Consider the following 114,494-nt stretch of genomic DNA (forward strand, 5'->3'; position numbering starts at 1 on the left):
TCAGCCAGGCCGAGCTCGATGCTGTCGCCGCCGAGCTCAATGCCCGCCCCCGCAAGACTCTGAAATGGAAAACCCCAGCTCAAGCCCTGAACGAACACCTCGTTGCAACAACCCCTTGACACCAAGGAGAGCGGATCCGCAATTTCGTGCAATCTCACGCTGCGGACGGGACAGCGATCCGGGTGACCGGGCAGGCCACGTACCCGCTCAGGTGACCCGGCAGGCCCCGTCCGCGGTCAGCGGGTGAGGTACGGGCTGAGCACGGACGGCTCCGCCCCGACGACGCGCAGCCGCGAGGTCGACCGGGTGAGGGCCACGTAGAGCTCGCCGATCCCCGTGGGATCACCGGCAGGGGCTATCGAGGCGGGCTCGACGATGATGACGCTGTCGAACTCGAGCCCCTTCGCCTCGTACGGAGTGAGCACCGCGACGGTGTGGTCGATGCCGGCGGGACCGAGTCCGAAGTCCACCCCGCCGTCCTGGGTCAGCGCGTGCTCGATGAGCTCCCCGTGCCCGGCCGTCGCGATCACCGCGACCCGCCCGCCGCCGAGCAGTGCGAGCTCCTCCCGGATCATGCCCGGCAGTCCCGCGCACACCGCGGCGACATCGCCGAGCACCTCGATCTGCGGCTCCCACGTGCCCTCGCGGGCAGGCGAGGGCACGGCGAGATCCGGGAAGTAATCGCGCAGCAGCCGGTTGGCGAGCACCATGATGCGCCCCGGCGTCCGGTACGACACGGTGAGCTGCTCGAGTGCGAAGCGGTCGCCGACGTGCGGCTGGAGCATTGAGGCCCAGGTGCGATCGGGATCGACTGAGCTCGCCTGCGCGAGGTCGCCCACCAGTGTCGCCGACTTGCTCGGCACCCGGCGGAACAGCAGTCGCAGCTGCATCGGGCTGAGCTCCTGCGCCTCGTCGACGACGAGGTGCCCGTAGGTCCATTCGCGGTCCTCGACGGCGCGCTCGGCGACGGTGAGATGCGGGTCGCGGGAGTCGTAGCGCTCGGCCAGATCCGCGGCGGAGACCATGCCCTGGGTGCCGGTCATCTCGATCACCGCCTCGGCGTACTCGGTGTCGGCCCGCGGGGCCGACGCGGACTCCGCCCAGCCGCCGATGAGCTCGGCGATCTCGTCGAGCAGCGGCACGTCATCGACCGTCGGCGAGGCGCCCTTGAACCGGCGCAGCAGCGCCATCTGCTCGTAGTCGAGCAGGCCGTGGGCGGCCGCGACGAGCTTGTGGGGCTTGGACAGCAGAGCGTCGAGGACGCCGAGCGGGGTGAGCGGCAGCCAGCACAGGTTGATCGCCACCCGCACATCCGCGGCGCCGCGCAGCTCTTCGAGGAGCTCGGGCATGCGCTCCTCGTCGGCGGAGATCCCCATGGAGTCGGCGAGCGCCGGAGCGAGCTGCCGGAGCACCTGGGAGACGAAGGTCGTGCGCGCCCGGTTGTGCGGGTACCCGGTGCGCCGTGCCCGTTCGCGGGCGGTGCGCACCATCTCCGGGGTCAGGGTGAGGGTGTGGCGCCCCACCTGCAATCGGCGCGGCTCCTGCGGGACCCGCTGATAGTTCTTCACCGCCCGGGCGATGACCTGCACCATCCGCAGATCGCCCTTGACGGCGGCCGCGGCGGGACGATCGCGGGCAGTGAGGTCGAAGCCGGGCATGAGCTGGCCCGGGGTCTGCAGCACCGCGCCGGTCTCCCCGAGGGACGGCAGCACCTGCTCGATGTACTTGAGGAACACCGGCGAGGGGCCGATGAGGAGGACGCCGGACTTCGCGATCCGCTCCCGGTGCTGGTAGAGGAGATAGGCGGCGCGGTGCAGGGCGACCGCCGTCTTACCGGTGCCCGGCCCGCCCTGCACCACGACGACACCGGACAGCGGCTTGCGGATGATGGAGTCCTGCTCGGACTGGATGGTCGCGACGATGTCGCTCATCCGGCCCGTGCGATGGGCATCGAGGGCGGCGATGAGCGCGCCCTCGCCGTGGAGCGAGCGGATCTCGGCGTCGTCGAGCGCGTCGAGGTCGAGCACGTCGTCCTCGACGCCGATCACCGTGCGGCGGCGCGTGGCGATGTGCCGGCGGCGCACGATCGAGCCGGGCTCGGCCGCAGTGGCGCGGTAGAACGGCTCGCTGGCGGGGGCGCGCCAGTCCATGAGGAGCTGGCGGCGGTCGCTGTCGGAGATGCCGATCCGGCCGATGTAGGTCGTCTCCCCGGCCGCGGAGTCGATCCGACCGAAGCACAGACCCTCCTCGGCGTTGGTGAGCCGGATGAGCTGGTCCTCGTAGAGCGTGGCGAAGGCGTCGCGCTCCGAGCGGTTCTGGTGGTGCCCGCCCACATGGGAGCGGCGCACCGAGCCGAGCTTCCCCTGCGCCTCGGCCCGCAGCTCGTCGAGGCGCGCATATACCACGTCGAGGTTCTGCTGCTCGTGGTCGATCTCTGTCTGTTCGCTCACCGTCCACCTTTCCAATCGGCAATCAATTATGCCGGGTCGCCGGGGGTCGACGGTGTCGACGCGCTCGCATCGTGAGAAGAGTTCCTCGCCCGGACACCCCGTTGTCATGTCGCGTTCCAGGTGGGAGCCGGTGCCCGCGGGTTTCAGCCGGCCCGCGATCCATGGTCGATGAATGCGTCGAGCGCGTCCCCGCAGCGCACGGACGCCACGGCGGGGCCGCGGCGCATGGCCTTCGCGAGGCCCACGGCGTCGATCGGCTCCTGCGTCCCGGCGACGACGACGTTGCCGTAGCGCCGGCCCCGGAGCTGCCCGGGGTCGGCGACGAGCGCGAGGTGGGTGAAATGGCTGCGCATCTCGCCGAGCTCCGCGCGGAGCGCGGCGTGCGGGGGCCGGTCGGCGATGTTGGCGAGGTAGAGTCCGCCGGGGCCGAGGACCCGGGCGACCTCGGCGAAGAACTCCGGAGCGGCGAGTGCCGCCGGGGTGGTGTCGCCGGCGAAGGCATCGCGCACGACGAGGCCCACCGCGGAGTCGCGGAAGGTGGCGATCTCCTCGGCGCCGTCGCCGCACCGCAGTGCGAGCGCGGGGGAGCGGGGCAGGTCGAACCACTCCCGCACCTGCCGCACGAGCTCGGCGTCGATGTCGATCGCGGTCTGGCGCGAGCCGGGCCGGGAGGCATCGAGCCATCGCGGCAGGGCGCACCCCGCGGCGCCGATGTGCACGGCGCGCAGCGTCGTCCTCGGTGCGAAGACGGTGTCGACAACCCGGGACATCCAGTCGAGGTATTCGAAATCGAGGCGCAACGGGTCGCCGACGGTGATCGAGGAGCTCGGGACCCCGTTGACGAACAGCACCCACGAATCCGGCTCCCCGGGCACCGGCTCGAGACGCGCGATCCCGGTGGAGATCGGCACTTCGCGGGCCGCGGCGGCGTGTGCGGCGCGTTTCCTCCCCATGTCCTCCACCCTACGCGTCGCCCGAGGTCACAGGGACGGGCCTCGGCAGGTCACAGGCGCGCGCGTCCGCAGGTCACAACCGGCCTGGCACGGCGGCGGATATCCACAGGCGGACACGCGGCATGGTGCCGCCGGCCCGCGCTGAGTGGACTGCACCCATGAGTGCATACACCGTCACCCGGCCCACCGACCTCGTCGGCATCGTCCCCCACATCCTGGGCTACACGCCCACGGACTCCCTCGTCCTCGTCACCGGCAGCCGCAGCGGCGACCGCGGCGAGGTCGGCCTCACCGTCCGCTTCGACTTCGGGTTCTCCGAGGCCGCGCACCTCGACGCCGAGGACCTCGCCGCCATCGTCTCCACGCTCGAGCACGCCGAGGGCGCCGCGGCGGTCTTCCCGATCCTGTTCAGCACCGAGGTGCCCACCGCGCTCGGCCTTCTCGGCGAACCGGAGAGCGAACTCCTCGTCGACCATTTCCGACTCCCCGTGTTCCTCATCTGCGCCGCGCTCGCCGAGGCCGGGTACGAGGTCGCCGACCCGCTGTGGGCAGGCGGCGGCTTCTGCGGCAGCCTCGACGACCCCGAGGTGCTCTACGGCCGGGCGGAGACCACCGACACCGAGGTCGCGGTGCGCCTCATTGCCGACGGGCGCAGCCATGCCGAGGACTTCGCCGCGGCGACCGCCCACCCGGTCCCGCCGCCCGAGCTGCTCACCGGCGCCGCGCGGATCCGGGCGTCCGCCCCATCGGCGGCCGCCCGCTACGACGCTGCGCTCGCGGACCTCCGTGCGCTGCTCGACCTCGCCGAGGATCCGCGTGCGACGGTCGCCCAGGTGCCCGGGGTGCTGAGCCCGGGAGGGGTCGTCGGCATGGAACTCATGTGCGCCGAGCTGTGGAGCAGGGACTGCATCGAGATGATCCTCGGCTTCGACCACCCCGATTTCTCACCCGCCCGCATCGCGGCGCTGGAGCCGGGCACCTTCGCGGCCTGGGCGCGGCCGATCGCACGCTCGGCCGCAGCGGCGGAGTCGATGATCGGACTGTCCCCGGAGCGCCCGGACTTCGCTCGGACCGCGTACTCGGTCGCCTACCTCGACTGTCTGGTCCCGGCTGTGGACGAGGCGAGCCGTCCGGCCGTCCTCGCGATGCTCGCCTGGTTGGAATGGGGCCGAGCGCGCAACTCCTTCGCCGACCACTACGCCTGCCGGTCCCTCGCGCTCGACCCCGACTACACGCTCGCCGGGCTCGTCCACGGCGCGGTGATGCGAGGACTGCCGCCGCGCTGGATGGCCGCTTCGGGCCGCTGAGCGGACACGGGGGTCCGGAGCGGATCCGGGGATCGGCGTGTCCGCCGGCCCGGCGAGCCGTCGGCGAGGATTCGCCCGAGCCGGAATATCGTGCGAGAATGGGGTGTTGACCCAGTCGTACGACTGTGCAGGGCCTGTTCTGCGCCGACGTGCTTGACATGGGTCTTACTGATGCCTCCACGGCATCGGTGGTCCGCCGCCAGACTCCCCGAAAGGTGAACTCGTGCCGACAGACGAGAAGGATTCGAGCACAGCAGCCGAAACCAGCGCACAGACTGCTCCTGCTAAGAAGTCCACTCGGTCGAGTTCCACGACCAAGCGTACTGCGTCCACCACAGCGAAGAAGCCCGCGGCAGCGAAATCGTCGACCGCCGCGAAGACGGCCACGGCGAAGAAGACGGCCGCAGAGTCCGGCGCGGGGGAGAAGACCACCGCGAAGTCCACGACGGCGAAGAAGCCCTCTGCGAAGACCACCGCTGCGAAGACGACGGCGGCGAAGAAGCCTGCTGCCAGGTCGACTGCGAAGAAGCCCGCTGCGGCAGCGACGGGAGACGAGAAGCCCACTGCTGCGAAGTCGACCCCGGCCAGGAAGTCGACGGCGGCGAAGAAGGCGACGACCGCGAAGTCGACCCCGGCCGAGCACACCGCCGCTGAAGCCACCGAGGCACCGGCCAAGAAGACCACGGCCCGTCGGGCACCTGCGAAGACGACGACGGCTGCGAAGAGCACGACCGCTAAGTCCACCGGCGCGAAGGGCACGACCGCGAAGTCCGCCGCGCAGTCGGAGGCGGACGAGCCGGCCGCAGTCGAGTCGCCCGCCAAGACCACGGCGAAGAAGACGACCGCGAAGAAGACGACCGCGCGCAAGCCTGCGGCGAAGAAGACCACCGCGAAGGCGACCGGTGCCGCAGCGAAGGCGACCGAGGAAGCCGTGCCCGAACCCGGTGTCGCCGAAGAGGTCGAGGCGGTCGTCGCCAAGGAGGAGACGGAGACCAAGAACTCCCAGGAGGAGAAGAAGAACGAGGCCGTCAAGGAGGCCGGAGGATTCGTCGTCTCCGACGCCGACGACGATGCCCCGGCCCAGCAGGTCGTCTCCGCCGGCGCCACCGCCGACCCCGTCAAGGACTACCTCAAGCAGATCGGCAAGGTCGCGCTGCTCAACGCCGCCGAGGAGGTCGACCTCGCCAAGCGGATCGAAGCCGGCATGTACGCCGAGCACCTCCTCGCCGAGGGCACCGTGACCGAGGCCCGCGACACCCGTGACTACAAGTGGATCATCCACGACGGGCGGATCGCCAAGAACCACCTCCTCGAGGCCAACCTGCGCCTCGTCGTATCGCTGGCCAAGCGCTACACGGGCCGCGGCATGCTGTTCCTCGACCTCATCCAGGAGGGCAACCTCGGCCTCATCCGCGCCGTGGAGAAGTTCGACTACACCAAGGGCTTCAAGTTCTCGACCTACGCCACCTGGTGGATCCGCCAGGCGATCACCCGTGCGATGGCCGACCAGGCGCGCACCATCCGCATCCCGGTGCACATGGTCGAGGTCATCAACAAGCTCGCCCGTGTGCAGCGCCAGATGCTCCAGGACCTCGGGCGCGAACCCACCCCGGACGAGCTCGCCAAGGAGCTCGACATGACGCCCGAGCGCGTCGTCGAGGTGCAGAAGTACGGCCGCGAACCGATCTCCCTGCACACCCCGCTCGGCGAGGACGGCGACTCCGAGTTCGGTGACCTCATCGAGGACTCTGAGGCCGTCGTGCCGGCGGACTCCGTGAGCTTCACCCTGCTCCAGGAGCAGCTCCACTCCGTGCTCGACACCCTCTCGGAGCGCGAAGCCGGAGTGGTCTCGATGCGGTTCGGGCTCAACGACGGGCAGCCGAAGACGCTCGACGAGATCGGCAAGGTCTACGGCGTCACGCGCGAGCGGATCCGGCAGATCGAGTCGAAGACGATGGCGAAGCTCCGCCACCCGTCCCGCTCCCAGGTGCTGCGCGACTACCTCGACTGATCCGGGCCGGCGCACGGGCAGGTCAGCCGACCCGTCGACCGCGCTCCCCGAAAGTGCAACGCGAACTGCTGCGGCGGCCGAACAGGGGCGACTAGCGCGGCTGGATGACGGTGAACGCGGCGTTCTGCGAGTCGATGAACCGGCCCACCCGGCCGTGGGTGGAATCGTGCGGGGCGGCGAGCCAGTCACCGCCGAGCTCACGCACCCGGCCGGCCACCGCATCGGCGTCCTCGACCTGGATGTAGGACTCCCAGTGCGCGGGGATCCCGACGTTCGAGGTGTCGAGGATCCCGCCGCGCGGGGTCCCCGTGTCGGGCAGTGCGAACATCGAGTAGCGGAACTCGTCGGTGTCGCTCACCGGGCTGATCTCCCAGTCGAACACCGCGCCGTAGAACTCGTGCACCGCGGGATCCTTCGTGTGGAGCTCGAACCAGCAGGCGGCACCCGTGACGTCGACGCCGGTGAGGCCGCGGTCGTCCTCGTACTCGAGGACGCCGAACGCGGTACCCGCGGGGTCCGCGACGAGAGCGACGCCGGCGGTCCCGTCGAACTCCGGGATCGCCATCATCGCCTGCCCGCCTCCCGTGTCGACGCGGGCGAGGAAATCGGTGAGCTCGGCCACCCGGAAGTACACCGACCAGAACGCCGGCTGTCCGGCGGGGGCCTCGGCCGGCTGCGGGCTGATCCCCGCGACGACCCGGCCGTCGCGGACCGCCTTGACCCCGAAGCCCATCGGACCCGGCTCGGTGAACTCCCATCCGAACAGCGAACCGTAGAAGGTCCGTGCGCTCTCGACGTCGGGGGAGCTGAGCTCGACCCAGCAGGGATGATTCGGGGCGATCGTGGTGTCGGTCATGCCTCCAGTCTTCTGGCCCCGCCGGTGATCACCAAATCCCCGCCTTTGCTACGGCGCAGTGAGGAGGTCGGTCGGCCCCCGGAGAGCACACGGAACGGAGAGGGACGATCATGCATTTCGACGCAGTATTCACCGGCGGGCGGTACCGGACGATGGACCCCGAACGCCCCGAGGCGCACTCGATCGGCGTCATCGACGGCCGCATCCGTGCGCTCGACGACGACGTCACCCGGCTCCCGGCGCACCGGACCTACGACCTCGGCGGCGCCCCGGCGGTGCCCGCCTTCAACGACGTCCACCACCACCTCTCCATGCGCGGGCAGCGCCTCAACGGCGTCGACCTGCGGGCGAGCACGGTGTCCTCGATGGAGGATCTCTACGACGCGGTCGCCGCCGCGGCCCGCGACGCGCAGCCGGGGGAGTGGATCTACGGCTCCGGCGACGACCAGAACAAGCTCGACGACGCGCATCCCCTGGCCGCCGAGCTCGACCGCCGGGCCCCGGACAACCCGGTGTGGCTCGAGCACGTGTCCGGGCACATGGGGGTGGCGAACTCCCGCGCCTTCGAGGTCGCCGGATTCGCCGAGCTCTCCGAGGTCCCCGACGTCGACGGCGGGCACGTCGCGCGCACGGAGGACGGCCGCACCGCTGCCGGGCTCGTCCAGGAGCGAGCGATGGACCTCATCACCGGGGTGTACAAGCCCCTGCCGGTCGACGACATCGTCCGCCATCTCCGCACCGCCTCCGAGCAGGCGCTGCGTGAGGGGATCGGTTCGATCACCGAGCCGAGCATCGGGAACTCGCCGGTCGACCTCCACGCCTACCTCACGGCGTAGGAGACCGGAGCACTCGGCGTGCGCGCCACGGTCATGCCGTACCTCACGGCCCTGCACCACATCATCGGCCGCGACGACGCCTCCGGTGAGGGCCTCGACCTCGGCCTGCGCACCGGGATGGGCGACGAATGGCTGCGGATCGGCCCGGTCAAGGTGCTCACCGGCGGCTCTCTCATCGGCCGCTCCGCGGCGATGACGTGCTGCTACCACGGCGAGGAGTCGAGCGGCTACATGGCCTGGGACGTCGAGGAGCTCACCGAGCTCCTCCGCGGCGCCTACCGTCTGGGTTTCCGGCTCGCCACCCACGCGATCGGCGACGCCGCCGTCGACCACGCCCTCGACATCATCGAGGGCGCCCAGCGGGACTACCCGCGGACCGACCCGCGCAACCGGATCGAGCACTTCGGCGTGGCCTCCGACGAGCAGATCGCCCGTGCCGCACGGCTCGGCGTCATCGGCGTGCCGCAGCCGCGCTCATCACCGAGCTCGGCGACGGCATGGCCCGTGCCCTCGGCCCCGAGCGCACCCAGCTGTGCTACCGCGTCCGCTCCCTCATCGACGCCGGCATCCGCGTCCCCGGCTCCTCCGACGCCCCTATGGTCGACGGCAGCCCGATCCTCGGCATCCACGACTTCGTCAACCGGCGCACCGCGGGCGGCGCGGAGTTCGGTCCGGCGGAGACGATCACCGCTGAGCAGGCGCTGCGGGCCTACACCGTCGACTCCGCCTACGCCTCGCACGAGGACACGCTCAAGGGCGACCTGTCGATCGGCAAGCTCGCGGACTTCACCGTGCTCAGCGACGACCTCCTGCAGGTCCCGGCCGAGGAGCTCAAGGACGTGCAGGTCGGCGCGACGGTGGTCGGCGGCGAGATCCGCTACGACGACAGCGCGATCCGCAGCTGACACGCATCCTTCCGGCTCAGTCCTCGAGGAACTCCTGCACCCCGGCGACGATCGCCGCGGCATAGCGCTCGCGGCCCGCGGCGCTCTCCATGAGCGCCGCCTCGTCCGGGTTGCGCATCTCCCCGCACTCGACGAGCATCGCGGGCACCTTCGCGTGGTTGAGCCCGGCGATGTCCGTCCGGGCGACGATCCCGTCGTCGCCGTAGGCGGGGTTGGGGGCGAGGTCGGCCGCGCCGAAGGCCTCGACCATGTCCTCGGCGAGCGTGCGGGAGGGCTCGTCGACGCCCGCGTGCGGCGAGTCCTCGACGACGATCATGTGGAACCCGGCCGCCGAGGTGTCCTCGGTCCCGTTCGCGTGGATGCTCACGAGCACATCCGCGCCCGCGTCCCCGGCGAACTGCCCGCGCTCGTCGACGCACGGACCCACGCCCTCGTCGTCCTCCCGGGAGAGCACCACCTCGGCGCCGAGGTCCTCGAGGTGTTCGCGCACCGCTGCGGCCACCTCCCAGTTGAATGCGTGCTCGGGATAGTCGGTGGCCGAGGCCGTCCCCGTCGTATTGCACGCCTTGGTGCCGCCGCGCCCGTCCGGCACCGGCGCGGTGACCTCCGCCGGGTGCGCGGCGTTGCCGCCGTTGTGACCCGGATCGACGGCGACGACGAACCCGGTGAGGGGCTCCTCGACAGGGGTCGACGTCGGGGTCTCGGTGGGCACCGGGGTGGCCGCCGCCGAGGTGCGCTCCGCCGGGCTCCCCACCGTGCCGGTGGACGGATTCTCCGCCGGCCCCGCTCCCGAGCAGCCGGCGAGCAGCATCGTGCTCGCGAGGAGGCCGGTGATCCAGAGGCTGCGTGACATGTGCCCCAGTATCCCACCCGGCACCTCCCCGGCATCCGGGCGCCCTCGCCCGGAGGCCCCCACCCGGCACGCACCCGAAACGTCGCCGGGGCAGCGGCATGGCAACCGGGTGCGGGCGGTGCGGACTCGTAGACTGGGGGCCGTCGATCGAGCGGAAGGAACCTGCGTGGCAGCCAGAGGAGCGAAGACCGAGGACTACGGTGCACGACAGCTGTCCGTCCTGTCCGGACTGGACGCCGTCCGCAAGCGGCCGGGCATGTATATCGGCACCACCGACTCCCGCGGCCTCATGCACTGCCTGTGGGAGATCATCGACAACTCCGTCGACGAGGCGCTCGCCGGCCACGGCGATCACATCGAGATCACGCTGCACGCCGACGGCTCCGTCACCGTCTCCGACACGGGGCGCGGCATCCCCGTCGACATCGAGCCCAAGACCGGTCTCACCGGCGTCGAGGTCGTGATGACGAAGCTCCATGCCGGCGGCAAGTTCGGCGGCGGCTCCTACGCCGCGGTCGGCGGTCTCCACGGCGTCGGAGCCTCCGTCGTCAATGCGCTCTCCGCCCGGCTCGACGTCGAGGTCACCCGCGGCTCCAAGGTCCACCGGATGTCCTTCAAGCGCGGTGCCCCCGGCCGCTTCGACGACTCCGGCGGTGTACTGTCCCCGGACAACCCCTTCACCCTCTTCGAATCCGCTTCCGAGCTCGAGATCATCGGCAAGGCCAAGCGCGGGGTCACCGGCACCCGGATCCGCTACTGGTCGGATCCGCAGATCTTCCTCAAGGACGCCCACTTCACCTACGACACCCTCGTCGACCGCGCCCGCCAGACGGCCTTCCTCGTGCCCGGCCTCGGCATCACCATCCACGACGAGCGCGGGGTCGAACGCGACGAGACCGGGGAGATCATCACCTCGCGGACCGAGGAGTTCCGGTACTCCGGCGGGATCTCGGAGTTCGTCGAGCACCTCGCCCACGACGATGCCGTCACCGACGTGTGGCGGCTGGCCGGCTCCGGCACCTTCACCGAGACGGTGCCGGTGCTCGACGAGGACGGCCACATGGTGTCCACCGCGGTCCCGCGCGAGGTCGGCGTCGACATCGCGGTGCGCTGGGGCAAGGGCTACGACACCCGGGTGAAGAGCTTCGTCAACATCATCGCCACCCCCAAGGGCGGCACGCACATGACCGGCTTCGAGCAGTCCCTGCTCAAGACCGTGCGCAGGTCCGTCGACCAGAACGCCCGCCGCCTCAAGGTCGGCAAGGACAAGCTCGAGAAGGACGACGTGCTCGCCGGCCTCACCGCCGTCGTCACCGTGCGACTCGCCGAACCGCAGTTCGAGGGCCAGACGAAGGAGGTGCTCGGCACCTCCGCGGTCCGCCAGATCGTTGCCCGCACCGTCGAGCAGGAGCTCGGTGCGCTGCTGAACTCCTCGAAGCGGCAGGAGAAGCAGCAGGTCAACCTCCTGCTCGAGAAGGTCGTGGCGGAGATGAAGTCGCGGATCTCGGCGCGCACCCACAAGGAGAACCAGCGGCGCAAGACCGCGCTCGAATCCTCGTCGCTGCCCGCCAAGCTCTACGATTGCCGCAAGACCGATCTCGACCGCTCCGAGCTGTTCATCGTCGAGGGCGATTCCGCGATGGGCACCGCGAAGGCCGCCCGTGACTCCGAGCACCAGGCGCTGTTCCCGATCCGCGGCAAGATCCTCAACGTGCAGAAGGCCTCGGTGGGCGACATGCTCGCCAACGCCGAGTGCTCCGCGCTGATCCAGGTCATCGGCGCCGGCGCCGGGCGCAGCTTCGATCTCGAGTCCGCACGCTACGGCAAGGTCATCATCATGACCGACGCCGACGTCGACGGCGCCCACATCCGCACGCTGCTGCTCACGCTGTTCTTCCGGTACATGCGTCCGCTCGTCGAGGCCGGCCGAGTGTTTGCGGCGGTGCCGCCGCTGCACCGGGTGGAGATCGTCCACCGCGGCAAGGCCAACGAGGTCGTCTACACCTACTCCGAAGCGGAGCTCCACACCCTCCTCAAGCGGCTCGACCGCACGAAGAAGGCCTACAAGGAGCCCATCCAGCGCTACAAGGGGCTCGGCGAGATGGATGCCGACCAGCTCGCGGAGACGACGATGGAACCGGGCATGCGCTCGCTGCGCCGGGTGACCATGGGCGACGCCGAGGCCGCTGAGCGGACCTTCGGACTCCTCATGGGGTCCGAGGTCGCACCGCGCAAGCAATTCATCGTGTCCGGTGCAGCGATGCTCGACGCCGAGCGTATCGACGCCTGAGCCGTCACGCTCCTGGCCGGGGCCGCTGCGACCCGTCCGCTCCGGAGCCGCCTCGCGTCGACCCGGATCAGGCCAGCGTGGGTGCGGCGAGGATGAGCGTCGGGACGAGCACGAGGCACGCGGCCGCGACGAGCTTGACCGTCCGCACGCGGGTGCGCGCCGCGGGGAGCTCACGGTCGAGGCGGGCGAGCCGTGCCCGGGTGAGATCCGTGCTGTGCGCCCCGGGATGGACGCGTGCTCCGGTCTCGACGGCCTCCGCCAGCGATTCGGCGCCCAGGCTCGCACGCGCCCGGTCGTCGGCCATGAACTCGATGAGCGCGGACACCGCGGCGAGCGCGGTCGAGGTCGCCGGGACGAACGGCAGCGCCCGGTTCCATGCCGCGAACGGCAGCACGAGCAGATCGTGGTGGAGGTCGAGGTGCGCCTGCTCGTGCGCGACGACGGCCCTCCGCTGCTCATCGGTGAGCACCGCGAGCAGACCGGTCGTCACCACCGTCGTGCCCGAGCCGCGGCCCGGCAGGCAGTAGGCGACCGGGCTGTCGCTGGTGAGCACCCGCGTGTTCGGCAGCTCGGCCGACGGCTCGGTGAGGAGGTCGACGAGTGCGGAATGCCGGCGCCGGTGCCTCAGGACGAGCACGGACTGCACGAGGAGCGAGCCGATGAGGCGGACGGTGAGGAGCACCGCGACGAGGAGCAGCAGCCACTGCCACCACGCGAGCACGGACAGCGCCTGCAGGTCGGCGAGGCCGATCAGTCCGTCACCGAGTGAGCCGGCCATCGGAGCGGTCGCGAACACGACGGCGGTGCCGATGAGCGAGAGTCCGCCAGCGAGGCCCACCGCCTGCCACAGCACGAGCCGGGAGAGCGGGTCGATGAGCGGGGAGCGGCGCGCGAGCGCGACCGGCACCGGCCACGCGAGCACGAGGGCCAGCACGGCGAGGAGGGTTCCGGTGATGAGCATCGCGGGCCGCCCGGTCGGGCGTCGGTCCTCAGCGCTGGACGAGCGGGCGCTGGAGCAGCGAGGACAGGAAGGCCGTGTCGGAATCCGACACGGAGCCGAGGAAGCGGGCGAGCACGGCGTGGCGGTCCGGGGCCTGGTCGAGGACCTCGGTCATGAGTTCGGCCACGTGGTCCTCGCGGCTCGACACGGTGAGGTAGCGGTGGGGGCGCTCGGCGCGGACCCGGGTCACCAGGCCCTTCTTCTCGAGCCGGGTGAGCACGGTGTGGACCGTCGTGAGTGCGGGATCGCGGTCGCTGAGCGCATCGCGGAGGCCGGCCGCGGTGAGGCCGGCGGGGTGATTCCACAAGGCGTTCATAACGCTGCGCTCCAGTTCACCCAGTGTTCCCACGCTCGTCGCCCCGATCAGTCAGAATGTCCGTGGTCGCGGTCCGTGCAGAGCCGCGTCCATCACGCAGTGTAGTCCCGCGCACCGGTACCGCGCCACCATGCGAGACGCCGCGGTGTCATTTTCGGGAGTGCTCGTGGTTACTGCGCGATTGGAGTATTCTACCGACAGTAGAAGTCGCAGGAGAACTCGAGACGTCGCCGGGCTCTGGTGCGCCCCGACACGACGGAGAATCAGGGAGGCGTTCGTGGATCTCGATCCAGTCCTCATCGGCCGGTGGCAGTTCGGCATCACCACGGTCTACCACTTCTGGATGGTGCCGCTGACCCTCGGGCTCGGCCTGCTCGTCGCCATCCTGCAGACGATGTACCACCGCACCGGCAACGAGATGTGGCTGCGGGCCACGAAGTTCTGGGGCAAGCTCTATCTCATCAACTTCATCATGGGCGTCGCCACCGGCATCGTCCAGGAGTTCCAGTTCGGGATGGCGTGGTCGGAGTACTCCCGCTTCGTCGGCGACGTGTTCGGCGCTCCGCTCGCCATGGAGGCGCTCATCGCCTTCTTCCTCGAGTCGGTGTTCCTCGGCCTGTGGATCTTCGGCTGGGGCCGGCTGAGCCGGAAGCTCCACCTCGGCGTCCTGTGGGCGGCCGTCATCGGATCCTGGCTGTCGGCCTACTTCATCATCGTCGCGAACTCGTGGATGCAGCACCCGGTGGGCGTCGAGCTCATCGACGGGCGCCCGGTCATGACCGATGTGTTCGCGGTGATGACGAACAGCACCGCGCTCGCCGCCTACACCCACACGCTCGCCGGTGCCACCGCGGTCGGCGGGGCGTTCCTCCTCGGCATCGCCTGGTACCACCTGTGGCGGCGCCGCAAGGACGGCATCGACACCGTCGGCCCCGACGGCCGCGTGGTCGTCGGCTCCGCTCCCGAGGTGCCCGGCCGCGACGAGACCGACTACTCCGTGTGGTGGCGCTCGCTGCGGATCGGCGGCTGGACGGCCGTCATCGCCTTCGTGCTCGTCGCGATCACCGGCGACATCCAGGCCAAGCTCATGTACGAGCAGCAGCCGATGAAGATGGCCTCGGCCGAGGCGTCCTGCCACGACGGCACCGAGTTCTCCGTGCTCACCATCGGCGACCTCAGCTCGAACAGCTGCGACGACGTCGTGCCGGTCATCGAGATCCCGGGCATTCTGTCCTTCCTCGCCAACGGCGACTTCAGCACCGAGGTGCCCGGCGTCTCCACCCTCATCCCGGAGTACGAGGAGGCCTACGGCACCCATATGCCCTCCGACGACATGTACGGGGACTACTCCGGACAGGAGATCGACTACCAGCCCTCGATGTTCATCACCTACTGGGGCTTCCGTCTGATGATCGGCTTCGGCGTGCTCGCCGCCGCCGCCGGCGCCTTCGCGCTCTGGGTCACCCGCAAGGGCACCGTGCCGTCGTCGACATTCCTCACCCACCTGGCGCTGTGGGGCATCACCGCCCCGTTCATCGCGAACTCCGCCGGCTGGATCTTCACCGAGATGGGCCGCCAGCCCTTCGTCGTCGCGCCCAATCCGGACCCCTCGGGGATCGACGGGGTGTTCCTCTACACCGCCGCCGCGATCTCCCCGTCCGTGACGCCCGGCGAGCTGCTGTTCTCCCTCGTGTCGCTCACCCTCGTCTACGGCGTGCTCATGGTGTTCGAGCTCGGCCTCATCATCAAGTACGTGCGCGGCGGGGTGGTGTCCGCGATGCCGGAGATCGATACGACCAACTACAAGCCGGTGGTCGACCGGAGCGACGACGACGTCCTGTCGTTCGCGTACTGAGGAAGGGGATCGAACGATGGAACTCATGCCGACGATCTGGTTCGTGCTCATCGCCGTCCTGTGGCTGGGCTATCTCTTCCTCGAGGGCTTCGACCTCGGCGTCGGGATGCTCCTCAAGGGCTTCGCCAAGGACGAGCGGGAGCGCCGCCTCCTGCTCAACACCATCGGCCCCGTGTGGGACGGCAACGAGGTGTGGCTCCTCACCGCGGGCGGGGCGACCTTCGCCGCGTTCCCCATGTGGTACGCCTCGCTGTTCTCCGCGCTCTACCTGCCGCTCACGCTCGCGCTGCTCGCCCTGATCTTCCGGGCGGTGGCGATCGAGTACCGCGGCAAGGGCTACTCGGACCGGTGGCGCAGCGGCTGGACCTGGTGCCTGTCCGCCGGATCCCTCGTCGCCGCGTTCTGCGTCGGCGCGATGCTCGCGCTCACCACCACCGGCATGCCGCTCAACGCCAACGGCGACAACACCGGCGGGCCCTTCGCCTGGCTCAGCCTGCCGGCGATCGTCGGCGGCCTCGGAGTGGTCGGGTTCTGCCTCCTCCACGGCCTGCTCTACCTCTCCCTCAAGACCGACGGCCCGGTGCGCGAGCGCGCCCGCCGGACAGCCGCGCTCGGCGCCCCGTTCCTCCTGCTGCCGATCGTCGTGTGGGTGATCTGGGTGCAGCTGCTCAACGCGAAGCTCCTCGGCTGGGTGCTCATCGTCCTCGCCGCCGCCTGCGCGGTCGCGATGTGGGTGCTCATCCGCCGCGGTGCGGAGAAGCCCGCGTTCATCGCCCAGGCGCTGTTCCTCGTCCTCGGCGTGGCCTCGATCTTCTCGAACGTCTACCCGAACGTCATGCCCTCGACGCTCGATCCCGCGTTCTCGCTCACCGTCGCGAACGCCTCGTCCTCGACGTACACGCTCACCGTCATGCTCGTCGTCGCCGCGATCTTCGTGCCGATCGTGCTCGTCTACCAGATCTGGGTCTACCGGATCTTCGCGAGCCGCCTGCGGGTCGAGCACATCCCGCCCGCCCATCAGGTCCCGGTGGCGATCCGCAGCCACCACCAGTGAGCGACCGGCAGTCCCCGGCGTCCATCGCGCTCGCCTCCCGCCAGGGGAGGCGAGCGCTGTGGCAGCTGGGAATCATCGCCTGCATCAAGGCGCTCGGCCTCGTCCTCGTCGCCGAGGGGATCGCCCGCGGGGTCGTCGGACTCATCGAGGGCCGGCCGGTCACCGCCGCGGTGCTCACCGGAGTGCTCGGAGCAGTCCTGCGCGCCGCGGCGGTGTGGGCCTCGCGGACCGCCGGGGCACGTGCGGCGATCGGGGTCAAGACCGACCTGCGCGCCGCACTCGTGCACCGCACCTTCGCCGGCTCGACCCGCGACGTGCCCGTGTCCGACGGGGCGCTGACGCTCGCCGCCACCCGTGCCCTCGACGATCTCGACGACTACTTCACCGCGGTGCTCCCCGCACTCACCGGCTCCGCGGCGATCCCGCTGCTCATCGTCGCCCGGATCGCGTTCTCCGACTGGGTCAGCGCCCTCATCATCGTGCTCACCCTGCCGCTCGTCCCCGTCTTCATGGTGCTCATCGGTCGCTACTCCGCGGACCGGATCGCGGATGCGACGACTGCCCTCGACCGTCTGTCCACCGCGCTCGTCGAGCTCGCCCGGGGCCTGCCGGTGCTCGTCGGGCTCGGGCGCGTGCTCGCCCAGACCCGCGCCCTGCGGGACACGAGCGAGACCTATCGGGACACGACGATGCAGACCCTGCGGGTGGCGTTCCTCTCCGCGCTCGCGCTCGAATTCATCTCCACGATCTCCGTCGCACTCGTCGCGGTGTTCATCGGCGTGCGGCTCGTGTACGGGACGATGGAGCTCTCCGACGGCCTCTTCGCGCTCATCCTCGCGCCCGAGTGCTACCTGCCGCTGCGTCAGCTCGGCGCCGCCTTCCACTCGACGGAGAATGGGATGGCCGCGTTCGCCCGCGTCCGTGCGCTCATCGGCCGCCCCGTCGCCGCCCCAGTGGCCGCCCGGACGGATGACGCAGGTGAGGGCATCGACATCCGCGGCCTGAGCGTCCACTACGCGGGGCGCTCCCGGGCCGCGCTGCGCGCCCTCGATGCGCACATCCCGGATCCCGGTCTCACCGTCCTCCACGGGCCCTCGGGTGCGGGGAAGTCGACCCTGCTCGGCGTGCTCGCCGGACTCGTCCGGGAGGATGCGGGATGCCGCATCGGCGGCACGGTGAGGGGGGTGCCGGAGCGCCTCGCCCACGCGGGGCAGAGCCCCCGCACGAGCGCCCCCACCGTCGCCGAGGAGCTCGCCCTCCACGCCTCGGCCGGCGGGCCGCGGCTCGATGACGCCGTGCTCGCCCGCTGTCTGGCGATGGCGGCGCTCGCGGTCGACCCGCAGACCCCGTGCGCCGCGCTCAGCCCCGGTGAGCTGCGCCGCCTCGCGCTCGCCCGCGCCTTCGCCCGGGTGGAGGCCGGAGCCCGGCTGCTGCTCGTCGACGAGCCCACCGCGCACCTCGACGCGGACTCCGCCTCCACGGTGCGCAGCAGTCTCACCGCCGTCTCCCGGACGGTCCCGGTGATCGCCGCGACCCACGACCTCGACCTGCTCGCCGCGGCGGACACCCGGATCGAGGTCCGCCCGGGCCTCGACCCCGCGGGCCCGGCCGTTGTGCGCGCCGGAACAGCACCGCACACGGGTGCGGCGGAGCCCGCGGGTGTCGACACGGCACGACCGCCCGCCGTCGGCCCGGCAGACGCGACCGACGCCGCCGGCGCGCCGCGGGCACCGGAGACCGGCCCCCGCCCGGACGTCGCTCCCGCCGCACCGTCCGATGACTACCCCACCGCACCCGAGGTGCCCGCGCTGCCGGCCGCGACGATCCGCCGCAGGCTCTCCCGAGCCGTCGACATGCGCTCGCCGCGCTTCCTCCTCGCCGTCCTCTGCGGGGTGGGCGCCGTCGCCGCCGGCGCCGCACTCACCGGGGTCTCCGCGTGGCTCATCGTCCATGCCTCGTTCCAGCCGCCGATCATGTACCTGCTCGTCGCGATCGTCGGCGTCCGGTTCTTCGGGCTCGCCCGCACCGTGCTCAAGTACGCCGAGCGGCTCGTCCTCCACCGCGCGATCCTCGATTCGCTCACCCGGCTGCGGGAGCGGATCTGGCTGTCCTTCGCCGCGACCGGCACCGCCAACCGGACGCTGCTGCGCGGCGAGGTCGCCCTCAGCCGGCTCATCGCCGATGTCGACGACGTGCGCGATCTCGCCCCGCGGGTCGTGCTGCCGCCGGTGGTCGCGGTCGTCGTGGCGCTCGCCGCCGTCGTGACCCTCGCACTCATCCATCCCGCGGCCGGCCTCGTCATGGGTCTCGGCGCGCTGCTGAGCCTGGGCCTGGCACCGCTGCTCACCCGGCTCGCCGACCGGCGGGCGACGAGCGCAGCGCGCCGCACGCGCACCACCGTGCTCACCGCGCTCGCCGGGCTCCTCTGGGCGCGCGAGGACCTCCAGGTCAACGGGGCGGCTCCACAGGTCGTCGAGCGCTTCCTCGCCACCGATGCGCGGGCCGGGGCGCACGAGGCCCGCTCTGTCCGCGCCACCGGGGTCGGCGAGGCCGTGATCACCGTCGTCGGCGTGCTCACCGGCGTGCTCATGCTCCCCGTCCTCGCCGGCGCCGTGACCTCCGGAACGCTGAGCGGGGAGCTGCTCGCCGTGGCCGTGCTCCTGCCGCTCGCCCTCATCGACTGCTTCACCGATGCGCTCGCCTCCGTCCAGCAGTGGCCGGCACTCGTGGCCGTCCTCGGCCGGGTCGACGCCCTCGACGACTCGGATCTCGAGGCCCGGCTGGGCTCCGGCGACGGGCCCGAGGTGATCACGGACATCGAGCTCGACGATCTCGCCGCGACCTGGCCGGGTACCGACTCCCCGGTGTTCTCCGGCGTCAGTGCCCGGATCGATGCCCGGGAGTGGACCGCGGTCACCGGGCCTTCGGGATCGGGCAAGACGACGCTCGTGAGCATCCTCCTGCGCTTCCTCGACCCGAGCGCGGGGGAGTACCGGATCAACGGACGACCGACGCGGGGACTGGGCCCGATGGACCTCGCCGGCCACGTGTCGTGGTGCCCGCAGGAGGCGCACGTGTTCGACTCGAGCCTGCGGGCGAACCTGCTCATCGGGCGGCCGAAGGACGATGCGCCGACCGATGCGGAGCTGCGCGCCGTGCTCACCCGGGTCGGATTGCGCGATCTCGCCGCCGACGCCGGCCTCGATGCGCGGATCGGCGCCTCGGGGGCTTTCCTGTCCGGCGGACAACGGCAGCGTCTGGCCGTGGCGCGCACCCTGCTCGCGCATTCCGAGGTCATCGTCCTCGACGAGCCCACCGCCCACCTCGACGCCCAGATGAGCGCGGACCTCATGGGGGACCTGCGGGCCGGGCTCGACGGGGTGGCTGTCGTCCTCGTCACCCACGATCCGGGACTCGTGGGCGCCCACGACGAGCGGATCGTCCTCGTCTGAGGAGTCGTACGGCTCCGCCCGGATCAGTCGTCTCCTGGATCAGCCGCCTCCCGGATCAGCGATCGTCCGGACAGGTCGCTGCCCGGACCGGTGACTTGTCCGGGTGTGCGTCAGTCGCGCTTGGAGCCGAACATGATCTCGTCCCAGCGGGGGACGGAGGACCGGCCCTTCTTCCGCGGGGCCTCGGCTTCGCCGGGCCGCGGGATCGGCTGGGTTTCGTGATGATGGTCCGACACGCCCGGTTCGTCGAGCAGCGAGGGATGGTCCTCGGCCGGTGATCCGGGGCCCGGCTCCTCCCGGTGCGGGTCGGCGGAGACGTCGTCCTGCGGCGCCCCGGAGTGCCCTGCGGGCTCATCGGCCGGGAGCGGGAAGATCCCGGCGTCGTCGGCCTCCTCGGGGGCGCTGAGCGCCGTGTGGGCGCCGTCGGGGTGACGGGCGGGCTCGTCGGAGACGGCGCGAAGGGACCGGCGCGAGCCCGGCGGCGGGGTGTCGCGCGGTGCGCGGGCGAGGTCGCCGAGGCCGTCGGGCTCCGCGGCGGCGGCCGACTGGCGGCCGCGACGGCGTCGCAGGCTCTCAAGGATCCGTCCGGTCTCGGCCATGTGGCTGCCGCGCGGGGAATCCTCATGGATCCGGGTGCTGCCGTCCTCGGCCTCGATGTTGAAGACCCGCTCGGAGCCGCTGCCGAAGTTCGGGATCGGGCCGGAATCGCTCGGACCGGCGTCGGAGAGCCAGCGGGCCTCGTCGTCGAGCGGCGAGATCGAGCCGCGGGCGTACTCCCAGCCGGCCGAGCGCTCCTTGTCCGCTGCGACGAAGCTCAGCTCGACGTACCAGGTGCCCGAGGTCTGCTTCCAGGCGTCCCAGCGCATCGACCCGAGGTCGACATCACGCATCTGCAGCCGCTCGCGGCACAGTGCGAGGAGCCGCTTCGGGGTGCCGTCGGGGTTGTTCTCGGGGTAGACGAGGCACTGCCCGGCACGGTCGGCGATGTGTCGCCGCTCGGCGAGCACGGGGCCCTCGTACACGCGGACGTGGTCCGCGGTCGCGCCGGTCGCCTCGACGACCTCCTCGGTCGTCATGCCCGACCGGATCATCGCCTGGATCTCGCGGGGCCGCACGGGCTCGCCGGCGGCGCGGATCCGGGCCAGACGATTGCGGTCGCGGCGCACGGCGGCGTACAGGCTCTCGTCGATCGGGAGCAGGTAGTGGTGGCCGGCACCGTCCGACAGCACGAGGTGCTCCTCGTCGTCGTGCACTCCGCGCAGCGTCAGCTCCGTCATATGCGTCAACCTCCAGTCATGACTGTGTGCCGATCGTTTCACGAAGTCCGCACCCGGTGCGGGAAGCGCTCGGGCGAGTCGCGAGAAGGGACGTCGGCGTGCGCGCCTGCCCATCCTCCGAGACCGGGACTCTCAGCAGGGTGATCGGCGAGGAGTGGGAGCGGGGGAACGTTAGACTGGGGCGCGTGACTACTTCCAGCCTCGCGCCCTTCGATGCCCTTGTCCTCATGTCCTTCGGCGGACCCGAGTCCGAGGAGGAGGTGCTCCCGTTCCTCCAGAACGTCACCCGCGGCCGCGGGATCCCGGACGAGCGGCTCGTCGAGGTCGGTGAGCACTACTACGGGTTCGGCGGGAAGTCGCCGATCAACGACCAGAACCGGGCCCTCCTCGCCGCACTGCAGGCGGAGCTCGCCACCCGCGGGATCGACACCCCGGTGGTGTGGGGCAACCGGAACTGGGACCCCTACCTCACCGATGTGGTGCGTGATCAGCATCGGGAGCACGGCTTCACCCGCTTCCTCGCGATCGACACCTCCGCCTACTCGAGCTACTCCTCCTGCCGGCAGTACCGGGAGGACTTCGCGCAGACGACGACGGCGCTCGCAGAGGAGGGCATCGCCGTCGAGTTCGACAAGATCCGGCAGTACTACAACCACCCCGGGTTCGCCGCGGCCGAGCTCGCGTGCGTGCGCCGCGGGATCGCCGACCTCACCGCGCAGGTGGGGGAGCTCGACCCGGCCCGACACCGGGTCCTCTATGTCACCCACTCGATCCCCGACACCATGCAGGACGCCTCGGCGGTGATGACGCGCGGTTACCGGGCCCAGCACGAGGAGCTCATCGAGTGGATCGCCGGTGAGCTCGGCGCGGAGCTGCCGCTCGCGTCCGAGCTCGTCTACTGCTCCCGGTCGGGGGCTCCTCACATCCCGTGGCTCGAGCCCGACGTCAACGACCGGATGGCCGAGCTCAAGGAGGAGGGCATCGAGGGCGTCATCGCGGTGCCGATCGGATTCGTGTCCGATCACATGGAGGTCAAGTACGACCTCGACACCGAGGCCGCGGAGACCGCCGCCGAGCTCGGGCTCGCCTACGTGCGGGCCGCGACGGTGGGTCTCAAGGAGGAGTTCGTGTCCGGGCTCGTCGACCTCGCGCTCGAGCGCGCCGCACAGCGTCGTGGGGAGGACGTCGAGACGCCGGCTGTGACTCCGCAGGGAGCGCTCGGGCCCGGCAGCGGCGCCTGCTCGATCGAATGCTGCCGTGGGAAGCTCGACAAGCCGGTGCTGCCGCAGTGGGAGCCCGTGGGCTGATCCCGCGCTCTGATCCGGCCGGTGCGGCACCTGCCCCCGGCCGGACCTCGCCGCGGTGTCGGCTCAGCTCGGTTCGTCGGCCGGCGCGACGATCGGGATGGCGCCGGTCTCCGCGGCCAGCACCTGCTGCAGCTGCGCGGTGTCGACGTCGTTGCGCTCGGCCAGGCCGATGAGCCCTTCGAGCTCCCCGACGAGCGAATCGACGGCGAGGTCGTTGCCCTCGGTGCGGGCACTCGCGATGAGCTTCCGCAATGCGGACACGTGTCGGTGGAGCTCGGCCTCGAATTCGCTCATGGATCATCCTTCCGCAGCGTGCGGTCCGTGGCGGCTGGGTCCCGCGGACAGCAGGTCGATTCACCGCCATTCTTCCAGATCAGGAGAGTCCCTGTCAGGCCGCGGCGAGCGGCGGCTCACCGCCGGGGAGTGAGACTGCACACTTCGGGGCAAACCTGCCTTGCCAAATCGCAGGTCACAGTGCAAAATGCTTGAGACATCGCACCCCGGCGGCACGCGAGACGCGCTTCCACCCATCACCCATTCGCGGAGAGTGATCAGTCCACATGGCGACAGACTACGACGCCCCTCGTAAGCAGGACGAGGACCTCAGCAACGATTCCATCGAGGAGCTCAAGGCCCAGCGGACGCAGCAGCAGGCGAGCCAGGTCGATGAGGATGAGGCTGTCGCGGCGGAAGGGTTCGAACTCCCCGGCGCCGATCTGTCGAACGAAGAGCTCTCCGTGCGCGTGCTGCCCAAGCAGAACGACGAATTCACCTGCATGGAGTGCTTCCTCGTCCGCCACCGCTCGCAGATGGCGAGCGAGGACGGCGGCATGCCGATCTGCACCGACTGCGCCGGCTGAGCCTCCGCTCCCACCGCACCTGCATGAAGGCCGTCTCCCTGTCGGGAGGCGGCCTCATCCGTGCTGCGGCGGTCGGCGGCGCGACGGCGGACCCGGGGCAGGGGACCGTCCGCTCCCGCCTGCGGCGGCCGGCGGCGCTCAGCCCCGGTTGAGGGCGGCGGCGAGCTCGTGCGGGTGCTTGGTCGAGACCAGCCAGTACGGCGTCGGGTCCGCCGGGTCGTCGAGGGCGACCCGCACCACGGTCTTCACCCACGGGCGGGTCATGAGGAAGGCGCGTGCATCGAGGTGCACCCCGCGGGCGGCGAACGAGCCGCGCTCGTCGAAAGGGGTCGCCTCGGCGATGAATCGCCGCTCGATGTGCGCCGGGCCGGCCCGGAACCCCGCGTCGCTGACGACGATCGGAGCCGACAGCGAACGCAGCCACAGGGCGGCGAGCACGAGGACCACCACGGGCACGATGAACGCGCCGAGTTCCCACACCGGGTACACCATCAATGAGGTCATCGCCGACAGCAGCACGGTCACCACCCACCACGTGACCGGCGGCCACAGGCGCTCGGAATAGTGCACGACGGTGTCCGATCCGGAGGAGATGCTCATGCCCCCGATTCTCCCACACCGGGCTTGGGCGAGCACCCGTCGCACCGATAGAGTGCGGCACTGTGACCATCGAACAGCAGACCATCGCACTGCGGCGCCTCGACCCCGCGCTCCCGGTGCCCGCCTACGAGCACCCCTCCGACGCCGGCGCGGACCTCTGCGCCCGGGAGGACGTCACGCTCGCCCCCTTCGAGCGGGCGCTCGTGCCCACCGGCATCGCCATCGCCCTGCCCGAGGGATTCGCCGCGTTCGTCCACCCGCGCTCCGGTCTGGCAGTCCGCACCGGCCTGTCGATCGTCAACGCGCCGGGCACCATCGACGCCGGCTACCGCGGGGAGATCAAGGTCCCCCTCATCAATCTCGACCCCCGCACGCCGATCGAGCTCTCCCGCGGGGACCGGATCGCCCAGCTCGTCGTGCAGCGCGTCGTGCACGCGGACTTCGTTCCCACCGACACCCTCGAGGGCTCCGCCCGCGGGGAAGGCGGTTTCGGCTCCACCGGCGGCTTCGCGGTATCCGTCGGCCCCGCGCCCACCGGCCCGCAGGCGAACCCCGCCTGACCCGCACGCACCGCACTATCATGTGAAGTTCACAGCCCGAAGGAAGGACAGCATGGGACTCTTCGACCGCTTCCGCAAGTCCGCACCGGCGACCGACGAGGTCGAGGAGCGCGACGACCTCGACGCCGAGCGCGATGAGGACACCGGGCTCGACGCCTCGGACGACGCCGGGGCCGACGACGACGCGCGCGAGCCGTCCGACCTCACCGACGAGGATGCCGACGACGGCTCCCTCGACGACCCCGCCGAGGAGGACGAGGAGGACCTCGCGAAGGCCGCCCCGCTCGACCGGGTCGACAACGGCCCCTGGGACTCCGAGGAGGAGTTCGGGGAGGAGAACAGGATCGACCTCGGCGCCCTGCAGATCCCGGTGCGCGACGGCATGCAGGTCCGGCTCGACGCCGAGGAGGGCACCAACCGCATCCTCGCCGTCACCCTCGTCCACCAGGGCGGGGCCGTGCAGCTCCAGGCCTTCGCAGCCCCCCGTTCGGAGGGGCTGTGGAAGTCCGTGCGCACCCAGATCCGCGACAACGTCGTGCAGAAGGGCGGTGCGGTCGACGAGCTCTACACCGCGCTCGGCACCGAGCTGCTCACCCGCATCCCCGTCCGCACCAAGGACGGGAAGGCCGCCGCCCGGGTCGCCCGCTTCGCCGGCGTCGACGGCCCCCGCTGGTTCGTGCGCGCAGTGTTCACCGGCAAGGCCATCACCGACGAGGACGTCCGTGCCGAGCTCGTGAAGATCTTCCGCGGCACCGTGGTGCACCGCGGCACCGAGGCGATGCCGCCGCGCGACCTGCTCGTGCTGTCCCAGCCGACCGCGGTCAAGGCGCCCGCCGCACCCGAATCCGCGGTCAGGGACGACATCGATCCCTTCGAGCGCGGCCCGGAGATCACCGAGGTCCGCTGACCTGGTGCCCGCACTCATGGACGGAGACACCCACTGAACGCGCTGACCCGCCTGCTCGAACGCTGGGGGACGAGCGCGGACAAGGACGCCGAGGCGGACGCGGACATCCACGCCGCCAGCGCGGTGCCCGGCGCGACCCCGCTGTGCGAGCTCGAGCTGCGCGCCGAGACCCGGGTGGCCGGCGTCATCGTCGCGGTGACCCGTTCGCTGCCCCACGAGGCGCCGCGCCTCGACATCGTCATCAGCGACGGCACGGGGTCGGCCGCAGCCCGGTTCCTCGGCCGTCGGGAGATCCCCGGGGTGGCCGCCGGTCGGGCGATCGTGCTCGACGGGCGGTTCTGCCGGCAGCAGGGCGAGGTGCGCACCGTCAACCCCGGCTACCGGCTCATCGCCTCAGCCGCCGACTGACGGACCCGGATCTGCCGGCGGTGCGACGCCGGACTCCGCAGGCGATCCGGCATCCCGCTGTCCGGACACGGGTGTGCGCGCGGCGGCGCCGAGGAGCTCCCGCAGCCCCTCGACCCGGTCAGGTGCGACGATGAAGAACATCTCGTCGCCGGCCTCGATGACGTCGTCGGCGCTCGGTGCGATGACCTTGGCGTTGCGGAGGATCGCGGCGAGCACCGTGTCGGCGGGCCACGACACCGACCCGACCCGCCTGCCGCTCACCTCGGCCTTCTCGCCGACGGTGAACTCCATGAGCGAGGCCTGCCCGCGCCCCAGGTCGAGCAGGTGGATGAGCCCGCCGACCTCGACGGCCTCCTCGACGAGCGAGGTCATGAGCCGCGGCGTCGACACCGCGACGTCCACGCCCCAGTTGTCGTCGAACAGCCATTCGTTGCGCGCGTTGTTCACCCGTGCCACGGTGCGCGGCACGCTGAACTCCGTCTTGGCGAGCAGGCTGAGCACGAGGTTGGTCTTGTCGTCACCGGTGGCGGCGACGACGACATCGGCGCGCCCGAGCCCGGCCTCGTTCAGGCCGCCGAGCTCGCAGGCGTCGGCGAGCACCCAGCTCGCGCCGGGCACGCGGTCGCGGCGGACCGCCGCGGAGCTGCGGTCGATGAGGACGACCTCGTGATCGCGGCCGAGCAGCTCGCGGGCGACCGAGCGGCCCACGGAGCCGGCTCCGGCGATGACGACCTTCATTCCACGTCCTCCTGGGTCAGCGGCTGGTCGAGCGTGCGGATGATCGCATCGAGGTCGTCCCGGGCACACATGAGGTGCGCGAGGTCGCCGTCCTGGACGAGCATGGACGGTGGGGCGAGGACACCCTCGCCGTTGCGGGTGATGTAGGCGACCCGGGCCGGGACCGCGGCCTCGATGTCCGACACCGGCCGGGCGATCCAATCGGGGTGGAGGTGCACCTCGGCGAGCACGAGCCGACCGGAGGCCTCCCGGTACTCAGTGACCGCTCCCTGCGGGATCAGCCGGCGCATCATCTGGTCGGCGGTCCACCGCACCGTCGCCACCGTCGGGATGCCCAGCCGCTCGAAGATCTGCGCGCGCCGGGGGTCGTAGATCCGGGCGGCGACGTTCGTCACGCCGAAGGTCTCGCGGGCGACCCGGGCGGCGAGGATGTTCGAGTTGTCGCCCGAGGACACCGCGGCGAACGCATAGGCCTCCCCGGTGCGGGCCCGGGCGAGGGCGTCGCGGTCGAACCCGATGCCGGTGACGGTGTCCCCGGAGAAGTCGGGGCCGAGCGCGCGGAACGCCTCGGGGTCCTGGTCGACGACCGCGACGGTGTGCCCGGCCGCGTCGAGCGCGGTGGCGAGGGAGGCCCCGACCCGCCCGCAGCCCATGATGACGAAGTGCATCCGCCGGTCCCCTTCCTTCGTGCCCTACCATTGGTGCTCGTGGCACGCAGTTTCTCCGATGCCGTCAAAAGACTACTCGTCGGACGGCCCTTCCGCAGTGATCACTTCCGCCGGGAAGCGCTGCCGAGGCGACTCGCCATGCCGGTGTTCGCCTCCGACATGATCTCCTCGGTGGCCTATGCCCCGGACGAGATCCTCCTCGCGCTGTCCCTCTCGGGACTCGTCGCCCTCACCGTGTCGCCGTGGATCGGCCTCGCCGTCGGGATCGTCATCCTCGTCATCGTGGCGTGCTACCGGCTCAACCTCCAGGCCTACCCGTCCGGCGGCGGGGACTACGCGGTGGCGAGGACCAACCTCGGCACCCGGGCGGGCCTCGTCGTCGCCGCCTCACTGCTCGTCGACTTCGTCCTCACGCTCGCAGTGTCGATGACGGTGTTCGCCGGGTACATCGGTGCGATGATCCCCGAGGTCAAGCCGTACAAGGTGGCGATCGCCGTCGCGGGCATCCTCGTCGTCACCCTCGCCGGGCTGCGCGGCAGCGCGAGCATCCGCCGCATGCTCGCCGTCCCCACCTACCTGTTCGTCCTCGCGGTGCTCACCACCGTCGCCGTCGGCACCTACCGGGTGGCCACCGGCGACACCCCGGTCGCCGCGACGAGCGGATACGCGGTGCTGCCGGTCGACGAGGAGGACACCGCCCTCATGGGGCTCACGGCGGTGTTCATCGTGCTGCGGGCGTTCTCCTCGGGCTCGGTCGCGCTCGCCGGTGTGCAGACCGTCGCGACCGCGGTGCCCGGATTCCGGTCCCCGCGCGGGCGCAACGCCGGGATCACCCTGCTCATCACCGGTGCGCTCTCGGCCTGCATGCTCATCGGGCTGACCTGGCTGTCGGCGAGGATCGGCATCAAGTACGTCGCCGCCCCGACGGAGCAGCTCGTCGCCGAGGCCGGCCGGCCGATCGCCGCTGACTTCGAGCAGGATCCCGTCCTCGGCCAGCTCGCACAGGCGGTGTTCTCCGGCTTCCCCTTCATGTTCTACGTCGTCGCCGGGGTCGCCGCACTCGTCCTCCTCGTCGCCGCGAACACCTCGACCGAGGGCTTCCCAGGCCTGTCCTCCCGGCTCGCCCGCGACGGCTTCCTGCCGCGCCAGCTCGCCACCCGCGGCGACCGGCTGACGTTCTCCAACGGCATCCTCCTGCTCGCCGGAGCGGCGACCGTCCTCGTCATCGTGTTCGGCGCCTCGGTCCCGGATCTCATCGAGCTCTACCTCGTCGGCGTGTTCACGGCGTTCGTGCTCGGACAGCTCGGAATGATCCGGCACTGGACGCTGCGGATCCGGCGCATGGTGTCCTCCCCGGTGCGCCGTCGCATGCAGCTCAACCGCGTCGTCAACGGCATCGGGCTCGTCCTCACCGCCGGCGTCCTCACCGTCGTGCTCGTGACGAAGTTCACCGGCGGGGCGTGGATCGCGATCGCCGCGATCGCCGTGCTCTACGTCCTCATGGGCCTCGTCCACCGCCACTACCGGAGGGTGGACTCCGAGCTCGCCCCCGACGAGGACGACGTCTCCGCCCGCACGCTGCCGTCGAACACCCGTGCGGTCGTCGTCGTCACCGACATCCACAAGCCGATGCTCCGGGCGCTGGCGTACGCCCGGACGAGCCGGCCGACGTTCCTCGACGCGATCACCGTCGCCGTCGACGAGGAGGCCGCCGAGGCGCTCCAGGACCGCTGGGACCGGATGGACCTGCCCGTCCCGCTCACCATCCTCGACTCGCCCTACCGCGAGCTCGTCCGCCCGGTGATGAACCACGTCGCCGAGCTCCGTCGGCGCTCGCCGCGCGACCTCATCATCGTCTACCTCCCGCAGTACATCGTGGGACGCTGGTGGGAGAACGTGCTCCACAATCAGACCTCGCTGCGGCTCAAGTCGCGACTGCTGTTCGTGCCGAACGTCGTCGTCGCGACGGTGCCGTGGCGGCTCAGGTCCTTCACCCGGGCCCGGGAGCAGCTCCTGCGCCGGGCCGGGGACGTCGACGCCGAATCATTCAGGGAGCTGCATTGATGACCGACACCGGAACCGAGGCGCCCGCCGAGCTCGTCCTCGAGATCACCGGGCAGGCCGCCGGCGGGGAGTCGATCGCCCGGCACGACGGTCGCGTCGTGTTCGTCACCGGGGGGATCCCCGGGGAGACGGTGCGCGTGCGCATCACCGAGGAGCGCACGCGGCTGCTGCGGGCCGAGGTCACGGCCGTGCTCGAGGCCTCCCCGCACCGGGTGGCCGACCGCCGGACGGCGCTCGGTGCGGCCGGGGTGGGCGGCATCGAGTTCGCCCACGTCGCGCTCGCGCACTCGCGCGCGCTCAAGCAGCAGGCGGCCGCGGACCAGTTCACGCGCCTCGGGCGCCTCGACCGGGTGCCGGAGATCGCCGCGGCGCCCCGGGAGGCCGCCGGCGGGACCGGGCTCGACTGGCGCACCCGGGTGCAGCTCGCCGTCGACGAGCGCGGCCGGCCGGGGATGCTCGCCGCGCGCTCGCGCCGCGTCGTCCCGGTGGACACGCTGCCGCTCGCGGTGCCGGAGCTCGATGCGCTCGACCTGCACCGGCTGACGCTGCCCGGGATCTCCCGGCTCGAGCTCGCCGCCGGCAGCGACGGGGGAGCGGTGGTCGCCCACGGACGACCGACCGGGGAGGCCGAGGACGCGCTGCGGGGCGCACTCGCCGGCGCGGCGGGGGAGTGGAGCCTCCTCGTCCGCAGCCGGGGCGCCCGGCGGAACCGGGGCGGCCGCGCCCGCACAGAGCTGCGCCAGCTGACCGGCGACGGCCGGGTGCGGCACCGGGTCGCCGGGATCGACCGCGGGTTCGAGATCGCCGCGGACGGCTTCTGGCAGGTGCACGTCGACGCCGCGGCGGTGCTCGCGGAGCGGGTCGTCGCGGAGACCGCGGGCGCGCGCCGGGTGCTCGACCTCTACTGCGGGGCCGGTCTGTTCTCCGTCGCCGTCGCCGAGACCCACGGGATCCCCGTGACCGGGATCGAGGGGTCGGCGACGGCGATCGCGAGCGCCCGGGACGCCGCGGCGGGTCTGCCGGTGGAGTTCGGGGTCGCCCGCGTCGAGGAGCTGTCCGCGCTGCCGGAGGCCGACACCGTGGTGCTCGACCCGCCGCGCGCCGGTGTGGGGCCGGAGGTCGTGCGGCTGCTCCTCGACTCCTCGGCCCAGCGGATCGTCTACGTGTCGTGCGACGGGGCGACCTTCGCCCGGGACGCCCGCGCGCTCGTCGAGGGCGGATTCCGGCTCGTGCGCACCCGGGGCTTCGATCTGTTCCCGCTCACCGCCCACGCGGAGTTCCTCAGCGTCCTCGAGCGGTAGCGCTGCGCGGCCCGCGAGGGGCAGCGCTGCGGCGCGGGACACGACGGCGCCCCGCCCGAGAGGCTCGGACGGGGCGCTGTGCTCGCGGCCCCGGCGGCAGGGCCCGGCCGGGAGGTGCAGCCTCAGCTGTAGGAGACGGCGTACCCATGCTCGGGGGCCTTGGAGTCGAGCACCGCGACAACGATGAGGGCGACCCAGGTGAAGAAGAAGCCCCAGATGCCCCACCAGAAGGTCGAGCGGTTCTTGCCGCGGGCCACCTTGCGGCAGATCCACGCGAAGAGCAGGCCGAGCAGAAGCGCGCCGAACCCGAAGCCGGCGCCGAGAGTGATGGGATCCATGGGTTCCTCCTGTGGTCGGTCATGGGCGCGGGGTGCGCCGGCCGGCCCGGTCGGGGACGGCGTGTTCACTGCGTACAACGATTCTCGCGCCCCGGAAGATTCCGCACCCGGGGGTTTTCCCACCGATCGCACAGGGCCAGGCGGTCCCGCCGGACGAGGGGGAACCCGCTTCCGGACACCCCCGGGGCGGTGGATACCGAAGGCCGAATGCGATACGATTTATCTTGACGTCAAGATATCTTCGGAAACATTTGTGTCACCTAATTCGGCGCAAAGGCCCCATCGGCCAGGTTTCCGAGCGAAACGGGTATCGCGTGCCAATGAACTTAAGGAGTCACGATGAGCAACGTCGACAGTTTCACGTCGAAGGGCACCCTGGAGGTCGGCAGCAAGTCCTATGAGATCTACCGTCTCTCGGCGGTCGAAGGATCGGAGAAGCTGCCGTTCAGCCTCAAGGTGCTGCTGGAGAACCTGCTGCGCACCGAGGACGGTGCCAACATCACCGCAGACCACATCACCGCGCTCGCCCAGTGGGATCCCGAGGCGGAGCCCGACACCGAGATCCAGTTCACCCCCGCCCGCGTCGTCATGCAGGACTTCACCGGCGTGCCGTGCATCGTCGACCTCGCCACGATGCGCGAGGCCGTCAAGGACCTCGGCGGCGACCCGGCGAAGATCAACCCGCTGGCTCCGGCCGAGCTCGTCATCGACCACTCGGTGCAGATCGACGCCTTCGGGTCCGAGGACGCCATCGAGCGCAACATGGACATCGAGTACCAGCGCAACGGCGAGCGCTACCAGTTCCTCCGCTGGGGCCAGACCGCGTTCGACGACTTCAAGGTCGTGCCCCCGGGCATGGGCATCGTCCACCAGGTCAACATCGAGTACCTCGCCCGCGTCGTCATGGCCCGCGAGGTCGGCGGCGTCACCCGCGCCTACCCGGACACCCTCGTCGGCACCGACTCGCACACGACGATGGTCAACGGCCTCGGCGTGCTCGGCTGGGGCGTCGGCGGCATCGAGGCCGAGGCCGCGATGCTCGGTCAGCCGGTCTCGATGCTCATCCCGCGCGTCGTCGGCTTCAAGCTCACCGGTGAGATCCCCTCGGGCGTGACCGCGACCGACGTCGTGCTCACGATCACCGACATGCTCCGCCAGCACGGCGTGGTGGGCAAGTTCGTCGAGTTCTACGGCCAGGGCGTGGGCTCCGTGCCGCTCGCCAACCGTGCGACGATCGGCAACATGAGCCCCGAGTTCGGCTCGACCGCCGCGATGTTCCCGATCGACGACGTCACCGTCGAGTACCTCAAGCTCACCGGCCGCTCCGAGGAGCAGATCGCGCTCGTCGAGGCCTACGCCAAGGAGCAGGGCCTGTGGCACGATCCGAGCGCCGAGATCGCGTACTCGGAGTACCTCGAGCTCGACCTGTCCACCGTGGTGCCCTCCATCTCCGGGCCCAAGCGTCCGCAGGACCGCATCGAGCTCACCGACGCCAAGTCGCAGTTCGCCAAGGACATCCACAACTACGTGGGTCCCGGCGACGAGGCCAAGTCGGCCGCGGTGTCGATGCCCGACGGCCGCAGCTTCGACCTGGCCAACGGTGCGGTGGCGATCGCCTCGATCACCTCGTGCACGAACACCTCGAACCCCTCGGTGATGATGGCCGCCGGTCTGCTCGCGCGCAACGCGCGGGAGAAGGGCCTCAACTCGAAGCCGTGGGTCAAGACCTCGATCGCCCCGGGCTCCAAGGTCGTCACCGACTACTACACGAAGGCCGGCCTCATCGACGACCTCGAGGCGCTGAACTTCTTCGTCGTCGGCTACGGCTGCACCACGTGCATCGGCAACTCCGGCCCGCTCGAGAACGAGATCTCCGAAGCGATCCAGGACAACGACCTCTCCGTCACCGCGGTGCTCTCCGGCAACCGCAACTTCGAGGGTCGCATCAGCCCGGACGTCAAGATGAACTACCTCGCCTCGCCGCCGCTCGTCATCGCCTACGCGCTGGCCGGCACCATGGACTTCGACTTCGAGAACCAGCCGCTGGGCCAGGACTCCGAGGGCGCGGACGTCTACCTCAAGGACATCTGGCCGAGCCCGGAGGAGATCCAGTCGGTCATCGACTCCTCGATCGACACCGAGATGTTCGACACCGAGTACGGCACGATCTTCGAGGGCGACGCCCGCTGGCAGCAGCTCGACACGCCCGAGGGCAACACCTTCGAGTGGGACCCGAACTCGACGTACGTGCGCAAGCCCACGTACTTCGACGGGATGACCAAGGAGACCTCGCCGGTCGAGGACATCTCCGGGGCGCGCGTGCTCGCGCTGCTCGGGGACTCGGTCACCACCGACCACATCTCCCCGGCGGGCTCCTTCAAGGCCGACACCCCGGCCGGCAAGTACCTGGTGGAGCACGGTGTGGAGCGCAAGGACTTCAACTCCTACGGCTCGCGCCGTGGCAACCACGAGGTCATGATCCGCGGCACCTTCGCCAACATCCGGCTGCAGAACCGGCTGCTCGACGGCGTGCAGGGCGGGTTCACCCGTGACTTCACGCAGGAGGGCGGTCCGCAGACCACGATCTACGACGCCTCGGTGAACTACCAGGAGCAGGGCATCCCGCTCGTCGTGCTCGGCGGCAAGGAATACGGCACCGGCTCCTCGCGCGACTGGGCGGCGAAGGGCACCAAGCTGCTCGGCGTCTCCGCGGTCATCGCACAGAGCTTCGAGCGGATCCACCGCTCGAACCTCATCGGCATGGGCGTGCTGCCGCTGCAGTTCCCCGCCGGCGAGTCCGCCGACACCCTGGGCCTCGACGGCACCGAGACCTTCGACATCTCCGGGGTCACGGCGCTCAACGACGGCACCACCCCGAAGACGGTCAAGGTCACCGCGAAGAAGGAGGACGGCCAGACCGTCGAGTTCGACGCCGTGGTCCGGATCGACACCCCGGGTGAGGCCGACTACTACCGCAACGGCGGCATCCTGCAGTACGTGCTGCGCTCGCTCGTCGAGAGCTGATCGCATGCGCTGAGGTGCAGACGGCTCCGGGCCGGGGATCCTGCGGGATTCCCGGCCCGCGGTCGATTCACGGGCGTGCGGCAGACGGACGTGAGTCCCGCGCTCACGCCCCGTCAGGCTCCGGCCCGGCGGGGTGCTTCCGTCGTGAAGAGGTGAGACAGAGGACAGGAGTCTGAAATTGGGCCACCACGGGAAGTGGCGTTCCTCGAAGCACGCGTCGCGAGCACGCGAAGGTGAGTATCGCACGCCCGCTCAGCAGGCCCACCGGCGCACCGCCGGAGTCTCTCCGACTTCCCGCCGTGACGCATGAACGTGCGGATCGAGCGGTGTCGGAGCGTTTGAATGTCAGTGGTCGCGGATAATCTGAGACCAGCGACCGAGCAGCACGAACAGCGCGCGAGCGCCGAGGAGACAACTTCACCATGGCACCCACGACCAAAGAGGCCCAGCGCGCAGAGCTGCACAAGACGATTTGGCGCATTGCTAACGACCTTCGGGGCAGCGTCGACGGCTGGGACTTCAAGACTTACGTGCTGGGCATGCTCTTCTACCGGTTCATCTCCGAGAACCTGACCGCCTACATCAACAAGGGTGAGCACGAAGCTGGTGAGGTAGAGTTCGATTACGCGCTCCTACCCGACAGTGACGCGGAGTTCGCACTCCGCGAGGTCGTGGCAGAGAAGGGCTTCTTCATCCTCCCGAGCGAGCTCTTCCAGAACGTCCGCAAGCGCGCAGCTCGCGACGAGAATCTCAACGAGACACTCGAGCGGGTGTTCAAGAACATCGAAGGTTCGGCACTCGGCACCGACAGCGAGGACGACATCAAGGGGCTGTTCGACGACCTGGATGTCAACAGCAACAAGCTGGGCTCGACGGTCGCCAAGCGGAATCAGAAGCTGGTGAAGCTGCTCGATGCGATCGGTGACCTGCCGCTGGGTCGGTGGGAGGACAACTCGATCGACCTGTTCGGTGACGCCTACGAGTACCTCATGCAGATGTACGCGGCCAACGCCGGTAAGTCCGGTGGTGAGTACTACACGCCGCAGGAGGTCTCCGAGCTGCTGGCGCGCATCACGGTGGTCGGCAAGAAGCAGGTCAACAAGGTCTACGACCCGGCCGTCGGTTCCGGTTCGCTGCTGCTGAAGTTCGACAAGGTACTCGGCAAGAACAACGTCCGACAGGGCTTCTATGGTCAGGAGATCAACCTGACCACGTACAACCTCGCGCGGATCAACATGTTCTTGCATGACGTCAATTACTCAGACTTCAACCTCGCACACGGCGACACCCTGATCGACCCGCAGCACTGGGATGACGAGCCGTTCGAGGCGATCGTCTCCAACCCGCCGTATTCGATCAAGTGGGAGGGCGACGCCAACCCGCTCCTGATCAACGACTAACGGTTCGCGCCGGCCGGTGTGCTGGCACCGAAGTCGAAGGCCGATCTCGCTTTCACGATGCACATGCTCAGCTGGCTGGCGGTCAACGGCACGGCAGCCATCGTCGAGTTCCCCGGTGTGCTGTACCGCGGTGGCGCGGAGAAGAAGATCCGCCAGTACCTCATCGACAACAACTACGTCGACGCCGTCATCCAGCTGCCGCCCGACCTGTTCTTCGGTACGACGATCGCAACCTGCATCCTCGTGCTGAAGAAGTCGAAGAAGACCAACGACGTGCTGTTCATCGACGCTTCGGCCGAGTTCAAGCGCGTGGGCAACAAGAACAAGCTGCTCGAGGAGCACCAGGCGAGGATCCTCGAGGCGTTCACGAAGCGCGAGCCCGAAGATTACTTCACCACGCTCGCCGGCAACGAAGACATCGCGGCGAATGACTACAACATCGCGGTGTCGTCCTACGTGGAGGCGGAAGACACCCGCGAGGTCGTCGACATCACCGAGCTCAACGCCGAGATCGCGCGCATTGTCGCTCGGCAGGCCGAGCTTCGCACGGCGATCGACGAGATCGTGGCGGATCTGGAGGGCTCCAAATGAGCCGCATTGACGAGCTGATTCAGGAGCTGTGCCCAGACGGCGTGGAGTACGTCGACCTCGGCTCAGCGGTACGGATCCGCAACGGGAGTGATTACAAGGCACTGGGCGCGGGTGACGTGCCGGTGTATGGCTCCGGTGGCGTGATGACATCCGTTGACACACCTGTTTATGATGGGCCTTCGGTTCTCATTCCGCGCAAGGGCTCATTGGGTAACCTGTTCTACGTTGATGAGCCATTCTGGACAGTTGACACCATTTTTTACACCGAGATTGATGCCAGTCGACTGATTCCAAAGTTCTTTTATTACGTGATGTTTACGCAGCGTCTTGCCGAGAAGAACCAAGCTGGCGGTGTGCCGAGTATGACTCAGTCGTACCTAAAACGTCTTATGATCCCCATTCCGCCTCTCGAGGTGCAGCGGGAAATCGTGCGAGTATTGGACAAGTTCACTCAGCTGGAAGCGGAGCTGGAAGCGGAGCTGGAAGCGGAGCTGGAAGCCCGGAGGGGTCAGTATGACTACTACGCGGGTAAACTGCTGACGATCGATGAAGGCGTCCGTCGCGTGCGTATTGGAGATGTAGCGACCATCGTCCGCGGGGCGTCTCCGCGTCCAATCCAGAAGTTCATCACTGACGATCCTGAAGGTGTTCCGTGGATCAAGATTGGTGATGCTCCAGCTGACGGTAAATACATCACCAGCACAGCGCAGCGCGTGACGCTCGAGGGGGCTGCAAAATCGCGTCTTGTGTTGCCTGGGGACTTTGTACTCTCGAACTCCATGAGCTTTGGTCGTCCCTATGTCTCACGGATTGAGGGATGCATCCATGACGGCTGGTTGGCGATCAGCGCCTTCGAGGACTCGTTTAAGCGCGACTATCTCTACTACCTGCTGCGCTCCACACCTGTACAGGAAGAGTTCGCGCGCAGGGCCGGTGCTGGCACGGTCAAGAACCTGAACGCGGACATCGTTCGATCCGTCGTGATTCCGGTACCGCCGCGCGCTGAGCAGAAGCGCGTGATCGAGTTGCTCGATCGTTTCGACGCTCTTGTCAACGACATCAGCATCGGGCTCCCTGCCGAACTTGTTGCTCGTCGCAAGCAGTACGAGTACTACCGCGACCGCCTGCTGACGTTCAAAGAGCGTGCAGCATGAGCGACGCACGTGCGCGGAAGTTCGACCCGATCGCGATCTCCTCGGAGAGCACGGTCATTGCCGAGTACGTTGCCGAGCCTGCGGTGGCTGAGGCGTACCAGTCGGAGGCGGCGCTCGAGCGCGAGCTGATCCGTCTGCTCGAGGAGCAGGCGTACGAGTATGTGCCCCTAACCTCCGAGGCGCAGATGATCGCGAACCTGCGCGTGCAGCTCGAGAAGCTCAACACGATGACCTTCTCGGACAGCGAGTGGGAGCAGTTCTTCTCCACCAAGGTCGCCGGCCAGAACGACGGCATCACCGAGAAGACGGTGCGCGTGCAGGAAGATCATGTCCAGCTCCTCAAGCGCGACGACGGGACGACGAAGAACGTCACGCTCATCGACAAGACGAACATCCACAACAACCACGTGCAGGTGATCAACCAGTACGAGATCGGCCGTGGTGACGGTGACACGGGCGCGGGCGGCGCCAAGTACGCCAACCGCTACGACGTCACCGTGCTCGTCAACGGCCTGCCGATGGTGCACATCGAGCTCAAGCGCCGTGGCGTGGACATCCGTGAGGCGTTCAACCAGATCAGCCGCTACCAGCGCGACAGCTTCTGGGCGGGCTCGGGACTCTTCGAGTACGTGCAGCTGTTCGTGATCAGCAACGGCACGCTGACGAAGTACTACTCCAACAGCACCCGTCACAAACACATCGCTGACCAGAAGAAGGCGAGCGGCCCGAGCAGGGGCAAGAAGTCAAGCCACTCGTTCGAGTTCACCAGCTGGTGGGCGGATGCGAACAACAAGCCGATCAGCGAGCTGACGGCGTTCGCCAAGACGTTCTTCGCGAAGCACTCGCTGCTGAACGTCCTGACAAAGTACTGCGTGCTCACCGCTGATCGCGACCTCCTGGTGATGCGCCCGTACCAGATCGTCGCGACGGAGCGGATCCTGCAGAAGATCCAGATCTCGACCAACTACAAGACGCTCGGTACCGTTGAGGCCGGTGGTTACGTCTGGCACACCACCGGGTCGGGCAAGACACTCACGTCGTTCAAGGCAGCTCAGCTCGCGTCGAAGATGCCGAGCGTCGACAAAGTGCTGTTCGTGGTCGACCGCAAGGATCTCGACTACCAGACGATGCGCGAGTACGACCGATTCGCGCCTGGATCAGCGAACAGCAACACGAGCACGAAGATCTTGGCCGAGCAGCTCACCAAACCCAATGGCGCATTGCTGAAGAGCGGTAGAACGAACCAGCCGATCATCATCACGACGATCCAGAAGCTGTCGACCTTCATCAAGGCCAACACGGGCCACGAGATCTTCTCGGGGCACGTCGTGATCATCTTCGACGAGTGCCACCGGTCGCAGTTCGGCGACATGCACACCGACATCACGCGGGCATTCAAGCGCTACAACCTGTTCGGCTTCACGGGCACACCGATCTTCGCTGAGAATTCGGCAAGCGGCGGCAACCCACTGCTGAAGACGACCGAGCAGGCTTTCGGCGGCAAGCTGCACACGTACACGATCATGGACGCGATCACGGACAAGAACGTTCTGCCGTTCCGGGTCGACTACATCAACACGATCGGTGTACGCGCAGGCATCGTCGACAAGGACGTCCCGGCGATCGATCGAGAGCGCGCTCTGCTGGATCCGCGTCGTATTGCGCAGGTCACGGCATACATCCTGGAACACTTCGACCAGAAGACGAAGCGCCAGACGAGCTACGAGCACGCCGTCGTGACCAACGTGGCGGAGTCGTCACGTACGCATCGCCGAGCGGAGTCGCTCAAGGAGAAGAAGCGCGTTCGCGGTTTCAACGCGCTGTTCGCGACGGCCTCGATCGATGCAGCGCGCCGATACTACAACCAGTTCCAGATGCAGATGGAGCAGCTGCCGCCCGCGAAGCGTCTCAAGGTCGGGCTGATCTACAGCTATGGCGCGAATGAGGCTGAGCCCGATGGCATCCTCGAGGACGAGGCGTTCGACACCGACATGCTCGCCAGCGGCGCGCGCGACTTCCTGGAAGACGCGATCCAGGATTACAACGACATGTTCGGCACCAGCTACGACACCAGCGCCGACAAGTTCCAGAACTACTACAAAGACCTGTCACAGCGGATGAAGAACCGCGAGATCGACCTGGTCATCGTGGTGAACATGTTCCTCACCGGCTTCGACGCCACGACGTTGAATACACTCTTCGTCGACAAGAACCTGCGCATGCACGGCCTCATCCAGGCGTACTCGCGCACCAATCGCGTTCTCAACTCGGTGAAGCGGCACGGGAACATCGTCGTCTTCCGCGACCTCGAGGACGAGACGAACGCCGCACTCGAGCTGTTCGGCAACAAGGACGCACGCAGCATCGTGATCGCACCGCCGTACAGCGAGTACTTCGCTGAGTACTCCGAAAAGGTGAGCGAGCTGCTGCGGCGGTTCCCGCTGGGCGCGCAGATCATCGGGGAGCAGGATCAGAAGGACTTCATCAACATTCTCGGTGCGGTGCTCCGACTGAGCAACATCCTCGGTGAGTTCGATGAGTTCGAAGGCCAAGACGTCCTGACCGAGCGACAACATCAGGATTACCGCAGCGTCTACCTGAACCTGTACGCCGACTTCCGGACGGACACGGCGGCGGAGAAGGAGCAGATCAACGACGACGTCGTCTTCGAGATCGAACTGGTCAAGCAGGTCGAGATCAACGTCGACTACATCCTCATGCTCGTCGAGCGGATGCGTGCCGAGCGCGGGAACGGCAAGGACAAGGAGCTGCGTGCTCAGATCACACACGCGGTCGATGCCAGCCCGAGCCTGCGAAGCAAGCGAGACCTTGTAGAGGACTTCGTCGACTCGGTGTCCGTCGACGGTGCAGTCGACGAGCAGTGGCAGACGTTCATCGCCGCCAAACGAGACGCTGAGCTTCAGCGGATCATCGACGAGCTCGAACTCAAGCCGGAACAGACCCGCGCGTTCGTCGTCGCAGCCTTCCGCGATGCTCAGCTGAGCACTGGCGGTACGGCGATCACGACGATCATGCCACCCGTCTCACGCTTCAACCGCGAAGCAGGTCACGGCGACAAGAAGAAGCGCGTGATCGAGGCACTGACGAATTTCTTCGAGCGGTACTTCGGGCTCGCAGGCGGAAGCGAGTAAGCGCGCGAGGGACGTGCTGTTGACAGCTGATCGCTACCGCCCGGAGGGCGCCTGCCGGAAGGGCAAGCACCTCCGGGCGGCCCAGCGAAACTCACCACGAGGTTGAAGCACCTGCCAGCGATGGTGCTCCGTGAGCTGCACAGCACGAGGGCATCCCGGGCACCACTGTCCGGCGCGCACTAAAGGACATGCAGGACCGGATGCCGCCGGACCGCTGGACAGCGCTCGTCGCTGAGGCCCGCCGTCGCACGCTGATCCGACCTCAGACCACCCTGTGCCGCCGCAACCGCCGCGATTTCTGGTCCGCCCTCACCCGATGCGGTAGGCGCGGTAGGGCAGCCGACCGTCGAGGAGCCGGGACTCGAGGAGCGTGAGCCGGCCGGGCGCGGCATCGGCGGGAAACAGGTGCCGGCCGCGGCCCTGCGCCCAGGGGTACTCGTAGAGCCGGATCCCGTCGACCAGGCCGGCGCGCAGCAGCGCATGGCACACGGAGATGCTCCCGGTGACGACGATCTCGCCGCCGGCGCGCTCCCGAAGCTCGCGGACCGCGGTGAGCGGGTCGCGCACGACAGTCGTGTTCTGCCACCCGGGGTCGGTGAGCGTGCCGGAGACGACGACCTTGTCCACCGTGTTGAGGTAGGCCGAGATCCCCGCCGCATCATCGGCCTCCGGCCAGTACCTGCGGAAGTCCTCGAAGGTGCACCGGCCGAGCAGCACGAGGTCGCAGGCCGCGTCCTGCTCGCGGTTGAGCTCGGCGAGCTCCCCGGACTCCGGCATCTCGGAGGGGTCGTACCAGTCGTCGAGCATCTCGATCGAGCCGTCCGCGGTGATGTTCTGGGTGATGACGACCGAGCGCATGGGGTCCTCCAGTGGTCGGGGTGCGTCGCTGCTCCTCCCAGTGTGCGCCTCGGCCGCGGTCCGCCGTGATCCGATCCTGCGCACATCGCGCATCGCACACCCCGCCATGCCCCGCGGCCTGGGCGTCCACCCAGGGAGCGGGCAGTAGGATTGCTACGCTTGGACGAACATTTCGACAGTCGTGCCCCTACCCGGCGCACCCGAAGGAGCGAACCCGCGAATGACTTTCCTGGAGACCATCTCCTCCCCGGCGGACCTCAAAGCGCTGTCGGAGGCCGAGTGCCAGGTCCTCACCAAAGAGATCCGCGACACGCTCATCACCACCGTCGCCGGCACCGGCGGGCACCTGGGGCCGAACCTCGGGGTCGTCGAGCTCACCACCGCGATCCACCGCGTCTTCGACTCACCGTGCGACACGATCCTCTTCGACGTCGGCCACCAGACCTACGTCCACAAGCTCCTCACCGGTCGCTACGCGCAGTTCGACACGCTGCGCCAGCGCGACGGGCTCTCCGGCTACCCCTCGCGGGCCGAGAGCGAGCACGACATCATCGAGAACTCCCACGCCTCGGCGGCCCTGTCCTGGGGCGACGGCATCGCCAAGGCCCACCAGCTCAAGGGCGAGTCCGAGCGCAGCGTCGTCGTCGTCATCGGCGACGGGGCGCTGACCGGCGGCATGGCCTGGGAGGCGCTCAACAACATCGCCGCCGACAGCTCCCAGCCGCCGCGCAGCCTCATCATCGTCGTCAACGACAACGGGCGCTCCTACGCACCCACCGTCGGCGGGTTCGCCGCGCACCTCGACTCGCTGCGCGCGAGCTCGAACTACGAGAAGCTGCTGAGCTGGGGGCGCGACCGCCTGCAGCAGTCCGGTCCTCCCGGGCGCGCCGCCTACACTGCGATGCACGGGATGAAGAAGGGCCTCAAGGACATGGTCGCGGCACCGGCGACCGGGATGTTCGACGAGCTCGGGATCAAGTACCTCGGCCCCGTCGACGGTCACGACCTCGAGAGCATGGAGAAGACGCTCACCCGGGCGAAGAACTTCGACCAGGGCCCGATCATCGTCCACGCGATCACCCAGAAGGGCCACGGCTACGCCCCGGCGATCGAGGACGAGGCCGACCAGTTCCACGCCGTCGGCGTCATCGACCCGCTGACCGGCCGCTCCCAGCCCTCGACGGGCACCTCGTGGACCTCGGTGTTCGGCTCCGAGATCGTCGAGATCGCCCGCACCCGCACCGACCTCGTCGCGATCACCGCCGCCATGCTCATGCCCGTGGGCCTGGAGAAGTTCGCCGCCGAGTTCCCCGAGCGGGTGTTCGACGTCGGCATCGCCGAGCAGCACGCCGTCGCCTCGGCCGCGGGCCTGTCCTACGGCGGGCTCCACCCGGTCGTGTGCCTCTACGCGACGTTCCTCAACCGCGCCTTCGACCAGCTCCTCATGGATGTCGCGCTCCATCGTCAGGGCGTGACCTTCGTGCTCGACCGGGCCGGCGTCACCGGCCCCGACGGCGCCAGCCACCACGGCATCTGGGACATGGCGATGCTCCAGATCGTGCCCGGGCTGCAGCTCGCCGCCCCGCGCGACGCCACCCGCCTGGCCGAGGAGTTCCGCGAGGCCGTCGAGGTGTCCGACGCCCCGACCGTCGTGCGGTTCTCCCGCGGCACCGTCGGCACCGAGATCGCTGCCCTGCGCCGCACCGCCGACGGGGTCGACGTGCTCGCCGAGACGCCCGCGAGCCTGCCCGCCGACGTCCTCATCGTGTCCGTCGGCGCGCTCGCCGATCGCGCGCTCGCCGTGTCGGAGGCACTCCGTGCCCAGGGCATCGGCACCACCGTGGTCGACCCCCGCTGGGTGCTGCCCGTGCCGGAGTCGGTGCTCGACATGGGCAAGGAGCACGCGCTCGTCGCCGTCATCGAGGACGGGGTGAAGATCGGCGGCATCGGCTCGCAGATCCGCCAGGACCTCCGCGACGACGACTCCCGCACCGGAGTGCTCGAGCTCGGCGTGCCCGACGAGTTCCTGCCCCACGGCACCCGGGACGAGATCCTCGAGTACGCCGGCCTCGCGGTGCCGGACATGGTCGACAAGATCCTGAGGATCCTCCCGGCCGACATCGTCGACCGCGTCGAGCGCACCTCGACCCGCACCGGCTGACCCGCCGGAGACGTCGACCCGATCAGTCCCGATCCGCCTCGGCCGCGGCGGCGGCGAGCACTCCGGCCGTCGCCTCGATCTGCCAGGGCCGGGCGCCGCGCTCGGCGAGGAACGCTGCGACGGCCTGTTCGTCCCCGATGGTGCGCCGGCCGGCGAGAGTCTTGACGTGGCGCGGGGTGAGGACGACCTCGTGCGGCATCTGCAGGTCCCGCGCGACCTCCTGGACGGCGGGCTTCATGAGATCGAGGCGCGCCTTGACGCGGTTCCGGTCGACCTCGGCGGGTGCCTCGGCGTCCGCGGAGCGGCGATCGGGGAGCTCGGCCTCGGGCAGGGCGTCGGCATCGCTCAGGGCCTTGTGCCAGCGCAGGCGCGCCGAGCGGTCCATCCCGGGTACGCCCGGGACGCGCCGCAGGTCGTCGGGAGTGCGGGCATCGATGCCGACGAGTGCGATGAGGTGGCGGTCGCGCAGGATCTGGCTCGGTGCGAGGTCCTGCGCGGCGGCGACCCGGTCCCGGGCTGTCCACAGGGACCGGACGCGCGCCAGGCCGCGGCGGGATTTCACCGAGCCCAGGCCCTGCACGCGGCGCCACGGCTCCGCGTAGACGTTGGGGGTGAAGTCGAGGAGGTGGTCGAACTCCTGCTGTGCGAACTCGGCCTTGCCGGTCTCCTGGAGCTGCGCCTGGAGGATGTCGCTGACCTCGATGAGGAGCTCGACGTCGAGCGCGGCGTAGGTCAGCCAGTCGGGCGGCAGCGGACGGCGCGACCAGTCGACGTTCGAGTGCTCCTTCGCCAGGCGGACGACGAGGGTCTCGCCGACGACCGCGGCGAGTCCGAAGCGTTCGAAGTCGAGCATGCGCGCAGCGAGCTCGGTGTCGAACAGGGCGTCGGGGCGCATCCCGCGCTCGGCGAGGCAGGGGAGGTCCTGGGTCGAGGCGTGGAGCACCCATTCGGCGCCGCGCAGGGCGTCGTCGACCGTGGACAGGTCCGGCAGCGCCTCGGGGTCGATGAGGATCGTCCCGGCGCCCGCGCGGCGCAGCTGGATGAGGAAGGCGCGCCCGCCGTAGCGGATGCCCGAGGCGCGCTCGGCGTCGACGGCCACCGCACCGGTGCCGGCGGCCAGGTCGCGGACCGCCGCGGCGAGGGCGTCCGGGGTGTCGACGATGTCGGGCACCCCGTCCGCGGGGGCGGACAGCAGCGGCAGGGATTCGTCGGTGTGGTGGGAGCTCACCGGCGGCGCCCCGGCAGGGGAGTGACGCCCTCGGGCAGCGGTGGGAGGCCGGCGACGGTGCACAGGAGGTCGATCCACGCGGTCAGGTGGTCGGCGATCTCCTCCGGCTCCTCCATCACCGGGGTCCACGAGCCCCGGAACTCGAGGTCGATCGTCGACGGACGCCCGGCGAGCGTGCCGAAGCTCTCCGAGAGCACGCGGGTGGTGGTGCCGCCGATGCTGCGCACCTCGCAGCCGTTCGTCTCGAGGGCCTCGGTGAGCCAGGACCAGGCGACGGAGCCGAGCATGGCCTCGTGGCCGAGCTCGTGCTCGAGCTCCGCGCGGATGTAGCTCACCACTCGGAACTCCCCGTCCCACTCGCTCGGACGGTCGGGGTCGTAGAGGACGACGACGCGTCCGGTGGCGAGCTCGTCGACGTCGTCGTCGGCGGGCACGACCGGGTGGTCCTCGGCGCGGACCTCGGCCCCGAGGGCGAGGGCGTAGGGGGCGAGCTTGCCCGGGGCCGGGATCTCGGAGATCGACACGTGGGGGCGGCCGGTCACCTCGCGGAGCACGGTCGAGGCGCGCGCGAACGGTTCGGGCGTGCGATTGAGCGGAGACGGGATGACCACGAGTCCAGAGTAGGCAACGACGCGGACATGTCCTAGCATCCACGCCGAGGCGCCGGGCGGCGGGAATGCCGGACCCGGTGCGCGGCGTTGGGGGAGCGAGGGCACCCCTCGAACCATCCGTCCAGCCGCTGCGAAGGAGACCGCACCCGTGAACCAGCTCGACCCCGAGGCGTTCAAGCACGCGTTCCGTCATCACCCCGCCGGGGTGGCGGTGATCAGCGCGGCCTCACCGGACGGGCCGGTCGGTCTCACGGTGTCGAGCGTGGCCAGCGTGTCCGCGGCGCCGCCGGCGCTGCTGTTCTCCGTGACCTCGCGGCGCGGCTCGGCCTCCCGCGTGCTCGCGGCTCCGTCCTTCGTCGTCAACCTGCTCAGCGCCGACCAGGTCGAGATCGCCCGGTCCTTCGCCGTGCCCGGTGCTCCGCGCTTCACCCCCGAGCAGGGCTGGCGCACCCTGCCGGGCGGCGAGCCGGTGCTGCCCGGGGTGCACGCCGCCCTCCTGTGCGAGCACCTCGAGCACGTCGAGGTGGGGGAGTCGATCGTGGTCGTCGCCGCGGTCCGCGAGATCCTCGCCGACGCGCCGCGTCCTCCGCTCGTCTACGTCGACCGCACCTTCCACGCCCTCACCGCCGACACCCCGTTGCCCTGAGCGGCGCCTCGGCGCCCGATCCCGGAACCGGCGGTGCGGGCGGCTCCGCTCTGAGACGGGCGGTCCTGCGGTACGACACGGTTTCTTCCGGCCGCGCGCAGATGAGACCATGGAGCAATGGCTTCGACTCTCGTACGCGCTGCCCTCTCGCAGCCGGTTGATCACACCCCCGTCTGGTTCATGCGGCAGGCCGGTCGCTCCCTCCCCGAGTACCGGGAGCTCCGGAAGGGCAACGCGATGCTCGAGGCGTGCCGCACCCCGGAACTCGTCACCGAGATCACCCTGCAGCCGGTCCGCCGGCACGGCGTGGACGCCGCGATCTTCTTCTCCGACATCGTCGTCCCGCTCCAGGCCGCCGGTGTCGACGTCGTCATCGAGCCCGGGGTCGGACCCGTCATCAGCACCCCCGTGCGCACCCGCGCCGACCTCGACCGGCTGCCCGAGCTCGACGCCGAGGCGCTGTCCGACATCACCGAATCCGTCACCCGGATCGTCGCGGAGCTCGGCGACACCCCGCTCATCGGGTTCGCCGGCGCGCCGTTCACGGTGGCGAGCTACCTCATCGAGGGCGGGCCGAGCCGCAACCACGAGAAGACCAAGGCGATGATGCTCGGGGATCCGGAGCTGTTCTCCGCGATCCTCGCCAAGCTCGGCCGGATGTCGGCGACCTTCATCGACGTGCAGCTGTCCGCCGGCGCCCGCGCCTTCCAGCTCTTCGATTCCTGGGCCGGCTACCTCGGCCCGCAGGACTACCGCGCCGCTGTGCTCCCGCACTCGCAGGAGGTGTTCGCAGCGCTGAGCCGCCACGACGTCCCGAGCTTCCACTTCGGTGTGCAGACCGGGGAGCTGCTGGCCCCGATGTCCGAGGCCGGCTCCACCGTCATGGGGGTGGACTTCCGCGTCGACCTCGCCGCTGCCTCGGCCCGGGTGCAGCCCGGTCAGGCGCTCCAGGGCAACCTCGACCCGGCGATGCTGTTCGCCCCGTGGGAGGTGCTGCGGCCGCGCGTGGAGCAGATCGTGCGCGCCGGTCTCGACCATCCGGGCGGCCACGTCTTCAACCTCGGCCACGGGGTGCTGCCGGCCACCGACCCCGCCGTCCCCGGCCTCGTCGTCGAGGAGGTCCACCGGGTGTCCCGTGAGGTCCTCGCCGAGCGCCGGCACGCCTCGGGAGCCGGGGACAGCACGGCCCGGGTCGATCCGGCCGCGGAGGCGGGCGACCGCCGGTGAGCACCGCCGCTGTCGTCGGGGGCGGGATCTCCGGCCTCGTCGCCGCCCACCGGCTCATCAGCACCCGGCCCGGCACCGCGGTCACCGTGTACGAGGCCTCGGACCGGCTGGGCGGGTGCCTGCGCGGCTCCGACCTGAACGGCCATGCGCCCGCCGGTGCCGACGTCGGTGCCGAGGCGAGCCTGTACGTCCGCCCGGAGACCGTGGGCCTGTGCCGCGAGCTCGGCCTCGAACTCGAGTTCCCGTCCCGCGCGCACTCCTCCCGCATCCACGCCCACGGCGCCATGCACGCGATCCCGGCCGGCACCCTCATGGGCGTGCCCGCCGACCCGCAGGCACTCGCAGGCCTGCTCACCGAGTCCGAGCTCGCCCGGGTGAGCGAGGAGCAGCTCACCGCGCCGGCCGCCGGCGACGTGTCGGTGGGCGGTTTCCTCGCAGCCCGGCTCGGCGACGCGCTCGTCGACACCGTGGTCGACCCGCTGCTCGGCGGCGTGTACGCCGGACGCTGCCGCGACCTCTCCCTCGCCGCGACGATCCCCGCGCTCCTGCCCGCGGCCCGGGCCGGCACCCCGGTCCTCGACGCCGTCGCCGAGGTGCTCCGCGCGCGGGCCGCTGGGCGCGCGGCGACGCCGGGGGCGAACGTCCCCGGCTCCCAGCCCGCCGAGGCGCCGCCCGTGTTCATGTCGCTGCGCGGCGGGATGAACCGCCTCGTCACCGCGCTCGCCGAGCACCTCGCGCAGTCCGGGGTCGAGTTCCGGCTCGGGGCTCCGGTGCGCGCCGTGCGACAGGCCGGCGGCGGCACCTGGGCCGTCGAGAGCGTGAGCGGCGGAGCCGAGGAGTTCGACGCTCTCGTCCTCGCCGTGCCCGCGCACGCCGCGACCGGCCTGCTCGCCGGGGTCGACGCGGAGATCGCGGGGATCCTCGGGGGAGTGGACCATGCGAGCTCCGCCGTGGTCACCGCCGTCATCGACGTCGCCGAGGCCCCGCTCGAGGGCTCCGGCTTCCTCGTCCCTCCCACGGAGACCGCGTTCATCAAGGCCTCGACCTACGCCTCGAACAAGTGGCCGTGGCTCGCGGCGCTGCTGCCCGCGGACACCGCCGTGGTGCGGATGAGCGTCGGCCGGTTCGGCGACGACCCGGACGCGTGGGAGCCGCTGCCCGACGAGGAGCTCGCCGCCCGGGCGATCGCGGACTGGCGGCGCATCACCGGCCGGGCCGCGCCCGTCCTCCACTCCGAGGTGCAGCGGTGGACCGCGGCGCTGCCCCAGTACACGCCCGGCCACCTCGAGCGCACCGCACGCATCGACGCGGTGCTCGCCGGCATCCCGGGCCTCGCACTCGTCGGTTCCGCCTACGACGGGGTCGGGATCCCCGCCTGCATCGCGCGGGCGGAGAAGGAGATCGCCCGGCTCACCGGCGGCCCGCCGCCGTGATCGTGCCGAGCCGGCTGCGCCCGCCGGCACTGCGCTCACCCGCACTGCGCTCACCCGCACGGAGCTCACCGGCACTGAGCGTGTGCACACTGCGCACGTGCCGGCTGAGCACGGAGACACCGCCCCCGCACCATCAGCAGACCTGAGCGACGGACACCACCACGAGGAAGAAGGAACCATGTCGAACTACCGCCAGCCCACCCCGGAAGAGATCGAGAAGTTCAACCAGGAGATCCGCTACGCCGGTTACAGCGTGTTCTCCGTCGCCGGGGAGATCGGTGAGGAGGACCGCGCCGCGCTCGCCGAGGAGGTCAACTCCCGGCTCGCCGCGCTCAGCGACCAGGGCCTCGTGGTGCGCGGCGTCTACGACGTGTCCGCGTTCCGTCCCGATGCCGACGTCATGTTCTGGTGGCACGCCCCCACCACCGAGGCGATCCAGGCCGCCTACGCCGCCGTGCGCCACTCGGTCCTCGGCTCGATCCTCGAGCCCGTGTGGTCGGTCATCGGCATGCACCGCCCGGCTGAGTTCAACAAGTCCCACCTGCCGGCGTTCCTCACCGACAGCACGCCCGGCGACTACATCTGCGTGTACCCGTTCGTGCGGTCCTACGAATGGTACGTGCTGCCGGCAGAGGAGCGCTCGCAGATGCTGCGCGAGCACGGCATGGCGGCTGCGGACTACAAGGACATCAAGGCGAACACGATCTCCGCGTTCGCGCTCGGCGACTACGAGTGGCTGCTGTCCTTCGAGGCCTCGCGGGTCGACCGGATCGTCGACCTCATGCGCGAGCTGCGCGCCACCCAGGCGCGCCTCCACGTGCGTGAGGAGCTCCCGTTCTTCACCGGCCCGCGCCGCGAGCTCGCCGACATCATCGCCGCCTGGCGCTGAGCCGGGGCGGTCAGCCGTCCGGGGCCTCGCAGTCGGGGCTCGAAGGGTCGTCGAGGCAGTCCTCGTCGACGAGGAACCGGTGGTAGCGGTACACCTCGAGCTCGAGCGGGTCGCTCGGCACCGCTGCCTGGCCCGGGATCGTCAGCCAGGGGCCGCCGGCCACGGAGTACATTCCCGCGTAGTACGTGGTCAGGGTGACCGAGACGGTGCCGGGCGCCGAGTACGTGTGGTGGATCTGCGCGTTCTGGACGGACCGCGGGCGGCTGCCCGGGGAGGTCGTGCGGTCCGTGGTGCCGTCGCCAAAGTCCCAGACATAGGCCACGGGCGTGGCCCGCACCTGCACCGGGATGTCGAAGAGGACGAGGTCGATATAGCGGACCGCGGAGTCGGCCCAGAAAGCCGTCCGCCGATTCGTCACCGCCCAGGCATCGGGCCAGGAGTGGAGCGTCGAGGGCGGGATCTCGAAGGACTGGAAGTCCTCCTCCGTGACCACCGGGGTCGGTGCGGCCTCCCCGCCGCCACCGCCGGACCCGCCGCCCTCGTCGTCGGGATCGAGCTCCGCGCAGACCTCGACGCTCTCACCCGTGGACGGAAGATTCACGCGCTCGCATCCGCCGGGTGGACCTGCAGGCCCGCCACCGCCGCCACCCGATCCGCCGCCGCCTCCACGACCGCCGCGATCGGAGCCTCCCCGGTCGGAGCCGCCTCCACCCGGCTTCGATCCACCGCGTTCAGAGCCCCCGCCTCCATCCCGACCAGGTTTCTGTCTTTCTGACTGACACCCTCCGCCCTTACCACTCATTGGCAGGCAACCGGGTCCATTAGCGATCGCTGGTTGCGGAATTAGCAGAAGTAGACAAACCAACCCAACTGTAAATCCGCGTATTAAGACGCGCATCCGTGATCCCACAAGTCGTGCTCGGAAACAAACCATTCGCCGTCATATTGGGCGATTACGAACTGATAAGTATCTGTCGCTTCAGCATCTCCAGGAGTTTCGTTAGATTCGTTCGGAACGATCGAGTACTCGTGGAGCGGAATGCAAGAGTGAATAGTTACGAACGGGATCTGAGTATTATCATCTACTCTCAGATCAACTGTTTCGATCCGTCGCGATTCCAGTCGATATTCGCCTACCATGCGAACATCCTGATCTTTCATCTGTTTGACTTCATCTTTAGCCGCGAAAAGGACCTGATCTCGCGCAACCCCATCTATCTTTTCGATCCCGTCCCCTCCTGACGAATACACTTCGTTAAGTAGGGAAATATATTCATCAAGTTTTGGAATCGCCTCGTCGACCGCCTTCTTCTCCTCTTCGCTGAGCTGCAGGTCGGTCGTGTATTCCGGGACTGCTTCGGCGGTGTCGGTGGGCGTCGCGGCGGTCGGTGTGGCGAGTGTGTGCTCCTCGGGTCCGGCAGTGCAGGCCGACAGGAGCAGCACCGCAGCACCCACGGCGGCACCGATCCTCGGAGCGGTGCGGGGCAGGCGCGGCGCATGCGGCGAGCGTGGGTGACGCGCGGGTCGCTGTTCCGGCGCGGAACCGGTCGAGAGCTCATCGCGCTCGTGGGTGAGGCGGGGTGGGGGAGAGAACACGAGGGGCATCGGGTGTCCTTGGGGGAGGAGTGCAGCAGGTGCTGTCTACGGTAATACAGCCCACCTCGGAGCGCACGGGATTGTTCGACCCTGTGGATAAGTCACCGGAACTCCTCCGCACCCGCGCCGTACCCGTGCCTCGCTCGCTGCGGGCCGATGAACTCCGCGCTCACTGCCGACCGATGAACTCCTCGCGCGTCCCGGCGGTCGCCTCCCCGGCACCGGCCGCATCCGCCTGCGCACGGCGCTGCGCGAACCGGCCGGGCCGGAACAGCTCGAGGCCCGGATCCGGGGTGCCGGTCACCTCGGCGGCGGCGACCTCCCCGAGGTACGGGGCCAGGGTCATCCCGCTGTGCGTGACGAGGGCGTAGACGCGCTGCTGCTCGTCGAGGAAGCCGGCGATGGTGAGCTCGTCGTCGGGCAGGCTGCGCCCGCTCAGCGTCACCGATTCGAGCCGCACGCGGTCTGCGAAGAACTCGGCGAGCACCGCATCCATCTCCGCGCGCACCTCGGCGAGCTGCTCTGCGGTGGACTCCTCGGCGGTCCGGTGCTCGACGGAGGGCACCTGCACGAGCAGCCGCCCGTCGTGCTGCGGGCGCACATTCATCCGGTCGGACACGATGACCCGGTGCAGCTCGATGTCGAGTGGGGGAGTGCCGACCGGTTCGGTGATGCCGAGGAAGCTGTGCGTCCGTGCGCTGCGTTCCCGCAGGTCCGCTACGGACACCAGCGCGCCGGACCGTGCGGCGATCTCCCTTGATGCGGCCCCGGCGGCGAGCACCGCACGATCGACGGAGAGCACCTCGCCCCCGGCCAGGTGGAGGTCGACGCCGTCGCCTGCGGCCTGCCAGGACTCGACGGTGATGGTGCGCGGTGCGATCCCGCGGTCCGCCAGTGCGGAGAGCAGCGCGTCCCTGAAGATCTCGGCATCCGCGTAGCCCTCTGCTTCGAAGAGCAGACCGCCGTCCGCGCTGTCCGGCCAGTCGACCGCCGGCTCGAGCGCTTCGAGCTCCGCCCGGTCGACCTCCCGGCAGGGGTAGCCGTAAGCCCGCGCCTCGGTGCTGCGCTCCTCATAGGTGCGGATCCGGTCCGGCCCCGTGTCGACGAGGATCCCGCCGCTCGGATGGAACCAGCGGCCGTGCGCGGCCAGCCGCTCCTGCAAACGGTGGTGGGCCGCGATACCCGCGGCATTGAGGTCGTAGTAGGCGCGCGGCTCCTTGTGATTCGCATTGATCCACGCGAACGACCGCCCGCTGGCCCCTGCGAAGGGGTGCGCCGCCTCGAGGAGCACGACGTCCTCCCCGCGCTCGGCGAGGTGGAGGGCGGTGCACAGGCCGAGCACCCCGGCGCCGATGACTGCGATGTGCACGGGACTCTCCTCCGGGTCGGTGGTCGGAACGCGGCGGGCCGGGAGGCGGGACTCGGGAGCGGCCCCGCCGGGGAACGGCTCAGCCGCGGGCCGGGCCGGCCGCCCGGCGCATCGGGATGTGGACGATCCCGTCCTCGAGAAAGTCCTCCCCGCTGCGCTCGAAGCCGAACCCGGCGTAGAAGCGCTCGAGGTAGGACTGGGCGTTGAGGGTGAGCAGGCTGCCTGCGAAGTCCTCGACGAGCCGGCCGACGACCGCACGCCCGGCGCCGGTGGAGCGCGCCGCGGGATCGGTGACGACCCGGCCGATGCTCCGGCCGTCCGGGTGCCCGGCCGGCCCGTCGACGAGACCGTGGGGGAGCAGTCGGGCGTAGGCGGCGGGCATGACGGACAGGCCGGTCTGCTCACCGTGGGAGTCGCGGAACGGGGTGGGCGCGCCGGCATGCGGGATGAATGCGTGGAGCGTGTCCGGGTAGAGGTCGACCCCGTCGAGGTCGAGGAACACGCAGTCCTGCTCGACGACGAACACCTCGCTGCGCAGCTGCAGGATCCCGTAGAGCTCCTCGCTCGTCAGCTCGGAGAAGTGCTTGACCACCGCGTCCGCCGGAGCGGCCCGCCGGACCGCGGATTCGGCGACCGGCTCAGGCATCGGTCGACTCCCGGGCGGCTCCGTCCCCGGCGTCGTTCCCCGCGGTGTCCGCACCGTCCTCGGCGAGGACGAGGCTGATCGAGTTGATGCAGTAGCGCTGATCGGTGGGGGTGTCGTAGCCCTCGCCCTCGAACACGTGCCCCAGGTGGGAGTCGCAGGCCGCGCAGCGCACCTCGATGCGCTGCATGCCGAGCGAGTCGTCGCGGATGTAGCGCACCCGGCCCTCGGCGAGCGGGGCGTAGAAGCTCGGCCAGCCGCAGTGGGAGCCGAACTTCGTCTCGCTGCGGAACAGCTCGGCGCCGCAGGCCCGGCACCGGTAGGAGCCGGCGGTCGTGGTGTCGGTGTACTCCCCGGTGAACGGGCGCTCGGTGCCGGCCTGCCGGAGCACCGCGTACTCCTCCGGGCTGAGGATCTCACGCCATTCGGCGTCGGTCCGCTGCACGGTGGGTGCTGCGTTCTGTTCGCTGCTCATGAGCCTTCTCCTCCGCTGTCGGTTCGCTGCGCCCCATGCTACTCCGGTGACCCGGACAGTAGACTGTCCGCATGACACCCCTGGTGATGAGGAGGTTCCCGTGACGTCGTCCCCTGATCCTGTCGCGCACCCCAAGCGGCGCGCCGTGCGCATCGCCGCCGCCGGCCTCGGCGTCGGGGCCGGGATCGGCCTGCTCGCCTCCGTCGCGACCTCCGGTCTCGCGGCCTATTTCGCCCGCCGGGTCGTGATCCCCGAGCAGGCGCCGGAGGAGCTCGAGATCCTCCACGTCGACGGCTTCGACGACGACATGCACGTCCACCTCGCCGCCGACGACGAGACGCTCGTCAACGGCCGGTACGGCCTGCACTTCGATTCGGGGGCCGGGCACGCGCAGATCGGCGACATCGTCGAGTACGACCCGGTGTCGCGCACCGTGTCCCGCGAGGTGCTCGCCGTGACCGCGGGAGACCTCCGCACCGCCCGCCGCGGCCGCTGGACGGGCGTGTTCTACCCCCACCCGGACGCCACCGGCCTGCCGTACGAGGACGTCACCCTCGAATCCGACGTCGGCGACCTGCCGGCCTGGTTCTTCCCGACCACCGCCGACACCCCGCTCGACACCTGGGCGATCCTCGTCCACGGTCGCGGCGGCTCCCGGGCCGAGGGCCTCAAGGCGGCCCCGGTGCTCAACGACCTGCGGATCCCCGCGCTCGCGATCTCCTACCGCAACGACCCCGAGGTGCCGGTCGGCTCGACGGCCCGCTACGGTCTCGGCGACACCGAGTGGATCGACGTCGACGTCGCGATCGACCACGCGCTCGCCCAGGGGGCGAAGAAGGTCGTAGTGTTCGGCTGGTCGATGGGTGCCGCGATCGCCTTCCAGGCCGCCTCCCGCGGCCGCAACCGGGAGCACATCGCCGCTCTCGTCCTCGACGGCCCGGTCGTCGACTGGTACGACGTGCTCGACCATCAGGCGCGCATCAACTTCCTGCCCACCCCGGTCGCCCGGCTCGCGCTCGACATGCTCACCCGCCCGTGGGCGCGGCGCATCACCGGCCTGGAGACCCCGCTCGACCTCAACCGGATGGACTGGGTGCGCCGGGCCGCCGAGCTCGACACGCGCGTGCTCCTCATCCATTCCGAGGACGACGACTTCGTGCCCTCGGGGCCCTCGCACGCGCTCGCCAACGTGCGCCGCGACCTCGTGACGATGCCGCACTACGAGAAGGCGCGCCACACCAAGGAGTGGAACGTCGACCCCGACCGGTGGAACGACGACGTCGCGAACTTCATCGAGACGCACGTCCTCGACCTCGCCGAGATCACCCGCTGAGACCGATCACCCGCTGATCGGAGCGGGCCGGCGCCCGCTGCCGGGCCGGTTCAGAGCAGTCCGAGCGCGCGGGTGGCCTCGCGCTCCTCGGCGAGCTCCCGGACCGAGGCGTCGATCCGCGCACGGGAGAACGCGTCGATCTCGAGTCCCTCGACGATCCGGTGCTCCCCGCCGTCCACCGTGCACGGGAACGAGCTGATGAGGCCCTCGGGCACGCCGTACTCGCCGTTCGAGGGCACCGCCATCGACACCCACTGCCCGCTGGTGCCGTGCACCCAGTCGCGCAGGTGCTCGATCGTCGCGTTCGCCGCCGAGGCCGCCGAGGACGATCCGCGGGCGGCGATGATCGCCGCCCCGCGCTGCGCGACCGTCGGGATGAAGTCCTCGCGCACCCACGCCTCGTCGTCGATGATGTCGAGGACGCGGCGGCCGTCCGCGGTGGCGCGGGTGGCATCCGGGTACTGGCTGGCGGAGTGGTTGCCCCAGATCGCCAGGTGCTCGATGGTGCTCACCGGCACCTGCGCGCGGGCCGCGAGCTGCGCGAGCGCCCGGTTGTGGTCGAGCCGGGTGAGCGCGGTGAACCGCGCGGCGGGGATGTCCGGGGCGTGCGTGGAGGCGATGAGGGCGTTCGTGTTCGCCGGGTTGCCGGTGACGACGACCCGGATGTCGGAGCCTGCGACCTCGCCCAGCGCCTTCCCCTGGGCGGAGAAGATCGCGCCGTTGGCCTCGAGGAGGTCCGCACGCTCCATGCCCTTCGCCCGCGGGCGGGCGCCGACGAGCAGCGCCGCGTCCGCACCGTCGAAGGCGGTACGCGGGTCGTCGGTGATGTCGACTGCGGCGAGCGTGTTGAAGGCGCAGTCGTCGAGCTCCATGACCACACCCTCGAGCGCCGGCAGCGCCGGCGGGATCTCGAGCAGGCGCAGCCGCACGGGCTCGTCACCGTACACCGCGCCGGCGGCGAGCCGGAACAGCAGCGCATAGCCGATCTGTCCGGCGGCTCCGGTGACTGCGATCGTCTTCGTCATGGGGATTCTCCTTCTGCGGCCGCAGCGGCCGCGGGTCCGGCCGGCAGGGCCAGGCGGTGGATGTACGTCGATGAATCGGTGAGCAGGCTGAGCGGGGTCGCGGGCACCGGCGCGGGCAGGCGCACCGTCCCGAGCAGACCGGGATGATCCTCGGTACCGCTGCCGGCGAGCAGCGGGGAGACGGTGAGGCACAGCTCGTCGACGAGCCCGGCCGACACCCAGCTGCCGAGCAGCGTCGGCCCGCCCTCGCACAGCACCCGGCGCACGCCCCGGACGGCGAGGTCGGCGAGCACCGCCTGCGGGGTGATGTCCCCGTGGACGACGACGTTTCCGGCGCCGCAGAACCCACGGAGCCCGGCGAGCGTCTCCGGGTCGTCCGTCGCGGTGTGCACCACGATCGGGGAGGTGCCCTGCTCGGCGAGTCGGGCGGTGTCGATGCTGCCCGTCCCGGACACGATGACGAGGAGCGGGACGGGCTCCTGGCCGCGGGCCGCCCGCTGCGCCCGGTAGGCGGTCTTCTCCGTGAGCCGGGTGTAGCGCTCGATGCGGGTGGTCTGCGCCCCGACGACGACGGCGTCGGCGAGCGAGCGGAGCACGGAGAACACCCGCATGTCCGCAGCGGTCGAGATCGTCGATGAGCGGCCGTCGGCACCGGCGATCGCCCCGTCCACGGTGGTCACCATGTTCGCCTGCACGCGCATCCCGGGGGTGTGCCCGGACAGCGGGCCGGAGTCGTAGAGCTCGACGAGCCGCGGTTCGGGCCCGGCGGGGTCGGTGCTCGATTCCGCGGTGGCCCGCCGCGGCGGCAGCGCCTCGGGGGAGGGGAGGAGGACGTGGAGCTCAGCGGGCCCGGCCGCCGCGGACGCGTCAGCGGGCGAGGTCATCGGCGGGTCCCATGATGATGTGCGGATGCGCGGCGGGGTCGAGGGTCCGCAGCAGGTGCACCATGTCCTCGGCGTCGACGGTGATGCAGCCCCGGGTGGGGGAGTCGTGGTCGACGTGGAGCCAGATCTTGCCGCCGGCGTCCCAGCCGAGCGGGCGGGTGTCGTCGTTCGGCGGGGTGCCCGGCTGCCGGTTGTAGTCGATGGCGATGACGCGGTCGAACACCGCGGCGTAGTCCTCGCCGTAGGCGGCCGCCGCACCGGTGCGCAGCGCCGGCTCGTGCGTGTAGGGCAGGAGCGAGCCCGGGTCCGGGAGGGAGCCGCCGGCATCGCTGAGCGAGAACACCCCGATCGGCGAGGTGCGGTCGCCCTCGCGCCGGTCGCGCTTCCAGCCCGCGCCCCCGTTGTGGCCGGCGTACTCGCCGGTGCGCTCCCAGCCGTCGCCGGCGCGCTCGAACAGCACCGTCGTCGCGGTCGTGTCCGCGGGCCCCGGGGTCGAGGAGATGAGCACCTGGCGGGTTTCGGCCGGGAGCTCGGCGAGCGTCTCCGGCCCGATGCCGGGCAGCGGGGGCAGCGAGGGACCGGCGGGCGCCTCGGCCCCGGCGGGTGTGCGCAGGGCGGGGGCGGGGAGGTCGCGCGGTGCGCTCTGGGCCGGTGCATGGAGGCCCGATGCGGCGGCGGCCACGGCGTCGCCACCGGCAGGACGCGCACAGCCGGTGGCGAGCAGCGCCACGAGCAGGAGCGGTGCGGCGGACCGGACGGCGGGATGGACCATGTGTCCATCGTGCCATGGGCGCTCCCGCCGGGCCCGACGACACGGCCCGGGTCCGGCCGACGCCACGGCCCAGGACCGGCCGGGGCCGCCTGACCGACGGCTGACCGCGCGCTCCGGGGCGGGTGTCTACACTGGATTCCCATGAGCATTCCTCCTCCGCCCGACCGTCGTCCGCCGCGCCGGCGGCCGACCCCCGGGACGCCGCCGGAAGACTCCCTGACGACGCAGCTGTTCGTGGGCCAGGCGAAGCCCGTCGCCCCGACGGACGACACCCAGGCGCTCAGCGCCGAGGAGGTCGCGCAGCTCCGTGCCGCGGATACCGCGCCGGAGGGCGAATCGACCCGTGTGCTCAGCCTCGAGGAGCTCCAGCAGATCGCGGCGGAGACCCATGACGACCGCCTCGACGGCCCGCGTGAACGGCCCGAGGCGCACGACGGCCCCAGGGCGACCGCCGCCCACTCCGCATGGGCCGAGCGCCAGGCCCCGCCGAGCCGCTGGCCCGGCCGCGATCCGGCCCCCGTCGCCGCCCCGACCGTGGGCGGTGCCCCGGTCCCGCCCCCGCCTCCCGTGCCCCCGATGGTCGGAGGCGGCGCGGGTGCGTCGCAGCCGCCGCACGGTGCCCAGCACTACGGTGCCGGGCGGCCGGCGCAGCGGAAGCGGGGCATGCCGGGAGCGGCGATCGCGTTCATCGTCATCGCCGTGCTGCTCGTCCTCGGCATCATCGGCTACATCCTGTTCGACATGTTCAGCGGGCAGGACCGGGGCGACGACGCCGCGATGCCCGCCCCGCCGCCGCCCGCTGGGGCACCGGAATCGCCCGGGGAGGAGGACTCGGAGGCACCGAGCACCCCGGCCTCCGAGGTCCGCTCCTTCGCGGCCCCCTCGGGCAACATCAGCTGCACGATCGACGCCGAGCGCGCCCGCTGCACGATCGCGAGCTTCGACTACGAACCGCCGGAGAAGCCGGCCGACTGCGAGATCGACAACTGGGGCGGGATCGTCGTCGCCAACGACGACGGCGCCGGGTTCTCCTGCGCCCCGGCCCCGGAGGCCCCCGAAGCCGAGCCGCTCGACTACGGCGAGTCGATCGAGGCGCACGGGATGACGTGCACCTCCGCCCGCGACGGCATGTCGTGCACCTCGGACGCCACCGGCAAGGGCTTCACCGTCGCCCGCGCCGGCGCGGACTTCGTCAACTGAGACCACGGCATCGTCGTCCCACATGGTGGGCTCGCCGGGTGACCTCGACGGCGGTTGCGCATACAGTGAGGAGCATGAATAGGCAGGCGCTCCTTCTTCTTCAGTGCCGCGGCGAGGCCTGACTCAGGCCGCATCCTCGCCGCGGAGTCGATGCTGTCGGTCGAAACCCGTCGAGATCAAGGACCCTGAAGTGACCCACCTGCAGAAGCCCAGCCCCATGCCGTTCGCCAAGTACAAGTCGTTCTTCGACCGCATCCGGATCGACATGCACGACCGGACCTGGCCCGACCAGCGCATCACCCGCGCTCCCCGCTGGCTCAGCACCGACCTGCGCGACGGCAACCAGGCGCTCATCGACCCGATGACCCCGGATCGCAAGCGCCGCATGTTCGATCTCCTCGTCAAGCTCGGCTTCAAGGAGATCGAGGTCGGCTTCCCGGCGGCCAGCCAGCCCGACTTCGACTTCGTCCGGCAGATCATCGAAGAGGACGCGATCCCCGACGACGTGCGGATCTCCGTCCTCACCCAGGCCCGCGAGGACCTCATCGAGCGCACCGTGGAGAGTCTCGTCGGCGCGAAGATGCCGACCGTCCACCTCTACAACGCGACCGCACCGGTGTTCCGCAAGGTCGTGTTCGGCTTCGACGGCGACGGCTTCGACGAGACCCGCGACATCGCGATGCGCGGCACCCAGGCCGTGATGAAGCACGCCGAGAGCCTGCTCGGCGACGCCGACTTCGGCTACGAGTACTCCCCGGAGATCTTCGTCGACACCGAACCGGAGTTCGCGCTCGACGTCGTCGGCAACGTCCTCGACATGTGGCAGCCGGCCGCCGGCCGGGAGACCGTCGTCAACCTGCCGGCCACGGTGGAGCGCGGCACCCCGAACACCTATGCCGACCAGATCGAGTGGTTCTGCCGCCACATGCCCTACCGCGAGGACGTCGCCGTCTCCCTCCACCCGCACAACGATCGCGGCACCGGCGTGGCCGCCGCGGAGCTGGGCATCATGGCCGGCGCGGACCGCATCGAGGGCTGCCTGTTCGGCAACGGCGAGCGGACCGGCAACCTCGACCTCGTCACCGTCGCCCTCAACCTGTACTCGCAGGGCATCGACCCGGAGCTCGACTTCTCCGACATCGACGAGGTCATCCGCACCGTCACCCACTGCAACCAGATCGGCGTGCACGAGCGCCATCCCTACGGCGGCGACCTCGTCTTCACCTCCTTCTCCGGCTCCCACCAGGACGCGATCAACAAGGCGTTCGTCGACCGGGAGAAGCGGGCGCAGGCCGCCGGCGTACCCATCGAGCAGATGGAATGGGACATGCCCTACCTGCCGGTCGACCCCAAGGACCTGGGCCGCTCCTACGAGGCGGTCATCCGCGTGAACTCGCAGTCCGGCAAGGGCGGAGTGTCCTACCTGCTCAAGACCGAGCACGGACTCGACCTGCCGCGCCGCCTCCAGGTCGAGTTCTCGCAGGTCGTGCAGGGCCGCTCGGAGTCCGGCGGCGAGGTCTCCGCACCGGAGATCTGGCGGATCTTCAACGACGAGTACCTGCCGTCGGACGGCGACGCCGAGGCCTGGGGCCGGTTCAAGATCATGGGCCTGCGCACCGCGTCGGCGAACATCGCCGACGAGCCGACGACGAAGAACTCCGAGACCATCGAGGTCGACCTCCTCGTCGACGGCCAGGAGCGCACCTACGAGAGCCGCGGCAACGGCCCGATCAACGCCCTCGTCAACCTCCTCACCGAGCAGTTCGACCTCGACATCCGGCTGCAGGACTACACCGAGCACGCAGTGGGCACCGGTGCGGACACCGTCGCGGCGTCCTACGTCGAGCTCGCCGTCGGCGACCGGGTGCTGTGGGGTGCGGGTCTCCACCCGAACATCACCAAGTCCTCGCTCAAGGCCGTGATCAGCGCCGTCAACCGCGCCGTGCGCCAGGGCTGAGCCGCCGGCCCGAGCTCCCGCCCCGCCGTCAGGTGGTCGCAGATCCACGATTCCCCCGCCGGGATCATGGTTCTGCGACCACCTGCGGTGCTTCCGGCGGTGCGTCCCCGGCGTGTGCGTCAGCCGCCTCCCAGGCCGGGCGACGATAATGGAGGGATGAAGCAGTACCGGGACGAGGGGATCGTGGTCGGCGGCCACAAGCTCGGCGAGGCCGACCGCATCGTCCTCATCCTCACCCGCAACCACGGGCTCGTCCGGGCGGTGGCCAAGGGGATCCGACGCACGAAGTCCCGGTTCGGCTCCCGGCTCGAGCCATTCATGCTCGTCGACGTCCAGTGCCACGTGGGACGCAGCCTCGACGTCGTCACCCAGGTCGAGCTCATCGAGCCCTTCGCCCGCGCGATCGGCGCCGACTACAGCACGTACTCCGCGGCGAACGTCATGGCCGAGACCTGCACCCGGCTCACCGAGGCCGAACCCCGCTCCCGCGCCCAGTACCTCCTCCTCGTGTCCGCGATCCGCTCCCTGTGCCGGGGCGAGCACCCACCCAGGCTCGCCCTCGACGCCTACCTGCTGCGCGCGATGGCCGTCGCCGGCTGGGCGCCGAGCCTGTGGAACTGCGCCCAGTGCGGCGAACCCGGCCCGCACCGGGCGTTCTCCCCGGCGCTCGGCGGGGCCGTGTGCTCGGCCTGCCGCCAGCACGGCACCGCGCTGCCGACCACGGAGACCGTCCTCCACCTCGCCGCCCTGCTGTCCGGGGACTGGGTCCGGGCCGAGGCGACCGCACCCCACCATGCCGCCGAGGCCTCCCGCCTCGTCACGCTGTACGTCCAGTGGCACCTCGAGCGCCACGTCAAGTCCTTCACGGTCCTGGAGAACGCATGAGCCCCCGTCGCCCCGATCCCGCTCCGACCGCCGGCGGGCACCCCGCAGTGCCGCCGCCGCACCCGTCCGGAGCGCGCCCGCCGGAGATCCCGCGGAAGTTCGTGCCCAGGCACGTCGCGGTCGTCATGGACGGCAACGGACGCTGGGCGAACGACCGGGGCCTGCCGCGCACCGAGGGGCACAAGGCCGGGGAGTTCGCGCTCCTCGAGGTCATCCACGGGGCGATCGAGGCCGGCGTCGACCACCTCTCCGCCTACGCCTTCTCCACCGAGAACTGGAAGCGCTCCCCGGAGGAGGTCCGGTTCCTCATGGGCTTCAACCGCGACGTCATCCGCCGCCGCCGCGACGAGCTCCACGCCCTCGGGGTGCGGATCGTGTGGGCCGGCAGGCGCGGCCGCCTGTGGCGCTCCGTCATCGCCGAGCTCGAGGCGGCCGAGGAGATGACGCGGCACAACACCGGGCTCGTCCTCCAGTTCTGCGTGAACTACGGGGGGCGCGCGGAGATCCTCGATGCGGTCAACGCGATCACCGAAGCGGTCGCCGCCGGCCGGCTGACCCCGGGGAAGGTGACGGAGAAGGCGCTCGCCTCCCGCTTCTACGCTCCCGGGGTGCCCGATGTCGACCTGTTCCTCCGGTCCTCGGGTGAGCAGCGCACCTCGAACTTCCTCCTCTGGCAGTCGGCCTACGCAGAGCTCGTGTTCCAGGACGTGCTGTGGCCCGACGTCGACCGCCGCACCCTGTGGGCCGCGATCGAGGAGTACGCGCGCCGCGACCGGCGCTTCGGCGGGGCGGTCGACACCGCAGCCGGGCGCTGAGGCGGTCCGGCCCGGCTCCGCACCGCGGAACGGAGCCCTCGCCGTGCCCGAGGTGGGTGCGGCTCACTCGTCGAGGGTGAGCTCGACATCCCCGACCGGGACCGCCGAGCACGTGATGACCTCGTCGTCGTCGAAGGCCGCCGCCGGCTCCACCGGATAGGCGACCTGGCCGGACACGAGGCGCAGCGCGCAGGTGCCGCACGAACCGCCCCGGCACGAGCTCGCCACGTCGATCCCGCGGGCCTCGAGCGCATCGAGGAGGAATCCCGCGGCCGGGGTCCAGGCGAGCTCGGGACCTGTCGAGCCGTCGGCGGTCAGCGTGCGCACCGTCGCCGGCTCCCACGCGGTGAGGTCGACCGTGCCGCCGGCGTCGATCGGTGCCGGCGAGGAGAAGATCTCGCGGTGGGCGTGTGCGGCCGGGACCCCGACGCGGTGGGCGGCCTCGGCGGCCGCGGCGAGGAAGCCGGGCGGGCCGCACAGCACGACATCGACAGCAGCGCCGCCACGGTCCGCTGAGCTCGGGGCGGCCGGTTCCCCGGGACCCGCCGGATCTGTATCCACAGGTGCGTCGAGCATCTCGGTGAGCACCGCGCCGAGCGCGTCTGCGTCCGGCCGACCCCGCTCCTGAGTCGACCAGCGCCGCACGCGCGCCGCGGGGAGTGCCCCGGCGGCGTCGACGAGCGCGCGGAAGAAGCCGCTCGGGGTCCGCCCGCGTTCGACATGGAGGACATCGACCGACCGATCGCCCAGGCCGGGCAGCAGCCCGAGCGCCGGGGTGATGCCGATCCCGGCGGTGAGCACGAGGGTGCGCGGGGCGCGCAGCGTGTCCGCGGTGACCCGGCCGAACGGGCCGGAGACGAGCACCTGCGCCCCCGGCGGCAGTGCGGTGAGGGTGCGGGAGCCGACGCCGTCGACCCCGACGCCGAGCTCGAACGTGCTCCCGGTGGCGGCGGTGACGGTGTACGTGCGCCACAGCGGCCCCGCCTCGGTGAGGAGGTGGACGCGCGCATGCATGCCGGGTCGGTGGAGGGCGGCGAACCAGCCGAGCTCGTCGCGCAGGCGCACTCGGACGCGCCCCGGGTCGATCTCCGCGGAGTCGAGGACCGTGGCCGGGCGCGGGGTGGTGAGCGGGGACTTCACCCGCGGGTCGAGGGCCGCGGGCGCTCCGGCGTCGTGGTGGTGCTCTTCGGTTCCGGGCCCGTGCTTAGCGCACGATCCGCCCTCGATGAGGAGCGCGTCGCCCACGCCCACCGTGCCGGGCTCGAGCACGATCCCGTAGACGCCCAGATGGAGATGCCCGAACACCCCGGCGAGCAGCCGGGGCACGTTGACGTCGTCCTCCGCGGTCCGGGGATTCACCCGGGTGGCGGGGCAGCGTTCGATCGAGGCGCGGATGAGCAGACGCGCCGAGCCCACGCGCACCACCCGCCCGATGAGTCCGAACTCCTCCCACGGAGCCAGGCCGCTGAGGTGGACGTTGCCGCGGAAGCGGAGCGGGTCGAGGTCGACGCCCGCGGCCTCCCCGAGCATCTCGACCGTTGCCGGGTTGATGAGCGACACGCCCGAGGCGCGGGAGTCGAACATCCCCTGGCCTGCGACGACGAGGCGGCGCGGGTGCTCGCCCTGGGGGCGCAGGCGCGCGGCGAGGAACGTCGAGGCGGCCGCGAGGGAGTCGGCGTCATCGGTGCGGAACCCGGTGCGCTCACCGTCCGGGGCGCGTAGCGTGATCGCCCGGGCCGGGGCGCCGGGGGAGCCGCCGACCATCCCGGGGTCGCCGCCCGATGCGGACCCGGCGGGCGCCTCGGCGGCGGTCGAGCTCACCTGCCAGGCCTCGAGGCTCATGTCGGTCTTGAGGACGGCGAAGCCGCGGTAGGGACTCCACGAGTCCGCCGGCACGGGCAGGCGCCCGCTGCTGAAGGCCGCCGCCCGGTCGCCGTCGAAGCCCGTGCCGGCGCGCACTGTGCCGGAGTCGAGCGGCTCGGCCGGGAAGCCTTTGACCGGGTAGCGGAAGAGCGCGGAGACGCGAACGGACATGCCGCCCATCCTATGACGGGCGGCATGTCCGGTACCGCGCGGCGCGGCGGTCGGCCGGGACAGCCCGGCGGGTGTGCTCAGCCGCGCGGCGGCCGCGTGCGGGTGGGGCTCAGCGACCCTTGCCCCCACGGTAGAAGCCCTTCTTGCCGTCGCGCTCCTGGCGGAACTTGCGGCCCTCGCCCGGACCCTTGTCGAAGTTCTTCTTGGGGAACGAGCGGCCCGGGCGGCCGGTGTCGGGGCGCAGATCGATCCGCTTGCCCTGGACGCGGGTGCCGGACAGGCGGTCGAACACCGACTGCGGCAGGTCGTCGGGCAGGTCGACGAGCGAGTGGTTCGAGCGGATGTCGATGTGGCCGATCTGACCCGAGGTCAGGCCGCCCTCGTTCGCGAGCGCCCCGACGATGCCGCCGGGCTGGACGCGCTCGTTGCGGCCCACGGCCAGCCGGTAGGTGCGCATGCCCTCACGCGACCGCGGACCGCGCGGCCCGCGCTCGCCCCGGTCCTCGCGCTGCTTGCGCTTGGGCTCGGGCAGCGGCTGCGCAGTGAGCGACTCGCCGTCGAGGAGCAGCACCGCGAGTGCGGCGGCGATCTCCGAGGCGGGCACGTCGTGGACCTGCTCGTACTGCTCGATGACGGGGCGCACCTCGGACAGGTCGAGCCCGGAGAGCGCCTCGGTGATGCGGTTCTGGAAGCGCTCGATGCGGGTCGAGGTCAGCTGCTCGACGGTCGGCAGGGTGAGCTGCTCGACGCGCTGGCGGGTGGCCTTCTCGATCTGGCGCAGCAGGTGGTTCTCGCGCGGGGTGACGAACAGGATCGCCTCGCCGGAGCGGCCGGCACGGCCGGTCCGGCCGATCCGGTGGACGTAGGACTCGGTGTCGTGCGGGATGTCGTAGTTGACGACGAGCGAGATCCGCTCGACGTCGAGGCCGCGGGCGGCGACATCGGTGGCGACGAGGATGTCGATCGCGCCGCTGCGGAGCTGCTCGACCGTCCGCTCGCGCGCCTGCTGCGGGATGTCGCCGTTGATCGCCGCGGCGGACAGCCCGCGGGCGCGCAGCTTGTCGGCGAGCTCCTCGGTGGCCTGCTTGGTGCGGACGAACATGATGATGCCGTCGTACTCCTCGACCTCGAGGATGCGGGTGAGCGCGTCGAGCTTGTGGGAGTGCATGACGGTGAGGAACCGCTGGCGGATGTTCGCGCCCGTCGTGGTCTTCGACTTGACCCGCACCTCGGCCGGGTCGTTGAGGTACTGGCCGGTGATCCGGTGGATCGACTTCGGCATGGTCGCGGAGAACAGCGCCACCTGGCGGGCGGTGCCGGCCTGCGCGAAGATCTCCTCGATGTCCTCCTGGAAGCCCATCTTGAGCATCTCGTCGGCCTCGTCGAGCACGAGGTGGCGGAGGTCGCCGAGCTTGAGGGAGCCGCGCTTGAGATGGTCGATGACGCGCCCGGGGGTGCCGACGACCACCTGCGCGCCGCGGCGCAGGCCGCCGAGCTGCGGGCCGTAGGACTGGCCGCCGTAGATCGGCAGCACGGAGAAGTCCGGGAGGTGGGCGGCGAAGCTCGTGAACGCCTCGGCCACCTGGAGCGCGAGCTCGCGGGTGGGGGTGAGGACGAGGGCGAACGGGCCCTCGGAGGCGCGGCCGGCGTGCGCGAGGTGGCTGAGCACGGGCAGGGCGAACGCGGCGGTCTTGCCGGTGCCGGTCTGCGCCAGGCCGATGACGTCGCGGCCGGAGGTCAGCAGCGGGATCGTCTGCGCCTGGATCTGGGACGGGGTCTCGTAGCCGAGGTCCTTGACCGCGGCGAGCACGGCGGGATCGAGGTCGAAGGCGTCGAACGGCGGCAGCTCGTCGGCGGGCGCTGCCGGAGCGGCGGCGGACCCGGCCTCGGCCGGTGCGGCCTGGGCGGGAGCGGTGCTCTCGGGGGTCTTCTCGGTGGAGACGGGGGCAGGGGTGGTCATATCCTCAGCGGACATCAAAGGCTCTCTTCGCGGATCGGCACACACTTGATCGCAGTGGACGGGTTTGGCGATCGACCCATGCGCAGCCGCACTGCAACGGTGGTGAGCAGATCGGCCGGTGCCGTCGAATCGAGGACGCGTGACGCGCAACGAACGCAATGTGACGGGCGGCACGCGGTGCGTCGAGCAGTGCTCGCTGCCCGGGGCAGTCGAACTCCTGGCACCATGACGGCGGTGAAAGGTTTGGGTGTCCGGCCAGTCTACATGCCGCGGTGCCCGAGCCGGGCGGTTCGGCGCCGAGGGTGAGGGAAGACACAGCCGCGCCCTGGGCGGCTGCGCGGCCGCGCACCGGGACGCGGGTCCGAACCGGGCGCGCATTCGATACGCTGGATCCGCATGCGGACGACAGCCAGCCGTTCGCCCCCGAACCGAGGAGACATCTGTGGCATCGACATTGGATTCCGTCATCACCCTGGCCAAGCGGCGCGGCTTCGTGTTCCAGGCGGGTGAGATCTACGGCGGATCCCGTTCGGCCTGGGACTACGGGCCGCTGGGCGTCGAGCTCAAGGAGAACATCAAGGCCCTGTGGTGGCAGAACTTCGTGCGCGGCCGCGAGGACATGGTCGGGCTCGACTCCTCGATCATCCTGCCGCGCGCGGTGTGGGAGGCCTCCGGGCACGTCGAGACCTTCGTCGACCCGCTCGTCGAATCCCTCCACACCCACAAGCGCTACCGCGCCGACCACCTCATCGAGGCCTACGTCGCCAAGCACGGGCGCGAGCCGGAGAACGGGCTCGCCGACATCCGCGATCCGGAGACCGGGCAGGAGGGCGCGTGGACCGAGCCCCAGCAGTTCTCCGGCCTCATGAAGACCTACCTCGGCGCCGTCGACAACGAGGAGGGCCTCCACTACCTCCGCCCGGAGACCGCGCAGGGCATCTTCGTCAACTTCGCCAACGTCGTCACCGCCAACCGGAAGAAGCCCCCGTTCGGCATCGGCCAGATCGGCAAGGCGTTCCGCAACGAGATCACCCCCGGCAACTTCATCTTCCGCACCCGCGAGTTCGAGCAGATGGAGATCGAGTACTTCACCCACCCCGACGACGCGGAGAAGTACTACCACGAGTGGGTCGAGGCCTGCTGGGACTGGTTCGTCGACCTCGGCATCGACCCGGACAACATGCGCCGCTTCGACGTGCCCGACGGCGAGCGCGCCCACTACTCGGCGGCGACCGTCGACATCGAGTACAAGTTCGGGTTCCAGGGCAGCACCTGGGGCGAGCTCATGGGCATCGCCAACCGCACCGATTTCGACCTCGGCAATCACACCGAGCACTCCGGACACAAGATGCAGTACTTCGACCAGGCGGCGAACACCCGCTACACGCCCTACGTCATCGAGCCGTCCTTCGGACTCACCCGCTCGATGATGGCGTTCCTCGTCGATGCCTACACCGAGGACGAGGCACCCAACACCAAGGGCGGCGTCGACAAGCGGATCGTGCTCAAGCTCGACCCGCGGCTCGCCCCGGTCAAGGCCGCGGTGCTGCCGCTGAGCCGCAACGAGAAGCTCTCGCCCAAGGCCAAGGAGCTCGCCGCGGACCTGCGGAAGCGCTGGAACGTCGACTTCGACGACGCCGGGGCGATCGGCCGCCGCTACCGCCGCCAGGACGAGATCGGCACCCCGTTCTGCATCACCGTCGACTTCGACACGCTCGACGACGACGCGGTGACCATCCGGCGTCGCGACGACATGTCGCAGGAGCGGATCCCGCTCGACGAGGTCGTCGCGTACCTCGCGACCGACCTCGCCGGCTGACCCGCCGCGCATGCACCTCATCGCCGGGAGCCGGGCTCCGCGGGCGTCGAGGCGCGCCTGGACCGTCATGCTGGGACTCCTCGTCCCGCTGGCGGTCCTCGCCGTCTCCGGGCTCGTGCTCCTGTGGCCGGCCGCGGGCGAGGACGGCGGCTGGGATCCGACGGCGCTCGGGGAGGGGACGACGTACGTGTCCGGGACGGTGACGATGGTCGACCTCCGGGCGTGTCCGGATGCGGAGTCCTCCGGGTGCGCGGCGATCGCGGTCGAGGTCGACGGCGCCGAGGGCTCGCTGTTCGTCCCGCCCGAGGCGATGCGCGCCGGCCTCGCGCCGGGAGACCGGGTCAAGGCGATCGGGATGGACGCCGAGGCGGCCTCCGATCCCGCCGCCGAGGCGATCACCGGCGGGCCAGGCGAGGCCCCGCCCGGCGGGGCGGCCCCGGACCCGGGGGATCCGGGAGCGGCGGACTACGTGTTCGTCGACTTCGACCGGAACGTGTCCCTCACCGTGCTCGCCGCCGTCTACGCGCTGCTCGTCGTCCTCGTCGCGGGGCTGCGCGGGCTGCGTGCGCTCCTCGGGCTCGTGTTCGCCTTCGGCGTCATGCTCGTGTTCATGCTGCCGGCGCTGCTCGCCGGCTCCCCGGCGGTGCTCGTCGGGGTCGTGGCGGCGGCGGTGATCATGCTCGTCGTGCTCTACCTCGCGCACGGGTTCTCCGCCCGCACCACCACAGCCCTGCTCGGCACCCTCGCCGGCATCGCCGTGACCGGGGTGCTCGGCGCGCTGTGGACGCGCTGGGCCAAGCTCGCCGGGATCTACTCCGAGGAGACCTACCTGCTGTCGTGGTCGGCGGAGCTGTCGACCGGGGACCTCGTGGTGTGCGGCATCCTCATCGCCGGCCTCGGCGTCCTCAACGACGTGACGATCACCCAGGCGGCGGCGGTGTGGGAGCTCGCCCTCGCCCGCCCGCACGCCCGGGCCCGGGAGCTGTTCGCCTCGGCGATGCGGATCGGCCGGGACCACATCGCCTCGACCGTCTACACCATCGCCTTCGCGTTCGCCGGCGGCGGTCTCACCGTGCTGCTCCTCGTCGCATCGTCCTCCCGGTCCTTCCTCGAATCGCTCACCCTCGGTGGCCTCGCGATCGAGGTGGTGAGCCTGCTCGTGTGCTCGATCGGACTCGTGCTCGCGATCCCCGCGACCACCGCCATCGCCGCACTCGTCGTCCGCTCGGGTGAGGGCGTGCGCCCGCGGGAGCGGGACCGCGGGGCGGCCGATCCCGGCCGGAACGGCTAGAGCAGCGCAGCGAGGACGGCGAGCGGCACGGTCGCGGCGAGCACGCAGAGGACGGTGGCCCGCTGCACCCGGACGACGGCGCGCTCGAGCTCGGCCCGCTGCGCCGCCGGGTCGGTCCGGCATCCGTCTGCCGTGTCCTCCCCGCCGTCGGCCAGCGCCTCGTCCCCGGCGCCGACCTGCACCGCGAGCGCGACCCGGGGCGGGGTCGCGATGTTCGCGAACGCCGCGGCGGCGTTGCCGACCGCCACAAGTCCGAGCACCGAAGCGCCCGTCGACTCCGCCATCGAGGCCACCGTGCCTGCGAACATCGCGTTCGCCCCCGTGTTCGAACCGGCGACGATGCCGCCGAGCGCGAGCAGCAGCGGACCCGGCGCGTTGCCGAGCACCGCGAGCGCGGCCCCGATCGCCGCGCTCATCCCGGTCGCCGTCATGAGCCAGCCGAGCATCATGAACAGACCCGTCGCCACGCCCACCGGCACCCAGGCGCGCGCCGCCCGGGCCACCACCGCGGGCCCGTCGACGGGCCCCGGAGCGGAGGGCACCGCGACGAGGCACGCGGCGAGCAGCCACACCGGGGGAGACGCGAGGACGTCGAGCCAGACGGCGTCGAGGAGACCGGCGAGGGCCTGGGCGGCGAGCAGGCCGCAGGTGAGGACCAGGTAGGGCACCGCGGCGAGCACGGTGCGCCGGGTGCCGCGCAGCCGGGCACCGCGCAGGCGTGCGCTCAGCAGGAGCACCAGGATGACCGAGAGCGAACCGAGCACACCGGCCGGGGGCGTGCCGACGAGGATGTTCGCACCGAGCACACCCGCCCACAGGACCGCGCCGGCGGCGAGTACGGGGACGGCCGCCCGGGGATCCCGGCGCGCCCCGCACAGCACCGCCACGGCGACCACCGCGACCGCGACCGGGAGCGCGTTGACCCACGCAGTGGCGACGCCGAGCTCGTCGAGCCCGAGCCCCGTGAGCGAGGCGGCCACCGCGGTGCCGGGTCCGAGCGCGCCCCAGGGGACCGCGGTGAGCCCGAGCAGCCCGAGCAGCGCTGCCGGTGCCGGACGGTGGCCCAGGCGCCGCAGGATCGGGATGCCGACGGTGATCCCGATCCCGAACCCGGTGACGGACTCCGCGAAGGGCACCACCCCGAACACGACGAGCGCGGTGCCGGCCGGGACGGAGGTCGAGGCGTCCTGCAGCCAGCGGGAGAGCAGCGCCATCGCGCCGGTCGCCTCGAGGAGCCGGGCGAGGATCATCCCGAAGAGGAGGATGAGCAGCACCTCGGCGAGGAGCGGCGCGTAGTCCGCACCGCTCGCGGCCAGCACTCCGGCCGGGGTGCGGAAGGCGAGGAGGGCGGCAGCTGCCGCGGTGACGAGGGCGGCTGCGGCCGCCCAGGTCGCGGGCCTGCCGAACACGAGCACGAGGACGGCGACGAGGATCGGCGTCGCAGCGAGCAGTGCGATCATGGTCCTCCTCGTGTGCACGGCGGTGCGGGCGATCCCGCATCCCGGTGCCAGGCTACGCCGCGGCGTGACAGACTGGGACGGACGAGATCCACCGCGTGTCGCGCGGCCCCGCGGGACACGGCGATCGCCGACGAAGGAGCACGCCATGGCCCACGGAACCGAGCGCACCATCGCCCAGAGCACCGCTGCAGAGCGCACCCGGGAACTCCGCACCCGGGCTGACCTCCTCGGCCTCGAGTCGCTGTTCAGCGCCGAGGAGCTCGAATTCCGCGACGAGGTGCGCGGCTTCGTCGACGAGGCGATCCGCCCGCATGTCGCCGACTGGTTCGAGCACGCGGAGTTCCCCCGCGAGCTCGTGCGCGAGATGGGGGAGCGCGGCTACCTCGGCATCCACCTCGACTCGCCGGGCTGCCCGGGACGCAGCGCCGTCGAGTACGGGCTCGCCTCCCTCGAGTTCGAGTCCGCCGACGCCGGCATCCGCACCTTCGTGTCCGTGCAGGGCTCGCTCGCGATGGGCGCGATCCACCACTGGGGGTCCGAGGAGCAGAAGGCCGAGCACCTGCCGGCGATGGCGCGCGGCGAGGTCATCGGCTGCTTCGGGCTCACGGAGCCGAACGCCGGCTCCGATCCCTCCTCGATGGAGACCGTGGCCCGCCGCGACGGCGGCGACTGGGTCATCAGCGGGCGCAAGCGGTGGATCGGGCTCGCCTCGATCGCGCAGCTCGCGGTGATCTGGGCCCGGACCGAGGACGGGGTGCGCGGCTTCGTCGTCCCCACCGACACCCCCGGCTTCACGGCGACGGTGATCGAGCCGAAGTTCGCGATGCGCGCCTCGATCCAGTGCGAGATCGAGCTCGCCGAGGTGCGCGTCCCCGACTCCGCCCGGCTGCCGGGCGCGGAGGGCCTGTCCGGTCCGTTCACCTGCCTCAACGACGCCCGCTACGGGATCATGTGGGGTGTGCTCGGCGCGGCCCGCGACTCGTACGAGACCGCGTGCTCCTACGCCCTGGACCGCGAGCAGTTCGGTGCGCCGATCGCGTCCTTCCAGCTCACCCAGCGCAAGCTCGTCGACATGGCGCTCGACATCCAGCGCGGGCTGCTCGTCGCCGAGCGCACCGGGCGCCTCAAGGACGCAGGAGAGCTCGACCCGGTGCAGATCTCCGTGGGCAAGCTGGCGAACACCCGGGACGCGATCGCGATCTGCCGTGAGGCGCGGACGATCCTCGGCGGCAACGGGGTGTCGGCGGAGTACTCGCCGCAGCGCCACGCGAACAACCTCGAGGCCGTCCGCACCTACGAGGGCACCGACGAGGTCCACACGCTCATCCTCGGCGCCCACCTCACCGGGATCCCCGCCTTCAACCCGCCGCGGGAGGGGTGAGTCCGGGCTCGCACCGGCGTGCGCGTCCCCGGTACCGGGAGCTGTGGACACCGCACCCCGGTTTGACTCGTGGTGGGACAATGGTGCGGTGACTGCTGCATCCCTCCTCCACGCCCCTGCGCCCACCGCGAAGGAAGCCGCCCGGCCCGCCCTGTGGATCGGGCCGATCGAGCTGTCCTCGCCCGTCGTGCTCGCGCCGATGGCCGGGATCACGAACACCGCCTTCCGGCGGCTGTGCCGCGAGTACGGGGCCGGTCTCTACGTCACCGAGATGGTCACCAGCCGCGCTCTCGTCGAGCGCAGCCCCAAGAGCATGCGGATCATCCACCACGAGCCCTACGAGACCCCGCGCTCCGTGCAGCTCTACGGCGTCGACCCGGTGACGATCGGGCAGGCGGTGCGGATGCTCGTCGAGGAGGACCGCGCCGACCACATCGACCTCAACTTCGGCTGCCCGGTCCCCAAGGTCACCCGCAAGGGCGGGGGCTCCGCGCTGCCGTGGAAGACCGACCTGTTCACCGCGATCGTCACCACCGCGGTGCGCGAGGCCTCCCGCGGGGGCATCCCGCTGACCATCAAGATGCGCAAGGGCATCGACGCCGACCACCTCACCTACCTCGAGGCCGGCCGGATCGCCCGCGACGCCGGGGTCGCCGCGATCACCCTGCACGGCCGCACCACCGCGGACCTCTACTCCGGGCAGGCGGACTGGGACGCGATCGCCCGCCTCAAGGACCACCTCGGCGACACCGTCCCGGTGCTCGGCAACGGCGACATCTTCGCCGCCGAGGACGCCCTGGAGATGATGCGCACCACCGGCTGCGACGGGGTCGTGATCGGCCGCGGCTGCCAGGGTCGCCCGTGGCTGTTCGGGGACCTCGCGCACGCCTTCGCCGGCAGCGAGGAGCGGATCCGCCCGGATCTCGGCGCGGTGGCCGACGCCGTCCACACCCACGGGGTGTACCTCGCGGAGTACTACGGCGATGAGTTCTACGGCGTCCGCGACCTCCGCAAGCACATCGCCTGGTACTTCAAAGGCTATCCGGTCGGCGGCGAGGCGCGCCGCGCGCTCGCCATGGTGTCCTCGCTCGCCGAGCTCCGCGAGCACCTCGACGGGCTCGACCGCAGCGCGCCCTACCCCGGCCGCGACGCCGAGGGCTCCCGCGGGCGCACCACCCGGCCCAAGCGGCCCCACCTGCCCGAGGGCTGGCTCGACTCCCGCGTCATGGAGGAATCCCGGCGCGCCGACCTCGCGCTCGCCGAGCTCGACGTCTCGGGGGGCTGAGGATGACGGGGATCCCGGGCGGCCTCGCCGAGTACTCCGCCCACGACCAGGAGCGGTGGGTGCCCGAGGCCGCGAAGAACCCGCGCCGCTCGGCCTTCCAGCGCGACCGCGCCCGCGTGCTCCACTCCTCGGGCCTGCGCCGGCTCGGGGCGAAGACCCAGGTCGTGTCCCCGGGCAGCGACGACTTCGTGCGCACCCGGCTCACCCACTCCCTCGAGGTCGCCCAGGTGGGTCGTGAGCTCGCCCGCTACCTCGGCTGCGACCCCGACATCGTCGACACCGCGTGCCTGAGCCACGACCTCGGCCACCCGCCGTTCGGGCACAACGGGGAGACCGTGCTCGACGAGCTGTGCCGGGACATCGGCGGCTTCGAGGGCAATGCGCAGACACTGCGGATCCTCACCCGGCTCGAGCCCAAGGTCCTCAACGAGGACGGCGCCTCGGCCGGGCTCAACCTCACCCGCGCGACCCTCGACGCGTGCACGAAGTACCCGTGGTCGCGCGACGAGGCGCCGGTGAAGCCCACCACCGGGGCGCCGCTGCGGAAGTTCGGCGCCTACGCCGACGACCTGCCGGTGTTCGCGTTCTTCCGCGATGGGCGCACCGACACGCGTCGCTGCATCGAGGCGCAGCTCATGGACCTCGCCGACGACATCTCCTACTCCGTGCACGACGTCGAGGACGCGGTGTTCGCCGGCCACCTCGACCTCTTCGCCTACCACCACGACCACGCGCTCGGCGGGCTCATCGACATCACCCGCTCCTGGTACCTGCCGGAGGCGCGCGACGAGCAGATCATCTCCGCCCTCGACCGGCTCCAGTCGGCGGCCTACTGGCCGCGCGAGCGCTACGACGGCTCCCGTCGCTCGCAGGCCGGGCTCAAGCACATGACGAGCCAGCTCATCGGCCGCTTCGCCGGGGCCGCGGAGGCCGCGACGCGCGAGGAGTTCGGCTGGGAGCCGCTCGGCCGCTACGACGGCGACCTCGTCGTGCCGGAGGCCACCCGCCACGAGATCGCCGTCCTCAAGGGGCTGGCGACCGTCACCGTCATGGTCGCCGAGGACCGCCTGCGCCTGCAGCGCATCCAGGCCCGGGTGCTCACCACGCTCGGCGAGTACTTCAGCGAACGGCCCGAGGCGATGGACACGATGTTCCTCCTCGACCACCGCGCGGCGGACTCCGACGCCGAACGGCTGCGCGTCGTCGTCGACCAAGTCGCCTCGCTCACCGACCACTCCGCCTGGGCGGCCTACCACCGGATGCAGGCCGACGAAGCGAGCCTGCTCTAGTGGCCGGCCTGATCCGCCGCGAGGACATCGACGAGGTCCGGTCACGCGCCCGGATCGACGAGGTGGTGGGCGAGTACGTCACGCTCAAGAGCGCCGGCGTCGGCTCGAAGAAGGGCCTGTGCCCCTTCCACGACGAGCGCACCCCGTCCTTCCACGTCCGACCCCAGGTGGGGATGTACCACTGCTTCGGGTGCGGGGAGAGCGGGGACGTGTTCGCGTTCCTCCAGAAGATCGACGGGATGACCTTCGTCGAGGCCGTCGAGCGGCTCGCGGAGAAGACCGGGGTCGCACTCCAGTACGAGGAGGGCCGCGGGCCGGATCGGGAGGCCGCAGGCACCCGGCAGCGCCTCGTCGAGATGCACCAGGTCGCCGCGGACTTCTACCGCGAGCAGCTGCGCTCCCCGGCCGCGGAGATCGGGCGGACCTACCTCGCCGAGCGCGGCTTCGGCGAGGACGCGCAGCAGACCTTCGGGGTCGGCTTCGCCCCGCAGTCCTGGGACGCGCTGCTCGGCCACCTGCGCGGCCGCGGCTACGTCACCGAGGACATCATCGCCTCCGGGCTCGTCAGCCAGGGCCGGCGCGGCATCTACGACCGGTTCCGCGGGCGCCTCGTGTGGCCGATCCGCGACGTCACCGGCCGCACGATCGGGTTCGGCGCCCGGCGCCTGTTCGACGACGACCAGGGGCCCAAGTACCTCAACACCCCGGAGACCGTGCTCTACCGGAAGAACCAGGTGCTCTACGGCCTCGACCTCGCCAAGCGCGCGATCGCCCGCACCAAGCGGATCGTCATCGTCGAGGGGTACACCGACGTCATGGCCGCCCACCTCGCCGGGGTCGAGCAGGCGGTCGCGACCTGCGGCACCGCGTTCGGCGCCGAGCACATCAAGATCGCCCGCCGGCTGCTCGGCGACGACCAGACGCACGGCGGCGAGGTCGTCTTCACCTTCGACGGGGACGAGGCCGGTCGCAAGGCCGCGCTCAAGGCCTTCGAGGAGGACCAGCGCTTCGTCGCCCAGACCTACGTCGCCGTCGAGCGCTCCGGCATGGACCCCTGCGACCTGCGGCAGGCCCACGGGGACGCCGCGGTGCGCGAGCTCATCGACTCGCGCCGCCCGCTCTTCGAGTTCGCGCTGACCTCGAGCGTCGACCGCTTCGATCTCAGCACCGTCGAGGGCCGGGTGGGGGCGGTGCGCGCCGCCGCACCGGTCATCGCCCAGATCCGGGACGCCGCGATGCGTCCCGGCTACGAACGGTTCGTCGCCGGACACATCGGCATCGATCCCGCCGAGGTGGCCCAGGCCGTGCGTGCCGCGCAGCGCCGCGGCGACGGACGTCGCAATCCCGCTGCCGGGCGCAATCCGGCGGCCGGGCGCGGCCCGGGCGGTCCCGGACCGGCGGGACCGGGCGGACGGGACCAGCGCGGACGGGACCAGCGCGGCGGACTGCCTGCACCCACCGAATCCCCGGCGGAGACCGCTGCGGCCGTCGACGCCTACGCCCAGGAGCTCGGCGGGGGACCGGTCGACGTCACCGGGCTGCGCGTCGAGCGCGGCGCGCTCCAGGTCGCCCTCCAGCAGCCGACCTTCGTCAACGCGACCCTGTTCGACGGGCTCAACGGCAAGGTGTTCACCGATCCCGCCCACCGCGGGGTCCATGACGCGATGCGCGCCGCCGGCGGCATCCGGGCCGGGCTCGCCGACCCGGAGAGCTGGCCGGAGAAGGTGCTCGAGGCCGCACCGGAGCAGCTGCGCGGGCTCGTCGGGCGCCTCGCCGTCGAACCGCTCCCGGCCCAGGACGCCGCGGGTGTCGAGCGCTATGCGCGCGGGATCATCGCGCGTCTCTTCGACAAGGACATGGTGCGGATCGCCGACGAGCTCCACTCGCGGCTCCAGCGCGCCGACCCCGCCGACGCGGCGACGAGCGGCCGCCTGCTCGAGCAGCTGCAGATCCTCGAGCGGCAGCGCGCCCGCCTCCGCTCCCTCATGTGAGAGCGCAGGCGGGCGCGGGATCGCAATTCTCGGCGGAATCGCTCACAGATTCCTTCTGAAATTGCCGTTTCGGGTCAGCCGATGACGTGCTGCGGGGTGTCGCCCTCGGCGAGCGTGAGGACGTTCGCGAGCGCCTTGGTGAACACCCGCTTGACGGTGTCGCGCGTCTGCGCACCGGCGTGCGGGGTCGCGACGACGTTGGGCGCGTCGAGGAGCGGGTTGCCGGCGATGTCGGGCTCGCCGGAGAACACGTCGAAGCCGGCGCCGGCGATCGTGCCGGCCCGCAGCGCCTCGGCGAGCGCGGACTCGTCGACGATCCCCGGCCGGGACATGTTGAGCACGATCGCGGTGTCGCTCATGAGCGCGAGCTGCTCGGCCCCGATCATCCCGCGCGTGTCCGCGGTGAGCGGGACGTGGATCGAGAGCACGTCGGCACCGGGCAGGAGCTCGGCGAGCTCCGTGTACTCGATCCCGATCTCGCGCTCGACCTCCTCCGGCTGCCGGAACACGTCGTAGTAGGCGAGCGTCATGTCGAAGGCCTTCATCCGCCGGGCGAGCAGCTGCCCGATGTGGCCGAGCCCGATGATCGCGGCCTTCCGGCCGGCGAGCTCGTAGCTCTGGTCGAGCCACTCGTTGGGGGTCCACTCGCCGCGGCGGGTGTTCGCGTCGAGGCCCGGCAGGTGCCGGGCGCAGGCGAGCAGCGAGGCCATCGCGAGCTCGGCGACGGCGACGGAATTGGCGCCCGGGAGGTTCGCGACGAGGACGTCCCGTTCGGCCGCGGCTGCGAAGTCGATGCCGTCGGTGCCGGCGCCCACGCGCTGGATGATGCGCAGCTTCGGGGCGCGGTCCATGAGCTCGGCGGAGATCGTGCCGGCGCCGTTGAGGATCGCCTCGGCCTCGGCGAGCTCGGTATCGGTGGGGGAGTCCCCGGCCGGGATCACGAGGGTGGCGCGCGGCTCCGCGGCGAACGCCTCCTCGAGGATGTCGAGGACCTGCCGGTCCTTCTCGCCGATCCAGATGACTGTGCTCACTGCGTCCTCCTGGGATGCTCCGCGGGTGCGGCCGCGCGATCGGCGACCCACCTCGATTATGCACTGCGCCACGCAGCCCGGGCGCTGTGGTCCGCTGCGCCACAGGTGGTTCAGATCACTGCACGACGTGCAAAGATGCACTTGAAGAAAACTTGCACACGGTGCAAACTTGTCGGGTGACCATCTCTCATGACACCGCTGCGCCCACCGCGCCGGCGGAGGAATCGCTCCGCGACCGCAAGGCCCGCCTCACCCGGCGGGCCATCCACGTCGCCACCGTCAATCAGGTGAATGCGCACGGACTCGATCAGGCCACGATCGCTCAGATCGCGGCCGAGGCCGGGGTCTCGACGCGCACCTTCTTCAACTACTTCGCCTCGAAGGAGGACGCGATCGTCGGGATCGCCGACCGGCTGCTCGACGACGAGCAGATCGGCGACTTCCTCGTCGGGCCCGTCGACGGCGCAGGCCTCGCCTCCGAGGTCGCCCGGCTCCTCCACACCGCGTTCCTCCTCACCTTCAACGACGACGAGGTGGCGACCGCGCGGCGGCGCATCTTCGCCCAGCATCCCGAGCTGCTCGGGCGCCAGTTCGAGAAGAACCGGCAGCTCGAATCGCAGGTCGCCGAGGTCGTCGCCACCCGCATCCGGCAGCACGACATCGAGTTCGACACCGCCGAGTCCCCGGAGGCGATCGCCGACATGATCGTCCTCGTGTGCAGCGCCCCGCTGCGCGCCGCGGCGCGCAGACTCGCGGAGCGCGACGACTCCGGCGCCGACACCGGCGATGACCCCGAACTCTTCGACCGCTCCGTCCAGCTGTTCCTCGACGTCATGAAGGGCCCGACCGCATGAAGCGCATCACCCGCGCCGGCCGCGCCGGCGCCGCACCCGGATCACCGACCGCATCCCGCCCCGCCGCGCAGCCCGCGGCCGGCGAGCAGATGTCGACCGCCGCGATCCTCCTGCTCTTCATCGGTCTCATGGTCGCGATGTTCATGTTCTCCCTCAACCAGACGATCCTCGCCACCGCGCTGCCGACGATCGTCGGCGAGCTCGACGGCGTCGACCTCATGCTCTGGGTGTCGACGGCGTTCATGCTCGCCTCCACCGTGATGATGCCGATCTACGGCAAGATCGGCGACCTGTTCGGCCGCAAGCCGCTCTTCGTCTTCGCGATCATCATGTTCATGGTCGGCTCGCTGCTCGCGATGATCGCCCAGGACATGACCCTGCTCATCCTCGGCCGCGTGTTCCAGGGGATCGGCGGCGGCGGCATGATGATCCTCGCGCAGTCGATCATCGCCGCCGTGGTCCCTGCCCGCCAGCGCGGCAAGTACATGGGCTTCATGGGCTCGGTGTTCGCCGTGTCCTCCGTGGCCGGCCCGCTCATCGGCGGGTGGCTCACCGAGGGGCCCGGCTGGCGCTGGGCGTTCGCGATGAATTTCCCGCTCGGGATCTTCGCGATCATCTCCGCGCTCGTCTTCCTCCGCATCCCGCGCACCCACAACGCCGTCCGGCCCAAGGTCGACGGCGCAGGCATGGCGCTCGTCGCCCTCTTCACCTCCGCGATCATCCTCGCCTCCGCATGGGGCGGCCACCAGTACGACTGGATCTCCCCGGAGATCATCGGGCTCGTCGGGATCGCCCTCGTCGCCGCGGTCGCGTTCGTGTTCGTCGAGCGCCGGGTGAGCGAACCGGTGATCCCGATGTGGCTGTTCAAGGACCGCAACTTCGTGCTCTGCACGGTCGCGGGTCTGACGATCGGCGTCGCGATGTTCGGGGTGCTGAGCTACATGCCCACCTATCTGCAGATGGTCCACGGGATCGACGCCACGGTCGCCGGTTTCATGATGGTGCCGATGATGGCGACGATGCTGGTGTTCGGCACCGCGATCGGGTTCGTCGTCGAGAAGACCGGGCGCTACAAGATCTACCCGATCCTCGGCTTCCTCTGCGTCTTCGCCTCCCTCGTCCTCATGTCCTTCATGCAGGCCGACACGCCGGCCTACTGGTCGGTCGTCCACCTCGCGATGCTCGGGCTGGGCCTGGGACTGACCATGCAGCTCCTCGTGCTCATCGTGCAGAACTCGTTCCCGGTCACCGTCGTCGGCACCGCCACGGCCTCGAACAACTTCTTCCGCCAGATCGGGGCGACCCTCGGCATGGCCGTCATCGGCTCGATGTTCACCGAACGCCTCATGACCCAGCTCGCCACCTCGCTGCCGAGCACGGGCGCGGGCTCGGCGACCACGGCCATCCGGCTCACCCCGGAGGCCGTCTCCGGGCTGCCGGGACCGGTCCACGAGCTCGTCGTCACCGCCTACAACGACGCCCTCATGCCGCTCTTCCTGTGGGTCAGCCCGCTCGTCCTCATCGGCTTCGTCGCGGTGCTGTTCATCCAGGAGCGGCCGCTGGCGACGAAGATCGAGCGCGGCGACGACCGCAGCGTGGTCCCGCTCACCGAGCAGGCCGACGGCGCCGAACAGATCGACGGCACCGAGCAGACCGAGGCCGCGGACCCGGAGCGCGCTACCGTGGAGGGAGCCGACGACCCCCAGGAGGCCGACGATGACCGTGCTGACGATCCTCACCGCAGCCCACAGGCCGCGCCCGCCGGCGCTCGATCGCCTGAGTGACACCGCCGAGGTGCGCTGGACCGAGGCGTCCGGCCTCGCCGAGGCGCTGCCGGGCGCCGATGTCCTCCTCATGTGGGACTTCTTCTCCCCGGCACTCGTCGACGCCTTCACCGCCGCCGACCGGCTGCAGTGGATCCACGCCGCCTCCGCCGGGGTCGACTCCCTGATGTTCCCCGCACTGCGGGAATCCGGGGTGCGGGTGACGAACGCGCGCGGCGTGTTCGATCGGCCGATCGCGGAGTTCGTGCTCGCGTTCATGCTCGGCTTCGCCAAGGACCTCCCCGGCTCGCTCGAGCTCCAGGCCGAGCGCACCTGGCAGTGGCGGGAGACGGAGAACCTCGCCGGCTCCCGCGCGCTCGTCGTGGGCACCGGCTCGATCGGCCGGGAGACCGCCCGGCTCCTCACCGCGCTCGGCGTCGAGGTGCGCGGAGCCGGCTCGCGCGCCCGGTCCGGGGACCCGGACTTCGGCGAGGTGCTCGACTCCGCGGAGCTCCCGCGGCTCGTGGGCGACATCGACTGGCTCATCGACATCGCCCCGCTCACCCCGGCGACCACCGGGCTCATCGACGCCGAGGTGCTCGCCGCCCTGCCGCCGCACGCCCGGCTCATCAACGTGGGCCGGGGCGCGACCGTGGTGACCGACGACCTCGTCGCCGCGCTGCACAGCGGGGAGATCGCCGGGGCCGGGATCGATGTCGTCGACACCGAGCCGCTGCCGCCTGAGCACCCGCTGTGGTCGTGCCCGAACCTCATGATCACCGCGCACATGAGCGGTGACACGCACGGCTGGACCGACCGGCTGGCCGAGCAGTTCATGGCGAACTGGGACCGCTGGCTCGCAGGGGAGCCGCTGCTGAGCCCCGTCGATGTCGATAAGGGCTACGCAGCCGGCTGAGGAGTCACTCGACCCAGCCGAGCGAGCGCTGCACCGCCTGGTCCCAGCGTGCGAGAACACGGGTGCGCTCGTCCGCGGAGATCTGCGGCGTCCACGACTCGCGGTGCACGGCGAATGCCGCGACCTCCGCGGTGCCCGAGTGCACCCCGGCGCCGATCCCGGCGGCGAAGGCGGCCCCGAGCGCGGTGGACTCGACGAGCTCGGGGCGGACGACCTCGCAGTCGGCGACATCGGCCTGGAACTGCATGAGGGCGTCGTTGACGCTCATCCCGCCGTCGGCGGCGATCCGGCGGATCGCGAACCCGGAGTCCTCCCGCATCGCGGTGAGCACCTCGGCGGTCTGGAAGGCGGTGGACTCGAGCGCAGCCCGGGCGATGTGCGCCCTCGTGGAGAAACGGGTGAGGCCGACGAGCGTGCCGCGGGCATCGGAGCGCCAGCGCGGGGCGAACAGGCCGGAGAACGCCGGCACGAAGTACACGTCCCCGCAGTCCTCGACGCTCGCCGCGAGCTCCTCGACCTCCTGCGAGGTGCGGATGATGCCGAGGGAGTCGCGCAGCCACTGGACGAGCGAGCCGGCGACGGCGATCGACCCCTCGAGCGCGTACACGGGATCCTCACCGGCGATCTCGTAGGCGACGGTGCTCACGAGCCCGTGCTCGGAGCGTCGGATGTCCCCGCCGGTGTTCGTCAGCAGGAAGCAGCCGGTGCCGTAGGTGTTCTTCGTGTCGCCGGGGGAGAAGGCGCACTGCCCGAACGCGGCGGCCTGCTGGTCGCCGAGCACCCCGGTGATCGGCACCCCGCCGAGCAGCTGCCGGTCCGCGACCCGCCCGAACTCGCCCACCGAGGGCCGGATCTCCGGGAGCAGCGCCGCCGGGATCCCGGTGAGCTCGAGCATCCGGTCCGACCAGGTGCGGGTGCGCAGGTCCATGAGCATGGTGCGCGAGGCGTTCGTCGGGTCGGTGACGTGGATCCCGCCGTCGGTGCCCCCGGTGAGGTTCCAGATCAGCCAGGTGTCGACGGTGCCGAAGAGGAGCTCCCCGGCCTCGGCGCGCTCGCGGATCCCGGGGTCGGAGTCGAGCAGCCAGAGCAGCTTGATCGCGGAGAAGTACGTGTTCACCGGCAGCCCGGTGATCTGCTGGATCTCCTCGGCGTGCTCGGCGAGTGCGGCGACGTGCTCACCGCCGCGGGTGTCCTGCCAGACGAGCGCCCGGTGGACGGGGCGGCCGGTGCTCCGGTCCCACAGGATCGTCGTCTCGCGCTGGTTGGTGATGCCGAGCGCGGTGATGTCGCCCTGCGTGAGCTGGGCGGACCCCATGACGCGGCCGATCACCTCACGGCTCGTGCGCCAGATCTCCGTGGCATCGTGCTCGACGTGCCCGGTGGCCGGGAAGTGCTGGGTGAACTCCTGGGTGTGAGACGCCGCCGTGCGGCCATCCTCGGAGAAGATGACCGCACGGGTGGACGTCGTGCCCTCGTCCAGCGCCAGGACGAAGCCCATGGCTCAGGCGCGCGCGGGGTAGGACGGGGTGTCGACCCCGGCCATGTCGGCGATGCAGCGGACGACCTGGCAGGAGTACCCGAACTCGTTGTCGTACCAGACGTAGACGACGACCCGGTCGCCGTCGACGATCGTCGCCAGCCCGTCGACCACACCGGCGCGCTTGGAGCCGACGAAGTCGCTCGACACGACCTCGGGGGAGGCGATGTAGTCGACCTGGTTGCGCAGCGGGGAGCGGAGCGAGGTCTCGCGCAGGAAGGTGTTGAGCTCCTCGACCGTGGTCTCGCGCGCGAGGTTGAGGTTGAGGATCGCCATCGACACGTTCGGGGTGGGGACGCGGATCGCGTTGCCCGACAGCTTCCCGGCGAGCTCCGGCAGCGCCTTCGCGACGGCCTTCGCCGCGCCGGTCTCGGTGAGCACCATGTTGAGGCCGGCGGCCCGGCCGCGACGCTCGCCCTTGTGGAAGTTGTCGATGAGGTTCTGGTCGTTGGTGAAGGAGTGGACGGTCTCGACGTGGCCGTTGCGCACGCCGAACTCGTCGTTGAGCGCCTTGAGCACCGGGGTGATCGCGTTCGTCGTGCACGAGGCGGCGGACACGACGGTGTCCTCGGGCAGGATGTCGGCGTTGTTGACGCCGTAGACGATGTTCTTCACGTCGCCCTTGCCCGGCGCGGTGAGCAGCACCTTGGAGGCGCCCGGGCACGCGAGGTGCTTGCGGAGGCCGGCCTCGTCGCGCCACTTGCCGGTGTTGTCGACGATGATCGCGTCGGTGATGCCGTACTGCGTGTAGTCGACGGAGGAGGGGTCGTCGGAGTAGATCACCTGGATGAGCACGCCGTTGGCGAGGATGGTGTTCTTCTCCTGGTCGACGACGATGGTGCCGTCGAACTTGCCGTGCACCGAGTCGCGGCGGAGCAGGGAGGCGCGCTTGACGATGTCGTTGTCGCCGCCGCGGCGCACCACCACCGCGCGCAGGCGCATCCCGGTGCCGCCGGCGCGGTCGATGAGGATCCGGGCGAGCAGGCGGCCGATCCGGCCGAAGCCGTAGAGCACGACATCGCGGGGAGCGGGCTCGTCCTCGGCCGCCCCGCCGATCGCATCGCCGAGCTGCTCACGGAGGAACGCGGTGAGGTCGGTGTCGCCGGCCTCGCGGTGGGCGGCGGCGAGCCGGCCGAGGTCGATCCCGCAGGAGCCGAGGTTGAGGCTCTCGAGGCCCTCGACGATCGCGAGCGTCTGCTCGACGTCGAGGTCGGTGCCGTCGAAGTGGCGGGCGTAGCGGTGGGCCTTGATGATGCCGTTGACCGACTTGTTGAGCAGACTGCGGCCGTACACCGTGAGGAGCACATCGTTGTTGCGATAGAGGCGGCCCACGACGGGGATCATCCTCTCTGCGGCGTCCTGCTTGGTCGCCCACTCCTGCATCTTCGCAGTGGTCTGGTCAGTCACCTGTCGGTCCCTTCAACGTCGAACAGAGGATACGCATCGATTTTACCCGGTGTGTCCAGGAAAGCGGACCGCGCGGTCCGCCCGGGCCCGCGGTGCGGTCGGGTGCGCCGAGCGATCGCGCCGGAGCGGTTCAGCCGCCGATGCTCAGCGCCGGCACGAACTCGAGGAGCTGTGAGCCGGTGGCGACGGGTGCCGGCCGGTCGCCGCCGGAGTCGTGGGAGCGGGAGAAGGCCCGCGAGGCCTTCCAGCCCTCGTAGGCCTCCTCGTCGGCCCATTCGGTGAGCACGAACCACTGCTCGGATCCGTCGGTGGGCTTGAGGAGCTGGAACCGGACGAACCCCTCGAGGTCCGGCAGCCGGCCGATCGCCGGCTCGAACCGGGCGACGATCTCGTCGCCGGTGTCCGCGGGGATGGTGAGGGCGTTGATCTTGATGACTGTCATGTCTTCCATCCTTTCATCTCAGGCGTAGCGCTCGGCGAGCCGGGCGGTGGACTCCCGGTAGCCGCCGCCGAACAGCACCGCATGGGCGGCGAGCCCGAACAGCTGGTGGAGGCCCAGGCGCTCGCGCCAATCGGCCCCGAGCTCCGCCGTGCCGTAGGCGTCCTCCCAGGCGGCGAGGATGTCCTGCAGGTGCGGGGCGCCGAACAGGGAGAGCATGGCGAGGTCGACGAGCGGGTGGCCGGCGATCGCGGCCGGGTCGATGAGCGTGCCGCCGGCCTCGGTGAAGAGGAGGTTGCCCGCCCACAGGTCGCCGTGGAGGCGGGCCGGCGGGGCATCGTCGTCGAACTGCCCGGCGGCGAGCCGGTCGATCACCGCACCGAGTGCGGGGATGCCGGGGTCCAGGAGGCGGGCGAGGGATGCGAGCCGCACGGCGCTCGCCTCGCCCATCGACTCCGAGATCGCGGTGTCGATGGGCAGCGGCTCGGACAGCGGGCCGAAGAAGTACTGCTCGACACCCGGCGGCAGGGTGCCGTGCGGCGGGCACGGCGCACGGTGGAGGGCGGCGAGCCCGGCACCGAAGGTGCGGGCGGCCTGAGGGGTGGGCGGCACCTCGGTGAGCCGTTCGAGGTCGAGCGCGTGGGCGTGGACCGCGCGCACCTCGACGACGGGCACGGTCCGGGTCTCGGCGAGCCAGCGGAGTCCGGCGGCCTCGGTGGCGAAGAACCCGTCGGGGACGTGGGAGGCGGACTTGCGGTACGTCATCGGCGGGCCTTCCTCCGGCCCGGGACGAACGCGGACACCGTGGGGTCGCCGGGGATCCGGAACCGCCAGGGGAACGCCGCGGGATCGGCGCCGTCCCCGCTCACCCCCACGCGCGGGCCGGTGACATGCTCCACCGGCGCCGGCGGGGTCGCGAAGGTCCATTCGCCGCCGAACAGGTCCGCGCCATCGGTCTCCGGACCCGCCCCGAAGGCCTGGGCGACGCAGCCGGGCCCGCGCGCCAGGTCGCGGTCGCGCAGCGGGGTGCGGCGCCGCACGGAGCGGCGGGCGCGCACGAGCTCATGGCCGGCGGTGACCTCGCCGGCGCGCAGCAGCAGACCGGTCGGGGCGCCGGCGGCCTCGCACACCATGTTGAGCGAGTGGTGCATGCCGTAGATGAAGTAGCAGTAGAGGTGGCCGGGCGGGCCGAACATCGTGGCGTTGCGGCGGGTCCGACCGCGGTAGGCGTGGGAGGCGGGGTCGATCCGGCCGTCGTACGCCTCGACCTCGGTGATCCTGATCGACACCGGCTCGACACCGGGCTGCCGGCGGGTGAGGACCCCGCCGAGCACCTCCGGCGCGACCTCGAGGACCGGCCGGTCGAAGAAGGCCCGGTCGATCACGCGCCCTCGTCGTCGCTGATCCGCTTGAAGCCGAGGATGGTGAGCGCGATGAGGCCGGCGCCCGCGCCGAGCGCGAGGATCGAAGCACCGAGCTCGGATTCCTGCTTCTCCTCGTACTTCCGGGGCGCGGGCGGGATCTCGCCGAAGATCGGCTGGTCGTCGGCGGTGCCCATCCAGGCGGCGACGACGAGGATGATGCGGGCGAACACGTTCATCGACAGCATGATCGCGATGACGGGCCCGAACAGCGCGGCGGTGGGCGAGCCGGAGAACAGGTCGATGAGCAGGGTGGCGAGGTTGAGGAGAACGGTGAGGGCGACGGCGCCCATGAGGGAGCCGAGCATGCGGGTGCGCTTGGGGATCGGGGTGACCGGGATCATCGTGAACATGAACATGAAGATCAGCCACGACATCGCGAGCGTGATGAGGATCGGGGTGATGGTGAGGACCGGGGTGACCCAGCCGGGCAGGCCGAGCCAGTCGACGATCGTCGTCTGCAGGCCGGTGCCGATCACGGTGAGTCCGATGGTGATCGCGGCGCCGACGAGGATGCCGAGCAGGGTGACGATGTTGTTCACCGTGCGGACGATGAAGTTCTCCTGCGGCTTGGCACCCATCTCGCTGCGCAGCTGGGCGCGGATCGCGTCCTTGAGGTTGCCGATGAATCCCTGCGCGGTGTAGAACGCCGACAGCACACCGACGAGGCCGACGGCCTGCCAGTTGTCGAGGAAGTTCTGGAGCATCTCGACGAGGGCGTCCTGCCCGGGTGCGGCGTCCTCGAGGAAATCGGTGATCGTGCCCACCCATTCGGGGCGCACGACGTCGAGCACGAAGCCGAGGGCGGCGAACGCGAACATCAGCGTGGGGATGAGGGCGAGGACGAGGAAGTACGTGATCGCCGCGCCGAACTGGTTGCCGAGCCGCAGGTTGAAGCGCTCGACCGTCGCCATGAGGTGGCGCACGGCAGGCTTGCGCATGAAGCCGCCGCCCGCCTTCGCGGCCGACTGCGAATTCGTCAGGAGGCGTTCGCTGGATTCCATGTCCTCAATATTCCTTGCTCGTCACTCGACATTCGGCATGCGGGGCTGCGGATCCGACTGTACTGCACCCACGATCGTACCCGGGGAGCCCCGTCGCCCTGGGCGTGGCCTGGAGGGGGAGCTGTCACCGGGTCGTTAGGCTGTCGTGCATGACTGCAGACGTGACGACGATCGCGGCCGCCGGGTCCGGACAGGCGCTCACCGGCTTCACCGGCTGGGTGGTCTCGGTGATGGAGAGCCTCGGTGCCGTGGGCGTGGGCCTCATGGTGGCGCTCGAGAACATCTTCCCGCCGATCCCCAGCGAGCTCATCCTGCCGCTCGCCGGATTCACCGCCTCCCAGGGGTCGATGAACCTCGTCGCGGCGATCGTGTGGGCGACCATCGGCTCGCTCGTCGGCGCCATCGCGCTGTACTACATCGGCTACGTGTTCGGCCTCGACCGGCTGCGCCGCTGGGCCTCGAAGATCCCGCTCGTCGACATCGACGACATCGACAAGACCGTCGCGTGGTTCGAGCGCCACGGTCAGGCCGCGGTGTTCTTCGGTCGGATGGTGCCGATCTTCCGCTCCTTCATCTCCATCCCCGCCGGTGTGGAGAAGATGAACCTGTGGCTGTTCATGGCGCTGACCACCGCCGGCAGCGCGATCTGGAACACGATCTTCGTCGTCGCCGGCTACCTGCTCGGCGAGAACTGGCACGTGGTGGAGAACTACGCGGGGATCTTCCAGAAGATCGTCATCGCGGTCATCGTCATCGCCGTCGTGTGGTGGGTGACCCGCCGCATCCGCCGCAACCGGAGGGAGAAGCACCTCACCGAGCAGATCGAGGCCGAGGGCCCCGAGGCGCGCTGAGCGGGATCGGACCACGGTCAGCGAGGATCGGGGACGGACGATGAGCACGCAGAGCTTCACAGCGATCGCGGGGTACGCCGCCCTGCTGGTCTCAGCGGTGGGCTACCTCGTGTGCCGCAGTGTCCTGGTCGGCTTCATGGACGGCGGCGTCGATGTCGTGCCGAGCCTGGTGCAAGGAATCTCATCGGGGACCCTCGCCGTGGTTGCGGGAGCCGTGGGAGCGTGGCTGCTCGTCCCGGAACGGCGGCTGGCGGTCGTTCTCGGTCTGGGGTTCCTCCTCACAGCGGGCCCCACGCTGGTCGGGGCCATCTTCGATCTCAGTGATTTCCTCGCGGGCGGGTACAACGCGATCGGTACGATCATCCTCATCATGATCGGCAACAGCGTCCTGCCGTTCGGAGCGGTCCTCGCGCTGCTGATCGCAGTGTGGTCCGCAGTCCGGCAGCTGCGTGCGCGACGCGCCCCTCGCACTCCGCCACCACCGAGCTGACGGGACCGGTTCGACGCACGCGGGGCCCGGCACCGGGAGTGCCGGGCCCCGCGCTGAGCGCGCGGGTCAGGTGATGAGCGCGCGGCTCAGGTCCAGGCGGCCGCGGTGTTCGCCGGGTCCACGGTGTCGTGGGGGAGCGGCGCCTCGGGCGGGGTGCCGGCGCCGAACGGCGAGCCGCCGAACCGCTCGTCGCGGCCGTGCGGGCTGAGCCAGCCGGAGAGGTCCGGGCCGACCGGCACGATCTGCGTGGGATTGATGTCGGTGTGGACGATGTAGTAGTGCTCCTTGATCTGCACGAAGTCCACGGTGTCGCCGAATCCCGGCGTCTGGTAGAGGTCCCGGGCGTACCCCCAGAGGTTCTCGAAGTCGCTGAGCCGGTTGCGGTTGCACTTGAAGTGGGAGTAGTAGACCGGGTCGAAGCGCACGAGCGTGGTGAACAGGCGGATGTCGACCTCGGTGATCGCATCCCCCATGAGGAAGCGCCGGTCGGCGAGCCGGTCCTCGAGCGTGTCGAGGGCGGTGAACAGTCGGTCGAAGGCCTTCTCGTAGGCCTCCTGCGAACCGGCGAAGCCGCACCGGTACACCCCGTTGTTGACCTCGGTGAAGATGAGCTTGATGAGCGGGTCCATCTCCGCACGCAGCGCCTCCGGGTAGAGGTCCGGTGCGCCCTCCCGCTGGAAGCCGCGCCACTGCGCGGAGAAGTCGAGCGTGATCTGGTTGTAGTCGTTCGTCACGACCTCGCCGCTGCGCACATCGACGATCGCCGGCACGGTGATGCCGCGCGGGTAGTCGGGGAACCGGGCGAAGTACGCCTGCTGGAGGCGTTCGATGCCGAGCACCGGGTCGCGCCCGTCCGGGTCGAGGTCGAAGGTCCACGAGCGCTTGTCGTGGGTGGGGCCGGGCATGCCGATCGAGATCGCGTCCTCGAGGCCGAGGAGTCGGCGGGCGATCATCGTGCGGTTCGCCCACGGGCAGGCGCGCGCGGCGATGAGCCGGTAGCGGCCGGCCTCGACCGGCCACTCGGCCTGCGGATCGTCGAGGATCCGGTCGGTGATGTAGTTCGTGTCCCGGTTGAACTCCTGACCCTCGGTGACGTAGCTGCCCTTGGTGTCGTGCTCCGCGTCCACGGTGCCCTCCTGTCGCTGACTGGGGTGTTGGTGACTCCGGTGCCGCCTCGAGGGTGTCCCGGGCAGCGGTGCGCCGGTCTGCGTTCATCCTGTCATATGCACCCGGGGCCGCGGATGTGAGACGATCCGGTGCGGTGCGGGTGCCGGGCTGGATGTGGCCGAGGTCGCTCGGCCTCCTCGACGTCGAGGCCGGGCTGCGCGCCGGGATCTGCGTGCTCGTGCCGCTGCTCGGCGGCCCGCCGATCGCGACGGTGATCGGGCTCATCATCGTCTCCGGGCTCGGCGTCGTGCTGTCCTCCGTCATGGGCTGGGTGCCGTTCGGCTCGGTGTTCTTCGTCTTCGCCTTCGCGGTGATCTCCTCGATCCCGCTCACCGCGGGGGACTTCTGGCCCCGGTTCGCGCTGTCGGCGGGCACGGTGATCTTCTGCGTGCTCGTCGCGCTCCTCGGGTGGCTGCCGCGCAGAGTCCGGGGCGGGCACCGGCGGCACCTCCAGCAGCTGCGGAAGGTCACCCGCACACCGGCCGCGCTGCGCGATCCCGTCGTGTGGCTCCACGCGGGTGAGACCGTGCTCGGGGTGGTCACCGCACTCCTGCTCGCCGCGGGCCTCGGGCTCAGCCACTCCTACTGGGCTGCGGTCGCGGTCGCGGCGTGCATGCCCCGCCCGCACGCACCCCGGCAGGTCACCCGGATCGCGCACCGGGTCCTCGGCACCGCCGTCGGGGTGGTCGTCACCGGTCTGATCCTGCTCGCGGAGTCCTCGATCGCGGCCACCATCGTCGTCGCCGCGGTGTGCCAGGTGCTCGCGGAGCTCTTCGTCGGCCAGGTGTACTGGTTCGCGCTGCTGTTCATCACGCCGCTCGCGCTGCTCGTCGGGCAGCTCTCCGTCCCCGCGCCGGTGTCGCTCATCCTCAGCCACCGGGTGCTCGACACGACGATCGGCGGTGCCGTGGCCCTCGTGCTCGTCCTCGCCGGCACCGGTGCGGCGGTGACCTGGCAGGAGCCCCGACGGCGCAACGCCGACGGGGCGGCCGCGCGGATCTGAGTCCGTGCGGCCGCCCCGTGCGGGCGCAGATGGCTCCCGGCGTCAGGCGCCGGTGGTGCCGGGTCGCGTGTCGGTGGAGTAGATCGATTCGATGACCTCGGTGAAGTCGCGGTCGATGAGGTGGCGCTTGACCGACTGCTTGGCCGACAGGTAGCCGTTCTGCTCCGACAGCTCGTTCGGCACGATCCGGAACTCCTTGATCCCCTCGGCCTTGGACACCGTCTGATTGGCCCGCTCGATCGCGCGGGACACCGCCTGCTGCACGCGCTCGTGCCCGGCGGCCTCCTCGAGCGACATCGCCGGCAGGCCCTTGTTCTCGAGCCACGCCGGGAGCATCTCCGGGTCGAGGAACACCAGTGCGGAGATGAACTTCCGGTTGTCGCCGATGACCACCGGCTGAGCGATGATCGGGTGGCGGCGGAGCTGGTCCTCGAGCGGCGCCGGGGCGACGTTCTTGCCGCTCGAGGTGACGATGAGCTCCTTCTTGCGGCCGGTGATCCGGAGGTAGCCGTCGGCGTCGAGCTCGCCGATGTCACCGGTGGCGAACCAGCCGTCGACGAACGACTCCGCGGTGGCCTTCTCGTTCTTCCAGTACTCGCGGAACACGCTCACGCCCTTGGCGAGGATCTCGTTGTCCGGGGCGATCGCGATCGCGCAGCCCGGCAGCGGCACGCCGACGGTGCCGATCTTCGAGTTCGCGGTGATGTTCACGGTGATCGGCGCGGTGGTCTCGGTGAGCCCGTAGCCCTCGAGCACGGTGAGCCCGATGCCGCGGAAGAAGTGGCCGAGGTGCTCGCCGAGCGGCCCGCCCCCGGACACCGCGTGGGTGGCCTCGCCGCCCATGACCGCGCGGAGCTTCGAGTACACGAGGCGGTCGAACAGTGCGTGCTGGACCCGGATGCCGAGCGGCACGGAGCCGGTGTCGAGGGCGCGGGAGTAGGCGACGGCGACGGATTCGGCGCGGCGGAAGATCTTGCCCCTGCCGCCGGCCTCGGCCTTGGCGAGCGCGGAGTTGAAGACCTTCTCGAACACGCGCGGCACGCCGAGGATGAAGTTCGGCTTGAACGAGGCGAGCGAGTCGGTGAGCTTGGTGAGGTCCGCGCTGTGGGCGAGGACCACGCCGTTGCTGATCGACAGCACCTGGATGAAGCGGGCGAACACGTGTGCGAGGGGGATGAACAGCAGGCACCGGTTCCCGGGCCTGACGACCTCGGGCAGCTGGTGGGCGGCGGCCTGCGAGGTCTGCACGAAGTTCGCGTGGGTGAGCACGCAGCCCTTCGACTTGCCGGTGGTGCCGGAGGTGTAGATCAGAGTCGCGATGTCCTCGGAGGTGACGGAGGCGCGGCGCTCCTCGAGCTGCTGCTCGGACACCGAATCCCCGGCGGCGCGGAGCTCGGCGAGGCCGGCGCCGTCGTACACCCAGATCGTCGCCTCGCGGCCCTCGGTGGCCCGCACGATCCGCTGCGCGTGCTCCTGGGACTGGACGAAGCCGCAGGTGACCTCCGCGTCCTCGATCATCCACATGAGCTGGTCGTCCGACGAGGTCTCGTAGAACGGCACGGTGACGCCGCCGGCGTACCAGATCGCGTAGTCCGCCAGCGTCCACTCGTAGGCGGTCTGCCCGAACAGTCCCACCCGCTGGCCGCGTTCCACGCCCTTGGCGATGAGCCCGCGCGCGACGGACCTGACGTCGTCGAGGAACTCCTGCGCGGTGACCTCGGTCCAGCCGTCGCCGGCGGGCTTGGCGAGGAGCGGCGCCTGCGGGTCGACGGCGACCCGGGCGAGCAGGATGTCGGTGGTCGACGAGGTGGTGTCGAGGACGAATCCCTCGATCGGCGTGACCGACTGGACCATGGTGTTCGCTGTCATGTGCAAGTCTCCTTCGATTGCGGCCGGTGCGGACGGCCACGGACTCGGCGTGCGGGCGTCCCCTCGATCCTAGTGCGGATCGCGGAGCCCGGTGGGAGTCCGGTGCGGAATCGTTGCCGTTTCTCCATACTTCCGCCCGGCTCGAACCGGGACCGCCGCCGAGACGCGTGGCTACTGACTGGTAGCCTACCGGCGATCGCCGCCGTGCCGTCGCCTCGCAGCCACGGGGGCCAGGGCGTACCATGGAGGGACCCCTGATCCGCCTGTGAAAGGACACCCATGACCTCTGCCGCCGAGCAGCCCGATCCCGTCGATTTCCGCTACGACGCGGAGCTCGCCGGACGGATCGAGACGAAGTGGCAGCAGCGGTGGCAGGAGAACCGGACCTTCGCGGCGCCCAACCCCGTCGGCGATCTCACCGAGGTGCCCCGGGGCGTGCGCGCCGCCGACCTCGAGCCGGTGTACCTCATGGACATGTTCCCCTACCCCTCGGGCAAGGGGCTGCACGTCGGGCATCCGCTCGGCTACCTCGCCGTCGACGTCTATGCGCGATTCAATCGGATGCTCGGCAAGAACGTCATGCACTCGCTGGGCTACGACGCCTTCGGCCTGCCGGCGGAGCAGTACGCGGTGCAGACCGGCCAGCACCCGCGGGTCACCACCGAGGAGAACATCGCGAACATGCGCCGGCAGCTGCGGCGGCTCGGACTCGGGCACGACGACGCCCGCACCTTCGCGACGACCGACCCGGAGTTCGTCAAGTGGACGCAGTGGATCTTCCTGCAGATCTTCGACTCCTGGTACGACCCCGAGGCGCGCGACGGACAGGGCGGGGCGCGCCCGATCAGCGAGCTCGTCGCACAGTTCGAGGCCGGCCGCGACACCGGCACCGGTTCACCCTGGTCGGAGCTCGACGCAGCGGCCCGCGAGGCCGTGCTCCAGCAGCACCGCCTCGCCTACATCTCCGAAGCCCCGGTCAACTGGTGCCCCGGCCTGGGCACCGTGCTCGCGAACGAGGAGGTCACCGCCGAGGGCCGCTCGGAGCGCGGCAACTTCCCCGTCTACACCCGAAAGCTCAAGCAGTGGAACATGCGGATCACCGCCTACGCCGACCGGCTGGCCGACGACCTCGACACCGTCGAGTGGCCGGCCGCGGTCAAGCACATGCAGCGCCACTGGATCGGCCGCTCGACCGGTGCCGTGCTCGCCTTCGATGGCCCCGACGGCGTTCCGCTCGAGGTCTACACGACGCGCCCGGACACCCTGTTCGGCGCGACCTCGCTCGTGCTCAGCCCCGAGCACCCGCTCGTCGACGCCGTGACCGCGGAGTCCTACGCCGCGGACGTGCCGGAATCCTGGCGCGGGGGAGCGGCCACCCCGGCCGAGGCGGTCGCCGCCTACCAGCAGCGGGCCGCCCGCCTCACCCCGGTCGAGCGGCAGGAGAGCCGTGAGAAGTCCGGCGTGTTCACCGGCACCTCGGTGACCAACCCCGCGACGGGGGAGTCCATGCCGGTGTTCGTCGCCGACTACGTCCTCATGGGGTACGGCACCGGCGCGGTCATGGGCGTGCCGGCCGAGGACCAGCGCGACTGGGACTTCGCGCGCGCCTTCGGCCTGCCCTACATCCGCACCGTGCAGCCGGCCGAGGGTCACGCCGAGGACTCCGCCTACACGGGCGAGGGCGCGAAGATCAACTCGCGGAACGCGGAGATCGACCTCGACGGCTCATCCGTTGACGAGGCCAAGGACCGCATGCTCGCCTGGCTCGAGGGCAAGGGCCTGGCCCGGGCGACCACGCAGTACCGCCTGCGCGACTGGCTGTTCTCCCGCCAGCGCTACTGGGGCGAGCCGTTCCCCATCGTCTACGACGAGGCCGGCACGCCGATCGCGTTGCCCGCCGACCAGCTGCCCGTCGACCTGCCCGAGGTGCCCGACTTCTCCCCGCGCACCTTCGACGCCGACGACCTCGACAGCGAGCCCGAGCCGCCGCTGGGACGCAATGCCGACTGGGTGAACGTCACGCTCGACCTCGGCGACGGCCCCAAGGTGTACCGCCGGGAGACGAACACCATGCCCAACTGGGCCGGCTCATCCTGGTACCAGCTGCGCTACGCGGACCCGCACAACGACGAGAAGCTCGTCGACCCGGCCAACGAGGCCTACTGGCTGGGACCGGACGCCCCGGGCGAGTCCGGCGGCGTCGACCTCTACGTCGGCGGCGTCGAGCATGCCGTGCTCCACCTGCTCTACGCCCGGTTCTGGCACAAGGTGCTGTTCGACCTCGGCCACGTGAGCTCCTTCGAGCCGTTCCACCGGCTCATCAACCAGGGCTACATCCAGTCCTACGCCTTCACCGACGAGCGCGGCGCCTATGTGCCCGCCGAGGAGGTCGAGGAGCGCGTCGAGGGCTCCGAGTCGACGTTCTGGTACGAGGGCAAGCAGGTCTCCCGCGAGTACGGGAAGATGGGCAAGTCGCTGAAGAACATGGTGACCCCGGACCAGATGTACGCCGAGTACGGCGCGGACACCTTCCGGGTGTACGAGATGTCGATGGGTCCGCTCGAGCAGTCCCGTGCCTGGGAGACCCGCGCGGTGAGCGGCGCGCAGCGCTTCCTGCAGCGCGTGTGGCGCCTCGTCGTCGATGAGGCGACCGGGGCCTCGCGCGTGACCGAGGAACCGGCCGACGATGCGACCCGGGCGGTCCTCCACCGCACGATCGCCGGGGTCCGCGAGGACATGGAGCACCTGCGGTTCAACACCGCGATCGCCAAGCTCATCGTGCTCACCAACCACCTGACCAAGGTGGGCGTCGCCCCGCGCGAGGTGATCGAGCCCCTCACCGTCATGCTCGCCCCGCTCGCCCCGCACCTCGGCGAGGAGATCTGGGAGCTGCTCGGCCACACCGGGACGATCACCTACGTGCCGTTCCCGGTGCACGACGAGCGCTATCTGGTGCCCGACACCGTGACCTGCGTCGTGCAGGTCAAGGGGAAGGTGCGCGAGCGGCTCGAGGTCGCTCCGGACATCGCCGCCGACGAGCTCGAGGCACTCGCGCTCGCCTCGAAGGGCGCGCAGCGCTCGCTCAACGGCGCGCGAGTCCGCAAGGTCATCGTGCGCGCCCCGAAGCTCGTCAACATCGTGCCCGACGCCTGACGCGGTAACACCGGTGTCACATCGAGTCGGTAGTCTGGGGGTATGAGCGCACTCTCCGACTCCATCCGACAGGCCCTGGGCGTCCAGCCCTCGATCGACCCCGCCGTGGAGGTCGAGCGGCGCGTGCAGTTCCTCGTCGAGTACTGCCTCACCGCCGGCGCCTCCGGGTTCGTGCTCGGGATCTCCGGCGGGCAGGACTCGACGCTCGCCGGGCGGCTCGCCCAGCTCGCCGCCGAGGAGCTGCGCCGCCGCCGGCACGAGGCCCGCTTCTGCGCCGTGCGCCTGCCCTACCGGGAGCAGCACGACGAGGCCGACGCCCGGACCGCGCTCGACTTCATCGGAGCCGACGAGGTGCTCACGGTGAACATCGCCGGCGGCACCGACGGCACGGCGGCGGATCTCGAGCAGGCGCTCGGCCACCCGATCAGCGACTTCAACAAGGGCAACGTCAAGGCCCGGATGCGCATGGTCGTGCAGTACGCGATCGGCGCGGAGAAGTCGCGGCTCGTCATCGGCACCGACCACGCCGCGGAAGCGGTCACCGGCTTCTACACCAAGCACGGGGACGGGGCGGCCGACATCGTGCCGCTGGCCGGTCTGACCAAGCGCCAGGGGAGGGCGCTGCTCGCCCACCTGGAGGCCCCGGAGAGCACCTATCTCAAGGCGCCCACCGCGGATCTCCTCGACGAGGCGCCGGGACAGACCGACGAGTCCTCGCTCGGGCTCACCTACGAGCAGATCGACGACTACCTCGAGGGCCGCGAGGTCGCAGCGGAGGTCGCTCAGCTGATCGAAGACCGCTACCGGTCGAGCGAGCACAAGCGGCAGATGCCGGTGGCCCCGAGCGACAGCTGGTGGATCCGGCACTGAGCTGTTCGGTGCTGAGCGGGGTGGATCCGGCGCTGAGCTCGATGCCACCGACCGACCCGGCGTCGGGCCTGCCGGCAGCGGGGCACCTCGGCCACGTGCCCCTCACCACCCGCCGAGCGCGCACCCGGCCGCCGCGGCGGCGACGCTGAGCGCGAGGGTCGCCGCGCCGTAGAGCACCGCCGCGGCCCGGCGCCGCGCCAGGAGCAGACGGAGCACGTCGACGAAAGCGGTGGAGAAGGTCGTGAAGGCGCCGAGGAACCCTGCACCCGCGATGACCGGCACCGGCGCCGAATGCCCGGCGAGGACGCCGAGCAGACCGCTGCCGAGGACGTTGATGAGCAGGATCGACAGGGGCCGCCAGGCCTGCGGCAGGACCCGGGTGAGCACCGCATCGAGTTGCCAGCGGGTGAGCGCGCCCGCCGCCCCGGCGAGCCCCACGAGGACGATCATGGGCGCGGCCTGAGACGCCGGCCGGCCCACCAGCCCAGCCCCGCGCACAGCGTCCCGCCGACGGCGAACCCGGCGCCGGCGAGCAGCGCGGTCGCGGGATCCGTCCGGAGCAGTGCGATCCCGAGCGCGGAGCACGTGGTGAGCGAGCCGCACACGCCGGTCCCGGCGAACAGCCGCCAGCCGCTCGCGCGCGCCGAATCGATGCCGTGCAGGGCGCTGAGCAGGACGGCGAGGGCGAGGGTGCCGGCGCCGTTGACGAGGGCGAGCGCAGTGAGCTCGGAGACGGGGGACCCGGTGAGCGCGAACCGGCCGAGGGCGCCGAGGAGCCCGCCGGCGGCCACCGCGGCCGCGGCCGCACCGGGCGGCAGGCGCCGACTCATCCGAGGACGTCGTTCTCCAGGGCGGTGCGCTCGAAGGTCTGGCGGGTGGTGAGGAAGGCATCGATCCGACGCTGCCCGGCCTCGCGCGCCTCGGCGAAGCCGCGCCAGCCGCCCTCACGCACGTCACCGGGCACCATCTCGAGCTTCCCGGCGGTGTCCTGGGTCTGCGAGTCGAGCCACTCGGTGAGCGCGGTGCCGGCCCGGTAGAGGTCCATGAAGGCGAAATGCGAGGCGGGGTTCTCGAAGCTCGCGTGCGAGAACTCGTCGAGGAACTCCCGCAGCGGGGCCACGAGTGCGGTCGGCAGGGGACTGAAGCCGGACTCCACCCGCAGCTCCTGGACGAGGCCCGAGCCCGTGGGGAAGAGCTCCCGGATGCGCTCGGCGCGCACGGTGTCCGCCGACGGCTCGTCCTCGGCGACCGGGCTCAGGCTGACCCCGCCGATCGCCGCGTGCGCCTTTGCCAGGCGGGCGTTGAGCTGGTCGATCCGGTCCTGGGTGCGCCGCCACTCGAGGAACCACAGCACGAGCACCCCGGCGAGCACGACGACGGCGAGCAGACCGATGATCCAGGCGATCGGATGGAGAGCGGGGATGAGGAAGAGGACGAGCAGCACGACCGTCGTCCCCCCGAGCTGCAGTGCGGCGGGGGAGTTGACGAGGAAATCACCGAATCGCTTCACGCCCCCAGGGTACTCAATGCGCAGCCTGCCCACGCGCATCCGACCCGCCGGCCGGTGAGCGGTGCGGCGGCGGGTCGCTCTATGCTGGGAGGCGGCGGGCCCCGCCGCCGCGACAGCGAACACAAGGACAGGTGGAACATGAGCACGATCTCGGTCATCGGATGCGGGTACCTCGGCGCGGTCCACGCCGCGGCCATGGCGTCGCTCGGACACCGCGTGGTCGGCGTCGACGTCGACGAGGCGAAGATCGAGTCCCTCTCCGCCGCACGTGCGCCGTTCTTCGAGCCCGGCCTCGAGGAGCTGCTCGCCTCCGCGCAGAGCGACGACGCCGACGCCCCGGCCGTCCTCACCTTCACCACCGACATCGCGGCGGCCGCCGAGGCGACCGTCCACTTCGTGTGCGTGGGCACCCCGCAGCGCCGCGGCGAGTTCGCCGCCGACCTCACCTATGTCGACGCCGCCGTCGAATCGCTGCTCCCGGTCCTCAAGGCCGGGGACCTCGTCGTCGGCAAGTCGACCGTGCCGGTCGGCACCGCCGCCCGCCTCGCCGAGCTCATCCGACCCACCGGCGCCGAGCTCGCGTGGAACCCCGAGTTCCTCCGTGAGGGCCATGCGGTGGAGGACACCGTGACCCCGGACCGGCTCGTCTACGGCGTGCCCGAGGGCGCGGCCGGCGAGCAGGCGACCGCCGCGCTCGACGAGGTGTACGCGGCGACGCTCGCCGCCGGCACCCCGCGCCTCGTCGCCGGCTACGCGACCGCCGAGCTCGTCAAGACCGCGGCGAACTCCTTCCTCGCCACGAAGATCTCCTTCATCAACGCGATGGCCGAGCTGTGCGAGGCCGCCGGGGCGGACGTCACGCTGCTCGCCGACGCGATCGGGATGGACGACCGGATCGGCCGCAAGTTCCTCAACGCCGGCCTCGGCTTCGGCGGCGGCTGCCTGCCCAAGGACATCCGGGCGTTCATGGCCCGGGCCGGGGAGCTCGGCGCGGACCAGGCGGTCGCGTTCCTCCGCGAGATCGACTCGATCAACATGCGCCGCCGGGTGCGCATGGTCGACCTCGCCCGCGAAGTCGTCCACGGCTCGTTCATCGGCAAGCACATCACCATCCTCGGAGCCGCCTTCAAGCCCGACTCCGACGACGTCCGGGACTCGCCGGCGCTCGCGGTCGCCGGCCTCATCAGCCTCCAGGGCGGCACCGTCACCGTCACCGACCCGCAGGCGATCGACAACGCACGCCGGATGTTCCCCGACCTCGGCTACGAGCCCGACCTCGACACGGCGCTGCGCGATGCCGACGCGGTGCTCCTCCTCACCGAATGGCCGCAGTACCGGCAGCTCGAGCCCGAGCACGCGGCGGACCTGGTGCGCGGCCGGGCGATCGTCGACGGCCGCAACGTCCTCGACCCCGTGCAGTGGCGCGCAGCCGGCTGGACGTATCGGGCGCTGGGTCGGCCATGAGCACCGCCGTCGTCGTCGACTCCACCGCCCAGCTGTCCGCCGCCCGGCGTGCGGAGCTCGAGGCGGCGCTCGGCGGTCTCTTCCGCGTCGTCGACCTCAGCGTGGAGGTGGGCGAGGAGATGCGCGCCGACGGCGGATGGTCGCCCGACGAGCTGTGCGAGCACATGCGCTCCGGCGCCCGTGTGCAGACGTCGATGCCGAGCGCGCAGGCGTTCTCCGCCGCGCTCGGCGAGCTCGCGGAGCGCGGTGCGGTCGAGGTGCTCGTCCTCACCCTGCCCGCGGTGCTCTCCGGCACGCACGGCTCGGCGGTCGCCGCTGCGGCCGAGCACCCCGAGCTCACCGTGCACCTCATCGACTCCCGCACCACCTCGGCCGGCCTCGCCGGAGCGGTCGCGGTCGCCGTCGCCGGCATCGCCTCCGACCTGCCGCCGACGGCCGTCGCCGGGGAGGTCGCCGACTGGTGCGAGGCCGAGACCCGCACCTTCTTCGTCCCTGAGGATCTCGAGTACCTGCGGCGCGGCGGCCGGATCGGCCGAGCTGCCTCGCTGCTCGGGCGGGCGCTCGCGATCACCCCGGTGCTCGGGCTGCGCGAGGGCGCGGTGGTGCCGCTGGCCCGGGTGCGGACGATGGCGAAGGCCGAGGACCGGCTCGTCGCGCTCGTCGCGGAATCCTGCGCGGAGTACCGGGAGCGGGCGGCCGACGCCGCGCTCGAGGTCGTCCTCCTCCACCCCGAGTCGACCCCGGAGACCGCTGGGGCCGGGGTGCGGCGGATGCAGGAGAAGCTCGCCGCCGCGGATCTCCCCGCCGGCACCGTGGTGCGCACCGAGGTGCTCTCCACGGTGATCACCGCCCACGTGGGACCCGGCGCGCTCGGCGTCGCCGTGCAGACGCGCCCCTGACACCGGCCCGCTGAGTCCCGGCCCGTCCTCGGGTCACAGCCCCGGCCACGCCTGCGGTCGGTTGCGGTGGACGGCCGCGGTGCCGTCCACAGGGCCGGGGTGACGGGTGATCCGCGGTGTCCCGAGACCTAATCTCGGGCGCATGGCACCCTCACCGGACGACCGCTTCGCCCTCCTCGTCGGACGGAGCAGCACCCACGGCTGGCTGCCCGAGGACGAGGAGCCCGAGGAGGATCCCGCTCCGCGCTCCCGACCGGTGCCGGCGAAGCTCGCCGTCCTCGCCGTGCTCGGCGTCGTGCTCGCCGGGATCGTCGCCTTCGTGGTGCTGGCCCCCACGGAGGAGCCCGCGGAGCTGCCGGTCGGCGAGCCGGTGGCGGCGAGCAGCACTGCCGAGTCCGGCCCGGCTGCCGCGACGAGCGCGCCGGTGGAGATCACCGTCCACGTCGTCGGCGCCGTCGCGCGCCCCGCGGTCGTGCAGCTGCCGCACGGCAGCCGGGTCGCCGACGCCCTGACCGCCGTCGGAGGCCCTACCGACGACGCCGACACGAGTGCGATCAACCTTGCCCGCGTGCTCACCGACGGCGAGCAGATCATCGTGCCCGCCCACGGCGAGGACGCACCGGGAGCCGCACCCGCGGCACCTGCTGCACCGCCCGCGGTCCCACCGGCGCCCGGCGCACCGCCGGCCGGGCCGGGTCCCGGACCGCCCGGGCAGCCGCTCGTCAACATCAACACCGCCGATGCCGCCGGTCTCGACACGCTGCCCGGCGTGGGCCCGGCCACGGCGGAGGCGATCATCACCCACCGCACCGAGAACGGGCCCTTCGCCGCCGTCGACGACCTCATCGACGTGCCGGGGATCGGAGACGCGACCCTCGCACGCCTCCGTGACCTGGTGACGGTATGAGCGCCGTGAGGACCTGGCTCCTCGAACGGGCCGCGACCGCTCGGCTCGTCCTCGCCGCGACGTGCGCCTGGGTGGCTGCCGTGGTCCCCGTGCACGGCTGGGCGCCCGTCGTCGCCGCGCTCCTGTGCACCCTGGCCGCCGCGCTGCTCCTGTTGAGGCGCGCGGTCCGCGCACGCGGCCTGCTGGCCTGGGTGCTGTCGGTGGGACTGCTCGCCGCCGCGGTGAGCGCCGGGGTGTGGACCGCGCGCACCGTCGTGCCCGATGCACCGGGGGAGTACGCCGGCGAGGCGACGGTCCTCACCGATCCCGTCACCGGGCCTTCGGGTGCGCACCGGGCACAGCTGCGCACCGCCGCCGGTCCGGTCACCGTGATCTCCCGCGAGCCGCTCCCGCCCGCCGGCTCCCGGGTGCACGTGACCGGACGGATCGAGCCCGAAGCGGCGTCCGCGGCCCTGTTCGCGAATGGGCCACTCACCGTCCTCGAGGAGCCGGGCCCGGCGTGGCGGCTGCGCGCAGAGGTGCGCGGCTTCCTCGCCCGCTGCGCGCTCGGTGAAGGGACGGACGGCGGAGCGGCGGCACTCGGTGGAGTCCGGGACCATGACGGGGCGGGGCTGCTCCCCGGGCTCGTCGTCGGCGACGTCGAGGGGCTCGCGCCCGGCCTCGAGGAGGACATGCGCACGGTGTCGCTCGCCCACCTCACCGCGGTGTCCGGCTCGAACATCTCCATCGTGGCCCTCGGCATCATGTGGACGGTGCGGCGCACCGGAGCGGGACGCGGCTGGGCGATCGGGGCCGCGGTGGCCGTCACCGCCGGCTACGTGTTCGTCGTCGGACCCGAGCCGAGCGTCATCCGGGCCGCCGGGATGGGCCTCGTCGGTGCGATCGTGCTCCTGCGCGGCACCGGCACGCGGGGCCCGGCCGTCCTCGCGAGCGCCGTGATCGGGGTGATCGTGCTGCGGCCCGCTCTCGCCGGGGAACCGGGCTTCCACCTCTCCGTCGCCGCCACCGCGGCCCTCGTGCTCCTCGGCCCCGGGCTCACCGAGCTGCTGCAGGCCCGGCGGGTGCCCTATCCGGTCGCCGCCGCCCTCGCGGTGCCGATCACCGCACAGATCGGGGTGACCCCGGTTCTCCTCGGAATCGGCGGCACCCTGAGCGCCTGGGCGGTCCCGGCGAACGTGCTCGCCGCCCCGCTCGTCGCACCGGCGACCCTGCTCGGGATGCTCATCCTGGCATTCGGACTGCTCGCCGCAGCGCCCGCCGGACCCGTGCTCGCAGCCATCGAGCTGTGCGGTTCACTGCTCGCACTGCCGGCGACGGGGTGCGCGTGGTGGATCGCCAGGCTCGCCCGGGTGGGCACAGAGCTGCCCGCCGCGGTGTGGCCGTGGCCCGCCGGTGCCCTGGGGATCGTCCTGGCCGCCGGTGCCGCGCTCGGGCTCGCTCTCGCCGTCCTCCTCCGCCTCCGGGCCGGCCCCGCCATCGGTGCCGCGGTGCTCGTCCTCTGCCTGCTCGCCGGTACTCTCCCCCCGGTGGTGCACCGGCGGGTGCCATCTGACTGGCAGGTCCTCGTCTGCGATGTCGGACAGGGGAGTGCGACCCTCGTGCGGCTCGGAGCCGAGCAGGCCTTCCTCATCGACACCGGGCCGGATTCCGCCGCCGTCGATTCCTGCCTGTCGGAGGCGGGGATCCGTGAGGTGCACCTGCTCGTCTCCCACTTCGATGCCGACCACGTCGCCGGGCACCCCGGCGTGGTGCGCGGCCGCAGCCTCACCGCGATCCAGTTCCCGGCCGGGGCCGGAGGACACCGGCGGGCCCGTGCGCTCCTCGGCGCGCACCCGGGCGTCCCCGTCACCGAGGTCGAGGCGGGAACGCAGTTCTCCGCGGGCCGGGCGAGCTGGGAGATTCTCTGGCCGCCAGCCGGAGCGGCGCGGCCCCGACCGGCAGCGACGGGCGCCGGGACGGTCCGCGGGAACGGGACGGACCGGGAGGACGCAGCGGAGGACACGAACGCCTCCTCCGCGGTCGTCCTCGTCACTGTGCCCGGCCTCACCGTGCTCGTCCCCGGGGACATCGGGGAGGCCGAGCAGCGCCGGCTCGCCCGCACCGTGCCGCCCGTCGACGTGCTGCTCGCCCCGCACCACGGTTCGAGCGATCTCAGCCCGGAGTTCTACGCCGCGGCCGCGCCGCGCCTGGGCGTCGTGTCGGTGGGGGAGGACAACGGCTACGGCCACCCGAGTGCCGGCAGCCTCGCGGCGTTCGGCTCCGCACCCGTGCTGCGCACCGACGAATGCGGCACGCTCGTGCTCGCCCCGGGCCCGCGGGTCGCGGCCGCCGGGGGAGGTGCGCGATGCCCGGTGTGAGGGAGTCCCGTGTCCGCGCCCACCGGTAGGGTGGAGCACGTGGCAGCCAAGAAGACCCTCGTGCCGTGGACCCGCGCCAAGCCGGCGCCCGTCGTCGTGATCTCCGGGGGTGAATCCGTGCTCGTGCGCAAGGCGCAGGACCGCATCGTCGCGGCCTGCCGCAAGCACAAGGACCTCGAGACCACGCACCTCGACGCCGTGCGCTACGAGGCCGGTGACCTCGCGATGGCCGCCGCCCCGTCGCTGTTCGCCACCCGCAAGCTCGTCATCGTCGACTCCGTCGCCCAGTGCGGCGACGACTTCCTCCAGGACGCATTGGCCTACGTCGGCGAGGTCAACGAGGACGCCGTCGTCCTCCTCAAGCACTCCGGCGGCAACCGCGGCTCCAAGCTCCTCACCGCGATCGACAAGGCCGGCTACCCGCGTATCGACGCACAGGTGATGAAGAGCGAATCCGACCGCCAGGACTTCGCACTCGCGGAGTTCAAGCGCGCCGAGCGGACCATCGAGCCCCCGGCCCTCGCCGCGCTTATGAGCGCGCTCGGCGCGGACCTGTCCGAGCTCAACGCCGGGATCGAGCAGCTCCTCCAGGACACTACGGGGCCGATCACCGAGGCGATGGTCGATCGCTACTACGGCGGGCGGGTCGAGGCGACCGGCTTCAAGGTCGCCGACGCCGCGGTCGTCGGCCGCTCCGCGGAGGCCCTCACGCTGCTGCGTCACGCGCTCGCCACCGGCACCGACCCGGTGCCGCTCGTCGCCGCGCTCGCGCTCAAGCTGCGCACCATGGCCCGCGTCCAGGGGGTCTCCGGCAGTCCCGGCCAGCTCGCCTCGGAGCTCAAGATGGCCCCCTGGCAGGTCGACCGCGCCCGCCGCGACCTCCGCTCCTGGAACGACCTCGCACTCGGCCAGGCGCTCCTCGCGGTCGCCCGCGCGGACAAGGAGGTCAAGGGCGCCGGCCGGGACCCGGTCTATGCCGTCGAACGGCTCGTCACCCGGGTGAGCGCGCAAGCCCGCCGGCACTGAGCCCAGCGTCGTGCCCGGTACCGTGCCCGACACTGAGCACAGTGCCCGCGGGCCCGGACATGACGAGAGCCGGCCCCCGCACTGCGGGAACCGGCTCTGCGCGTGGGATGCGGCTCAGAGACCGTTGACGAGCTTCGCGAGCTTCGACTTGCGGTTGGCTGCCGTGTTCTTGTGCAGCACGCCCTTCGACACGGCCTTGTCGAGCTTGCGCGAGGCCGCCTGGAGAGCGGTCTTCGCCTCATCGGCGTTGCCGGCCTCGACCTGCTCGCGCACGACGCGGGTGACGGACTTGACCTCGGTGCGCACCTGCTTGTTGCGCAGACGGGCCTTCTCGTTCGTCAGGTTCCGCTTGATCTGGGACTTGATGTTTGCCAACTTCGACACTCTTTCGTGTTCGTGTTCATGGATGGTCGTGAGGGCTGCCCGCCCACCGGTGGACGACATCGCGGGGAAACACGAGCGTCACTCAATGCTGAGCAGGTGTACGTCCACCCGACCAAGGTGAGACACACACCGTGGTGAACATACAGCACACCAGACTACACGGTTCAGGTGCCGGCGCGCACCTCGGACACGACGCGGGAGAACAGCTCCATCGGCATGATCGCCCCTTCGCGCCGCACGGCGTGGTCGTCGATCCGGATGACCCGATCGAGTCGCACCTCCGAGGGCCGGCCCTGGGAGTCCCAGTCGCCGCTCCCGATGTTGATCCAGCGCGACCGCCCGTCGGAGCGGACCTCGCCGACCCCGCCGGGCACATTGTCCTTGCTCGTGAGCATGAGGCCGAGCAGCCAGCGGCCCTCGTGGCCGATGATGAGTACCGGTCGGTCCTTGCCCTGCGTGTGGTCCTCCTCGTAGGGGACCCACCCCCACACGACCTCCCCGGGATCGGCGTCGCCGTCGAGGTCGGGGGCGTAGACGGGCCGGATCGGGCCGGTGTGGTCGCCCGGGTAGCCGCCGGCGGGACGCTGCGGGAAGCGCTGCCTGGGCCGGGAGCGGGGTGCCGGCTTGGCGCGGTCGAAGCCGTCGCGCGGTCCGGCGGGTGCGGGCGGGTTCGCTGCGGAGCCGGAGCGCTTCGTTCCGGCGCGGGCGCCGGTGGAGCGCGTGCGCCCGTCCGGTCGGTCGCGGTACTCCTCGAGGACCTGGGCGGGTTCGCGCCCGCCGAGCAGACCACCGAGTGCATTGCGGGCGGCCGGGTCCCGGAGCTTGCGGGTCGCATAGCGCACGCCGCTGCGCACCCCGGCGTTGACGGCGCGCCGAGCGAGATTCTTGAAGTTCATGCGTTCCACGATACCGGGCGGGCGCAGCTCACTCCCGGCTCAGGCGGGGACGAAGTCGGCTTCGATGGGGAAATGGTCCGAGGGGTACTGCTTCCCCCGGCCGAACAGGTTGACCGCGGTGCGCACCGGACGCAGCTCGCGGGAGTGGAGGATCCAATCGATCCGATTCCCCTCCCGCTTCGGCCCTCGGTACGCGTGGAAGGTGTTGATGTCCGCGTCCGGCGAGGGCGCCCCGGTCACGGCGTCCGCGAGCCCGCCCTCGTCGAGCAGGCGGGCGTGGATCGCCGAATCCTGGGTCACGTTGAAGTCCCCGGTGAGGATGCACGCCCGTCCGCCGGCGCCGGCGATCGCGGCGAGCAGGGCGTCGGCGGAGTGCTCGCGGGCGCGCTCGGAGCGGTGGTCGAGGTGGGTGTTGAGGAAGCGCAGGTCGGTGCCGGTGAGCAGATCGGTGCAGTCGACGACGGTGAGGGTGCGGGGAGTGCGCGCGCCCCAGGACACCGAGCCGGCGACCCGCGGCCGCTCGGACAGCCACTCGACGGAGACGTGGTCGATGCCGATCCGGCGGGAGTCGTAGATCACCGCGGTGAACTCACCGCGGTCCCCGCCCTCGCGCCCCTCGCCGAGCCATGCGTAGTGCTCCGGCAGGCCGTCGACGAGCTCGGTGAGCTGCCGGTGGACCCCCTCCTGGGAGCCGACGAGGTGCGGCGCGGACTCCCGGAGCATCGCCGCGGCGACCGGCCGGCGGCGGCGCCACGGATTCCGGTCGAGCGCCGGGTAGCGCAGGTTGTACGACATCACGGACAGCGGATCGGGTGCAGGCTCCTCGGTCGGCATGCCGCCAGTCTAGGACGGCGTCCCCGCGGCAGGCGCGGGCCCCGGTGCGAGTCGGCGCGGCGGTGCCGGTGTGGAACAATGAGTGTCCGGTCCAGAAGAAAGGGAACCCACGTCAATGGCACCTCAGGTGAGCGCGTCCGCAGTCCCCCAGATCGCGGTCGCCTCGACGCCGCCGGAGCTGATCCGCAACTTCTGCATCATCGCGCACATCGACCACGGCAAGTCGACGCTGGCCGACCGCATGCTGCAGATCACCGGCGTGGTGGAGCAGCGCGACATGCGCGCCCAGTACCTCGACCGGATGGACATCGAGCGGGAGCGCGGGATCACCATCAAGTCCCAGGCGGTGCGGATGCCCTGGGAGGTCGGCGGCACCCCGTACGCGCTCAACATGATCGACACCCCCGGCCACGTCGACTTCACCTACGAGGTGTCCCGCTCGCTCGCCGCCTGCGAGGGCGCGCTGCTGCTCGTCGACGCCGCGCAGGGGATCGAGGCGCAGACGCTGGCCAACCTCTACCTGGCGATGGAGAACGACCTCACGATCATCCCGGTGCTCAACAAGATCGACCTGCCGGCGGCGCAGCCGGAGAAATACGCCGCGGAGCTCGCGAACCTCATCGGCTGCGAGCCGGAGGAGGTCCTGCTCGTCTCCGGGAAGACCGGTGAGGGCGTCGAGGAGGTCCTCGACCGCATCATCGAGGAGATCCCGCCGCCGCAGGGCGATGCCGACGCACCTGCCCGCGCGATGATCTTCGACTCCGTCTACGACACCTACCGCGGTGTCGTCACCTACGTCCGCGTCGTCGACGGGCAGCTCTCGCCGCGGGAGAAGATCGTGATGATGTCGACGCAGGCCACCCACGAGCTCCTCGAGATCGGCGCCTCCACCCCCGAGCCCGCCCCGAGCAAGGGCCTGGGCGTCGGCGAGGTGGGCTACCTCATCACCGGCGTCAAGGACGTCCGCCAGTCGCGCGTCGGCGACACCGTGACGGCCGCCCGGAAGCCCGCCGAGGAGGCCCTCGGCGGCTACCGGGACCCCAAGCCCATGGTGTTCTCCGGACTGTTCCCGATCGACGGCTCCGACTACCCCGTGCTGCGCGACGCGCTCGACAAGCTCAAGCTCAACGACGCCGCGCTCGTCTACGAGCCGGAGACGTCGGCCGCGCTCGGCTTCGGCTTCCGCTGCGGGTACCTCGGGCTGCTCCACCTCGAGATCGTCCGCGAGCGGCTCGAGCGCGAGTTCGACCTCGACCTCATCTCCACCGCCCCGAGCGTCGTCTACCACGTCACCATGGAGGACGGCACCGAGCACGAGGTGACCAACCCCTCGGAGTACCCCGACGGCAAGGTCCGCGAGGTGCGCGAGCCGATGGTGCGCGCCACCGTCCTCCTGCCGAGCGACTACGTCGGCGCGGTGATGGAGCTGTGCCAGTCGAAGCGCGGGCAGATGCAGGGCATGGACTACCTGTCCGAGGACCGCGTCGAGCTGCGCTACCGGATGCCGCTGGCGGAGATCGTGTTCGACTTCTTCGACCAGCTCAAGTCCCGCACCAAGGGCTACGCCTCCCTCGACTACGACATGGACGGCGAGCAGGTCGCCGACCTCGTGCGCGTCGACGTGCTCCTCCACGGGGATCCCGTCGACGCCTTCTCCTCGATCGTGCACCGCGACAAGGCGTACTCCTACGGGGTGCTCATGGCCGGCAAGCTCAAGGACCTCATCCCGCGCCAGCAGTTCGAGGTGCCGATCCAGGCCGCCGTGGGTTCGCGCATCATCGCCCGCGAGACGATCCGCGCGATCCGCAAGGACGTGCTCTCCAAGTGCTACGGCGGCGACATCAGCCGCAAGCGCAAGCTGCTCGAGAAGCAGAAGGAGGGCAAGAAGCGGATGAAGATGGTCGGCCGGGTCGAGGTGCCGCAGGAGGCCTTCATCGCCGCGCTCTCCACCGACGACTCGAAGTCCGCCAAGAAGTAGCCGCCGGCCCCGCGGCCGGTCTCAGATGCGCCCGGCGAGCTGCTGGGCGTAGGCCCAGCGGGAGTGGATCTCCGCGCGTGCCCGCGCCGAGGCGATCGGCACCGAGGACGTGTAACTCACCCCGGCGCCGGTCACCGTGACGTCGACATAGCCCGCCGTCCGCTCGTCCTTGGCGAGCAGGAACAGCAGGCTGAAGAACGTCACCACGAAGAATCCGCCGATCGCCAGCGCGATCGCCCAGCCCGGGGTGCTGCGAGTGGTCCACGTCCGGTCGGCGAGGAAGAAGCGCGCCTGGTCGAGGGGGATCGTGCCGGCCGGTGTGTGCACGCCGGTGCTCGTCACCTCGATCCCGGGGAAGTCGACGAACCGGATCTCGCGCTCGGGCGGATGCGTCGAGGAGACCGGAGCGGGTGCCGCCGCCGGCGGGTGCTCGGACAGGCCCGCGGTGCGCCAGGTGCGCGGGGCGGATATCCCGCGGTCGTCGGCCGGCATCGGCTCTCCGGCGGGGGAGCGGTGCGGTTCGGACGACGGCGAGCTGTACGGGGCGGACATGCATTCCCTCCGGGTAGCGACGTACCCCACATCATAGGCGGCTGACCGGCCTGTGCACATGTGCCACGATGGGTGGATGCCCGCACAGCCCGAAGGGGACACCCCGCCGCTCGACGGCGCACTCCCGCCCGCAGCCGCATCCGGTGCCCGGGAGCGCTCCCTGAGCCTCTACGTCCACGTGCCCTACTGCCGGGTCCGGTGCGGCTACTGCGACTTCAACACTTACACCGCCGAGGAGCTCGGTCCCGGCGCCTCGCGCGCGGACTTCCGCGACGGCATCCGCGCCGAGCTCGACCTCTCCCTCTCCGTGCTCGACCGGGCCGAGGTGCCGCGGCGTCCGGTGGAGACGGTGTTCTTCGGCGGGGGCACCCCGACCCTGCTGCCGGCCGCCGTGCTCGCCGGGGTGCTCGCCGACATCCGGGAGCGGTTCGAGCTCGCTCCGGGCGCGGAGATCACCACCGAGGCCAATCCGGACACACTGAGCCCGGAGTACCTCTCCGAGCTCGCCGCCGCCGGCTTCACCCGCGTCTCGCTGGGCATGCAGTCCGCGGTGCCCCACGTGCTCGCCACCCTCGACCGCACCCACGACGCCCGGCGGATCCCCGAGGTCGTCGACTGGGTGCGCGCTGCGGGCCTCGACGTCAGCCTCGACCTCATCTACGGCACGCCGGGAGAATCGCTCGCCGACTGGCGGACCTCGCTCGAGGCCGCGCTCGCCTGCACCCCCGCCCACATCTCCGCCTATTCGCTCATCGTCGAACCGGGCACCCGGATGGGCATGCAGGTGCGCCGCGGGGAGCTGCCGATGCCCGACGAGGACGACCTCGCCGACAAATACGAACTCGCCGACTCACTGCTCGCCGCCGCCGGCTACGACTGGTACGAGGTGAGCAACTGGGCCCGCGGCGATGAGCACCGGTGCCGTCACAACCTCGCCTACTGGCACAACGCCGATTGGTGGGGCTACGGGGCCGGGGCGCATTCGCACATCGGCGGCACCCGGTTCTGGAACGCCAAGCATCCCCGGGCCTGGGCCGATCGCCTGCGCGCTGGGCAGTCCCCGGCGATCGGACGCGAGGTGCTCGATGGGCCCACGCGCGAGATCGAGCGGATCATGCTCGCCGCCCGGATCCGCGACGGGCTCCCGCCGGACTCGCTGCCGGCAGGTGCCCGGAGCGCGGTCGCGGAGTTCGAGGCGAGCGGGCTGCTCGAGCCCGGTGCAGCCGCGCGCGGGCAGTGGCGGCCCACCCTGACCGGCCGACTGCTCGCCGATCACCTCGTGCGCGTGCTCACCGACCACCTCGACTGAGGTGAGCCGGTGATCACTTGACGAGGTCGAGGGAGAACGGGATCCGGTAGCCCTCACCCTCGTTGGCCTTGATGCAGGCGATGATCTCGAACGCCAGGAGCGCGATGAGCGGCAGGAAGCCGGCGTACATGAGGAAGAGCCCGAGCCCGAATGTCACGAGTGCGAGGACGAACCCGACGACGCTGAACACCACCAGCGCGGCGACCGTCCAGATGACATAGCTGATCTGGGCGTTGAGGGAGTGGCGCGCCTGGTCGCGGATGAAGGGCGACTCGTCCTTCTTGAGGACGTAGATGATGAGCGGGGTGATGAAGCCGGTGAGCAGCCCGCCGAGGTGGGCGAACATCCCCATCTGCCGCTCGTCGGGATCGGCGTTCCAGTAGCGGGCCGAACCCGGTCCGTACGCGCCGACCGGATGCGGGCCGCGCAGCGGGACCCCGGCGCGGGCGGACCCCGGCGGCGGGCGCATGGGCTGCTGGTACGGGGGCTGCTGGGGATGCTGCTGATACGGGCCCTGCTGAGGCTGACCGTGCTGCGGGAACTGCGGCTGGGGCGGGACGTGTCCGTGCGGGGGCGGGTATGCCATGGGGATTCCTTTCGTCTGCTCCGAGACTACGCCGCCACGGTGGGCCGGTGCCATGGGTGCCGGTTGCAGGTCCGGAACATCGGGTACGGGGCGGGAACCGGGTCCAGGACGCACGCGCGCCCCGCTCCGGTGATCCGGTGCGGGGCGCGTGCGGGGGCGCGACAGGTCACTTGACCATGTCAGCCTTCATCGGGATCTTGTAGCCCTCGCCCTTGTTCGCGGCGACGGCGGCGATGATCTCGAAGACGATGTAGATGATCGGCGGGATGAACGCGAGCCAGAACGTGATGAAGCCGATGAAAACGAGCATCAGCGGCAGGCTGATGAGCATGATGCCGTAGCACAGGATCGCGTTCATGATCTGTGCGTTGAGCGACTGGCGGGCGTGCTCGCGGACGAACGCGGACTCGTCCTTCTTCATGATGAACATGATGAGCGGCATGAGCCAGCCGATGAGCAGCGTGCCGAGGTGGGTCCACATCGCCGCCGAGCGCTCCGACTCGGTGGGCTGCCAGAAGTTCTGCGACCCGGGGCCGTAGGCCTGCGGGGGCAACGGGTGGCGCAGGCCCGGGCCCGGCGGGCGGCTCTGCTGGAGCCCGCCCATGGCCGGCTGCCCGTAGGACTGCTGCTGGCCGTAGGCCTGCTGCTGACCGTAGGACTGGGGCTGGGAGCCGTAGGCCGCTCCGCCCTGCGGCTGGGAGCCGTAGGACTGCTGCGGCTGGGAGCCATAGGCGCCGCCGCCCTGGGGCTGGGACCCGTAGGCCCCACCCTGCGGCTGGGAGCCGTACGCCGGCTGCTGCGAGCCGTACGGCTGCTGGGGCTGTGATCCGTAGGCCGCTCCGCCCTGCGGCTGCGAGCCGTAGGGCTGCTGCTGGCCGGAGGTGTAGGTGGGGGGCATGGGACGGCCGGGATCCTGGCCGTAGGGCTGCTGCGACATGCTGGGGGACTTCCTTTCCGAAGCGGCGCGCACGGATGCGATACGTCCCTACGCTATGCCACCGGGCCGCCCGGCGCATTCTCCGGGTGTTCCGATTCGGCCACACCGCGGTCCGCGCACGGGTGTGGGAGCAGCCTGCGAGAACCCCTCAGTGCGCTCCGGGCTCGACCGTGACGAAGTCGATGAGCTCCTCGACCCGACCGGAGAGCGCGGGGTCGACGTCGGCGATCGTGCTCACCGAGCGCAGGATCCGCTGCCAGGCGCGCGCGACGTCCCGGTGGTCCGAGGCCGGCCAGCCGATGCGGCGGAGCACCCCGGTCTTCCAGTCCTCCCCGCGCGGCACCTCGGGCCACGCGGCGATCCCGACGACGGCCGGGTGGACGGCCTGCCAGATGTCGACGTAGGGGTGGCCGATGAAGTGCACGACACCGGCGTAGCGCGGATCCCGGGTCACCGCCTCGGCGATCCGCATCTCCTTCGAGCCGGCCACGAGGTGGTCGGCGAGGACGCCGACCCGGTGCGCGGCATCGGGACCGAACTCGACGAGCCGGTCGGCCACGTCGTCGAGCCCGCCGAGCGGTTCGACGACGACCCCCTCGACCCGCAGGTCGTCGCCCCAGATCTTCTCCACGAGCTCCGCGTCGTGCTTGCCCTCGACCCAGATCCGCGAGCCCCGGGCCACCCGGGCGCGCGCCTCGGGCACGGCCACCGAGCCCGAGGCGGTGCGGCCGGGAGCCCGGGTGCGCGGGACAGGGCGGACGAGGCGCACGGGGGAGCCGTCGATGAGGTAGCCCGGGCCGAGCGGGAACGGGCGCGTGCGCCCGCGCCGGTCCTCGAGGTGGACGACGTGGCCGGCGCTCGTCTTCTCGAAGCCGACGATCGCGCCCACCCAGCCGCTCTCTGCATCCTCGACGACGAGGCCCGGGGCGACGGGCACCTCGTTGGACTCCGGACGGCGCCGGGAGCGGGGGGAGGAGGCGGAGAGCACATCACGGCCGTAGGGGTCGGAATAGGTCATCAGGCCACTGTAGGTCGCCCGCACCCGGGTTTTGGGACTCACCCGCCCACAGGCGTAGGATTGGCACTCGAACATGTGGAGTGCCAGACAGTCGAGAGCCGAAGAACCGAGCAGTCGAACGGGAGCCGGACAGGGGGGGGAGCGCGATGAATGACGGCCGCCGCGCCCGCGTGCTGCGGGCCATCGTCGAGGACTACGTCGCGACGAACGAGCCCGTCGGATCCAAGGCGCTCGTCGAGCGCCACGGCCTCGAGGTGTCCTCGGCGACGATCCGCAACGACATGGTCGCCCTCGAGCAGGAGGGGCTCATCGCGCAGCCGCACACCTCGGCCGGGCGCATCCCCACCGACAAGGGCTATCGGATGTTCGTCGACCGGCTCGACGAGGTCAAGCCGCTGTCCGCGGCGGAGAAGCGGGCGATCGCGCGGATCATCGAGCGCCCCGTCGACATCGACGACATGCTCGACCGCACGGTCCGCCTCCTCGCCTCGCTCACGCACCAGGTCGCCGTCGTCCAGTACCCCATGGCCACGACCTCCCAGGTGCGCCACCTCGAGCTCGTCGACATCGCCCCGCACCGCCTGCTCGTCGTCCTCATCACCGACTCCGGGCAGGTCGAGCAGCGGATCGTCGACTCCGGGATGCCGCTCGGCGAGACCGACATCGCCCTGCTGCGCGATGCGTTCAACGAGGTCCTCCACCGCACCCGGCTCGACCGGGTCGCGGCGGCCTGCGACACGGTGAGCGTGCCGCCGGGGCTGCGGGACGTCGCCGCCGCGATCAGCGAGGTCGTCACCGATCTCGCCCGCTCGACCCGGCAGGACCGGCTCGTCATGGCCGGCACCGCGAACCTCGCCCGCTCCGGGCGGGACCTCGGAGCGCACATCGGCCCCCTGCTCGAGGCCTTCGAGGAGCAGGTCGTGCTCCTCAAGCTGCTGACCTCGATGGTCGCGGAGACCGGGCGCGTGAGCGTGCGGATCGGCCGGGAGAACCCGGTCGAGTCCTTCGCGAGCACCTCGGTCGTGGCCACCGGCTACGGCACCGACGACTCCGAGGCG

Annotated in this window: 94 protein-coding genes and 3 pseudogenes (1 of these 97 running past the window's edge); 52 read left to right on the top strand and 45 right to left on the bottom strand. The window is 71.0% G+C overall.

The annotated features are described in order from the left end of the window. Positions 1-119: pseudogene (locus tag MTQ12_RS11395) on the top strand (IS30 family transposase); the annotation flags it as partial. 117 nt (positions 120-236) lie between these two features. Here MTQ12_RS11395 and MTQ12_RS11400 read toward each other — a convergent pair. Together MTQ12_RS11400 and MTQ12_RS11405 are read right to left on the bottom strand one after the other, a co-directional pair. Further along, complete coding sequence (locus MTQ12_RS11400; protein ID WP_137319943.1) at positions 237-2,450, bottom strand: ATP-binding domain-containing protein; 2,214 nt, start codon at positions 2,448-2,450, stop codon at positions 237-239. 143 nt (positions 2,451-2,593) lie between these two features. Then, positions 2,594-3,403, bottom strand: coding sequence for a fused MFS/spermidine synthase (locus tag MTQ12_RS11405; RefSeq protein WP_137319942.1), 810 nt, complete (start codon positions 3,401-3,403; stop codon positions 2,594-2,596). 158 nt (positions 3,404-3,561) lie between these two features. On the opposite strand from MTQ12_RS11405, the gene MTQ12_RS11410 reads away from it, so the two are divergent. Together MTQ12_RS11410 and MTQ12_RS11415 are read left to right on the top strand one after the other, a co-directional pair. Then, on the top strand, positions 3,562-4,710 hold the full coding sequence (locus MTQ12_RS11410; protein WP_247618709.1) for a DUF4192 family protein: 1,149 nt from the start codon (positions 3,562-3,564) through the stop codon (positions 4,708-4,710). A 223-nt stretch (positions 4,711-4,933) separates the two neighbouring features. Next, entirely contained in the window at positions 4,934-6,721 is a 1,788-nt protein-coding gene (locus tag MTQ12_RS11415) for an RNA polymerase sigma factor (protein ID WP_247618710.1), read from the top strand. Between the two features lie 91 nt (positions 6,722-6,812). Here MTQ12_RS11415 and MTQ12_RS11420 read toward each other — a convergent pair whose 3' ends face one another. After that, complete coding sequence (locus MTQ12_RS11420) at positions 6,813-7,577, bottom strand: VOC family protein (RefSeq protein WP_247618711.1); 765 nt, start codon at positions 7,575-7,577, stop codon at positions 6,813-6,815. Positions 7,578-7,729: 152 nt separating this feature from the next. Between MTQ12_RS11420 and MTQ12_RS11425 the strand changes: the two are divergent. Both MTQ12_RS11425 and MTQ12_RS15050 read left to right on the top strand, forming a co-directional pair. Then, positions 7,730-8,791: pseudogene (locus MTQ12_RS11425) on the top strand (amidohydrolase family protein); the annotation flags it as partial. A 119-nt stretch (positions 8,792-8,910) separates the two neighbouring features. Then, positions 8,911-9,318: an amidohydrolase family protein gene (locus MTQ12_RS15050; protein ID WP_282599347.1), complete on the top strand. Its 408-nt coding sequence runs from the start codon at positions 8,911-8,913 to the stop codon at positions 9,316-9,318. Between the two features lie 16 nt (positions 9,319-9,334). Here the strand turns inward: MTQ12_RS15050 and MTQ12_RS11430 are convergent, their stop codons facing one another. Further along, on the bottom strand, positions 9,335-10,171 hold the full coding sequence (locus MTQ12_RS11430) for an N-acetylmuramoyl-L-alanine amidase (RefSeq protein WP_247618712.1): 837 nt from the start codon (positions 10,169-10,171) through the stop codon (positions 9,335-9,337). Positions 10,172-10,337: 166 nt separating this feature from the next. Between MTQ12_RS11430 and MTQ12_RS11435 the strand changes: the two genes are divergently transcribed. After that, positions 10,338-12,461: a DNA topoisomerase IV subunit B gene (locus MTQ12_RS11435; RefSeq protein ID WP_247618713.1), complete on the top strand. Its 2,124-nt coding sequence runs from the start codon at positions 10,338-10,340 to the stop codon at positions 12,459-12,461. Positions 12,462-12,528: 67 nt separating this feature from the next. Here MTQ12_RS11435 and MTQ12_RS11440 read toward each other — a convergent pair whose 3' ends face one another. Both MTQ12_RS11440 and MTQ12_RS11445 read right to left on the bottom strand, forming a co-directional pair. Next, the gene (locus tag MTQ12_RS11440) at positions 12,529-13,422 is read right to left on the bottom strand and encodes a M56 family metallopeptidase (protein ID WP_247618714.1); all 894 of its coding nucleotides are present in this window, start codon (positions 13,420-13,422) and stop codon (positions 12,529-12,531) included. A gap of 28 nt (positions 13,423-13,450) precedes the next feature. Next, positions 13,451-13,810 carry a BlaI/MecI/CopY family transcriptional regulator gene (locus MTQ12_RS11445; RefSeq protein WP_137319935.1) on the bottom strand — a complete coding sequence of 120 codons (360 nt, stop codon included), beginning with the start codon at positions 13,808-13,810 and terminating at the stop codon, positions 13,451-13,453. Between the two features lie 244 nt (positions 13,811-14,054). On the opposite strand from MTQ12_RS11445, the gene MTQ12_RS11450 reads away from it, so the two are divergent. Genes MTQ12_RS11450 through cydC form a run of 3 tightly spaced genes read left to right on the top strand, consistent with a single transcriptional unit; the run spans position 14,055 to position 20,138 of the window. Continuing rightward, on the top strand, positions 14,055-15,632 hold the full coding sequence (locus tag MTQ12_RS11450; RefSeq protein ID WP_348983878.1) for a cytochrome ubiquinol oxidase subunit I: 1,578 nt from the start codon (positions 14,055-14,057) through the stop codon (positions 15,630-15,632). A gap of 16 nt (positions 15,633-15,648) precedes the next feature. Beyond that, complete coding sequence (cydB, locus tag MTQ12_RS11455; protein WP_247618715.1) at positions 15,649-16,686, top strand: cytochrome d ubiquinol oxidase subunit II; 1,038 nt, start codon at positions 15,649-15,651, stop codon at positions 16,684-16,686. After that, positions 16,683-20,138, top strand: a complete 3,456-nt coding sequence (cydC, locus tag MTQ12_RS11460) for a thiol reductant ABC exporter subunit CydC (RefSeq protein WP_247618716.1) — start codon at positions 16,683-16,685, stop codon at positions 20,136-20,138. Before cydB ends, cydC begins: the two co-directional genes overlap by 4 nt. 110 nt (positions 20,139-20,248) lie before the next feature. On the opposite strand, the gene sepH is transcribed toward cydC, so the two are convergent. Continuing rightward, complete coding sequence (gene sepH, locus MTQ12_RS11465; protein WP_175406972.1) at positions 20,249-21,415, bottom strand: septation protein SepH; 1,167 nt, start codon at positions 21,413-21,415, stop codon at positions 20,249-20,251. Between the two features lie 185 nt (positions 21,416-21,600). Here sepH and MTQ12_RS11470 point away from each other — a divergent pair, with 185 nt between their 5' ends. Then, positions 21,601-22,722: a ferrochelatase gene (locus tag MTQ12_RS11470; RefSeq protein ID WP_137319931.1), complete on the top strand. Its 1,122-nt coding sequence runs from the start codon at positions 21,601-21,603 to the stop codon at positions 22,720-22,722. Positions 22,723-22,785: 63 nt separating this feature from the next. On the opposite strand, the gene MTQ12_RS11475 is transcribed toward MTQ12_RS11470, so the two are convergent. Next, the gene (locus MTQ12_RS11475) at positions 22,786-23,016 is read right to left on the bottom strand and encodes a hypothetical protein (RefSeq protein WP_137319930.1); all 231 of its coding nucleotides are present in this window, start codon (positions 23,014-23,016) and stop codon (positions 22,786-22,788) included. Between the two features lie 266 nt (positions 23,017-23,282). Here MTQ12_RS11475 and MTQ12_RS11480 point away from each other — a divergent pair, with 266 nt between their 5' ends. Next, positions 23,283-23,582 (top strand): DUF4193 domain-containing protein, encoded by a 300-nt coding sequence (locus MTQ12_RS11480; protein ID WP_137319929.1) that lies wholly within the window; start codon positions 23,283-23,285, stop codon positions 23,580-23,582. Between the two features lie 138 nt (positions 23,583-23,720). Here MTQ12_RS11480 and MTQ12_RS11485 read toward each other — a convergent pair whose 3' ends face one another. Continuing rightward, positions 23,721-24,182 (bottom strand): DUF3093 domain-containing protein, encoded by a 462-nt coding sequence (locus MTQ12_RS11485; protein ID WP_247618717.1) that lies wholly within the window; start codon positions 24,180-24,182, stop codon positions 23,721-23,723. Positions 24,183-24,244: 62 nt separating this feature from the next. Between MTQ12_RS11485 and dut the strand changes: the two genes are divergently transcribed. The 3 genes from dut (at position 24,245) to MTQ12_RS11500 (ending at position 26,057) form a co-directional block, all read left to right on the top strand. Beyond that, complete coding sequence (gene dut / locus MTQ12_RS11490; protein ID WP_247618718.1) at positions 24,245-24,742, top strand: dUTP diphosphatase; 498 nt, start codon at positions 24,245-24,247, stop codon at positions 24,740-24,742. 52 nt (positions 24,743-24,794) lie between these two features. Further along, a complete protein-coding gene (locus MTQ12_RS11495) occupies positions 24,795-25,649 on the top strand; it encodes a DUF3710 domain-containing protein (RefSeq protein ID WP_137319926.1) in 855 nt (284 codons plus the stop codon). Positions 25,650-25,772: 123 nt separating this feature from the next. Beyond that, a complete protein-coding gene (locus tag MTQ12_RS11500) occupies positions 25,773-26,057 on the top strand; it encodes an OB-fold nucleic acid binding domain-containing protein (protein WP_137319925.1) in 285 nt (94 codons plus the stop codon). On the opposite strand, the gene MTQ12_RS11505 is transcribed toward MTQ12_RS11500, so the two are convergent. Together MTQ12_RS11505 and MTQ12_RS11510 are read right to left on the bottom strand one after the other, a co-directional pair. Continuing rightward, complete coding sequence (locus MTQ12_RS11505; protein WP_137319924.1) at positions 26,043-26,795, bottom strand: TrkA family potassium uptake protein; 753 nt, start codon at positions 26,793-26,795, stop codon at positions 26,043-26,045. The two genes, MTQ12_RS11500 and MTQ12_RS11505, sit on opposite strands and share 15 nt — an antisense overlap. Continuing rightward, positions 26,792-27,463 carry a TrkA family potassium uptake protein gene (locus MTQ12_RS11510; protein WP_137319923.1) on the bottom strand — a complete coding sequence of 224 codons (672 nt, stop codon included), beginning with the start codon at positions 27,461-27,463 and terminating at the stop codon, positions 26,792-26,794. The genes MTQ12_RS11505 and MTQ12_RS11510 overlap by 4 nt, the downstream gene beginning before the upstream one ends. A 39-nt stretch (positions 27,464-27,502) precedes the next feature. Between MTQ12_RS11510 and MTQ12_RS11515 the strand changes: the two genes are divergently transcribed. Then, positions 27,503-29,527 carry an APC family permease gene (locus MTQ12_RS11515; protein WP_348983879.1) on the top strand — a complete coding sequence of 675 codons (2,025 nt, stop codon included), beginning with the start codon at positions 27,503-27,505 and terminating at the stop codon, positions 29,525-29,527. Beyond that, positions 29,527-30,828: a TRAM domain-containing protein gene (locus MTQ12_RS11520; RefSeq protein ID WP_247618719.1), complete on the top strand. Its 1,302-nt coding sequence runs from the start codon at positions 29,527-29,529 to the stop codon at positions 30,826-30,828. Before MTQ12_RS11515 ends, MTQ12_RS11520 begins: the two co-directional genes overlap by 1 nt. A gap of 122 nt (positions 30,829-30,950) precedes the next feature. Here the strand turns inward: MTQ12_RS11520 and MTQ12_RS11525 are convergent, their stop codons facing one another. Beyond that, positions 30,951-31,166 carry a hypothetical protein gene (locus tag MTQ12_RS11525; protein WP_247618720.1) on the bottom strand — a complete coding sequence of 72 codons (216 nt, stop codon included), beginning with the start codon at positions 31,164-31,166 and terminating at the stop codon, positions 30,951-30,953. A 339-nt stretch (positions 31,167-31,505) separates the two neighbouring features. Here MTQ12_RS11525 and acnA point away from each other — a divergent pair, with 339 nt between their 5' ends. From acnA to MTQ12_RS11545, 4 genes and pseudogenes are all read left to right on the top strand, one after another. Then, entirely contained in the window at positions 31,506-34,190 is a 2,685-nt protein-coding gene (acnA, locus tag MTQ12_RS11530) for an aconitate hydratase AcnA (RefSeq protein WP_247618721.1), read from the top strand. 422 nt (positions 34,191-34,612) lie between these two features. Next, positions 34,613-36,181 (top strand): annotated as a pseudogene (locus tag MTQ12_RS11535) (type I restriction-modification system subunit M). Next, positions 36,178-37,335 carry a restriction endonuclease subunit S gene (locus MTQ12_RS11540; protein WP_247618722.1) on the top strand — a complete coding sequence of 386 codons (1,158 nt, stop codon included), beginning with the start codon at positions 36,178-36,180 and terminating at the stop codon, positions 37,333-37,335. The pseudogene MTQ12_RS11535 and the gene MTQ12_RS11540 overlap by 4 nt, the downstream one beginning before the upstream one ends. Continuing rightward, complete coding sequence (locus tag MTQ12_RS11545; RefSeq protein WP_247618723.1) at positions 37,332-40,487, top strand: type I restriction endonuclease subunit R; 3,156 nt, start codon at positions 37,332-37,334, stop codon at positions 40,485-40,487. The genes MTQ12_RS11540 and MTQ12_RS11545 overlap by 4 nt, the downstream gene beginning before the upstream one ends. Positions 40,488-40,796: 309 nt before the next feature. Here MTQ12_RS11545 and MTQ12_RS11550 read toward each other — a convergent pair whose 3' ends face one another. Next, positions 40,797-41,345, bottom strand: coding sequence for a dihydrofolate reductase family protein (locus tag MTQ12_RS11550; protein ID WP_247618724.1), 549 nt, complete (start codon positions 41,343-41,345; stop codon positions 40,797-40,799). Positions 41,346-41,565: 220 nt separating this feature from the next. Here MTQ12_RS11550 and dxs point away from each other — a divergent pair, with 220 nt between their 5' ends. Further along, positions 41,566-43,506 carry a 1-deoxy-D-xylulose-5-phosphate synthase gene (gene dxs, locus MTQ12_RS11555; protein WP_247618725.1) on the top strand — a complete coding sequence of 647 codons (1,941 nt, stop codon included), beginning with the start codon at positions 41,566-41,568 and terminating at the stop codon, positions 43,504-43,506. A gap of 22 nt (positions 43,507-43,528) precedes the next feature. Here the strand turns inward: dxs and MTQ12_RS11560 are convergent, their stop codons facing one another. Then, a complete protein-coding gene (locus tag MTQ12_RS11560) occupies positions 43,529-44,734 on the bottom strand; it encodes an HRDC domain-containing protein (RefSeq protein ID WP_247618726.1) in 1,206 nt (401 codons plus the stop codon). Then, positions 44,731-45,345: a DUF3000 domain-containing protein gene (locus tag MTQ12_RS11565; protein ID WP_137319916.1), complete on the bottom strand. Its 615-nt coding sequence runs from the start codon at positions 45,343-45,345 to the stop codon at positions 44,731-44,733. Before MTQ12_RS11565 ends, MTQ12_RS11560 begins: the two co-directional genes overlap by 4 nt. Before the next feature lie 148 nt (positions 45,346-45,493). Here MTQ12_RS11565 and MTQ12_RS11570 point away from each other — a divergent pair, with 148 nt between their 5' ends. From MTQ12_RS11570 to hemQ, 4 genes are all read left to right on the top strand, one after another. Beyond that, on the top strand, positions 45,494-45,991 hold the full coding sequence (locus MTQ12_RS11570; RefSeq protein ID WP_137319915.1) for a flavin reductase family protein: 498 nt from the start codon (positions 45,494-45,496) through the stop codon (positions 45,989-45,991). Between the two features lie 117 nt (positions 45,992-46,108). Next, positions 46,109-47,218, top strand: a complete 1,110-nt coding sequence (hemE, locus tag MTQ12_RS11575; protein ID WP_247618727.1) for a uroporphyrinogen decarboxylase — start codon at positions 46,109-46,111, stop codon at positions 47,216-47,218. Next, positions 47,215-48,651 (top strand): protoporphyrinogen oxidase, encoded by a 1,437-nt coding sequence (gene hemG, locus MTQ12_RS11580; RefSeq protein ID WP_247618728.1) that lies wholly within the window; start codon positions 47,215-47,217, stop codon positions 48,649-48,651. The genes hemE and hemG overlap by 4 nt, the downstream gene beginning before the upstream one ends. Positions 48,652-48,829: 178 nt before the next feature. After that, the gene (hemQ, locus tag MTQ12_RS11585; protein WP_247618729.1) at positions 48,830-49,540 is read left to right on the top strand and encodes a hydrogen peroxide-dependent heme synthase; all 711 of its coding nucleotides are present in this window, start codon (positions 48,830-48,832) and stop codon (positions 49,538-49,540) included. Positions 49,541-49,550: 10 nt separating this feature from the next. Here hemQ and MTQ12_RS11590 read toward each other — a convergent pair whose 3' ends face one another. The 5 genes from MTQ12_RS11590 to msrB form a co-directional block, all read right to left on the bottom strand. Beyond that, entirely contained in the window at positions 49,551-50,141 is a 591-nt protein-coding gene (locus tag MTQ12_RS11590) for a PKD domain-containing protein (protein ID WP_247618780.1), read from the bottom strand. 284 nt (positions 50,142-50,425) lie between these two features. Beyond that, entirely contained in the window at positions 50,426-51,145 is a 720-nt protein-coding gene (locus MTQ12_RS11595; protein ID WP_247618730.1) for a hypothetical protein, read from the bottom strand. Between the two features lie 160 nt (positions 51,146-51,305). Next, positions 51,306-52,505, bottom strand: coding sequence for an FAD-binding oxidoreductase (locus MTQ12_RS11600; protein ID WP_247618731.1), 1,200 nt, complete (start codon positions 52,503-52,505; stop codon positions 51,306-51,308). 79 nt (positions 52,506-52,584) lie between these two features. Next, entirely contained in the window at positions 52,585-53,151 is a 567-nt protein-coding gene (locus tag MTQ12_RS11605) for a GNAT family N-acetyltransferase (protein ID WP_247618732.1), read from the bottom strand. Beyond that, positions 53,144-53,623 carry a peptide-methionine (R)-S-oxide reductase MsrB gene (msrB, locus tag MTQ12_RS11610; protein WP_247618733.1) on the bottom strand — a complete coding sequence of 160 codons (480 nt, stop codon included), beginning with the start codon at positions 53,621-53,623 and terminating at the stop codon, positions 53,144-53,146. The genes MTQ12_RS11605 and msrB overlap by 8 nt, the downstream gene beginning before the upstream one ends. A gap of 100 nt (positions 53,624-53,723) precedes the next feature. Between msrB and MTQ12_RS11615 the strand changes: the two genes are divergently transcribed. Next, entirely contained in the window at positions 53,724-54,956 is a 1,233-nt protein-coding gene (locus tag MTQ12_RS11615; RefSeq protein ID WP_247618734.1) for an alpha/beta fold hydrolase, read from the top strand. A gap of 50 nt (positions 54,957-55,006) precedes the next feature. Here the strand turns inward: MTQ12_RS11615 and MTQ12_RS11620 are convergent, their stop codons facing one another. The 3 genes from MTQ12_RS11620 to MTQ12_RS11630 are packed head-to-tail and all read right to left on the bottom strand — an operon-like array spanning position 55,007 to position 57,637. After that, on the bottom strand, positions 55,007-55,981 hold the full coding sequence (locus MTQ12_RS11620) for a malate dehydrogenase (RefSeq protein ID WP_137319905.1): 975 nt from the start codon (positions 55,979-55,981) through the stop codon (positions 55,007-55,009). Then, positions 55,978-56,865, bottom strand: a complete 888-nt coding sequence (locus MTQ12_RS11625; RefSeq protein ID WP_247618735.1) for a dihydrofolate reductase family protein — start codon at positions 56,863-56,865, stop codon at positions 55,978-55,980. Before MTQ12_RS11625 ends, MTQ12_RS11620 begins: the two co-directional genes overlap by 4 nt. Beyond that, positions 56,849-57,637 carry a hypothetical protein gene (locus MTQ12_RS11630; RefSeq protein WP_247618736.1) on the bottom strand — a complete coding sequence of 263 codons (789 nt, stop codon included), beginning with the start codon at positions 57,635-57,637 and terminating at the stop codon, positions 56,849-56,851. The genes MTQ12_RS11625 and MTQ12_RS11630 overlap by 17 nt, the downstream gene beginning before the upstream one ends. 141 nt (positions 57,638-57,778) lie before the next feature. Here MTQ12_RS11630 and MTQ12_RS11635 point away from each other — a divergent pair, with 141 nt between their 5' ends. From MTQ12_RS11635 to MTQ12_RS11650, 4 genes are all read left to right on the top strand, one after another. Further along, positions 57,779-58,837 (top strand): DUF6636 domain-containing protein, encoded by a 1,059-nt coding sequence (locus MTQ12_RS11635; protein ID WP_247618737.1) that lies wholly within the window; start codon positions 57,779-57,781, stop codon positions 58,835-58,837. Between the two features lie 190 nt (positions 58,838-59,027). Then, the gene (leuA, locus tag MTQ12_RS11640; protein ID WP_247618738.1) at positions 59,028-60,794 is read left to right on the top strand and encodes a 2-isopropylmalate synthase; all 1,767 of its coding nucleotides are present in this window, start codon (positions 59,028-59,030) and stop codon (positions 60,792-60,794) included. A 156-nt stretch (positions 60,795-60,950) separates the two neighbouring features. Further along, on the top strand, positions 60,951-61,679 hold the full coding sequence (gene recO, locus MTQ12_RS11645) for a DNA repair protein RecO (RefSeq protein WP_247618739.1): 729 nt from the start codon (positions 60,951-60,953) through the stop codon (positions 61,677-61,679). After that, positions 61,676-62,494, top strand: coding sequence for an isoprenyl transferase (locus MTQ12_RS11650; RefSeq protein WP_247618740.1), 819 nt, complete (start codon positions 61,676-61,678; stop codon positions 62,492-62,494). Before recO ends, MTQ12_RS11650 begins: the two co-directional genes overlap by 4 nt. Before the next feature lie 63 nt (positions 62,495-62,557). On the opposite strand, the gene MTQ12_RS11655 is transcribed toward MTQ12_RS11650, so the two are convergent. Continuing rightward, positions 62,558-64,528 (bottom strand): 2Fe-2S iron-sulfur cluster-binding protein, encoded by a 1,971-nt coding sequence (locus MTQ12_RS11655; RefSeq protein WP_247618741.1) that lies wholly within the window; start codon positions 64,526-64,528, stop codon positions 62,558-62,560. Positions 64,529-64,637: 109 nt separating this feature from the next. Then, positions 64,638-66,488 carry a DEAD/DEAH box helicase gene (locus MTQ12_RS11660; RefSeq protein WP_247618742.1) on the bottom strand — a complete coding sequence of 617 codons (1,851 nt, stop codon included), beginning with the start codon at positions 66,486-66,488 and terminating at the stop codon, positions 64,638-64,640. 442 nt (positions 66,489-66,930) lie between these two features. Between MTQ12_RS11660 and MTQ12_RS11665 the strand changes: the two genes are divergently transcribed. Together MTQ12_RS11665 and MTQ12_RS11670 are read left to right on the top strand one after the other, a co-directional pair. Continuing rightward, positions 66,931-68,307, top strand: coding sequence for a glycine--tRNA ligase (locus MTQ12_RS11665; RefSeq protein WP_137319897.1), 1,377 nt, complete (start codon positions 66,931-66,933; stop codon positions 68,305-68,307). Positions 68,308-68,374: 67 nt separating this feature from the next. Further along, positions 68,375-69,598 carry a YibE/F family protein gene (locus tag MTQ12_RS11670; protein WP_247618743.1) on the top strand — a complete coding sequence of 408 codons (1,224 nt, stop codon included), beginning with the start codon at positions 68,375-68,377 and terminating at the stop codon, positions 69,596-69,598. Here MTQ12_RS11670 and MTQ12_RS11675 read toward each other — a convergent pair. Then, positions 69,595-71,058 (bottom strand): L-lactate permease, encoded by a 1,464-nt coding sequence (locus tag MTQ12_RS11675; RefSeq protein ID WP_247618744.1) that lies wholly within the window; start codon positions 71,056-71,058, stop codon positions 69,595-69,597. The two genes, MTQ12_RS11670 and MTQ12_RS11675, sit on opposite strands and share 4 nt — an antisense overlap. A gap of 145 nt (positions 71,059-71,203) precedes the next feature. Between MTQ12_RS11675 and MTQ12_RS11680 the strand changes: the two genes are divergently transcribed. The 4 genes from MTQ12_RS11680 (at position 71,204) to dnaG (ending at position 77,004) form a co-directional block, all read left to right on the top strand. Then, the gene (locus MTQ12_RS11680; RefSeq protein WP_247618745.1) at positions 71,204-72,439 is read left to right on the top strand and encodes an acyl-CoA dehydrogenase family protein; all 1,236 of its coding nucleotides are present in this window, start codon (positions 71,204-71,206) and stop codon (positions 72,437-72,439) included. A gap of 151 nt (positions 72,440-72,590) precedes the next feature. Continuing rightward, positions 72,591-73,724, top strand: a complete 1,134-nt coding sequence (dusB, locus tag MTQ12_RS11685; RefSeq protein WP_247618781.1) for a tRNA dihydrouridine synthase DusB — start codon at positions 72,591-72,593, stop codon at positions 73,722-73,724. A 2-nt stretch (positions 73,725-73,726) separates the two neighbouring features. Then, a complete protein-coding gene (locus MTQ12_RS11690; protein ID WP_247618746.1) occupies positions 73,727-75,013 on the top strand; it encodes a deoxyguanosinetriphosphate triphosphohydrolase in 1,287 nt (428 codons plus the stop codon). Beyond that, entirely contained in the window at positions 75,013-77,004 is a 1,992-nt protein-coding gene (dnaG, locus tag MTQ12_RS11695) for a DNA primase (protein WP_247618747.1), read from the top strand. Before MTQ12_RS11690 ends, dnaG begins: the two co-directional genes overlap by 1 nt. A 74-nt stretch (positions 77,005-77,078) precedes the next feature. Here the strand turns inward: dnaG and MTQ12_RS11700 are convergent, their stop codons facing one another. After that, entirely contained in the window at positions 77,079-78,035 is a 957-nt protein-coding gene (locus tag MTQ12_RS11700) for a 2-hydroxyacid dehydrogenase (protein WP_247618748.1), read from the bottom strand. 176 nt (positions 78,036-78,211) lie between these two features. On the opposite strand from MTQ12_RS11700, the gene MTQ12_RS11705 reads away from it, so the two are divergent. From MTQ12_RS11705 to MTQ12_RS11715, 3 genes are read left to right on the top strand one after another with little or no spacing between them, the layout of a single operon-like run. Further along, positions 78,212-78,889 carry a TetR/AcrR family transcriptional regulator gene (locus MTQ12_RS11705; protein WP_247618749.1) on the top strand — a complete coding sequence of 226 codons (678 nt, stop codon included), beginning with the start codon at positions 78,212-78,214 and terminating at the stop codon, positions 78,887-78,889. Beyond that, the gene (locus tag MTQ12_RS11710) at positions 78,886-80,673 is read left to right on the top strand and encodes an MDR family MFS transporter (RefSeq protein ID WP_247618750.1); all 1,788 of its coding nucleotides are present in this window, start codon (positions 78,886-78,888) and stop codon (positions 80,671-80,673) included. Before MTQ12_RS11705 ends, MTQ12_RS11710 begins: the two co-directional genes overlap by 4 nt. Then, entirely contained in the window at positions 80,606-81,568 is a 963-nt protein-coding gene (locus MTQ12_RS11715; RefSeq protein ID WP_247618751.1) for a D-2-hydroxyacid dehydrogenase, read from the top strand. The genes MTQ12_RS11710 and MTQ12_RS11715 overlap by 68 nt, the downstream gene beginning before the upstream one ends. A 4-nt stretch (positions 81,569-81,572) precedes the next feature. On the opposite strand, the gene glpK is transcribed toward MTQ12_RS11715, so the two are convergent. The 6 genes from glpK to MTQ12_RS11745 all read right to left on the bottom strand — a co-directional run bounded on the left by glpK (position 81,573) and on the right by MTQ12_RS11745 (position 87,376). Next, positions 81,573-83,066 carry a glycerol kinase GlpK gene (gene glpK, locus MTQ12_RS11720; RefSeq protein ID WP_247618752.1) on the bottom strand — a complete coding sequence of 498 codons (1,494 nt, stop codon included), beginning with the start codon at positions 83,064-83,066 and terminating at the stop codon, positions 81,573-81,575. 3 nt (positions 83,067-83,069) lie between these two features. Next, positions 83,070-84,512, bottom strand: a complete 1,443-nt coding sequence (locus MTQ12_RS11725) for a glyceraldehyde-3-phosphate dehydrogenase (protein ID WP_247618753.1) — start codon at positions 84,510-84,512, stop codon at positions 83,070-83,072. 130 nt (positions 84,513-84,642) lie between these two features. After that, a complete protein-coding gene (locus MTQ12_RS11730; protein WP_137319884.1) occupies positions 84,643-84,954 on the bottom strand; it encodes an antibiotic biosynthesis monooxygenase in 312 nt (103 codons plus the stop codon). A gap of 18 nt (positions 84,955-84,972) precedes the next feature. Then, positions 84,973-85,716, bottom strand: coding sequence for a fructosamine kinase family protein (locus MTQ12_RS11735; protein ID WP_137319883.1), 744 nt, complete (start codon positions 85,714-85,716; stop codon positions 84,973-84,975). Beyond that, a complete protein-coding gene (locus MTQ12_RS11740; protein WP_247618754.1) occupies positions 85,713-86,336 on the bottom strand; it encodes a DNA-3-methyladenine glycosylase in 624 nt (207 codons plus the stop codon). The genes MTQ12_RS11735 and MTQ12_RS11740 overlap by 4 nt, the downstream gene beginning before the upstream one ends. Next, positions 86,333-87,376: a YhjD/YihY/BrkB family envelope integrity protein gene (locus tag MTQ12_RS11745; RefSeq protein ID WP_247618755.1), complete on the bottom strand. Its 1,044-nt coding sequence runs from the start codon at positions 87,374-87,376 to the stop codon at positions 86,333-86,335. Before MTQ12_RS11745 ends, MTQ12_RS11740 begins: the two co-directional genes overlap by 4 nt. A gap of 149 nt (positions 87,377-87,525) precedes the next feature. Here MTQ12_RS11745 and MTQ12_RS11750 point away from each other — a divergent pair, with 149 nt between their 5' ends. Together MTQ12_RS11750 and MTQ12_RS11755 are read left to right on the top strand one after the other, a co-directional pair. Then, positions 87,526-88,227, top strand: coding sequence for a DedA family protein (locus MTQ12_RS11750; protein WP_247618756.1), 702 nt, complete (start codon positions 87,526-87,528; stop codon positions 88,225-88,227). A 40-nt stretch (positions 88,228-88,267) separates the two neighbouring features. Beyond that, entirely contained in the window at positions 88,268-88,717 is a 450-nt protein-coding gene (locus tag MTQ12_RS11755) for a hypothetical protein (protein ID WP_247618757.1), read from the top strand. An 86-nt stretch (positions 88,718-88,803) separates the two neighbouring features. On the opposite strand, the gene MTQ12_RS11760 is transcribed toward MTQ12_RS11755, so the two are convergent. Next, complete coding sequence (locus tag MTQ12_RS11760) at positions 88,804-89,844, bottom strand: glutathione S-transferase C-terminal domain-containing protein (protein WP_247618758.1); 1,041 nt, start codon at positions 89,842-89,844, stop codon at positions 88,804-88,806. Between the two features lie 116 nt (positions 89,845-89,960). Between MTQ12_RS11760 and MTQ12_RS11765 the strand changes: the two genes are divergently transcribed. Then, positions 89,961-90,887 (top strand): FUSC family protein, encoded by a 927-nt coding sequence (locus MTQ12_RS11765; protein ID WP_247618759.1) that lies wholly within the window; start codon positions 89,961-89,963, stop codon positions 90,885-90,887. Between the two features lie 42 nt (positions 90,888-90,929). On the opposite strand, the gene MTQ12_RS11770 is transcribed toward MTQ12_RS11765, so the two are convergent. Further along, entirely contained in the window at positions 90,930-92,756 is a 1,827-nt protein-coding gene (locus MTQ12_RS11770) for an AMP-dependent synthetase/ligase (RefSeq protein ID WP_247618760.1), read from the bottom strand. A 279-nt stretch (positions 92,757-93,035) separates the two neighbouring features. Between MTQ12_RS11770 and leuS the strand changes: the two genes are divergently transcribed. Beyond that, positions 93,036-95,909: a leucine--tRNA ligase gene (gene leuS, locus MTQ12_RS11775; protein ID WP_247618761.1), complete on the top strand. Its 2,874-nt coding sequence runs from the start codon at positions 93,036-93,038 to the stop codon at positions 95,907-95,909. 42 nt (positions 95,910-95,951) lie between these two features. Then, a complete protein-coding gene (gene nadE / locus MTQ12_RS11780; protein ID WP_247618762.1) occupies positions 95,952-96,779 on the top strand; it encodes an ammonia-dependent NAD(+) synthetase in 828 nt (275 codons plus the stop codon). Between the two features lie 102 nt (positions 96,780-96,881). On the opposite strand, the gene MTQ12_RS11785 is transcribed toward nadE, so the two are convergent. Genes MTQ12_RS11785 through MTQ12_RS11795 form a run of 3 tightly spaced genes read right to left on the bottom strand, consistent with a single transcriptional unit; the run spans position 96,882 to position 98,289 of the window. Beyond that, a complete protein-coding gene (locus tag MTQ12_RS11785) occupies positions 96,882-97,229 on the bottom strand; it encodes a CrcB family protein (RefSeq protein ID WP_247618763.1) in 348 nt (115 codons plus the stop codon). Then, positions 97,226-97,609: a CrcB family protein gene (locus MTQ12_RS11790; protein WP_137319873.1), complete on the bottom strand. Its 384-nt coding sequence runs from the start codon at positions 97,607-97,609 to the stop codon at positions 97,226-97,228. Before MTQ12_RS11790 ends, MTQ12_RS11785 begins: the two co-directional genes overlap by 4 nt. Beyond that, on the bottom strand, positions 97,606-98,289 hold the full coding sequence (locus MTQ12_RS11795; protein ID WP_137319872.1) for a hypothetical protein: 684 nt from the start codon (positions 98,287-98,289) through the stop codon (positions 97,606-97,608). Before MTQ12_RS11795 ends, MTQ12_RS11790 begins: the two co-directional genes overlap by 4 nt. Positions 98,290-98,427: 138 nt before the next feature. On the opposite strand from MTQ12_RS11795, the gene MTQ12_RS11800 reads away from it, so the two are divergent. The 5 genes from MTQ12_RS11800 to holA all read left to right on the top strand — a co-directional run bounded on the left by MTQ12_RS11800 (position 98,428) and on the right by holA (position 104,942). Then, entirely contained in the window at positions 98,428-99,753 is a 1,326-nt protein-coding gene (locus MTQ12_RS11800) for a UDP-glucose/GDP-mannose dehydrogenase family protein (protein ID WP_247618764.1), read from the top strand. Continuing rightward, complete coding sequence (locus MTQ12_RS11805; RefSeq protein ID WP_247618765.1) at positions 99,750-100,652, top strand: DegV family protein; 903 nt, start codon at positions 99,750-99,752, stop codon at positions 100,650-100,652. Before MTQ12_RS11800 ends, MTQ12_RS11805 begins: the two co-directional genes overlap by 4 nt. Positions 100,653-100,794: 142 nt before the next feature. Beyond that, complete coding sequence (locus MTQ12_RS11810) at positions 100,795-101,559, top strand: ComEA family DNA-binding protein (RefSeq protein ID WP_247618766.1); 765 nt, start codon at positions 100,795-100,797, stop codon at positions 101,557-101,559. Next, positions 101,556-103,916, top strand: coding sequence for a ComEC/Rec2 family competence protein (locus MTQ12_RS11815; RefSeq protein ID WP_247618767.1), 2,361 nt, complete (start codon positions 101,556-101,558; stop codon positions 103,914-103,916). The genes MTQ12_RS11810 and MTQ12_RS11815 overlap by 4 nt, the downstream gene beginning before the upstream one ends. A 39-nt stretch (positions 103,917-103,955) precedes the next feature. Next, entirely contained in the window at positions 103,956-104,942 is a 987-nt protein-coding gene (gene holA, locus MTQ12_RS11820) for a DNA polymerase III subunit delta (RefSeq protein ID WP_247618768.1), read from the top strand. A 114-nt stretch (positions 104,943-105,056) separates the two neighbouring features. Here holA and rpsT read toward each other — a convergent pair whose 3' ends face one another. The 3 genes from rpsT to MTQ12_RS11835 all read right to left on the bottom strand — a co-directional run bounded on the left by rpsT (position 105,057) and on the right by MTQ12_RS11835 (position 107,056). After that, positions 105,057-105,317, bottom strand: a complete 261-nt coding sequence (gene rpsT / locus MTQ12_RS11825; RefSeq protein ID WP_247618769.1) for a 30S ribosomal protein S20 — start codon at positions 105,315-105,317, stop codon at positions 105,057-105,059. 173 nt (positions 105,318-105,490) lie between these two features. After that, the gene (locus MTQ12_RS11830; RefSeq protein ID WP_137319865.1) at positions 105,491-106,222 is read right to left on the bottom strand and encodes a type II toxin-antitoxin system PemK/MazF family toxin; all 732 of its coding nucleotides are present in this window, start codon (positions 106,220-106,222) and stop codon (positions 105,491-105,493) included. A 39-nt stretch (positions 106,223-106,261) separates the two neighbouring features. Beyond that, positions 106,262-107,056 (bottom strand): endonuclease/exonuclease/phosphatase family protein, encoded by a 795-nt coding sequence (locus tag MTQ12_RS11835; RefSeq protein ID WP_247618770.1) that lies wholly within the window; start codon positions 107,054-107,056, stop codon positions 106,262-106,264. Positions 107,057-107,171: 115 nt separating this feature from the next. Here MTQ12_RS11835 and lepA point away from each other — a divergent pair, with 115 nt between their 5' ends. Further along, complete coding sequence (gene lepA, locus MTQ12_RS11840; RefSeq protein WP_137319863.1) at positions 107,172-109,034, top strand: translation elongation factor 4; 1,863 nt, start codon at positions 107,172-107,174, stop codon at positions 109,032-109,034. Between the two features lie 21 nt (positions 109,035-109,055). On the opposite strand, the gene MTQ12_RS11845 is transcribed toward lepA, so the two are convergent. Next, a complete protein-coding gene (locus tag MTQ12_RS11845; RefSeq protein WP_247618771.1) occupies positions 109,056-109,586 on the bottom strand; it encodes a hypothetical protein in 531 nt (176 codons plus the stop codon). A 76-nt stretch (positions 109,587-109,662) separates the two neighbouring features. Between MTQ12_RS11845 and hemW the strand changes: the two genes are divergently transcribed. Further along, on the top strand, positions 109,663-110,895 hold the full coding sequence (gene hemW / locus MTQ12_RS11850) for a radical SAM family heme chaperone HemW (RefSeq protein WP_247618772.1): 1,233 nt from the start codon (positions 109,663-109,665) through the stop codon (positions 110,893-110,895). A gap of 13 nt (positions 110,896-110,908) precedes the next feature. Here hemW and MTQ12_RS11855 read toward each other — a convergent pair whose 3' ends face one another. From MTQ12_RS11855 to MTQ12_RS11865, 3 genes are all read right to left on the bottom strand, one after another. Then, positions 110,909-111,481 (bottom strand): DUF4870 domain-containing protein, encoded by a 573-nt coding sequence (locus MTQ12_RS11855; protein ID WP_137319860.1) that lies wholly within the window; start codon positions 111,479-111,481, stop codon positions 110,909-110,911. Positions 111,482-111,647: 166 nt separating this feature from the next. Next, the gene (locus MTQ12_RS11860; RefSeq protein ID WP_247618773.1) at positions 111,648-112,418 is read right to left on the bottom strand and encodes a DUF4870 domain-containing protein; all 771 of its coding nucleotides are present in this window, start codon (positions 112,416-112,418) and stop codon (positions 111,648-111,650) included. A gap of 148 nt (positions 112,419-112,566) precedes the next feature. Then, positions 112,567-113,436: a DUF3097 family protein gene (locus MTQ12_RS11865; protein WP_247618774.1), complete on the bottom strand. Its 870-nt coding sequence runs from the start codon at positions 113,434-113,436 to the stop codon at positions 112,567-112,569. A gap of 146 nt (positions 113,437-113,582) precedes the next feature. Here MTQ12_RS11865 and hrcA point away from each other — a divergent pair, with 146 nt between their 5' ends. Then, positions 113,583-114,494, top strand: the 5' portion of a protein-coding gene (gene hrcA / locus MTQ12_RS11870; RefSeq protein WP_137319858.1) for a heat-inducible transcriptional repressor HrcA. It continues 99 nt past the right edge of the window; the window shows 912 of its 1,011 coding nt (coding positions 1-912); its start codon is at positions 113,583-113,585; its stop codon lies beyond the right edge, outside the window.

This window comes from Brevibacterium sp. R8603A2 (genome assembly GCF_023072605.1).
Lineage (GTDB): Bacteria > Actinomycetota > Actinomycetes > Actinomycetales > Brevibacteriaceae > Brevibacterium > Brevibacterium pityocampae.

Excerpts from the sequence above, each read along its gene's own strand:
- MTQ12_RS11405 (WP_137319942.1), bottom strand. The coding sequence starts at position 3,403 with ATGGGGAGGAAACGCGCCGCACACGCCGCCGCGGCCCGCGAAGTGCCG.
- MTQ12_RS11410 (WP_247618709.1), top strand. The coding sequence starts at position 3,562 with ATGAGTGCATACACCGTCACCCGGCCCACCGACCTCGTCGGCATCGTC.
- MTQ12_RS11420 (WP_247618711.1), bottom strand. The coding sequence starts at position 7,577 with ATGACCGACACCACGATCGCCCCGAATCATCCCTGCTGGGTCGAGCTC.
- MTQ12_RS15050 (WP_282599347.1), top strand. The coding sequence starts at position 8,911 with ATGGCCCGTGCCCTCGGCCCCGAGCGCACCCAGCTGTGCTACCGCGTC.
- MTQ12_RS11430 (WP_247618712.1), bottom strand. The coding sequence starts at position 10,171 with ATGTCACGCAGCCTCTGGATCACCGGCCTCCTCGCGAGCACGATGCTG.
- MTQ12_RS11440 (WP_247618714.1), bottom strand. The coding sequence starts at position 13,422 with ATGCTCATCACCGGAACCCTCCTCGCCGTGCTGGCCCTCGTGCTCGCG.
- cydB (WP_247618715.1), top strand. The coding sequence starts at position 15,649 with ATGGAACTCATGCCGACGATCTGGTTCGTGCTCATCGCCGTCCTGTGG.
- sepH (WP_175406972.1), bottom strand. The coding sequence starts at position 21,415 with ATGACGGAGCTGACGCTGCGCGGAGTGCACGACGACGAGGAGCACCTC.
- MTQ12_RS11475 (WP_137319930.1), bottom strand. The coding sequence starts at position 23,016 with ATGAGCGAATTCGAGGCCGAGCTCCACCGACACGTGTCCGCATTGCGG.
- MTQ12_RS11480 (WP_137319929.1), top strand. The coding sequence starts at position 23,283 with ATGGCGACAGACTACGACGCCCCTCGTAAGCAGGACGAGGACCTCAGC.
- MTQ12_RS11485 (WP_247618717.1), bottom strand. The coding sequence starts at position 24,182 with ATGAGCATCTCCTCCGGATCGGACACCGTCGTGCACTATTCCGAGCGC.
- MTQ12_RS11495 (WP_137319926.1), top strand. The coding sequence starts at position 24,795 with ATGGGACTCTTCGACCGCTTCCGCAAGTCCGCACCGGCGACCGACGAG.
- MTQ12_RS11505 (WP_137319924.1), bottom strand. The coding sequence starts at position 26,795 with ATGAAGGTCGTCATCGCCGGAGCCGGCTCCGTGGGCCGCTCGGTCGCC.
- MTQ12_RS11510 (WP_137319923.1), bottom strand. The coding sequence starts at position 27,463 with ATGCACTTCGTCATCATGGGCTGCGGGCGGGTCGGGGCCTCCCTCGCC.
- MTQ12_RS11520 (WP_247618719.1), top strand. The coding sequence starts at position 29,527 with ATGACCGACACCGGAACCGAGGCGCCCGCCGAGCTCGTCCTCGAGATC.
- MTQ12_RS11525 (WP_247618720.1), bottom strand. The coding sequence starts at position 31,166 with ATGGATCCCATCACTCTCGGCGCCGGCTTCGGGTTCGGCGCGCTTCTG.
- acnA (WP_247618721.1), top strand. The coding sequence starts at position 31,506 with ATGAGCAACGTCGACAGTTTCACGTCGAAGGGCACCCTGGAGGTCGGC.
- MTQ12_RS11540 (WP_247618722.1), top strand. The coding sequence starts at position 36,178 with ATGAGCCGCATTGACGAGCTGATTCAGGAGCTGTGCCCAGACGGCGTG.
- MTQ12_RS11545 (WP_247618723.1), top strand. The coding sequence starts at position 37,332 with ATGAGCGACGCACGTGCGCGGAAGTTCGACCCGATCGCGATCTCCTCG.
- MTQ12_RS11550 (WP_247618724.1), bottom strand. The coding sequence starts at position 41,345 with ATGCGCTCGGTCGTCATCACCCAGAACATCACCGCGGACGGCTCGATC.
- dxs (WP_247618725.1), top strand. The coding sequence starts at position 41,566 with ATGACTTTCCTGGAGACCATCTCCTCCCCGGCGGACCTCAAAGCGCTG.
- hemE (WP_247618727.1), top strand. The coding sequence starts at position 46,109 with ATGGCTTCGACTCTCGTACGCGCTGCCCTCTCGCAGCCGGTTGATCAC.
- hemQ (WP_247618729.1), top strand. The coding sequence starts at position 48,830 with ATGTCGAACTACCGCCAGCCCACCCCGGAAGAGATCGAGAAGTTCAAC.
- MTQ12_RS11595 (WP_247618730.1), bottom strand. The coding sequence starts at position 51,145 with ATGCCCCTCGTGTTCTCTCCCCCACCCCGCCTCACCCACGAGCGCGAT.
- MTQ12_RS11605 (WP_247618732.1), bottom strand. The coding sequence starts at position 53,151 with ATGCCTGAGCCGGTCGCCGAATCCGCGGTCCGGCGGGCCGCTCCGGCG.
- msrB (WP_247618733.1), bottom strand. The coding sequence starts at position 53,623 with ATGAGCAGCGAACAGAACGCAGCACCCACCGTGCAGCGGACCGACGCC.
- MTQ12_RS11620 (WP_137319905.1), bottom strand. The coding sequence starts at position 55,981 with ATGACGAAGACGATCGCAGTCACCGGAGCCGCCGGACAGATCGGCTAT.
- MTQ12_RS11625 (WP_247618735.1), bottom strand. The coding sequence starts at position 56,865 with ATGACCTCGCCCGCTGACGCGTCCGCGGCGGCCGGGCCCGCTGAGCTC.
- MTQ12_RS11630 (WP_247618736.1), bottom strand. The coding sequence starts at position 57,637 with ATGGTCCATCCCGCCGTCCGGTCCGCCGCACCGCTCCTGCTCGTGGCG.
- MTQ12_RS11635 (WP_247618737.1), top strand. The coding sequence starts at position 57,779 with ATGAGCATTCCTCCTCCGCCCGACCGTCGTCCGCCGCGCCGGCGGCCG.
- recO (WP_247618739.1), top strand. The coding sequence starts at position 60,951 with ATGAAGCAGTACCGGGACGAGGGGATCGTGGTCGGCGGCCACAAGCTC.
- MTQ12_RS11650 (WP_247618740.1), top strand. The coding sequence starts at position 61,676 with ATGAGCCCCCGTCGCCCCGATCCCGCTCCGACCGCCGGCGGGCACCCC.
- MTQ12_RS11655 (WP_247618741.1), bottom strand. The coding sequence starts at position 64,528 with ATGTCCGTTCGCGTCTCCGCGCTCTTCCGCTACCCGGTCAAAGGCTTC.
- MTQ12_RS11660 (WP_247618742.1), bottom strand. The coding sequence starts at position 66,488 with ATGACCACCCCTGCCCCCGTCTCCACCGAGAAGACCCCCGAGAGCACC.
- MTQ12_RS11670 (WP_247618743.1), top strand. The coding sequence starts at position 68,375 with ATGCTGGGACTCCTCGTCCCGCTGGCGGTCCTCGCCGTCTCCGGGCTC.
- MTQ12_RS11675 (WP_247618744.1), bottom strand. The coding sequence starts at position 71,058 with ATGATCGCACTGCTCGCTGCGACGCCGATCCTCGTCGCCGTCCTCGTG.
- MTQ12_RS11680 (WP_247618745.1), top strand. The coding sequence starts at position 71,204 with ATGGCCCACGGAACCGAGCGCACCATCGCCCAGAGCACCGCTGCAGAG.
- MTQ12_RS11690 (WP_247618746.1), top strand. The coding sequence starts at position 73,727 with ATGACGGGGATCCCGGGCGGCCTCGCCGAGTACTCCGCCCACGACCAG.
- MTQ12_RS11710 (WP_247618750.1), top strand. The coding sequence starts at position 78,886 with ATGAAGCGCATCACCCGCGCCGGCCGCGCCGGCGCCGCACCCGGATCA.
- MTQ12_RS11715 (WP_247618751.1), top strand. The coding sequence starts at position 80,606 with ATGACCGTGCTGACGATCCTCACCGCAGCCCACAGGCCGCGCCCGCCG.
- glpK (WP_247618752.1), bottom strand. The coding sequence starts at position 83,066 with ATGGGCTTCGTCCTGGCGCTGGACGAGGGCACGACGTCCACCCGTGCG.
- MTQ12_RS11730 (WP_137319884.1), bottom strand. The coding sequence starts at position 84,954 with ATGACAGTCATCAAGATCAACGCCCTCACCATCCCCGCGGACACCGGC.
- MTQ12_RS11735 (WP_137319883.1), bottom strand. The coding sequence starts at position 85,716 with ATGACGTACCGCAAGTCCGCCTCCCACGTCCCCGACGGGTTCTTCGCC.
- MTQ12_RS11745 (WP_247618755.1), bottom strand. The coding sequence starts at position 87,376 with ATGGAATCCAGCGAACGCCTCCTGACGAATTCGCAGTCGGCCGCGAAG.
- MTQ12_RS11750 (WP_247618756.1), top strand. The coding sequence starts at position 87,526 with ATGACTGCAGACGTGACGACGATCGCGGCCGCCGGGTCCGGACAGGCG.
- MTQ12_RS11755 (WP_247618757.1), top strand. The coding sequence starts at position 88,268 with ATGAGCACGCAGAGCTTCACAGCGATCGCGGGGTACGCCGCCCTGCTG.
- MTQ12_RS11770 (WP_247618760.1), bottom strand. The coding sequence starts at position 92,756 with ATGACAGCGAACACCATGGTCCAGTCGGTCACGCCGATCGAGGGATTC.
- leuS (WP_247618761.1), top strand. The coding sequence starts at position 93,036 with ATGACCTCTGCCGCCGAGCAGCCCGATCCCGTCGATTTCCGCTACGAC.
- nadE (WP_247618762.1), top strand. The coding sequence starts at position 95,952 with ATGAGCGCACTCTCCGACTCCATCCGACAGGCCCTGGGCGTCCAGCCC.
- MTQ12_RS11785 (WP_247618763.1), bottom strand. The coding sequence starts at position 97,229 with ATGATCGTCCTCGTGGGGCTCGCCGGGGCGGCGGGCGCGCTCACCCGC.
- MTQ12_RS11790 (WP_137319873.1), bottom strand. The coding sequence starts at position 97,609 with ATGAGTCGGCGCCTGCCGCCCGGTGCGGCCGCGGCCGCGGTGGCCGCC.
- MTQ12_RS11800 (WP_247618764.1), top strand. The coding sequence starts at position 98,428 with ATGAGCACGATCTCGGTCATCGGATGCGGGTACCTCGGCGCGGTCCAC.
- MTQ12_RS11805 (WP_247618765.1), top strand. The coding sequence starts at position 99,750 with ATGAGCACCGCCGTCGTCGTCGACTCCACCGCCCAGCTGTCCGCCGCC.
- MTQ12_RS11810 (WP_247618766.1), top strand. The coding sequence starts at position 100,795 with ATGGCACCCTCACCGGACGACCGCTTCGCCCTCCTCGTCGGACGGAGC.
- MTQ12_RS11815 (WP_247618767.1), top strand. The coding sequence starts at position 101,556 with ATGAGCGCCGTGAGGACCTGGCTCCTCGAACGGGCCGCGACCGCTCGG.
- MTQ12_RS11830 (WP_137319865.1), bottom strand. The coding sequence starts at position 106,222 with ATGAACTTCAAGAATCTCGCTCGGCGCGCCGTCAACGCCGGGGTGCGC.
- MTQ12_RS11835 (WP_247618770.1), bottom strand. The coding sequence starts at position 107,056 with ATGCCGACCGAGGAGCCTGCACCCGATCCGCTGTCCGTGATGTCGTAC.
- lepA (WP_137319863.1), top strand. The coding sequence starts at position 107,172 with ATGGCACCTCAGGTGAGCGCGTCCGCAGTCCCCCAGATCGCGGTCGCC.
- MTQ12_RS11845 (WP_247618771.1), bottom strand. The coding sequence starts at position 109,586 with ATGTCCGCCCCGTACAGCTCGCCGTCGTCCGAACCGCACCGCTCCCCC.
- hemW (WP_247618772.1), top strand. The coding sequence starts at position 109,663 with ATGCCCGCACAGCCCGAAGGGGACACCCCGCCGCTCGACGGCGCACTC.
- MTQ12_RS11855 (WP_137319860.1), bottom strand. The coding sequence starts at position 111,481 with ATGGCATACCCGCCCCCGCACGGACACGTCCCGCCCCAGCCGCAGTTC.
- MTQ12_RS11860 (WP_247618773.1), bottom strand. The coding sequence starts at position 112,418 with ATGTCGCAGCAGCCCTACGGCCAGGATCCCGGCCGTCCCATGCCCCCC.
- MTQ12_RS11865 (WP_247618774.1), bottom strand. The coding sequence starts at position 113,436 with ATGACCTATTCCGACCCCTACGGCCGTGATGTGCTCTCCGCCTCCTCC.